Raw genomic sequence first — 92,046 nt, 5'->3', positions numbered from 1 at the left:
CTATCGCTAAATAGATGTTACAAAAACGTCCGGGGCATAAAGTTCCAGGATAAGTAAATAAAAAAGGGAGTGGGACAGAATTCTTTTGAATTCGTCGTCCCACCCCCGCAAGGATGACTAGAACTGAGAAAAGCTTGATTTAAGCGCCTTCTCAGTTCAGTCAGCTACTGCGAATGTGCAAAATAGCACCATTATATTATGTATGTCCTAGCCTCTTTTAATTGTTAAACAATTATTTTCATACATATTATATTTCTAAAAAGTACGGCTTACAATTGTCGACATTGTAATCTAATGCTTCATCCTCATCAATCATATTGAAATATGCAAATATACAACGAATAACGACTTGATGTGCTACAATCACAATTGTTTTATCATCATGACGATTCAATTGTTCAAAGAATAGATGAACTCTATGATACACATCTCTATAACTCTCACCCTCAGGCGCTTTTTGAGTGAAACTGTGACGGAAATCTTTATATTCCGGATCATTAAAGTAACGATGATACTTCGCATCATGCATCAACGTATCTTTATACTCGCCCTCAAACACACCAAGTGAACGTTCACGAAGCAATGACGTAATTGTCGTCGGTATCTCATAAGGAAAGATATAGCGATAGGTTTCTTGCGTACGCGTTAAGTCGGATACATAGACGTGATCAATTTGTCTTTCTTTAAAATAACTTTCTAAATTTTGTGCACCCTCAATACCCTTTTTAGTTAGTGGTACATCTAATTGACCACAGAAATAAGCTCTTTTATGTTTGTTGTCATAATTTGATTGTGATTCACCATGTCTCACTAAATATAGTTTCATATACTACAATCCTTTACTTTAATTTAACTACTCTTGCTTAATAATAAATGAATGGATAATCCAATTAAAATGATACCTACCATATAATCGAATGCAGCTTTTATTTTCGGTTGACTGAATAGTAACTTAATATATTGAAATACAAATACACAGAATAAAAACCAAATTAAGATAACGATGATGACAATTATAGATAAAATGGCTACTTGTGACTTTACTTCAATACCACCAGTTGATAGAAATTGAGGTAAAACACTCACATAATACAGTAGTGCTTTTGGATTTAAAATAGTGCTTATAAAGCCTTGACGATACGAAGTAAAATAGCTCACATCATCGATGCCAATACAAGTTGTATTAAAATTCATCGACTGACGTGCGGTGTGAATACTTTGTACGCCTAAATACACTAGATAGCACGCACCAAGTATTTTAATGATCAAAAATATGTAATATAAACTTGTAAGGATATATATAATTCCCAACACAGCTAATGACGAATAAATAACATGTGCAGTAGTGATACCTAATGCTGACATTGCCCCATTTACTTTACCCGAATGGATTGTATTTTTCATAACAATTAAAAAATCAGGACCAGGCACTATAATGATAAGTAACGTAATAGTAATAAAGGTTAAGATGCCTTCCATATACACACCCACTTCAATTTAATATTATACAGATTATGGCATACTTAAATTGTAAATGTAAGTCTACGGGTAGTCTAAAATTCCAAAAGTAGCACGATCCTTTAGCGTTTAATACTTAACTTAAATACGACTTTTACAAATCATAGGACTAAGCGAAATTTTTTTATATTTTAAGTACTTTTCATTGTCATTATGGTCGGTTACATGGTAGTATAAGGGTGTAGTTAAATAATAACTACAAAGTCTTTTATATTCATGAACATAATACTCCTGGGTGACGCCTTAACCCGACGTCACCCTCTTTTTATGCCCAATTTTAATCCCTTTTCCTAGTATTCCTCACAAAATAAACACCGAAATGATAATCATTAGCATTTAAGTAAAATTACTGTCATCATGCATTTTTACATGCTACATTATAACTAAGTAATCACACTTATTGGGGGGGAATCAATAATGGAATTGCTAGGCTATAAAATGATTAATGACGAACTCATGGCAACTGTTAAATCTGATCACGGACATATATTTAGATATTCATTTAATATTGAAACACCAGAATATGAAATTTTAGAAGTACTAGAAGAAGTTAATCAACATGTTGATAATGGCAGACATCCATTAGGATGTGAGATTATTAAGAACTATGATTTTGAAGATATTCATAACCATCAGGCTTTAATTAATTAAAATTTCATTAAACTAAAAAAGGAGCGGGACAGAATTCTTTTGAATTCGTCGTCCGCTCCCATCTTGCTTTACTTGTGGAATTTCTTAATGAAATTCTCTTTGTTGGGGCACCGCCCACAAGGATGACTGAACTGAGAAAAGCTTGATTAAAGCGCCTTCTCGGTTCAGTCAGCTACTGCGAATTTGCTAAATAGCATTATTATACTATTTATATCCCAGACTGTTTTAGATATTACTCTTATTTTCTTAGTGCTTTTAAAATTAAAGAAACAACGAAAATAACAATAATTGCACCGATTAGTGCTGGAATGATTGGTACGCCACCCCATACAGGTCCCCAAGTACCTAATAATTTACTACCTACTGCTGAACCGATTAATCCAGCGATGATGTTACCGATGATACCACCTGGGATATCTTTACCCATGATCATACCGGCAACCCAGCCGATTAATCCTCCGACTATTAACATAACAATAAAGCCCATATTCAGAACTCTCCTTACATCTTCTATTTTTGTATACTTCTTTTATATACCACGCATCAATATGAATAAACATTAGGATATAATTTTATTATATTTTTATTTAAACTTATATCAAATCTCATTATAAAAATTATGGATAATTTATATATTCGTTTTCCACTACTACAAATTCGATTTTCATTCTGAAATTCTGTAAAATTTTAATGCATTTTTATAAAAGATTTTCTCTTGTGTCTCTTCACCAAAATGCTTTTGAATTAACTCAATATCTTGTTCACTAAAAGGACGCTTTGCTCGAGTAGAGGGCAAATCAGTACCAAACATAATGGCCTCAGGGTTAATTTCAATTAGTTCCTCATTGGCTTTAATGGGATCTATCTCTATACGCCCAAATCCAGTTGCTTTAACATAAACACCTTGTTTAACTAACGTTTTTAAATCCTCAAAGCCCTCTACAGTCAAGCCGAGATGATCGATTGATACTTGGGGTAATGAGCTTATAATTTCTTGATAGTCTTTTAATTGTTTAGATTCAATATAAATTTCAGTATGCCAATCAACTAAATCATATACCCTTTGCGCAAACGTCTTGATAAGCGCTATATCTTCAGACCCACCGCGCTTAACATTAAATCGAATACCTCTAACCCCTTTATCATTTAATCGAAGAATTTCATCGTCAGAGGTCGATGCAGGTAGCTGCGTTATCCCAACAAATTGACCTTGAAGTTGATCTAATGCCGTTATTAAATAATCTTGATCAAACCCTTGAAATGACCCTGATACAATTGCACCTCCTACAACATTTAATTGCTTAGTATGATTTAAATAATCATTAACCTTAAATGATGGGGGTATGTAGCCATTATTCTCTTTAACCGGATAATCAAAGTCAATGATATGAAAATGCGAATCAAATAGTTTCATTATAAATTCCCTCTTTATTTATATTTCTTGAAATAAAGATAACATAATTAATATTTATCAACTAAAAAACTTGATAATTATTGTGAACAGGACTAGTATAGTAAAATAACTTAGGTTATATATAAAAGACTTAAAAAAACTTACTTATAATAAATAAACTTGGAAAGTAAGAAAAAATAATTTAAATTCAAACTTGAATTTTAGGAGGTTATGTTTCATGAGTTCACATACACTTTTTAATTTAAGAACTAAACGAAATCTTGAAATTAACGAATTAACTGAATTAATTAACGAAAAATATGGTACACATTATGAACCCCATCAATTATGGGAATGGGAAAATCACCAACACGAACCTAAGTTTAAAGATGCAATGATTCTTGCAGACTTCTTCGACACGCCTTATCAAATGTTAGTCGAAAGTAAATACAAAGAATATCAACAGCAAATTGACGATATCGATATTCGTTTATAATTTAAAATTATTAAGGGGCTGGGACATAATTCCTAGCAAAAATGCCAGTAAATGAGATTTTTATAAATTCATTTACTGGCATTTTTGAATTACAAAGCTCAAAATAACGGTTCTAAAAGAAATGCGGTTAATAAAACAAATTGATTGTTCCATTAACCGCATTTTTTATACGTTGAGTTGTCAATTTAATTGCAACAACTCAGAATTTAAAATTTCATAAGACGTCTTCCAATTAAGACACTTTCTAGGACGATGGTTAATAGAGTTTAAAGCATAATCCAACTCTTCTTGAGTTACCTTTGCTAAGTCTGTTTTCTTAGAGAAAAATTCTCTAAGTAATCCATTAGAATTTTCATTAGTTCCACGCTACCAAGCAGAATATGGGTCAGCAAAATAAATATCGACCTCAAATTGAGATTCAATATTTTTGTAACATGAAAACTCTTTACCACGATCTACAGTAATCTTTTTTACAGCGTTGTTAGGCAAAGATGAAATAAGTTGTTTTATAGCTACTTACATTGATTTAGAAGAGCGATCAGACATTAGAAAACAAATCTAATATCGAGATTTTCTTTCTGCGAAAGTAGCCAGACAGCCTTTACTTTTTCCTCGGCTTGAAACAACTGTATCTGCCTCCCAATGGCCAAAAGAATTGCGTTTTTTAATATCCTTAGGACGTTGAGATATTGATTTACCAATGTTGAAACGACCCCGGGTTTCTTTAGGTCGTTGTCCCTTGCCTTTTTGTCTTAAATTTAGAAGGACGACCACAATTCTTTTTTCGAGTTTCATAATTAGTTTGAGCTGTTTCAGCAACATAATTATGATTGAATTTATTTCTTTTAATTTCGCGAGAAATGGTAGAAACCGAACGGTTTAACCGTTTAGCAATCGCTCTTAAAGAATAATTTTCTTTCCAAAGAATCTCTATACTTGCACGCTCAGTTATTGTAAGATGAATATAGCTCATATTGGCACCCCTTGTATGTGTTTTTGTGGTTATTAACATCTTACAATAAAGTGCCAACCATAGGCCTTTTTTATGGAATTTTATTAGTGTTGCACTTAATATTACAATTCGTCTTTTAAAATACCTCTAAGTTTTTTTATATTTTTAGGGACTGTACTAGTAATATAAACATCACAAGTATAAATATGTTCTCGGAATTCCTCACCTTCTGGTTTTTTTAGCTGGTATGTATCATCAGCATTTTTTTCTATAATATCAAAGGTGTCTAATTTTAAGAAAATGTATAGTTGTGTTGGCTCTTTAATTTTTTTGATATCATGTAAATTTAGATTAGTTATATAACTTTTGTAAATTATGTGACTATATACTTTTTCCCATTTCTTGTATAAATCTTCGTAACTTAATAATGGATTTGGAATTTCTTTTTTGACAACTTTTTCAATTTCTAGTTTATTATGATTATTGATATCTCTCATTTCTTTACTTAAACTCTCTATCTCATTTAATAAAGATAATATATCTTTAAAAGCTTCTCTTTTTTCTTGAAATTTATATTGCTTAATAGCATTCTCTCCAGAAATTTTAGCACCTAAATATGCACCTCCAAAAGTAGCAAATATACCAATAAAAGCTATTGCCAATGAGATACCATCTTGTATATCTATTTTAAATACACTTTGTAATAATGCAGCTATAAAAAATATTGTTACAGAAATAAATAAAATTAATAGTGGGAAACTTCTTTTTAAATAATCAATCATTACATGTTACCTCTTATTTATTTGTTAATTACTAATTATTTTAATAGTTTTACATCTAGAAGTATAGACCTTTAAATTCTAAGGCAATTAAATAATAAAAATCCACTTTTTGAATGACGTTAAAACTTATAGTCTATTATGTAATTATAAAGTATTTCGAAGGTTCAATTTGATATATCTTTTTTTCACAAAGATCCAACAAGTTATATCTAAAGATGAAGAAACAACCGAAAAATCAGCAGATTTTATAGACCGTGAAGAGTATCGAGAAATTTTTAACGACCTAGATAAATTAAAAATTAAAGATGGTAAAATAATCTTAAACGAGGATTAAAGGAGATATACATATGAAAAAGATATTCGGCGTATTACTAACTAGCACACTTATATTAGGTGCACAAAAAAAGAGTCAGAAAGTAATTTTGCGTTTTCCTCCAAAACTTCTTTGTAGTTATTAATATCTCTAACTAAATGCACGTGACGCTTTCATATAAATTTTATAAATAAAGGAGATAAGAATGAAAAAAGAATTATTTGAAACTCTGATGGACAAAATAAAAGTATTTGAGAAAAGTGTTGTGAATATACCTATTGCTGGGGAACAAACTAAACACAATATTATACATATTAGTGATGAGTCAGAAAAGTTTAAATTGATAATCAATAAAAAAGGTCATAGAAATCCTGATAATTTATCAATTTTACTAAATAGTATTTCTCAAAAGCACCCAATGGTGCGTTTTGATGTTAATGGCGCTGACCACTCAAATCCCCCAAACGATACAGTGATCCCTACTCCTCACTTGCACATTTTTACAGATGAATACGATAATGGAGGGATAGCTATCCCATTATCAGAAGTAAAAGATGAGGAGTTAGTAGAAGAGCTCTCAGACTCACTAGATTTTTTTATGGATTATACCAATATATCTCATGAAAATGTTATACTAAAATCAAAATTAGTATGAGTAAAGGGGTGGTAATTAATGGAACTTATAGAACAAAAGATGAATGAATATTTTAATTGGTTAAAACAAAAATATAAGTATAAGCAATTAAATAATTCAATGGAAATTACCACACCTTTTAAAAATCATATAAATGACTACATTAGAATATATGTTGATATGCTACCTAATAGTGAAATAAAGTTATCAGATGATGGATTAACTTTAAATGAACTAGATTTGTTAGGTGTTGATATTACTACTAAAACTCGAGAAAGATTAATTAAAAATGTATTGAATCAGTTTAGTCTAGAGCTAAATAATGATGAAATAATTGCAAATGTAAAAAACGAAAGCTTTGCTCAATCGAAACATAACCTAATTCAGGGCATCTTAAAAATTTATGATTTATCAATGACTACAAAATCAAATGTTTCCAATCTGTTTTATGAAGAAGTACTTGATTTCTTTTATGACGAAGACATTATAGGATCTGCTAAAGTAGCGATATCTGGAGAATCTGGTATTAAGCATTCTATTGATTACATTTTACCTGCTACAAAGTCAGCCCCTGAAAAATTAATAAATTTTGCTAATAATTTAGATTTTAATAAGGTGACAACAGACTCCTACATTTACAGGGATGTTAAACCAAATAGACTAAATAAAAATAATTTAGAACCAAAGATGTTAATTATCGCAAACGATATTGAAAATCCAATAACTAATAGAACTCTTACAGTTGCTCAACACGAGAATTTATCAATATTGAAATGGTCAGATAAAAAACAAATCCTATCAGCTTTAACTGCTTAATTTTTAGGGTAGCCTACCTACCCTTATTATTTTTTATCTTTTTTAGAAGACACACTCACATGTGGCATAAAAAATTTACTAATAAACATGGTGAAGTACATATCGCTATTATGAGAAGTGTAAAAACCCTCTCACAAACAAATGACGACGTACTAGCGTAATTTTGAATACGAATAAAAAGAGGTTCAAAGACGCTTAAATGCGCGCATTAAGGCAAAGCTAAATGACAAGACATCTACTAACCTTAAAACGTTAACTTTTCATGCTACATGTGATGAGTGGCTAGAGCATTATAAAATCCATTCTGGTTCCAAAGCCACTACTATTAAAGATAAAGTAAGCAATACTACCACAGTTAAAACGCTATAGATAAAGAAGTGCTGATAAACAACATTACACATACATATCTACAAGATATTATTAATAAGTGGACTAAAATTCATAGTAAAGGACACTTTCAATCACTAGTTATCATTATTCGTTCTGTGTTCAAATATACGTTTAAATATTACGATTTACAAGATATAAATGTACTAGATAAAATCATTATTCCTAAAAAGGCTAAAACTAGAGATGAACTAAAAGCTAAACGTAATAACTATTTAGAGGATAGCGAAGTTAAAGAGTTAATTGATTGTTTCGACTACTTAATTAAACATAAAAATCATTCAACTCGTAACTATAATATGGTTAAAGCTATAGTACAGTTCCAAGTTGCTAATGGTATGCGTATTGGCGAACTACTTGTCATTAAGTCAGACATTATAAACTTTGCACATAAAACACTTGAGATTGATGGCACAATTAATTGGGTGACCGATAAGGAAACGGGAGCATTTGGAGTTAAAGAGACGACTAAAACAAGGAAAAGTTATAGAACTATAGGGCTCACTACTCAAAGTATCAACATACTTAAAACACTTATTTTAGAGAATATTAAAGAAAAACAGTGGAACGGAGAATTTATTGATAGGGGTTAGGAATTCACTAATATAGCTGATAGCCCTATCGACTTAAATAAAATTAACGGTATTATTCAAGAGGCTACTGAGATTAGTTCAATCAAGAAACATGTAACAACTCACACATTACGTCATACTCACATCTAAACACTTGCACAATTAGGGATTAACCTAAAATCTATACAAGACCCTGTAGGACACTCAGATTATAAAACTACCCTAAAAACATACACATATGTTACTGTTCAGATGGCTAAAGATATGATGAATAAATTGGAAGGAGTAGATAGTTTATGATTTCTTTATTCAGTAGACAAAGTTGTTCCTTTATATCGACTTTATTAATTGCTACTATCGGTTACTTCACCCTAACATTACAATTAATTTATTTAATTGAAAAAGGTGAGAACGACTTAATAAACACTTTCTTTATAGCTTTTCAGATATTATTTGTTTTTCTTTTAGATGCTATTTATCAATGTTCCATTTACTCGTACAATGCTAGAAACACTGATAATAAAGCACCAAGTGATTTTGTTAAATTGGAATCTTTCAAAATTAAAGTGATGTCTGGATTTTTTGCACTAGTATCTTGTCTTATAGCTTATCTGAATCAAATCGGTGCATGGAATCAAGATGATTTAAAACAAAAAGGAATAATAATAATATTTCTATTATTTTTGAATATGCATACTTGCATTTTTAATAGTAGAAATACTTTTTACAATAAAGTGAATAAAGACCCACTTTTATTTTTTGAAGATGAACAAGACATAAAGCCAATTATTAAACGTCTGATCGTTAGATTGATAATATCAGTACCAGTAATATTATTAACCATTGCTTTTGTATATAAATTACTCGAAATATTTTAAAGTTGCCCTCTTTCTACCTTTTTTCTAAATTCGCAAAGCACAAAAATAACCCCGTAAGCTTTAAGCCTACGGGGTTTAAATACTAATTATATATTAGTTTTCGTCTTTAACATATGGTAATAAAGCCATATGACGAGCACGTTTGATAGCTGTAGTCAACATACGTTGATATTTAGCTGAAGTACCAGTTACACGACGTGGTAAAATTTTACCGCGTTCTGAGATAAAACGTTTTAATAATTCAGTGTCTTTATAGTCAATGTGTGTAATACCATTTGCTGTGAAATAGCATACTTTTTTACGACGACGTCCGCCTCTTCTTGGTCCACCTGCCATGGTTAATTACCTCCTTTAGAATAAATTTTTATACGTTCATTTTGTTATTAGAATGGTAAGTCATCATCACTAATATCAATCGGTCCGTTTGCGTTTGCAAATGGATTATCAGATTGTTTATTAGTTGATGCATTATTGTTATTATAAGACGTATTTTGTCCCGATTGTTGACCACCAAATCCTTGACCGTAGTCTTGGAAATCATTGTTATTACTTTGATTACGTTGGCCACCATGCGCATTCTTAGGTTCAAGGAATTGAACACTATCTGCTACAACTTCAGTAACAAAGATACGACGACCTTCTTGATTTTCATAACTGCGTGATTGTATGCGACCATCAACGCCAGCTAGACTACCTTTGAATAAATAATTATTCACGTTCTCTGCTTGTCTTCTAAACACAACGACATTGATGAAGTCAGCTTCGCGTTCCCCTTGAGCATTCGTGAAAGTACGATTAACTGCTAGAGTAAATGTCGCTACACTTACGCCTGAGGGAGTGGTTCTGTATTCTGGATCTTTAGTTAAACGACCTACTAATACAACTCTGTTTATCATTAAAACGCCCCCATTACCTTATTACTTATCTTGGTCTTCACGGATAACGATATAACGGATGATATCGTCACTGATTTTAGCTAAACGTTGGAATTCGTCTGTAGCTTTGTTGTTATCAGTTTTAATGCGTACGATGTTATAGAAACCTTCTTTGAAATCTTCAATTTCATAAGCAAGACGGCGTTTACCCCAGTCTTTTTCTTCTAAAACTTCTGATCCTTCTGAAGCTAAGATACCGTTGAAGCGTTCAACAAGTGCTTTTTTAGCATCTTCTTCAATGTTTGGACGTACGACATACATAATTTCATATGTTCTCATTTTATACTTGCACCTCCTTGTGGTCTATGCGGCCTATCGAATACTAACGATAAGCAAGGAATAATTTTCATTACTCACAATCAAGAATTATAGCACAGAGTATTACTTTTTACAATATATTTTATGTATCCTCCGCCTCACTATTTTGTATTGCCTATAACTTAATTTTCTTATATATGAATCGCGTCTTATATAAAGTTGCGAATTAGAACTTTTTATACTAATATCACAACTGCATTTTACATAGTATTATTTCTAAAAAATATAATATCTAAAGGAGAGCTCAAATGTTTAAAAAGGCAACATCATCTATTGCATGTTTAACTATTATGGCGACTTCTGTAGGTGCGTTAAATGCAAACGCTTCTGAGCATTCTGGAGGTAGCCAAAAAGGGACAATGGGGTATGGATATCAACAATATCTTGAAAATAACCCCGACCAACAAGATGCTTCAACAAGTAATCGTTCAACCTTTTCATCAAAATCCAAAGCAGTGACCACACAAAACGGTGAACGTGTATTAGATATTTCAGAGTGGCAAGGCAACTTAACTGACGCCCAAATCAAACAATTAAAACAAGATTATGATTTTATTATTATTCGAGGTCAATATGGCTCCGAATATGTCGATAAATGTTTAGAGAACAATTCAACTTTACTAGATAACAATAATATGAAATTTGGTGTATACTCATACAGCATGTATGAAAATGCCGATGACGCTCGAAATGAAGCACAAACGCTTTATAATCGTGCGCCTAAAGCATCATTCTATGTTAATGATTTTGAGCAAAATTCCATCACTTCTGGTGATGCTGACACTGCCACAAAAGCTTGGGCAGATTAAATGCGACAACTTGCTGGAAATAAAAAAATATTATTTTATTCTTATGAGAACTTTATGATTAACAATGTTCCTAATGCAGTGAGTGCTTATGATGGTTATTGGTTAGCAGCATATCAAACACAAGAACCTAATAGAGAGAAAGTATTATGGCAATACACTGATCATTACTATGCACCAGAGTTAAACCAAAATGTTGATGCGAATTACTTAGATGCCAATGTTACGGCTGATTGGTTTATTGATTAAAAATACATACATAACACTTTATTTTTACGAACACTTGTTCTATAATGAAGTCGAGGTGTAAAATATGCAATTAGATTTAGATTGGAATAAAGATTTTCAAGAATTTCAAGAAGTCTTAAATTGCGGTATCAATCCAGAATGGTTATATTGTGCGAAAGCCAATATGATTCTTGAACCTGCTTATACTGGAGAAGGTAAACAGTTTTTTAGCACCAAAGACATTATTGAAGCAAGTAAAGTTATACCGTTCTTTTAAGATATAAATGAAACAAATGATATAAAAAAAGCAATGTAAGTCTCTTGTCACTTAAGCTAAGCGAAACTTACATTGCTTTTTATTTTACTCACATAATCCGTTGAGAAATGATTAAACGTTAAATCTGAAGTGCACGATATCGCCATCTTGCATAATGTATTCTTTACCTTCTAAACGTTGTTTACCCGCTTCTTTAGCACCTTGTTCGCCACCATGTTCTACATAGTCATCATAACTAGTCACTTCAGCACGAATAAATCCACGTTCAAAGTCAGTATGAATAATACCTGCACATTGTGGTGCTGTCATACCTTGTCTAAATGTCCAAGCTCGTACTTCTTGTACACCTGCAGTAAAGTATGTTGATAAGCCTAATAAATCATATGTTGTTCTGATAAGTACGTCTAGTCCTGGTTCTTCAATGCCTAAATCTTCAAGGAACATCGCTCTATCTTCGTCATCTAATGTAGCAATTTCTTCTTCAATTTTCGCGCTAATAACGATAACTTCAGAATCTTCTTTCGCCGCATATTCACGAATTGCTTTTACTTTATCATTATCTTCGTCACCAATTTCATCTTCACCGACATTGGCAATATATAACATTTTTTTAGATGTTAGTAGTTGTGCTTGGTTAACGTATTTTTGATCTTCATCATTGAAGTCTATACTACGTACAGGGTCGCCGTTTTCAAGTGCTTCTTTAATTCTAGAGAGAATTCTCATTTCCATTTCAGCAGTTTTATCTTTTTGACGTGCCATTTTTTCAATTCTAGGCAAACGTTTTTCGACAGATTCTAAATCTGCTAATACTAACTCCATATTAATGACTTCAATATCATCTAATGGGTTGACGCGACCTGATACGTGTGTAACGTTTTCATCATCAAACGCACGTACAACTTGGCATATCGCATCTACTTCACGGATGTGTGAAAGGAATTTGTTTCCTAAACCTTCACCTTTAGAGGCACCTTTTACAATCCCTGCAATATCTGTAAATTCAAATGTCGTTGGAATTGTTTTTTTAGGCTCAACCATTTCTGTTAATTTATTTAAACGTGTATCTGGCACTTCTACGATACCTACGTTTGGATCAATTGTTGCGAACGGATAGTTAGCGGCTAATGCTCCCGCTTTTGTTATTGCGTTAAATAAGGTAGATTTACCTACGTTTGGTAAGCCTACAATCCCTGCTGTTAAAGCCATTAATCATTCTCCTAACCTTCAGTATCTTGATATGATACTAATATTTTCTTTATTTTTTTATTGAACGTTTGACGTGGAATCATAATACTTCGTTGGCAATTCTCACATTTGATACGAATATCAGCACCCATACGAATGATTTTAAATCGATTAGTTCCACATGCATGTTGCTTTTTCATCTCTACTATATCATTTATTCCATAATTTGACGTCATGAAATTACCCCTCAATAATAATTAAGATTTGCCTTGTTGATTATTATTTTTAATGTAAATTGGTTGTGGTAATTTAATACCTTCTTGGACAAACACTCTTTGAATTTCTTTACGTAATATTCTTGAGCCAGATGCACCTTCACCAGGAATCGTTTCAGCAGATATTCTAAACGTTACTTTCGTTTCATCTAACGAATCAATACCTTCCACGACTGGATCAGTAATAAATAAGTAATATTTACTACGCATTGCTGTAAATAATTTATTTAGACGTTTTTCAACTTTATCTAAATTTTCTTCCACAGATACTGGAATTTCTACTATAGAGAATCCATTGGTAATAGAGAAATTCGTAATTTCGCCCATACTACCATTTGGTAATATCGTTAATTCACCTGTAATAGTATTAATACGTGTTGATCTTAAGCCGATAGATTTCACAGTTCCTTCTGCTACAGTTGTACCACCGCTATTGATTTTAACATAGTCACCAACGTCGAATTGATTTTCAAATATGATAAAGAAGCCTGTAATAATATCTTTAACGATGGTTTGCGCACCGAAACCAACAGCTAAACCAACGACCCCAGCACTCGCAATGATGCCTTCAACACTAATTCCAAATTTACTTAAGATGGTAGTAATCACAATAAACCATACGATGTAACTCACTACGTTTTGAACTAGTGAAATTAATGTTCGAGAACGCTTTTTATTTCCTTTGCTACTACGGTTTTGTATTTTAAATGCTTGTTCAATTGCTTTGTTTAATATTGCTATAACAATCAACGCAACAATAATATATATGAGAATTAATGCTATTTTGATAGCTAAATTCTCATATGTTTCTATCTTTGTTAATGGTTCAAATAATGAAGACAATACATTTTTGACCTGATTCATATAATAGCAACCTCCCTATTTAACTATTTTATAATTTAATTATTATACGCATTTATTGCACAATATGTATCCGTCTTAAGCTTTACTTTCAATATTATTTTCTCTCTAAAGCTTAAAATGTAACATAACTTTGCTCACTAACTCAAAGATCCCATTCTAACAGTACATTTGGATATGTACCATTAATCTTCATTAAGTTGTTGAATGAGTCGCTGAAACGCTTCTTTTGATTTAAATTCAAATGTTATTTTACCTGTATTTTTACGCGTTGAAATCTCTACTTTAGTGCCAAATTTTTCTTTTAATAGACGTTCTTGTTTTTGAATGAATTTGGGTTTCATTGGCGTTGGTTCTTTACTTTCTTTAGACTGCCGGCCGTCTTGAAGTTCATTTACAACTTGTTCAAGATACCTAACGCTCCACTTTTCACGTATTGCTTGTTGACTTATCTTCTTCATCTTACTAACATCTTTAATTCCTAGTAATGTCCGTCCATGCGCACCGGATAACGCACCTTCTTTGACTTGCTTTGAAACATCTTGTGGCAAATTCAGCAATCTCAACATATTAGCGATGTAAGGTCGTGATTTACCTAATCGCTCAGCTACTTTTTGTTGCGTTAATCCTAAATCTTTCATCAAACGTTGATAGCTCTCCGCTTCTTCAATAGCATTAAGATCTTCTCGTTGTAAATTTTCGATAATCGCTAATTCCATCATGTCCGAATCAGATAATTCTTTGATGATTGCTGGTATTTCAGTTAACCCTGCTAATTGAGATGCTCTAAATCGCCTTTCGCCAACCACGATATAGTAACCTTGTACAGTTTGGCGTAATACAATAGGTTGTAAAATACCGTGTATCTGTATGGACGTTGCTAAATCGCTTAACTTTTCATCATCAAAGGTTTTGCGAGGTTGGTATGGATTGGCTTTAATTTGAGAAATATCAACGTTTTGAATTTGTTCATTTTGACTTAAGGCCAATCGTTCATCTTGTTTATGATCCACTATCTTTCACCCCTTTCAACTAACATTTACTAAACATTTAATACTTTATCTTTGCACTAGGCTTAATGCGATTACAACAAACTCACTTACCTTCTCATTATAACTATTATGGCACGCATTTGATTAGCACTTATCTATTTTAAAAAATATAGAATAGGTTTAACAAGTAGATAAGGTCGATGAAATAAAAAATAATTTTTTATGTGCGCATATTATGATGTTATCAATACTTTAAGCGTTTTCTGATTTGACTTTATAATCTTAATTTTCAGAAAAGTTGTTGACAAATATGAATTAGGCCTGTAAGCTATGAATTAACTTAAAAAAACACAAATTACACACTGTAATAAGGAAAGTAGAACTTACACTGCTAATACAGAGAGTCTCCTTAGCTGAGAAGAGACATTGAAAGAAAGTTTGAAAATGGCCTTTGAGTGTTGATGCCAATACGAGGTGTCAACGGGTTCGCCCGTTATAGCGATACAGTATTAACATTTATTGTTTAATGGCGTACTGGAATTCTAGACGTCGCTATTCATCGTTAATACTCATTTACTTGTAATCAAGTTAAATGAGTTTTTTAATGGAGACTTTCATTTATCCGAAGCTTCAGATAACGAATGGATTAGCGTCTACCATCTCAGTACACGTTATTCACATAATGGCGTACTGTTTGAGGTTACTTTAGCAATAAAGTAATAAACAAAGGTGGTACCGCGAAACAAGCTTTCGTCCTTTACATCCGATACATATCGGGTTTAAAGGACGGAAGCTTTTTTTATTGGATTATAAATGGATGGAGGATTTGACATGAAAGATACACAATTAGCACAAATATCATTAACTAAAGATGTTACTGGCGCAATAGCCAATCCGATTTATTTGTCTACCGCATATCAACATCCTCACCTTGGTCAGTCAACAGGCTACGACTATACAAGAACTAAGAACCCAACACGTTCTGCATTTGAGGAATCCTTCGCGAAATTAGAAGGTGGTATTGCTTCGTTTGCTACGTCAAGTGGCATGGCTGCAGTACAGCTCATTTGTAACTTGTTTCAACCAGGTGATGAGATATTAGTCGCCTTCGACTTATACGGTGGTACATTCAGATTATTTGATTTTTACGAGAAACAATACGGTATCAGATTTAAGTATGTCGACTTTTTAAATTATCAGGAAGTCGTTGACAGTATTACACCAAATACGAAAGCACTTTTCATAGAACCCATTTCGAATCCACAAATGATTGAAATTGATGTTGAACCGTATTATATCTTGAGTCAAAAGCACCATCTGTTAACAATTATCGATAATACATTTTTAACACCGTATCTATCTACTCCTTTAGAGGAGGGTGCAGACATCGTGCTTCATTCAGCAACCAAATACATTGGCGGTCACAACGATGTGCTCGCAGGTGTTGTAACAGTGAAAGATGAAGCGTTAGCCGAACAACTTGGACAATTGCATAATATGATTGGTGCAACATTGTCCCCTATTGATAGTTATTTATTACAACGTGGTTTAAAAACACTACATTTACGTATTGAACGGTCAGAAGCAAATGCTAAGAAATTAGCTGAACGATGTAAAGTTTCAAATGCTATAGATGAAGTTCTATACAGTGGAAAAACGGGCATGTTAAGTTTACGCCTAAACAAAGACTTTAGCGTTGCTAAATTTTTGGAAAATTTAGAAATTTGTATTTTTGCAGAAAGTTTAGGCGGAACCGAAACATTTATCACTTTCCCATACACACAAACACATGTCGATATGCCTGATGAAGAAAAAGATAAACGTGGCATAGATGAACATCTCATACGCTTATCCATAGGTATTGAGGATTATAACGATATTGAGTCAGATATTTTACGCGCACTGGAGAATTCTAAAGTAGGAGTGATTTCATGACCTTATCAAAAGAAACTGAAGTTATTTTTGATGAACATAGAGGTGTTGATTACGATTCAGCTAACCCACCGCTTTATGACTCTTCAACATTTCACCAACAGGTACTCGGTGGCAATGCAAAATTCGATTATGCCAGAAGTGGTAATCCCAACCGTCAACTTCTTGAGGAGAAATTGGCAAAGCTTGAAGGTGGCAACTACGCATTTGCATATGCGTCAGGTATTGCTGCAATATCAGCGGTGCTATTAACACTAAAAGCAAATGATCATGTGATTCTTCCTGACGATGTATACGGCGGTACATTCAGACTTACCGAACAAATTCTCAATCGCTTTAATATTCAATTTACGACAGTTAATGCCACACACCCTGAGGAAATTGAACGAGCGATTCAACCTAACACTAAACTCATCTACGTTGAAACACCATCGAATCCGTGTTTCAAAATTACAGATATACGTGCCGTCGCATCGATTGCGAAACGTCATCAGTTACTTTTAGCAGTGGACAATACATTCATGACTCCATTGGGTCAATCCCCGCTTGCACTTGGTGCTGACATTGTTGTTCACTCAGCTACTAAATTTTTAGGTGGACACAGTGATATTATCGCTGGTGCTGCCATCACAAATCGCAAAGACGTCGCAGATGCATTATATCTTTTACAGAATGGGACTGGTACTGCATTATCAGCACATGATAGTTGGACGTTAGCCAAACATTTAAAAACATTACCCGTTCGCTTTAAACAATCAACAGCTAATGCAGCGCAACTTGTCACATTTTTAAATGAAAGAAAAGAAATTGCCGAAGTATATTATCCAGGGAACAGTTCATTACACTTGTCACAAGCAAATAGCGGTGGTGCCGTCATCGGTTTCCGATTAAAAGATGAAACGAAGGCACAAGATTTTGTGGATGCCTTAACGTTACCTCTCGTTTCCGTAAGTCTCGGAGGTGTTGAGACCATTTTATCTCATCCTGCCACGATGTCACATGCTGCTGTTCCTGAAGATGTTCGAAATGAACGTGGCATTACCTTTGGCTTATTCCGATTAAGCGTAGGTCTAGAACAACCTCAAGAATTAATTGCTGACCTTAACTACGCATTAAAGGAGGCTTTCAATGAGTCGATTATTGAATCAATTACAGAACAACGTTTTAGTAGCTGATGGTGCAATGGGAACAACCCTCTATTCAGAGGGACTCGATACATGTCCAGAAGCATATAACTTAACACATCCGGAGAAAGTAGAGTCAATACATCGTTCTTATATAGAGGCCGGTGCTGATATCATCCAGACGAATACGTACGGTGCTAACTTTGAAAAGCTTAAACGCTTTGGCTTAGAACATAAAGTGAAGGATATTCATAAAGCAGCTGTAGCTATTGCGAAACGTGCGGCGCAACCGGACACTTTCATACTTGGTACAGTAGGTGGTTTTAGAAGTTTACAACAAGAGGAGTTGCCTTTGTCCACCATTCAATACCATGCTGAAAATCAAATCGATACACTCGTTGAAGAAGGTGTTGATGGGTTATTATTCGAGACTTACTACGATTTAGAAGAACTTACAAACATCGTTACAACAACACGTCGTAAGTACGATATTCCAATCATTGCTCAACTCACCGCTTCAAATACGAATTACTTAGTCGATGGAACCGAAATTAATCAAGCGTTACAACAATTAGTTGCTTGTGGTGCCAATGTTGTAGGCCTTAATTGTCACCACGGTCCACATCACATGCAACGTTCATTTTCACATATTGCGTTACCAGAGAACGCATACCTATCATGTTATCCAAACGCGAGCTTACTGGATATCGAGAATAGTGAATTTAAATATAGTGATAACGCACAATATTTTGGCGATGTTGCGCAAGAACTTATAAATGAAGGTGTACGGTTGATTGGTGGTTGTTGTGGCACAACACCACAACACATTGCTTATATCAAATCATCCGTCAAAGATTTGAAACCTGTTACCAATAAAAAAGTAATTCCAATTAATCGCCAAACGAATCGAGCAGTGACGCGTACGTATAAACATAACTTAACGACAAAGGTTAAAAATGGACCGACAGTCATTGTCGAACTCGATACACCGAAGCATTTAGATACAGATCTTTTCTTTGAAAATATCGGCAAACTCGATGAAGCCAAAGTTGATGCAGTAACACTAGCTGATAATTCACTAGCTACCGTGCGTGTTAGCAATATTGCAGCGGCAAGTATTATACGCCAACGTTACGATATTGAGCCACTCGTACACATTACATGTCGAGATCGTAATTTAATTGGCTTGCAATCACATCTACTTGGCTTATCACTTATCGGCGTTAACGAAATTTTAGCAATTACAGGCGACCCGTCAAAGGTAGGTCATCTACCCGGTGCCACAAATGTCTATGATGTCAATTCAAAAGGATTAACCGAATTAGCATTAAGATTCAATCAAGGTATTAACACGGATGGTGATGCGCTGAAGAAACATACAAACTTCAACATCGCTGGTGCATTTGACCCTAATGTACGTAAACTCGACGGTGCGGTCAAACGCCTTGAGAAAAAAGTAGCTGCAGGCATGAATTACTTCATTACGCAACCTGTATACAGTAAAGCAAAAATCAAAGAAGTATACGAGGCGACGAAACATCTGAATGTCCCTCTATTTATAGGTATCATGCCTATCGCAAGCTATAATAACGCACTTTTCCTACATAACGAAGTGCCTGGCATTAAAATGTCTGAAGACGTATTAAGCCAATTTAAAGCAGTAAAAGATGATAAAGAAAAAACTAAAGCATTAAGTTTGAGACTCTCTAAAGAATTGATTGATACAGTGCATGAGTACTTCAATGGTTTATACATCATCACACCGTTCCAACGTATCGATTATTCATTAGAACTCGCAGCGTATTCTAAAGCAATTACCCAAAACAAGGAGGCAATATCATGACAACAATTACAACTTCAAATTTAGGATTCCCAAGATTAGGTAGAAAAAGAGAGTGGAAAAAAGCCATCGAAAGCTATTGGGCTAAAAAAATTGATAAAGCAGAATTAGATCAAACGTTAAGTGATCTTCACAGAGAAAATTTATTATTACAAAAGCATTATAATTTAGACAGTGTACCTGTCGGTGACTTCTCACTATATGACCACATTCTCGATACATCATTACTATTCAACATCATTCCTGAACGTTTCCAAGGTCGCGAAGTCAATGATGATTTATTATTTGATATTGCACGTGGTAATAAAGAACATGTAGCGAGCGCTTTAATTAAATGGTTCAATACGAATTACCATTATATCGTGCCAGAATGGGATAACGTTGAACCTAAAGTGAATCACAATGTATTATTAGATCGCTTTAATTATGCAAAATCACTTAACGTCAATGCGCATCCTGTCATCGTAGGACCAATTACGTTTGTGAAATTGTCTAAAGGTGGTCATCAATCTTTCGAGGAGAAAGTTCAAACACTTTTACCATTATATAAAGAAGTGATTCAAGCACTCGTTGATGCTGGCGCAGACTATATCCAAGTGGATGAACCAGTATTAGTAACAGATGAGAGCGCAGCCTATGAAGCGATTACAAGAGAAGCCTATAACTACTTTGATACAGCAGGCTTAGCAGACAAATTAGTCATTCAAACTTACTTTGAGCGTGCCAATGTTAAATTCTTAAGTTCATTACCAGTAGGTGGCTTAGGATTAGACTTTGTACATGATCACGGTTATAACTTACAACAAATTCAAGCAGGTGACTTCGACGCATCTAAAACATTATATGCTGGTATCATTGATGGCCGTAACGTTTGGGCGGCAGATATCGAAGCTAAGAAACAATTAATCGAATCATTACAAGCCTATGCGAAACATATCGTTATCCAACCGTCATCATCTTTATTACATGTACCAGTATCATTAGATGATGAAACATTAGATGAATCTATTGAAGACGGCTTAAGTTTCGCTACTGAAAAGTTAGACGAATTAGATGCACTACGTCGCCTATTTAATCATAACGACAGTGCGAAATATGATGAATTCAAAACACGTTATGAACGTTTCCAAAGTCAATCATTCAAAAATCTTGAATATGATTTTGATAGCGTACCAACAAGCCGTAAGTCACCTTTCCCTGAGCGTAAAAAAGCACAAGACGCACGTTTACACTTACCTGACTTACCAACAACAACGATTGGTTCATTCCCACAAACTCAAGAAGTACGTAAATATCGTGCTGATTGGAAAAATAAACGTATCTCAGATGAAGCTTACAACGATTTCCTAGAAAGTGAAATTGCACGTTGGATTAAAATTCAAGAAGATATCGGTCTAGATGTACTCGTTCATGGTGAGTTCGAACGTAATGACATGGTTGAATTCTTCGGTGAAAAACTACAAGGCTTCTTAGTCACTAAGTTCGGCTGGGTACAATCGTACGGTTCACGTGCTGTTAAACCACCAGTGATTTACGGAGATGTCAAATGGACTGAGCCATTAACAGTCAAAGAAACGGTATATGCACAAAGTTTAACTGACAAACCTGTTAAAGGTATGCTAACTGGTCCAGTAACGATCTTAAACTGGTCATTCGAACGTGTCGATGTGCCACGTAAAGTCGTTCAAGATCAAATTGCTCTAGCGATTGATGAAGAAGTATTAGCGTTAGAAGAAGCGGGTATTAAAGTCATCCAAGTAGACGAACCAGCTTTACGTGAAGGTTTACCATTACGTTCTGAATACCATGAACAATATCTTGCAGATGCAGTCAATTCATTCAAATTAGCAACTTCATCAGTCCAAGATGAAACACAAATTCATACGCATATGTGTTATTCTCAATTTGGTCAAATCATTCATGCCATCCATGAATTAGATGCTGATGTTATTTCAATTGAAACATCACGTAGTCATGGTGATTTAATCAAAGACTTTGAAGATATCAACTATGATTTAGGTATTGGGTTAGGTGTATATGACATCCATAGTCCACGTATCCCTACTGAAGATGAAATTGCTACAGCAATCGATCGTTCTCTACAACAAATTGACCGTTCATTATTCTGGGTTAACCCTGACTGTGGCTTAAAAACACGTAAAGAAGAAGAAGTTAAAGACGCTCTAACTGTACTTGTAAATACCGTTCGCAAAAAACGCGAAGCAAATAACCAAAACAAACCCGCATAGGGGAGCTGTACAGAAATCACTTGTGATTTCGTCGTACAGCCCCGGCACAGATGACTAGAACTGAAGCGAGCTTTCCCTAAAGCGATGGAGCAGTTCAGTCAGCCACTGCCAAAAATAACATAAAATAACTATTACTATTGGAGGTATGAAACATGCCAAACTATCCATTATGGAACCAATTAAATCAACTGAAAGAAGCAACTTGGGTGGATTTAACACATACCTTTGACCCAGAAATACCTCGCTTTAGTGAATTTGAAAAAGGTGAAGTTTCGACACTCTTTACCGTTAAAGAACATGGGTTTTACGTGCAACGTTGGAATATTGTCACACAATATGGCACACACATTGATGCCCCTATTCACTTTGTTGAGAATAAACGTTACTTAGAAGATTTAGACTTAAAAGAATTAGTATTGCCCCTTATTGTCTTAGACTTTTCAAAAGAGGCTACAGAAAATGCTGACTTCATCGTCACACGTGACCATTTAGAGGCATGGGAAGCGAAACATGGGCGTATTGAAGACGGTACGTTTGTCGCTTTACGTACAGATTGGTCAAAACGTTGGCCAGATATTGAACAATTTGAAAATAAAGATGCTGAAGGTAATCAACATTTACCAGGTTGGGGTTTAGATGCCTTGAAGTTCTTAATCGAAGAACGTGGTGTGAAATCAATCGGACATGAAACATTCGACACAGATGCGTCAGTGGATACTGCTAAAAATGGAGATATCGTTGGAGAACGTTATATTCTTGGACAAGACACATTCCAACTTGAATTGTTAACGAATCTAGACCAATTACCAACGCGTGGTGCGGTCATTTACGCAATTAGTCCGAAACCCAAAGATGCACCTGGATTCCCAGTACGTGCATTTGCGATTAAACCTTAATCAATGACATGTTTTAGGCTTGATATTGAGCGATCAAAGCCAAAACTTTCCTAATATTATAAAAATCCTGTCACATCAACCGTTACGCGTAAGTGCCGGTATGTGGCAGGATTATTTTATTGATACGTTTTTATAATATTGATAATGTCTTCATGAATATCTGGATGTGCAATAATTGCACCCTTAACGTGATTTAAATCGATAGCATTGCCTTGAATATCTGTCACAATTAGTCCTAACTCTTTCGCATATAATAATTGCGCACTCATGTCCCATAGATTTGCGCCCATATCGATACTTGCTCCGAAATCCCCTGTAATTGTTCGCAACGCACCAATGCCACCAGCACCAATAAATCGAAAGCCATGTGATTTTGAAATCAATGCCTTTAATAACTCGGAACGCGCACGTTTTGGATCAATAGAAATCAACGCATCTTTGAGGTGATGATACGTGTCTACACGTAGTGGCACGCCATTAACCGTCACACCTTTACCCTTTACAGCTTTATATAATTTTTGTTGATAAAATTCATATGTATAGGCTAGTAAAGGCTCGCCATCATAGAATAAACTTACTATTAAACAATAATCTTTATGTTGTTTCACAAGATTCGTTGTACCATCAATAGGATCTATCGCCCAAGCATAGCCACGGTACATATCAACCTCATGATTGCTTTTTTCTTCACCCATAATCTGATGTTCTGGATAATATTCTTTGATAAGTTGAGTGAAATCAGCTTGAACTTCCTTGTCGATATTCGTCACTAAATCTAAATCATGCTTTTTTGTTTCAACCGCCACATCATTCAACATCATATCAACCTTACGTGCAATATGTGCTATCCATGCTTCAATACGACAATCAATCTCTTGAATTGCGCACATTTTTTATCACCTCTTACTTTCTTATCTAAAAACTAATTTTTTAGGTTTAACATTATCCTTTATATAAATATACCTAAGATTCGTTAACCTATTAAGTTCTTATATGAAGTTTATATATTTTTTCTAATAAAACATCTATTAAATACGCTGCCATTTAGTCATTTTCTTTAATAAGACTATCGTATCACTTGATTGACAAGCACGTTTAACGGGTAGACGCTTAATAGTCAATTCTTTAAACATGTGGGAGGAAACGAAAATGAGTAATAAAACAGTCTATGATGTGATTGATACTGGTGTGAACTACTTACTGTCCGTTTATGATAATTGGAACATTGAGGAAGTATTAGATAAAGACAATGATGTATTTCCAAATACGCTACATTGGCAATTTGGCCATGTCTTAACAATCTTTGATTCAGCTTTATCGATGGGTGGCCAAAATGCGGTAGATATCGACAAATATACTACAATATTTGGTTATGGTTCTAGTCCTGCTAACTGGGGTGGACAAGACGTTCCATCAATTGAATCCATTAAAGAGGACTTAAAAACGATTCCAGATCGCGTACGTCAACTAACTGACGAGCAACTCTCTCAAGCATTAGACCAACCGATTGCTGGTTGCAAAACGGTGAACGAATTACTAGTATTAAATGCCATTCATGTCCCATTACATGCGGGTAAAATTGAAGAAATGGCTCGTGTTCTGAAACAAGACCACTAATTTAAACGCCATATTATATAAATTGAAGGGGTACGTATGAACATTATTGCGAACAGTATTTTTGTAGAGAATCAAGAAGAAGCTTTACAATTTTATACAAATATTCTAGGCTTTGAAAAGAAAATTGACGAACCTGTAGGCGGAGGTTTTAGATGGCTCACTTTAGTGTCTCCTAATCAACCTGAAGGTGCCCAATTGGTCTTAGAACCCAATGGTAATCCTATTGCAAGTGACTATCAGCAACGTCTATTCGAAGCCAACATACCTATTACTATGTTTGGCGTGGACAATGTACAACAAACGTATGACACATTAACGCAAAAAGGGGTTCATTTTACCGTTGAACCGACGACAATGGGTAGCGCTAAAATGGCCATTTTTGATGATACATGTGGTAATTTAATTCAAATTGTAGAACAAAGATGACCTCATAGGATGCATATTGATGCATCCTATGAGGTCTATTTTAATGAAAAGGAAGTCATACATTATGATTTATAATTGAAATCAGGAATGTTATGCCAACGTTCTTTAAAATAATGTGCAATCGCTTTAGGTTTACGGTCGCGTGTGAAGATACCTTTCTTATTACCTTGAACACGAATGATACCGTTTGATGTTTCAAAATCTGCGAAATTCCATGTCTGTTCACCGATAAATTGTGGGTATTTATCCATAATTTCATGGTTCGCTTTATAGTAATTCAATTGATATTCTTCCGTAAACATTTGATCATCAATCGCATGCATACCTGCAACGGTATCAGCACCATATTCTGTGAACATAATTGGCTTGTTAGGTTGTCGTTCAGACCACTGTGCTAATTCTTTATCCAGTGCTTTTTTCGCACTTGCTAAATCTGCAGATTGCGTATACCAACCGTAATAGCGATTTAAGCATAATACATCAACTAAATCTTGCACTTCACATACATCAGGTTGTGCCATTAAAATGGTAACGATTGTAACAGGTCGTTTCTGTGGATCTTTACGTTTCGCTAATTCCACAAATGGTTCAAAATAAGCTTTTGCGCCTTTTTCATTAGAAGCAGGTTCATTAGCGATTGACCACATAACTACGCACGCATGGTTCTTATCTCTTTCAATCAAACCTTCTATGACTTCTTTATGCGCTTGATGTGTATCAATCTCTTTCCAAGTATCATGTTCTAATTGGCCACCTAAAGCCACCATAAAGTTAAGATGTACACCGACCGCTGTCGTTTCATCGATCACAACGATACCTTGTTCATCCGCTAGACGCATCATTTCTTCGGAATATGGATAATGCGCTGTTCTGAAAGAATTGGCACCAATCCATTTCATCAAATTAATGTCCATTACATTGGCTGCCTCATTTAAGCCACGCCCACTATAAAATGTATCTTCATGCTTACCAAATCCTTTGAAATAAAACGGTTTATTATTGATAAGGAATTGACCATCTTTTACTTCTACAGAGCGAATACCAAATCGTTCTGTATATACATCAACAACCTCGCCGTCATTCAGAAGTTCAACTTTCATGTGATAAAGATACGCATTAAGTGGCTGCCATAAATGTGGATGATCAATAGACATTGCACCTTCAGCTTCATTGTTCTGAGTAACAACTTGTCCATCTTCATCTATAATCGTTACGCTAATTCGATCAATATCTGAGCGGTTTCCGTGAACATCCACTTTATAATTCACTATACTTTCTCCATTTTGTTTAACTTCTGGGTTAATCACAATATCCTGAATATATGTTTGAGGTGTTGTATATATTTTTACAGGGCGATGAATGCCTGCGTAATTAAAGAAGTCAAAGTTTGGCGTGTTGACTGGCGTAACCGTTCCATCTTCATCAACACGTTCACTATAATTACCTACCGGCAATGTGCTATGCGTCAGTATATTGTTGACCTTCACCGTTAATCGATGACTACCTGTTGTAGCGATTTCCGTAATATTCACTTCAAATGGTAGAAAGCCGCCTGAATGTGTCACGATTTCCTTGCCATCTAAATAAACCGTCGCATGATGCGTTACTGAACCAAATCTTAATACAATACGTTCACCTTTGAGGTGCTTTGGAATCATAATCTCACGTTCATAGTAAACGTCGCCAACGTGTTGTCGAATACTTTGAATCACGCCTTGATCATTATAAGAACCTGGTACAGCCATTACATCTTCTGTATCTAAAGCTTGACTTACGTCGACATGTTCTTTATAGCCTACTAATTTAAATTTCCATATACCAGACACGTCTAATAATTGTCTGGTTTCTGTATTAATTGGATATAACATCTTCATTCCTCCTTATATTACACACCTGAATATGCGTTAAAGCCACCATCTACTGGTAATACAACGCCATTAACAAAGCTTGACGCCTCTTTACTAACTAGGAATAATAATGCACCTACCAGTTCTTCCGGTTTACCGAAACGTTCCATTGGCGTAGCATTAATAATTTTTTCAGAGCGCGCTGTATAACTGCCATCTTCATTTAGTAGTAATGCTTCGTTTTGTTTTGTTAGTAAAAAGCCTGGGGCTATGGCATTTACTCTAATATTTGTTTTAGAGAAATACACACTTAGCCATTGTGTGAAATTACTAATTGCTGCTTTTGCACCACTATAGGCTGGAATTTTTGTAAGTGGGGTAAAGGCATTCATTGATGAAATATTAATAATCGTTGCGTCTGCTTTATCTAACATATCCGTTGCGAAACCTTGTGACGGAATAAATGTACCTAGGAAATTAAGATCCATTACGAAGCCAACACTTTCTTCATCTAAGTTGAAGAATGTTTGTTTATCTTGATCTAAGTCACCTTCAAAGCGCTCGTCATCTGTAGTACCTTTAGGCGCATTACCGCCTGCACCATTTATTAAAATATCGACACTACCGAAAGTATCATTGACTTCCTGTTTAATTCGTTTCATGTCTTCTTTATTTGTTACATCGCCTAGAAATACTTGAGATTCTCCGCCGAGTGCTTTTATTGTTTCAACTAAGCCACTTGCATCCTCTCTAAGGCCAACCATCGCAACTTTAGCGCCACTTTGTGCTAAGGCAGTAGACATCGCACTGCCAATGACACCTGTTCCACCTGTAATGACAACGACTTTATCTGTTAAATCAATATCGAATGGTAATTTCATAAGTTCATTTCTCCTTTTTTATTTGTTATTCTTACTAACCGCTTCATATAAACCGTTTAAATAAGTTGCGCCTAACGCACGATCATATAATCCATATCCTGGTTTACCTGTTTCGCCCCAAATCATACGTCCATGGTCCGGTCTTATAGGGCCATGATAATCGAAACTATGCAAAGCTTTAACGACTTCATACATGTCGATTGAACCTTTTTCAGATAAATGTGCAGATTCTTGGAACGATTTATCGCCAATTAATTTAACATTACGTGCATGTACAAAGTTGACGCGGCCTTTCTCGCCAAAGTAACGTAACATGTCAACGAAGTCATTTCTGCGATCAGCACCTAATGAGCCAGAGCACATCGTTAAACCATTGTATTTAGAATCATACAAGTTAATAAAGCGCTCTAAATTTTCTTTGTTAGTGATAATACGTGGTAAACCAAAGATATTCCATGGTGGATCGTCCGGATGTATCGCCATCAGAACATCTTCCTCTTCAGCAACCGGTATTACTTTTTGGATAAAGTAATTTAAGTTGTCCCATAGCGTTTCTTCATCTACTTCTTTATAATCATCAAATAATTGTTTTAAATCTTCTTTCGTATAACTTGAATCCCATCCTGGCAATGATAATTCACCACTTAATGGATTCATTTTCTCAACATCTTGTTCATCATAGATTAAGCAAGTAGAACCATCATCTAAGCGGTAGTCTAATTGTGAACGCGTCCAATCAAATACTGGCATAAAGTTGTAACATACAATCTTGATACCTGCTTGTCCTAGATTTCGAAGTGTTTCACAATAATTTTCGATGTATTTATCGCGAGTAGGTTTACCTAATTTAATATCTTCATGTACAGGTACACTTTCAATCACCGATAATTCCATGCCTGCATCTTCAATTTCTTGCTTTAATGCTTTAATTTTATCTAATGGCCAAACTTCACCAACCGGTACATCATAAATTGCACTTACAATACCTTTCATTCCAGGTATTTGTTTAATATATTCCAAGCTGATTGGATCATCTTTGCCGTACCATCTAAATGTCATTTTCATTGTCTTGTCCCCCTATATTAATTTGAAATAGTTATAAGCATTGTTATAGCAAATATTTTCAATCATGCGTTTTAACAGTTGATCATCATTAGGAATTTCACCTTTTTCAACTAAGTCCCCAATGAATGAAGATAATATACGTCTAAAGTAATCGTGTCTTGAATATGAAATAAAGCTTCTTGAATCTGTTAACATACCAACAAAATGCATTAGCAACCCTTGATCAGCTAATGATGACATTTGTCTTAACATGCCTCTTTTCGTATCGTTGAACCACCAACCTGCACCATGTTGTACTTTACTTTTAATACCTGGTTCAGTTTGGAAATTCGCAATTGTAGAACCCACGATATCATTATAAATTGGGTTTAAGTTATACAAGATGGTCTTAGGTAAGTGTCCTTCTTGTTCCATCATGTCTAGTGTTGCATTTAAATGATACGCAAGATTGTCTTGGTCTCTAATTGAGTCAAAGCCAGCATCTTTTCCTACTTTTTCAAACATCTTCGTATTATTATTTCGAATTGCACCAAAGTGAATTTGCATTACCCAACCACGTTCATGGTATGCCTTACTCAATTCATTTAACATGTAGCTTTGGAACTGGAATCGTTCATATGTTGAAATATCTGCATGATTTAAAGCTTTCTTGAAAATGTCTTGAATAGCTTGATCCGTATAAGCCTCAAAATGTATTTCTTCTAAACCATGGTCAGCTAATCGACCGCCTTTATCATGGAAATATTGAATACGTTTATATAACGCTTCGATAAAGTCAGAAGGTGTCGTAATTGGATGCGTAAGGTTTTCTAACTTTTGTAGTAAGTCTGTAAACGCTGGGTCGCCAACTTTAAATACATCATCAGGTCTAAATGCAGGTAGGACAGTCGTGTTAAATCCATCCTGTGCTTTAATAGCATCATGATAGTTTAAGTCGTCTGTAGGATTATCTGTTGTGCAAATTAAGTTGACATTCGAATCAGTAATCAATGATTGAGTTGTTGTGTGATGTTGTTTTAGATAATCATTAGCACGATGATAAATAGCTTCAGCGTTATCACTAGTCAGTAAGTCTTCAATGTCAAAATACATTTTCAATTCAAGTTGTGACCAGTGATATAACGGATTGCCCACTGAATTTTCTAATGTTTCTGCCCATTTTTTAAATTTATCAAGTGGTGCAGCATCGCCAGTAATATACTGTTCTTCAATGCCTTGTGCACGCATTGCACGCCATTTGTAATGATCACCACTGAGCCATAAGTCTGTAATATTGTCACATACCACATTGTCGCTAATTTGCTTAGGGTCTAGATGACAATGGTAGTCATAAATTGGCATATCTTTCGCAAAATCATGGTATAAATGTTTTCCTGTTTCATTATTCAACATAAAATGTTCATTTATAAAAGCCATATCGTATACGCTCCTTTAAATTTCTTCTCTCAATGCAAGTTCTTTAACAATTTGTTTATGTCGTTTATCTGTAAGTGGGTACCATATAAAGAAGATAATGAATGCGATGGTACATGCAACTGCCGGTACTGCAAAGAATAAAACTTTAAGTCCAAAGATTGTGCCCGCTGATTGGTCTACATTAGGTTGATAACCAATGAACGTTAATGCTAATCCAGGTACGAAACCTGCAAGTGCTTGTGATACTTTTCTAGTAAAGCTATAACTTGAATAAGTGATACCTTCTGAACGTAATCTGAATTTCCATTGTCCGTATTCCACAACGTCTGCAATGAATGCCCATACAACTGTGTTAGGAATAACTAAGAAGAATTGTGCTATCGTATTCATGATTAAGAACATGACATAATTTTCTCCGAAGAATAAGAAGTTTAAGGCTTCGAAGATAACAAATCCGCCAATACCAATGAGGGCTGTATATTTTTTACCTAACTTTTTACTAATATATGTAGTTGCAAATAAGGCTGGTAATAAGACGATAAAGTTTAATGTACTGACTAAACCAACAAGATTCGGTTTATCTAATACATATTTAAAGTAGTAAAGTTGTGTTGATTGTACTAAGAACATAGACATAATCGTTAATAGTGTGAAGATAGCTAAGACGGCAAAGGCTTCATTTTTCACTAAGTTGAAGAAGGCTTTCTTATTGACGCCTTTCTCTTTCGGACGTTCGATAACGTGACGTTCTTTAACACCTTTGTAGCAAATCAAATGGAATATCACACCAAAGATTGCAAGCATACCAACAACTACTGGATAACCAATTGCGTGATTATCAAATTTTGAAACTAATGGTACAACGGCAATACCTGCGATGAATAATGCACTTTGTGATCCTAAGTTTCTAAATACAGATAACTGTGTTCTATCATCCGCATTCACTGTCATTGCAGCTGATAATGAGCCATAAGGGATATTAACGACTGAATAAGCCGCGTTAAACATTAAATAAGTTGCGAACGCCCAAATGACCTTTCCAGTATCACTGAAATTAGGTGCGGTAAATGAGAGCACCGTTAAGATTGCTAGGGGCACCGTGCCATATAAGATGAATGGTCTAAATTTACCTTTAGGCCCTATATTTGTTCTTGAATCGACGATCGTCCCTACACCTGTATCTACAAATGCATCAAAGATTTTAGCAACTAAAAATACAAGACCACCGTAGAAAGCTGAAATACCTAAAATATCTGTGAAGAACATCATTAAGTAAATTTGTCCCATATCAAACATCATGCCGTTACCTAAATCACCAAATCCATAAGATAACTTTTCTTTAAAACCTAATGTTGATTTTTGAATATTATTGAGACTCTGCACTTTTTGCTTTTCTCTTGTTTCAACTGTAGTTCCCATAATACTGCCTTCTTTCTATCTATTGATATCTTTGTTACTTTCAATAGACGTATTTATTTTTTCAAGATTGGCATAACTATAATCACCAATGACGTTGTGCTTATAAACCATGTTATTGATCCCAAATTGAACAGTATCTTTTAAATCCCATTGCTTCATAATTCCATAAATGATACCTACACTAAATGCATCACCCGTGCCTAATCTATCTAAGATATCGACCTCAACTGTTTCAGTTTGTTCGAGTTGATTTGGTGTAGATAGAAACCCTTGTAAGCGGTTTCTTTTATGGTTAAAAATTTTTCTCTGTGTAAATGCAATATAGTTAATGTTGTATGTTTGATGTATTTTCGTTAAAAACGGTCTAATGTCTTCAATATTAGCCATTCTATCTAAACCATCTTTTAAATCTTTACCATCTTCACCTGGCAGTGATAAAGGCTCATAACCAAAGATTAAATCCACGTCGTATAAGAGTTCAGACATTTTTCTTCTCGCAGTTTGAAAATCCCACAACGCATCTCGAAAGTTCAAATCACAGCTTACAAAAAGACCTAATGTTTTAGCTATTTTGACCGCTTTTTTCAAGAATTCAAATAACGCATCGTTTAGTGCTGCCGTAATACCCGTAATATGAAACCATTCATGCGCTTTCAATATGCTTTCAATTTCATATTCATCAGGATTTAATTGGCTAAATACACTCATTTGTCTATCGTAAATAAGACGGTTTGCTCTTTGTGCATAACCACTCTCAGTAAAATAAAGACCTAATCTGCCACTAGCGCTTTTCACCTTATCGGCATTCACGTTGTAACGTCTTAAATGTTGTATGATGTTGTCTCCAATATCATTATTAGGTAAAGCCGTTACCATTGCGGTATCGATACCTAAGCCTGATAAACCTATCGCAACATTCATTTCGGCCCCGCCATAATGAATATCAAACGCTTGTGACTGTTCAAATGTTTGGTGATGCGGTGTACTTAATCGCATCAATATCTCGCCAAAAGTAATGAATGACATGTGCTCACCCACTTACTGTTTGAAATTTTCTGACAAATTTTTCTGTATTTTCTTTAATTACAGTGTCGTTTCCATCTTTTGCATTTTTCATCAATGCACTACCAATGCCTACCGCATAAGCACCTTTGTTATACCAATCTTCTAAATTATCTAAAGATACGCCACCTGAAGGCATTAATTCTATATGTGGTATAGGTCCATGTACATTTTTTATGAAATTCGCGCCTAGCAACTCTCCAGGGAATAATTTAACTAAGTCAACGCCTGATTCCATTGCTTGTACAATTTCTGTTACAGAACCACATCCAGGTAAATAAGGCACTGCGTATCTGTTACACATTTTAGCTATTTCAATATCTAAGTGAGGGCTCACGATATATTCAGCACCGTTTAAAATAGCGATTCGTGCAGTTGCACTATCCAATACAGTACCTGCACCGATGACGATATGTTCATCGCTTGTCGCACTTAAGTGTCGAATAACTTCTTCTGCTTGAGGCGTTGTAAAGGTAATCTCAATATTATAAATGCCACCTTCTATCATTTGTTGAACAGCAGCGATTGCATCATCTTTGCTTTTACCTCTGACAACTGCGACGAGATAATTTTCATGCAATTGATTTAATATTTTTATTTTTTTCATTTTCGCAAAGCTCCTTATTTCTAATTTCTTTGCCAACCCAATTTCATTATATTTGCAAATGGCGAATCGTCAATTTAGCGCAGTCAGAAATCGCTTTCAAGCAAAAATAAACCCTTCCTATCAAACTCCTAAAAAGCTTGATATGAAAGGGTTTATAGCATATTTCTATTTTCTTAATGATGATGAATTACAACGAAATATCATCAAAATAAATACTAAAAAAACAGTATAAATTGCTTATATTTTTTGTAAAATTTTAATGATTTTTATAAATTATTGACCTTAAATTTAAAAAAGTAGCAAATTTTCTAAATTTTCTATTACTTGAACTAGTGATAAATATAAATGAATGATAATTTTAAATTGCAAGCAAAGTTCAACGCATCACTTCTAAGTTTAATTCACCGAGCTATATTGTTTACGATATTCTAACGGTGACAGTTGATACTTAGCTTTAAAACATTTTGTAAAGTAACTTTGCTGTTTAAAACCTATGTAATTTGAAATCTCATCAACTTTCATAGGTGTATGAATTAATAAATCTCTTCCCTTTTCAACACGTAATTGCATAATATATTGCGAAACAGATTGTCCCGTTTCCTGATTAAACAATCTTGACAGGTATGATGGTGCCAACCCAACTAAATCAGCCAACTCATTTAGACAAAGTGGGCGATCCAAATTAATTTTGATGTGTTAAATGACAGTATTAATGTTAGCACTGTACTTAAGAGATTTAACCTTTAATGCGGTCTGTGCATACTCATAAATGAGGTTTTCCATTACGTTATCTAAGTCTTCAATGTCAGTGGCATCATCGATTTCTGCAGCATACTTCCCTGAGATATCATTGATGGTCAATAAATTGACGTTAGCCTTTTCAATGGCTTTCCGGCATAACGTATTAACAAGAAACCCTCTATACTTATGATTTAATAAATCATCTGTGACGCGTCGTATGCCAGATACTGAAACTTTCATTAATTTAAATAAATTGAGTGCTTCATCAGCATTACCATTCTGTATGGCAGTCAGCATTCTATTTTCAATATCGTAGCGTTCTTTAATCTTATTAAATGTGAATTCATATTGTGCCTTATCTTTGGCGTGTGATTCTGGGTTACGATGAAAGCTAAAATCAATATCTTCAACACTATAATGAATATTTCTATTTTTTAAATATCGAACAGCTAGATGCGTCATATTGAGCGCTTGGCTATACTGACAAACCGGTATTTGCAGAAGATATTGTTTTAAGATGGTAAGTTTGGAATGTTTAATTTGAACTTCTTGAAGCATTTCGAGACATTTATTTTCGCTCGGTCTTTGAAGTAAAAATGGACCTAATATAATAACTTGATGCAATTTTCGATATTTAAACATTAAAAAGTGTGCATCAAATTGATTCACATAATGGTAAATCATATTACTTTTCATATTTTCTAAAAGTTTTTGTAGTTCTGCTTTATAGCGTTTGCTCTTTGTATTGGTAAAAGGCGATTTCAAGTGACTACTTATATGCTTGAGATCTTCCAAATCATATCGTTCAAGAGATACCATTAATAGTTCAAACGCATGCGTTTGTAAAATACCAAAAACTTCTCGATTTATCACATTAATCACCCTCATTTATGACTATTACAAGAAAGGATTGAAAACATTGAATTACACACTAGAACATTTTCAACCTCAACATGATCACCTTATCTGCGTAGACTCAGATGGCTGTGGCATGGATACAATGACCATTAAACATGAACGTGCATTTGGACCAGCACTACTTGATATTTGGAATCTAGACGATATCAAAGATGACGTATTAAATCGTTGGAATCAATTTAACCTATATGAAATCACACGTGGTATTAATCGATTTCAAGGACTTGAAAAAATATTAACTGAATTGCATCAACAAGGTCGAACTGTAGATGGCTACGATGACATTAAGGCATGGGTAGATACGACGGCGACTTTCTCAAACCCACAATTGCAACAAGATATTGAAGCTAACCCTGATAAAAAAGGTTTACGTTTAGCGTTAGACTGGTCGAACCGCGTTAATCAACTCATCCAACGTCTTCCGAGTATTGGTCCTTTTGAACATGTACATGACGCTTTAAAGCGCGCCTATCATAACGCAGATATTGTGATTGTTTCATCTGCAAACCTATCAGCAGTTGAGACAGAATGGACTGAACACCAACTCACACCTTTTATAACTAGCATCTTCGCGCAAGAAGCTGGCACAAAAAAACATTGCATTAATCAACTCAAACGTTTATACGATGCAAATCAAGTACTCGTTCTAGGTGATACTAAAGGCGATATGCAAGCGGCACAAGATAATGATGTGTTATTCTATCCAATTTTAGCTGGAAACGAAGCGACATCTTGGCTTGAATTTAAAGACAAATACTTAAATTTATTCATTAATAATCAGTTTGATAATACTATTCAAGAACATGTAATTCAACAATTTTATAATAATTTTGACTAGAAAAGGAGCATGATAACTATGGCACGAGTAGATTTGAAAGCTAAACCTTACTTTTTAAATGACGAACAAATTCAATGGGTTGAAGAGACATTGTCACATTTAACTGATGAAGAAAAAATAGGACAATTATTCTTTAATTTATTTTCATTAGAAGAAGATGGAGATTTTAACGATTCTGAGTATACAAATAAAGATATTTTAAATCGATATCATATCGGTGGTGCCCGCTATCAAGGCGGAAACAAGCAACAAGTTCAAGCGCTATTAAACGATTTACAACAACATAGTAAAGTGCCTTTACTTGTCGCTGCAAACTGTGACTCTGGTGGCAATGGGGCTTGTAAAGACGGTACTTATATCGCTTCAGCAGCTCAATGTGAAGCCGCTCAAGACAGTAAAGTCGCTTATAATGCAGGTTACGTATCTGGTCGAGAATCACAAGCACTTGGCGTTAACATTAACTTTGACCCTTGCGTTGATATTTTAAAAAATTGGCGTAACACAATTGTGAACACACGTGCATATGGAACAACTGCAGAAACCGTGATTAAATATACCAATGCCTTTATTAATGGCTTTAACGAAACACAAGATATGATCACTTGTATTAAACATTTCCCGGGTGATGGCACTGAAGAACGCGATCAACACCTTGTATTAGGTGTAAATGAAATGACAACAGATGAATGGGATCAAAGTTTCCGAAAAGTCTATGAAAATCACATTAATAATGGGGTGGAAATGATCATGTCAGGTCATATTGCATTACCTCATTATTCTAAAAAACTCAATCCTGAGTTAGCAGACAAAGATATTTTACCAGCAACATTATCTAAAGAATTAATTACCGATTTATTAAAAGACGACTTAGCTTTTAATGGCTTAGTCGTAACAGACGCAAGTCATATGTTAGGTATGACTGCAGCCATGAAACGTGAAGACTATGTGCCTCAAGCGATTGCTGCCGGTTGCGATATGTTCTTATTCTTCAATGATTTAGAAGAAGACTTCCACTTCATGTTAAAAGGTTATCAAGACGGCGTGATCACTGACGACCGTCTAAATGATGCAGTAAGACGTATTCTAGGACTAAAAGCTAAAATACATTTACCTAAAAAGCAAGCACAGGGTACACTACTTAAAAATGAAGACGAACTTAGCATTATCGGTTGTGATGAACACTTGGCAATGCAACAAGAAGCTGCCGATTTAGGCATCACATTAGTGAAGAACACATTAGATCAATTACCAATACGCCCTGAAACACACAAGAATATACGCTTGTATATCATCGAAGGTGAGAAAAATGGTATTTACAAATCAGATGACACTGTCGAACATAACTTAGTATCTATTCTAGAAGATCGTGGATTTAATGTGACAGTTAATGATGGCTCTACACGTGTAAAAGGTAAAACATTAGAATATCGTGATAACGTTGATGCTGCACTCGTATTCGCAAATATCGTTGGATACGCTGCTGAAAATAACTATCGCATCCGATGGTCAACTGCAATGAGTAACGAAATTCCATGGTACGTTCATGAAGTGCCTACCGTCTTTACATCACTCAATTTCACAACACACCTACATGATGCAACAATGGTCAAAGCCTATATCAACGCGTACCATTCAAATAAAACAACATTAGAAACCGTTGTCGATAAAATCATGGGCGAGTCAGATTTCAAAGGCGTGCCAAATGATTTAGTCTGGACAGATAAATGGCAAGCTAAATTATAATCATATAATATTTAAATTTAAACAAAAACGCTAAGGGAGTGGGACAGAATTCTTTTTAAATTCGTCGTCCCACTCCCAACTTGCTTTGCTTGTAGAATTTCTTTATGAAATTCTCTTTGTTGGGGCCCCGCCCGCAAGGATGACTAGAACTGAGAAAAGCTTTGTTAAAGCGCCTTCTCAGTTCAGTCAGCTACTGCGAATTTGCAAAATAGCTACATTATATTATTTATGTCCCGGACTCTTAGCGTTGTTTTCTTTGTTCAAGATAATGTGTAATTCATCAAATAATTATTTTAATAATTATTATTAATATGAAGAGAAATATATCTAAATATACAATGAAAATATTCTTCTTATAAATATTTGGAATGATATTAATTAATAATCTCATCATAAAAAATAGTGGGACAATATTTTTCATGATATCAAAGAAAGGAAGAAAAATGACACTTATTATGCCCAATAAAAGAAATATAGTTGAAGTATAATTAAAAACGATACACCATTTAGGTTCTTCATTTATATTCTTTTTGCTTATGCATCAAAACGCCTTATCAATTTATGATTAAAGGCCGTTGGTTCAAATGTAGAATAACTTAAATCCAACGTCAAATCGAACTGATAAGTATAAAATGCTTAATTATAATACTCTTCTCTCAACAAACTATACACATAACTATCCGAGAACTCGCCACGTAAACGTTCGTTACTTCTCAACACACCCTCTTGCGTAAAACCAAGTCGTTCAGGTATGGCCTTACTTTTCGGATTTCGTGTCGACATTTGAATTTCTACACGGTTAATATCAAACGTTTCGTACACGTAGCGAATCAACGCCTTTGTGCATGCCGTCATAATTCCCATTTTTTGAAAATGCTCAGCCAAATAATAACCGATAGACGTACGTTTGTTAACAAGGTCTAAATAATGCAAGCCGATGACACCTACAAGTTCATCGTCATACCATATGCCACAATGAAAGCCGTCACCACGCGTAAATTGTTGTAACGCCGACTGAATAAATGTCTTACTGTGCGCAACTTCAGTTGTATATTCGACAAATGGCAAGAACTCGCCTAAATATTCACGATTGCTATCTACTAATTTGAAAAGTTGATCCGCTTCACGCTCTTCTAATATTTTTAACGTCACATGTTCATTCACTTGATAACCAAACATCATCGATATCGCCTCCAGTTAAAATTGTCAAATTATTCGGTAAATTACATATATAGTAACACAAATATATGTATTTTTATTAAAAGCTTAAATTCCATTCTATTTTGCATTAGGATAAAATGCTTGAAATTAAAAAATGACACATTAGATTCCGCACCGCGACAGTAAAAAATTGGAGTCTGAAACATCCATCATATAATAATGCTATTGTGCAAATTCGCAGTAACCGACTGAACTGAGAAGGCGCTTAAGTCAAGCTTGTCCCAGTTCTAGTCATCCTTGTGATTGAGACGCCCAGCAGAGCGCATTTCATTAAGACATTACTCAAGCTAAGCACACTGGAGACAGCGCATTTAAGATAAATTTTGTCCCCCTCCACATCTTATATATATTATTTCATAATCATTTCAATGACAGTTCTAATATTTTTATCGATATATTTATCAACATGTTTAACTAGATAATAATGACGTTTCACATTAAGTGTTTTTACCACTAAATTTTCATAATCTTCAGGATTAATTGCTGATTTGGAAATAATAGCAAATCCATTTCCAGCCTCTGCCATTTGTTTAATAATACTAATATTATTAATTTCTACTAAATATGGATTTAATTTTAGTTCGGAAAGTCCTGCCTCTTGATAAAATCTCGTTCCTGATCCTTTTTCTCTAACGAAGCATATATCCATTCTAGGTTTAATTGATTTTTTATAAATATACACCATTTCATCTTCAATTATTGTTTTACATTCTATCGCATTATCTTGAATGTCTTTTTCTACAATACCAATATCTACTCTATTGTGTTTAATATCGTTTATAACTGAATCTGAATTATTAATACGTAAATGAATATGTAACTTCGGATGTTGTTGCATAAGAATGGTAAGTTTTTCTGATAATAAATATTCACCATATGTATAACTACTTCCGACCGTAAGCGTGCCTGCGATGGTTTCGGATTCAGATGCTAAATTTTGCCATAATTCTTGTTCAATACTTTCCCGTTGCAATGCATATTGTAAAAGCTTTTCTCCATCATTCGTTAGTTTTAAATATGGAGACTTAAATTCAAATATATTTATATTATATTTTAATTCTAGACGTTTAATATCTCGACTAACAGACGGTTGTGACGTATATAAATTTTCTGCTGCTCTAGTAAAACTTTCTGTTTTGATTACTTCAATTAATACCTTATACGGATCCATGTCTCATTCTCCTTCAAGTCTAATATATCATTTTTGATATAGATACTATACTAATTATTTATTTAACGTTATAACGATAACATGCTAAGATTTCATATCGAGGTGAGAAATACATATGAAATCATTAACGCAAGCGTCATTTATAAAAGGCATTATGTTTACTTTTGTGATTGCAATTACCAGTTATATATTAGCTCAATTTCCTGTTTTACATACAATTGGGGCTTTAGCTATTGCAATCATTTGTGCGATGATATACCGCCAAATCAAAGGTTATCCAGAACATCTTCGTCCTGGTATTACTTTTGCATCGAAGCGTTTATTAAAATTTGCGATTATCTTATATGGATTAAAACTAAATATAGGAGATATTCTAGGTAAAGGCTGGAAATTATTACTAATTGATATATTCGTCATTATCTTCTCAATTAGTTTAACTTTAGTTTTAAATCGTATGCTTAAAGGAAATAAAGATATCTCTATACTACTTGGTATCGGTACAGGTGTATGTGGCGCTGCAGCGATTGCTGCTACAGCACCAATTTTAAAATCTAAAGAAAAAGACACCGCAATCAGTGTAGGTATTATTGCGCTAGTTGGGACTATATTTGCGCTAATATATACAGCCATCGAGGCTATTTTTAAAATACCTGCGATAACTTATGGCGCTTGGGCAGGTATAAGTTTACATGAAATCGCTCAAGTCGTTTTAGCAGCAGGTATTGGTGGACCAGAGACAATGACGTTTGCTTTACTTGGAAAATTAGGTCGTGTTTTTTTACTTATTCCATTAAGTATTGTCTTAATTCTGTATATGCGTTATCAATCAAATTCAGATCAACAACAACAAAAAGTTCATATTCCTTATTTTCTAATTGGCTTTATTTTAATGGCTTGTATAAATACGTTTATCCCTATACCTTCAATGTTGATGAGTATTATTAATGTCATCACAACGTTATGTATGTTAATGGCAATGGTCGCTTTAGGATTAAATATTGTTTTAAAAGACGTCATCTCAAGCGCACTTAAACCTTCTATCGTTATCTTTATTACTTCAATTTGTCTATCTAGTGTGACACTCCTAATCGCGTATATAATGTTTACATAGATGATGATGTTATACGTTTTTATGCCAACAAATTGAAATAAAAAAGTGGCTGGGACAAAATAAAATGTCTCAGCCTTGTTATCATTTTGGCAGTAGCTGACTGATTTCAAAATGCACTTAAATCAACTTTTTTCAAATCTAGTCATCCTTACGGGCGGGGGCCCAGCAATGAGCATTTCGTCAAGAAATGCTACAAGCTATACAAGTTGGGAGCGGGACAACGAAATTATTTTAATTTCTGTCCCACTCCCAAAACTACTTCTATAAGCTATTTTTATTTACTCGAATGTACCTGGGTTAAAGCCAGCTTCCCATTTATTAAATGGCCAATATCTTAATACAACTTTACCCACAAGTTGATCTTTATCTACTAAACCAACTTCAGCGAAACGGCTATCTATACTATTTTGTCTGTTATCACCTAAAACTAAATATTTATCTTTAGGGATTTTGTTCTTACCGTCAGCACCATTCACTTGGCTTGTCTTAAATGTACCAGTTAAATACTTACCTTGTTTGTGTTTCTTATTATAATCTAAATACGGCTCTGATACCTTTTTGTCATTCACATACAATTGATCACCTTTGTACTCTACTTTATCACCAGGCGTACCAATCACACGTTTAATAAAATCACGTTGTGCATCTTCATGGAAGACAACAACATCACCATTATCAATGTGATTCAATGTTTTAGAAATTTTACTTACAATCACTTTATTTCTATCTTGAAAAGTTGGATACATCGACGACCCTGATACTGTGTATGATGTGCCGATAAACTTTAATACAATACCTACAATTAAAAGTGCGCCACCAATGGCTACAATCCATTCAATTATCTCTTTTTTCAATTAAACCCCGCCTATCATCTTTTATAAACATAACTTACTTTATCACAAAATCATTGCAAAGTCGTTTCACTCATCTTTAAATCCGGTAACGTTATTACCCTCAAGTTCTTACTAAAGATACCGCATGCTATCATGAGGTCTTCTCTAACATATTGTTAGCCTCATCGTAACAAACCTCTTAGAACATTACTATTCAAGTTATCACATTTAAGTGTGCCTTCTCACTTTTATTTTCAAAAATAAAGTCAATCTTTCATATTCGTAAGAAATAACAGTGACTTTGTAAGGTTAGATAAAGGCAGTACTGACGCAATCTTCCTACAATTATAAGTGTAATAGAAATAAGGAGTGATGATATTGAAAACCTTAAGAAATACAGTCATTACTATTGCAATTGTCATAATTGGAGGATTATTTGGATTAGATGCCTATTCCAATCAACACCCTAACAATCATGCAGTCAATGATTGGAATAAATTGAACCCCGTAGCACCAACATATAACTATTATGTTAAGACACAAAAACCATCAAACGTAGAAGTCGTTGATAAGGAAAAAGACTTCTATATCTACCATTACAACCAAACAGGGTACACCAAAGACGGTAAAGCTAAAAAGATTGATTATACAGCATCTAAAAAATTAAAAACGAATCATTACCTAGTTGTAAGTGAGAAATCTCACACTATTACATCTTATGAAGAAATCAAACAATCAGAAATTCCAACTCAAGCAAAAGAAAAATTATAAAACGAACAAGGAGTGCGATGGACATGCCAATTTTAAACGTCAATCATTTATCAAAAGTATATGGAAATAAACAAAAATATAAAGCGCTAAACGACATTAACTTTTCAGTGGACAAAGGAGAATTCGTCGCCATAATGGGCCCTTCTGGTTCAGGAAAGACGACGTTACTCAACGTCATTAGTTCGATCGATAGTATTTCTGGAGGCACTGTCGAAGTAAGTGGCAATGAAATTAATAAGCTAAAGGACAAACAATTAGCACAATTTCGCAAAAAAGAACTCGGATTTATCTTCCAAGATTACAGTGTGTTACCGACATTAACCGTAAAAGAAAATATCATGTTGCCATTATCTGTTCAAAAAGTGAGTAAAGATGAAATGGAACACAATTATAAAGAAGTAACGGAAGCACTCGGTATTTATGATTTAAGCAATAAATATCCAAGTGAAATATCAGGTGGTCAACAACAACGTACAGCAGCAGCACGTGCTTTCGTTCATAAACCATCGATCATCTTTGCGGATGAACCAACTGGCGCGCTTGATTCGAAAAGTGCGCAAGACTTACTCAATCGTCTTGAAGAAATGAATGCACAATTCGATAGTACCATTATTATGGTAACCCATGATCCATCCGCTGCAAGCTTCGCACAGCGTGTCATTATGTTAAAAGATGGACATATTCATTCAGAAATCCACCAAGAACATAAGTCAAAACGTGAATTTTATGATGAAATTATTCAATTACAGTCTGCCTTAGGTGGTGTCGCAAATGACATTTAATCAGATTACACTCAAAAATTTAAAAAGTAATTTTAAAAATTATGCACTATATCTCTTTTCATTAATCTTTAGTATTATTTTATACTTTAGCTTTGTCACTTTGCAGTATACGCATAGTATCAATAACGGTGGTTCTCCAAAAGTGATACAAGAGGGTGCTAAAGTAGGCGCAGTGTTCCTATTTATTACAATTATCATTTTCTTAATGTATGCGAACCAATTGTTTATTAAACGTCGAACACGTGAATTTGCATTATTTCAACTCATCGGTTTAACACGACAAAATATTTTACGAATGCTAGCAATTGAACAGCTTACTTTCTTTATTTTCACAGGTATCATAGGTATTTTAGTAGGCATTGTTGGTTCCGAACTTTTACTTAATATTCTAGTGAAAATGATGCATCTGAAAGTAGACGTGTCGATAGGATTTGAATTACCTGCATTAATTCAAACAATAGTAATGCTTGTACTCGCATTTATCTTGATTATGTTTCAGAACTACCTTTTTCTAAAAAGAAGAACGATACTGTCAATGATGAAAGATAGTACAAAATCAGAAGCGACTAAATCAAAAATTACTGTTCCTGAACTTATTGCCGGTATTCTAGGCATTGTCATGATTATCTTAGGCTATTACATCTCCACTGAAATGTTTGGCAAATTCCAAGGATTAACGATGGTCTTAGTAACACCTTTTCTCATTTTATTTCTAACTGTTGTAGGGGCGTATCTATTCTTTAGAAGTTCAGTATCTATCATATTTAAATCTCTGAAAAAATCAAAGCATGGTCGTGTTTCAATTAAAGATGTTGTATTTACATCATCTATTATGCACCGCATGAAGAAAAATGCGATGTCACTAACAATTATCGCGATTATTTCAGCAATAACGGTAACGATTCTATGTTTTGGTGCAATTAGTAAAGCCAATACGGATTATATGATTCAAACATCATCTCCTCAAGACATTAACTTTACTAAATCGCAATCAGCTCAAAAATATGAACAATTATTAAAACAGCATCATATTCAATATGACACTTCAACATTAGAGGGAAGTAATACGAAACTGCTCAAAAATGATGTGTTAAAAAGTAAAACATCTAACGGTATACAAAATGCTGGTGTCATTGTTATGTCAGATGCGCAAATCAAAGGTAACCATGCTACAATTACGAACACACAAGGTCCCCTGTCAGGTATGGTAAGTGTTCATACAGATAATGATATGACACTTCAAGGCCAACAGAAAGTGACATTACTTGTAAATCAAAAAAATGACAATGAAGTCATCCCATCAAATGTGTCTATAGGTGGTCCCGTATTAAAAGTGAGTCCAGACGTTTACAATAAATTGAAACTGAAAAATCAATTATTACATCATTATGGTTTCGATATTAAACATCACCAAGACATATCAAAAGCGGAAAAATTAGCTAAAAAAGTGAGTCCAACTGTAGCGCTGAAAAGCGATACAAAACAAATGCTTGATGAAAGTAACGGTATTTTAATGTTTGTGACTTCATTCTTAGGACTAGCATTCCTAATCGCAGCTGGATGCATTATTTATATTAAACAAATGGACGAAACTGAAGATGAAATTAACAATTACCGTATCTTAAGACGTATCGGTTTCACACATACTGATATGACGAAAGGTTTGGCCTTAAAGATATTATTCAACTTTGGTTTACCTTTAATTATTGCGTTACTACACGCCTTATTTGCAGCACTAGTATTTATGAAACTGATGGGAGAATTTTCTCCAACACCAATTATCATTGTGATGATTGTGTATTCACTTGTGTATCTTATCTTTGCTGTGATATCGTTTGTTCACGCAAATCGAATTGTAAAACACGCTATATAATAATTAAGAAGAAAGAATGTTTTTAAATGAATATTAAAGAATTAATTCGTAAATCTTATGAGGATTTATTAAGTCTAAAAGTCAACTGGTTTAATGGCCTAATGTTAGTACTTATCGTCTTTATCTTAAGTAGTATTGCAACACCATTTATTGGAGTGCCGGTAGGCTTACTTGGTGGCGGTTATCTCTTGAAACGTTACGAAGAAAAACAAGACAACTGATAGTCAATTGCAAAGTAGATTGGAATGGGAGTGGGACATAAACAATATGATGGTGCTATTTTGCAAATTCGCAGTAGCTGACTGAACTGAAAATGCGCTTAAACCAAGCTTTTCTCAGTTCTAGTCATCCTTGCGGGGGTGGGACGACGAATTTAAAAAGAATTCTGTCCCACTCCCTACTCCTTTTTGCTATGTATTTTAATAATTATGACCTTTTTGTTTTAATATTGTTTTTTATTTTATATATTTTATAATTAAATTAACAGATATATTTAATTCATCTAAGAAAGGACATCAAGAAATGCAATTTAAAACTAAGTATCGTTTCTCTATTCGAAAGTTTTCAATAGGAACAGGCTCCGTTTTATTAGGTGCCTTTTTATTTGTAGGCTTTCAGGATGTAGCTCATGCGAGTGAATTACATAATAGTACGTTACAAACGGATACGACTTCCAATCCTCAATCTTTTGAAAGTAAAGTCAATCATTCAACAGATGAAGTCGTACGTAATATAGCTTCACCATCTCATTCTGATCCCCTAAACAATACAGAAAATATAACAAAAACAGAAACTCAATCTCAAACAACTAGTAAAACGACTAATCCTGATAAAGAAAAAACAAACGCGCAAACAATTACCGCTTCACCTCAATTAAAAGAAAAAACTTCACATACTCGTTCACGTCGTTCTGCAACGTCACCAATTGCTTCAGAAGGCGTTTTAGAGGATACAACGACAACTGCAACACCTAATATGGATGATGCTAATGGCGCATCGGTTAAAAGTAGGGATGTTATCATTCCACAACCTAAAGATTCAAATACAATTCCAACACCAAATGTCGTATTTGAAAAAAATTCTGATCCAAATCAATATACGTTTGCGATAACAGACCTTAAAGCTTTTAATGCTGCCTATCATACAAAGTATTATTATCGTTTATCTAAACCTTTCGACGACTCTAATGACGTAACGATTGAGTTAGTTAACGGTGAGACAAATTCTGTAGTAGAAACAAAACAAATTAATTCACCTGGCATTGTATCTATTGGTGAAAATTCTTTAGAAAGAGCAGTAGCTGCTCAAGATCCTCAAAAAGCGAAATATGGTCATATCAATTTCACTTTCTTAAATACATTAGACTCATTCAAAAATACGATTTCAACAATTAGAGCACGTTTTGAAATAGATGAAAATGGTAGCTTAGAAGATCAACGTAGCGGTATACAAATTTATGATTTATTTAACCGAGCGAACGAAGGAACAACCATTACTGATCCACAATATTATGTGCCTCATATTGTTCCTGAAACGACCTATTATCGTGTTGTTAATAAAAATAACCCTACATATCAAGCAAATAAGACTGATATCAATGCGCAAACATATCAACCAGATTTCACTGAGAAGGAGTTAGCGCACTATACAATTAAAGGAATGGATGGACAAATCTATACCGCTTCAAATTCACGTGAATTTGAAGGTTACAAATTATATCAAATTGCTGAGCCTGATCATATGTCTGGCCCAATGGTTCGCCCATATCAAGTTGGGTTAAGATATGTGGATGCTGAAACGAATAATGGCGGCGTCAAACGTATAAAAGAAATTATTGGAGAAGATGGTACTACACGTATCGAAATTTGGACTTTATCAGCCGACCATATGTCTGAATCTGCTAAAAACACAGGTATTGATACTACAAATTATGTCAAAGTGTATGAAGCAACGTTAAGACCTGGCGAAAGAAATAAAAATGATTTAGGTAAACAAATTTTTATACCTGGATATGATATTCCATTCCTTGTACAGCCAGCAAGTGCAGGTGAAGGTGCTGTAGGTAACCTTTTTGCACCTAATCAATCAATAAACGGTGTACAAGTTGGACGCGGCAGTAACTTCCGTTTACAAAACTTATTAGCTAAAGCACACCCAATTATCTATTATTACACAGCAATCGACCCTGTTGAGGTTACATTAAAAGCAAACAAAGTAGTTAAAGGGGAACACACGCTAGCGCAAGGAGAATTCACTTTCAATATTGTAGCTGGTCCTAATTCACCAGCTATTCCAGAGGCTTCGCAATCAAAAACAAATGCAGCAGATGGTTCAGTTACATTTGATAAGATTTCATTTACAAAACCAGGTACTTACACCTATACAATTACAGAAAATAAAACTAATCTCAATCCGAATTTTGATGCTGAACCATTAACGATTACAGCGACTGTTACAGTAACCGAAGAAAATGGTGTCTTAAATGCAAATGTGAGTTATGCATATGAGTCAGACACTGATAATAACCAAGCATTCACTAACTATTATGTAGCACCTAAGCAATTAGACTTTGATGTTCATTTTACAAAATCATTAGTTGGTCGTCCATTAAATAATGAAGAGTTTCAATTCACTATGAAAAATGCTGACGGCGAAGTTATCGCTACAGGTACAAATAATGCGACAGGTCAAATTAACTTCAACTTTATTGAAGGTAAACGTCCAACTTATACGAATGCCGATGCTGGTAAAACCTTCACATATACTGTTGAAGAAGTTCCTAGTAACTTACCGAATATCAATAGTGATTCTATGAAAGCAATTGTAACTGTAAATGTAACTAAAGATTTACACGTACTTACAGCAACATCACTCGCACCAGCAGATACTGAATTTAACAATACATTTGTTCCACCAACACCACCAACACCTGTATTCCAACCTGAAAAATTTGATTTATCAGTGGAAAAATATGACATTACAGGCAACAAATTATTAGATGATGATAATGAATTAACGAATAAATATGCAGATACGAATGTGAATCCTTATGCAGATCAAACAACTAATAATGAACCAGAAAACATAAATACTAAAACACTTACTCGTGGGAATAAAATTGTATATCAAGTTTGGTTAGATACAACGCACTTAACACCAGAGAATAAAATTAATAAATTAGGCATTACTGATGACTACGATGAAACAAGCGTAGCTGTTCAAAGTATTAAGGTATATGACGGTATCACTGGAGAAGACGTTACAAACTTATTTGACATTACAGATGAGAATGGTGTCATCACAGCCACGTCTAAAGAAAGTTTAGTCAAAGACCATGTGTTAGATAATACACAAATCCCATTTGGACGTTATTACAAATTAGATATTGTCGGCGTTATTAAAGACAGTGCTAAAGCTAACAAAGACATCACTAACGTAGCGAATCAGTCTGTTCAATTCTTTAACCCAGCCAAAGGTGGTAATGAAGTCCCACCTCCTAAACCATCAGAAAAACGTGTAAACAAGGTAAAACCTGTACCAGTAAACTTTGAATTCAAAGTGACTAAAAAATTGGAAGGTGGTCAACTTAAAGGTGGAGATTATACCTTCATCTTAACTGATTTAAACAACCCTAATCACCAAGTACAATTAGCAACAAATGATGCGAATGGTAAAGTAAATTTCTTGCCAATTAAATTTAATAAAGTAGGCACTTACGTTTACCAAATCACTGAAAAAGTGGGAACAGACGCAAATATTGCTTACGATACAATGTCTATCACAGCAACAGTGGTCGTTACTGAAAATCCGGAAACTGGTAATTTACAAGCAACTGTATCTTACTTCAGTTCAGGAGGTAAATCAGTCGGAGTAAATGATACTGAGTTTAACAATACTGTTAAACCACCAGTACCACCAACGCCAGCCAAACCACCACATAACCCACCTAAAACACCGGGTAAACCTCCTGTTAACCCGCCAGGTAACCCACCTGAAAAACCAGGAGTACCAACGACACATCACGTGCCACCAACTCCTGAACAACCAAATCAACCGAAACACTTACCAAAAACTGGTAGCGGAGATGTTGATATTAACACACCATTATTTGCCACATTATTTGCAAGTTTAGGTAGCGTATTATTGTTCGGTAGAAAAAGAAAATGTAATAAATAATCAATTTTAATTACTAAAGACCTAAGAAGCAATTGCGCTTCTTAGGTCTTTTTCATTAATTATGGTAAAAATTTAAATGATAAATAAATACTCAACCAACATATGATTACAAATGCGCCTACTACAAAGACAACTGATAAGATGCTCGTAATGAGATTACGTGTTTTACTTGTCTGAACTTCATTAGGATCTTGACCATTCATAAATGCAACGATTCGATCGTAATTATCCATACCGTGCTTGTATTTAATTTTGTCGATTTGCGTACCACTATAAAAACCTACAGAAAAAATGACATAGGTAATCGCAACGCCCCACCAACTCAAATAAAATAAAAGTGGTCCTATTAAAACACATGCTAATAACATCCAAACCAACATCATCCACGTCCAAAAATCCATGTCTTTTTTAATAGTTTCATGTTCCATACGTTTCACGTCTCCTTTGACAAGATCATCTAATGAAACATTAAATAAATTACACATCATTAATAAATTATGGATATCTGGATAACTTCTTTCATTTTCCCAATTAGAAATCGTTTGTCTTGAAACATATAATTTTTCAGCTAGGTACTCTTGGGAATAATTTTCTTTTTCTCTATATTTTCGAATTTGTTGACCGATTTCCATCACCCATAACTCCTTAACCATTTAGATTAATCTTGTCTAGAATAGAAGCAAGATTAAAATGAATAATCGTATCTCACTTCAACTCCATAGAAACGTCTCTGTATATAAAAAACTACCAAATTTCTTTGACAATCACATCTTTTTCATTGTCAAAATCCTTTTACATACTGTAATATCAACATTTTTAAGACTACGGGATGTCTAAGAAAGGAACTGCGCTATTTATTAAAACACAGTTCCTCTTTGCTATAAGCCATTATTGATTAAACGATTTTAAAATAACATCAAGCATCTTTTTAATATAGGCTTCATCTAAAGTTTCAGGTTTAATTAAAATATTGAAATAAATAGGTGAGAAAATTAAATCAATAAATAAATCTTGGTCCTCTTCTTTGATATGTTGTGCGATAATCGATTTTAATACTTTTCGGTTACTTTTAAAATAACCTTTCATAAACAACTCACGTGCATCATTTTGTTGATTACTAATCAATATTTCAATTACCGCTCGTCCAAGATTCGTTTTATAAATTTCCATTATCTTTATTAAATATTGATATAATCCCGTATATAAATCTTTATTATCATTTTCGAAAATTTGTGTTCTACTTACAAACATATCTACAATAATAGATGACTTATCTTTCCAACGACGGTAAATCGTCGCTTTGGAAACGCCTGTATTTTCAGATAGTTGATCAATTGTAATTTCTCTAAAATGCGTCTTAGTTAACAATTTATCTATTTCATTAAAGATTTTATAATTAATTGTCGGATCTTTCGGTCTTCCAGCCATGTTTTCCCCTTCTTAAATGCGAAATAATTTCAACGATTTCAAATATAATTACTGCACTTACAAACCACGCAATAAAGCCAACAACGATGCTTAATAGCCATTGATTTGTATAATAAAGCATCCCCCATGTTGCTAATATACTAATTAACACGCCAGTCATACCAAACACTGCACCTCTACTTACGTGTTTAGCAATGACATCACCATGTTGCATACCTGTGATAAATAATGAAACTAAGAATACTGCTGGTAATGTCGCAAAGACACCACCTAGCTCTTTCCAAGGTAATATTACAGAAATAATATAACTGAGTGTAACCGCTAATCCCCCAACAAGGAATTTGATTAATGCTAATTTCATTATAAAAGCCTCCAATGATTAATTCATATGTCTAACGACAAACATGCCAATTGAAATGACAAGCCAACATATCAATGCAAAGCCTGTACCTCTTTTATAATCTCTTTTACTAATATAAAGAGAAGTTAGAAAGACAGTAACAATGCACGATATAATACCAATAATCGCACCAGAACTAAGATGAATTGACATTTGCACGAGTTGATTACCACGATGATCTATCGCAAGCGCTATGATTGCAGCTAAGTAGACTGCCGGCATAGTAGCGATAATACCACCCATTTTACCGCCGACTTTCTCAGCCATAATAGATGCAAATGCTACTGCAAGACCTCCAATAACAAAATGAAGAATAGCACTAGAAACGGAGATTCCAAACACATTAAACCCTTCTTCTTTAATTATTAAACGATACGTTTCGTTTAATAATATTGTAAAACTATTTCAGTATAATGTAAATGGCGTACGAAATAAAACTAATTTTCAAATTTTTATAAAAAAATCTCCTTTCAGCTAGTGCCTAAAAGGAGATTTTTTACTATCTTTTATAAATTTTTATCTTAATTTCATAATAATCATCATGATCTTTATCACGTTGTTCTACACGTATACCAGATTGTTCAATTACTTGAACGCTCTTTCCAACTTCATCACGTGCTTGTGTTAAATCTTTGGAAAATTGGAAAGATTGGGCTTTAACCTTTTCAGGTCCAATTTTTTGTTTAACACGTGCTTCTGTTTGTTTAACGTTTAACTTTTGACTGATGACTTGTTCAATGAGTTTTTCTTGATCTTCTTCTTTAAGAGATAAGACTGCTCGAGCATGACGCTCTGTAATCTTACCTTCTCTTAAACGACTGATGACTTTAGGTGCTAACTTCAGTAAACGCAACTTGTTCGCAATAAAACTCTGACTTTTGCCTAAACTTTTAGCTAATTCACTTTGCGTAGTTCCACCAATTTCAAGCAGTTTTTTATATGCTTCCGCTTCTTCGACTGCAGATAAATTTTCACGCTGAATATTCTCAATTAAAGCAACAACAGCAGTTTCTTCATCATTCATATGACGAATAATGACATCAGCTTGTGCTTTATGCAGGGATTGTAACGCTCTGAAACGGCGTTCACCTGCAATGATTTCATACATATTTTCTTCAATTGGTCGCACGACAATCGGTTGCAATAGCCCATGTTCATCAATGGATTCCGCAAGTTCTGTAATTTTACTTGAGTCAAACACCTGTCTTGGTTGATAACGGTTAGGTACAATACGCTCAATTTGAATGGATTCGACGCTAGAATTGCGATCTTCTTCAATGTATCCAACGATGTCATCTTTATTTTTCAATCCAAATAATTTTGAAAAAGGTTTTTTCATTATCCATTCACTCCTCTTAAAATTAATTTTAACATGTAAGTGCTATTAATTTTCTAGTAAAGGAGATTTATTAGGCGTACCAGGTTTTCTAGGATATTTTTTAGATGTTTGACGACGTTTATCAATTATAATCATTTGTCGTTCTCCAGCATCTTCAGGTAAATCGAAAGTGTAAGAATCACTAAAGACGCCACCTAATATACTAATCCCAAATTGCGCTTCTTCTAATTCTTCTTCTCCTTTAGAAGACTTCAATGCGATGAAATGGCCACCCTTTTTAACTAAAGGCAAGCATAATTCACTTAGCACTGTAAGTCTGGCTACTGCACGTGCGGTTACAACATCATATGTTTCTCTATTAACGCCTTTGCCGAATGTTTCAGCTCGATCATGCACAAAGCTAACTTGTGTTAAGCCAAGTTCGGCAGCTAAATGATTTAAAAATTGGATACGTTTATTTAGTGAATCTACAATCGTCACTTTCAACTCAGGATATACAATTTTTAATGGAATACTTGGGAAACCAGCACCCGCGCCAACATCACAAATGGCTAAGGGCTGATTAAAATCATAATAAAAGCTTGGTGTAATAGAATCATAGAAATGTTTCAAATAAACTTCATGTTCATCTGTAATACTAGTGAGATTCATTTTCTCATTCCACTCAACAAGTAGACGATAATATGTCTGAAATTGTTCTTTTTGTTTATCTGACAACGCAATTCCATGTTCACTTAATTCTTTAGCTAGCCATTCTACGCCACTCATTAATTTTTCACCCTTTGCAATTTACCTTGTTCTAAATAAACAAGTAAGATTGAAATGTCTGCTGGGTTAACACCAGAGATTCGTGATGCCTGTGCAATATTCAATGGTTTAACTTCAGCTAATTTTTCACGTGCTTCAGTCGCTAAACTATCAACTTTACTATAATCTAAGTCTTCAGGAATTTTTTTCGCTTCCATACGTTTAACTTTCTCAACTTGTTGTAATGATTTATTGATATAACCTTCATATTTCGTTTGAATTTCAACTTGCTCTTCAACCGCTTCAGGTAATTGATGCGTTTCTTCTAAGATTTCTAAAATCGTATCATACGTCATCTCTGGACGTCGTAATAAATCAATCGCCAATATACCATCTTTAAGACGTGAACCACCATGTGCTTCAATAACAGATTGCGTATGTTCATTTGGTTTAATGCGAATATTAGTTAGACGTTCAACTTCATCTTGAATTTGTTGGCGCTTTTCATTAAAGCGTGCATAGCGTTCTTCAGAAATCATACCTAATTCATAACCCATATCTGTTAAACGTAGATCGGCATTATCATGACGTAATAGCAATCTATATTCAGCACGAGAAGTTAATAAACGATACGGTTCATTTGTACCTTTCGTAACTAAATCGTCAATTAACACACCGATGTATGCATCTGAACGGCTTAAGATTTTTTCTCCTGTCCCTAACACTTTACCCGCTGCGTTGATTCCCGCCATAATACCTTGTCCAGCCGCTTCTTCATATCCTGATGTACCATTAATTTGACCGGCTGTATATAAGTTTTTAATCATTTTAGTTTCTAATGTTGGCCATAATTGCGTTGGTACAATGGCATCATATTCAATCGCATAACCGGCACGCATCATGTCGGCCTTTTCAAGACCAGGAATTGTTTCTAACATTTGACGTTGCACATGTTCTGGCAAGCTTGTTGAAAGCCCTTGAACGTATACTTCATTCGTATGACGACCTTCAGGCTCTAAGAAAAGTTGATGTCTAGGTTTATCGTTGAAACGGACAAATTTATCTTCAATTGATGGACAATAACGTGGACCTGTCCCTTTAATCATACCTGAATACATGGCTGATAAGTGTAAGTTATCATCGATGACTTTATGTGTACGATCATTTGTATACGTCAACCAACATGGTAATTGATCAAGTATATATTCTGTAGTTTCAAAGCTAAATGCACGACCTACCTCATCACCTGGTTGAATTTCAGTTTGAGAGTAGTCGATTGTTTTTGCATTCACACGTGGTGGTGTACCCGTTTTAAAACGTACAACTTCAAAGCCTAATTCTCTTAAATTATCAGCTAACGTAATAGATGGAAGTTGGTGGTTTGGACCACTTGAATATTTCATATTACCTAAAATAATTTCACCACGTAAAAACGTACCTGTAGTAATTACAACCGCTTGTGCACGATATTCAGTGCCGATATTTGTACGCACACCTTTAACTTCATCATCTTCAATGATTAATTCGTCTACCATACCTTGCATGATATCTAAATTATCTTCATCTTCAATTACACGTTTCATTTCTTGTTGGTACAATACTTTATCGGCTTGCGCACGTAATGCACGTACAGCTGGGCCTTTACCAGTATTTAACATACGCATTTGGATATGCGTTTTATCAATTGCTTTTGCCATTTGGCCACCTAATGCGTCAATTTCACGAACGACAATACCTTTAGCTGGACCACCTACTGATGGATTACATGGCATAAAGGCAATGTTGTCTAAATTAATTGTTAACATTAGCGTTTTGGCACCACGTCTTGCAGATGCTAAACCTGCTTCAATTCCTGCATGCCCAGCACCAATGACAATTACATCATATTCTTGAACCACCTGATTGACCTCCTTTAAATTTCCTTTTTCTATATTTTATTACTAAGACTTCCTACCGTCTTAATTTGTTTAATGTTTATTATTTCGTTCTCGAATGGCTATGATCTGCAATTTCATTATTTTCCTAAACAGAACTGACTAAATAATTGGTCAATTAATTCATCACTTGCGGATTCACCAATAATCTCACCTAATAGTTCCCATGTACGCGTTAAATCAATTTGAACCATGTCCATAGGAATACCAGATTCCGCTGCCTCAATCGCATCTTGAATTGCATTTCTAGCTTGTTTCAATAGAGAAATATGTCTTGAATTAGATACATATGTCATATCTTGGTTTTGAACATCGCCACCAAAGAATAAATCACGTATTTGTAATTCTAGTTGATCGATGCCTTCTTGTTTAAGCATAGAGGTTTGAATAAGTGGCGTATCACCAATCATTTCTTTAACTTCATCTATATCTAAATGTTGTTCTAAATCTGTTTTATTTACAATGACGATAGCATCTTCATTTTTGATAACTTCATATAAAGTACGATCCTCTTGTGTTAAAGGTTCATTATTATTTAAGACAAATAAGATTAAATCTGCTTCGCTTAAGGCTTTTCGTGAACGTTCAACACCAATCTTTTCAACGATATCTTCAGTGTCACGAATGCCCGCAGTGTCTACCAATCTTAAAGGTACACCTCTGACATTAACGTATTCTTCTAAGACGTCACGCGTCGTACCTGCAACTTCAGTTACAATCGCTTTATTATCTTGAATAAGATTATTTAACATTGATGATTTCCCTACATTTGGTTTACCAACAATTACTGTTGAAAGACCTTCTCTCATAATCTTACCTTGTGTCCCAGTTTCTAATAGAAGGTTAATTTCGTTTTTAATTTTTTTAGATTGTTCTAATAAGAACTCTGTTGTTGCATCTTCAACATCGTCATATTCAGGATAATCAATGTTCACTTCTACTTGCGCGAGAATTTCTAAAATGGATTGTCGTTGTCGTTTAATTAAGTCGCTGAGACGCCCTTCAATTTGATTCATAGCAACTTTAGAAGCACGATCTGTTTTAGAACGAATAAAGTCCATAACAGCTTCAGCTTGAGATAAATCAATTCGTCCGTTTAAGAATGCACGCTTAGTATATTCACCCGGCTCTGCCATTCTAGCGCCATACGTCATTGTTAGTTCTAATATACGATTAATGGTTAAAATACCACCGTGACAATTAATTTCAATAATATCCTCACGGGTAAATGTTCTTGGTGCTCTCAACACAGATATCATAACTTCTTCAACAACTTCATTTGTTTCTGGATCGACGATATGACCATAGTTAATCGTATGGGAATCTACGTCTTCTAACTTTTTCTTTCCTTTATATAGTTTATCTCCAATTTCAACGGCTTGCGGTCCAGATAAACGGACAATACCAATTGCACCTTCACCCATTGGCGTTGAAATACTAGTAATTGTATCGAAATCCATGATTATCCTCGCCTCCTTATTCAAGTAAAATTTCATTATAACATTGTAATTTGTTTCTATTAAAATTGCTAACAAGTTGATTGATTGTTATAAAGGTAAGACTCCTGTTTGTCTGACGTCAGACTGACGGTAGTCTTAACATCTCCCCTACCCTGCTTATTTAATCCTTTTATTAAACACTTTCGCAATTTTAAGTACATGTTCTAAGCTACCTTGAATTTCAAGTGTAGACATGTCTTTAGCTGGTTGCCTAGCGATAACGATAATGTCACGTGCGATGATATCTTCTTTATGAACTTTGAAATTTTCTCTAATCGCACGTTTAATTCTGTTTCGAGTCACTGCATTACCTAACTTTTTAGATACGCTAATTCCTAATCGGAAATGATCTTTATTACTATTATAGGTATAAACAACAAACTGTCTATTTGCTACCGATTTGCCTCTTTTATAAATGGTTTGGAAATCAGTATTCTTTTTAATACGGTAAGCTTTCTCCACGTTCACATCACTCGCTTATATTATTCTTTGCCATTCTATTTTATGTTCGTTCTGATATAGCGTGTCCCAATTTATACCTATTGAAACGAAAAAAAAGACCACTGAGAAGTCAGTGATCTTATGCTGATAAAACTTTACGGCCTTTACGACGACGACGTGCTAAAACTTTACGGCCATTTTTAGTGCTCATACGTTTTCTGAAACCATGAACTTTACTATGTTTACGTTTATTTGGTTGATAAGTACGTTTTACCATGCAAAACACCTCCATCTACATATTTATCCAGCTCACTCGCTCTTGTAGTGATCCTGATTATTTTAATAGATAAATTATACTTTCTGATATCAGAATTCTTGTTTTAATTCAATTTTATCTAGTCATAATTCAAGCAACTACTACAATATAACAAATTACTATTTATAAAGCAAGCAGCATTTGCAGTAAGATACTATTTTTTTAGTAAACTTTGTCACAAAATCATTTTTTAATATTTATACATTTTGCGCCGAGTCTATAGTACTTTCGTTATTCATTTTAAATACATCTTTATAAATTATTTCCCAAGGCTGTTATAATACATGGTGCTTTTATTTCAAAAATTATCCACTTATACACAGATGACCATTCAATAATTGTGGATAATATAACCATTATTAACAGATTTATACCTAATTTAACAACATATTCACACCTATTTGACATCTCTCTTGGTTAAAAAGTATAATTGTGTGGATAAGTCGTCTAATTCATTATTTTAACAGGATTTATTTATTGATTTTATATACGTTTTTAGTGTGAATAAATCATAGCATATATAAAGTTATCCACCGAATGTTATTAACTTGTGGATAATTATTAACATGCTGTGATTATTTTTATCCACTTGTCTAAATGTCTGTGTATAAGTCTTAAATTTAAAGAAGATGGAGTTTATTATATGTCAGAACAAGAAATTTGGAAAAAAGTATTAGACGTTGCTGAATCAGAAATATCTAAATCGACATTTAATACTTTTTTGAAAGATACGGAGCTTAAAGAAATTCGTGATAACGTTGCAATCATTTTCGTAATACATGAATTTTATGCAGAGTGGTTAAATTCTAACTATAAAGAAGTTATTCAAACAATTATGAAAGATGTTATTGGTTATGAAGTTGAACCCAAATTTTTCACTGCTGAACAATTAGCAGAACTTGATGAAGAGAGTCGTAAAGCTAAATCACCAAGCAGCGAACCTCAGCGTCACATCATTGAGGATGTTCATGAAGGTACAGATCAATTTAATACACACAATACATTTGATACGTTCGTTATTGGACCTGGTAATAGATTTCCACATGCAGCAAGTCTTGCAGTTGCTGAAGCACCAGCCCAAGCATACAATCCTCTATTTATTTATGGTGGTGTGGGTCTTGGTAAAACGCACCTTATGCATGCGATTGGTCATCATGTTCTCAGTAATCAACCAAATGCTAAAGTGCTATACACTTCAAGTGAAAAATTCACAAATGACTTCATTAAATCAATTCGTAACAATGAACCAGAAGCTTTTAGAGAGAAATATAGAAACATTGACGTGTTACTGATTGACGATATTCAATTCATTCAAAATAAAGAACAAACGCAAGAGGAGTTCTTCCACACATTTAATGAATTACATCAAAATAAGAAGCAAATTGTCATTTCAAGTGACCGCCCACCTAAAGAAATCGCTAAATTAGAGGACCGTTTACGTTCTCGATTTGAATGGGGCTTAATCGTTGATATTACGCCTCCTGATTATGAAACACGTATGGCAATTCTTCAGAAAAAAATCGAAGAAGAAAATTTAGAAATTCCAGCTGAAGCATTAAATTATATTGCTAATCAAATTCAATCAAACATTCGTGAATTAGAAGGTGCGCTCACGCGTTTACTTGCCTATTCGAAGCTTCAAGGCAGACCGATTACAACTGAATTAGCAGCAGAAGCACTTAAAGATATTATTCAAGTTCCTAAATCTAAAAAGATTACAATTCAAGATATTCAGAAAGTCGTTGGGCATTACTATAACGTTCGTATTGAAGATTTTAGTGCGAAAAAACGTACCAAATCAATTGCGTATCCTCGTCAAATCGCTATGTATCTATCAAGGGAACTTACTGATTTCTCATTACCTAAGATTGGTGAAGAATTCGGTGGTCGCGATCATACAACGGTTATTCATGCACACGAGAAAATCGCAAAGGATATCAAAGCAGATCCAATTTTTAAACAAGAAGTAGAAGATTTAGAAAAAGAAATTCGCAATCAATAATGTAAACATTCGAAACTGTTATACAACAGATTACGACGTTTAAGAGTGGGAAATAATATAAATGGTCTGTTACCTTGAATGAAGCGCCAATAAGTCTGACAAGTGAACAAGATGATTTTGTTAGCAATTGTGGATAATGTTAAAAAGTAATACACAGCATCAACAGTTTATCCACATGTGTATAACTTTGGCACATAAGGATTTTCTTAACATATCCACTAATCCACAAGCCCTACTACTATTACTATGAATTTAAAACCTATATAATTATATATAAACGACTGGAAGGAGTTTAAATTAATGATGGAATTCACAATTAGAAGAGATTATTTTATTAATCAATTAAATGACACATTAAAAGCCATCTCACCAAGAACAACATTACCGATTTTAACAGGTATCAAAATCGATGCTAAAGACAACGAGGTCATTCTTACTGGTTCAGATTCTGAGATATCTATTGAAATTACAATCCCTAAACAAGTTGATGGTGAGGATATTGTCACTATTTCTGAAACAGGTTCAGTAGTGCTTCCTGGTCGTTTCTTCGTAGATATTATTAAAAAATTACCAGGTAAAGACGTAAAATTATCAACAAACGAACAATTCCAAACACTGATTACATCTGGACATTCAGAATTTAACTTAAGTGGTTTAGATCCTGATCAATATCCATTATTACCTCAAGTATCACGTGATGACGCCATTCAATTATCAGTAAAAGTCTTAAAAAATATCATTGCACAAACAAATTTCGCAGTGTCCACCTCAGAAACACGCCCAGTACTTACTGGTGTGAACTGGCTTATACAAGATAATGAATTAATATGCACTGCGACTGATTCACACCGCTTAGCTGTAAGAAAATTGAAGTTGGAAGATGAGTCAGAAAACAAAAATGTCATTATTCCAGGTAAAGCTTTATCAGAATTGAATAAAATTATGAGTGATAGTGATGAAGAAATCGATATTTTCTTCGCTTCAAACCAAGTATTATTTAAAGTTGGTAATGTAAACTTTATTTCTCGTTTATTAGAAGGTCATTATCCAGATACGACACGTCTATTCCCAGAGAATTATGAAATTAAATTAGGTTTAGACAACGGTGAATTCTATCACGCAATTGATCGTGCTTCTTTATTAGCACGAGAAGGTGGTAACAATGTTATTAAGTTGAGCACAGGTAATGACGTTGTAGAATTATCATCAACATCACCTGAAATCGGTACTGTAAAAGAAGAAGTGACAGCAACTGATGTAGAAGGTGGCAACTTGAAGATTTCATTTAACTCTCGTTATATGATGGATGCGCTGAAGGCAATCGATAATGATGAAGTTGAAGTAGAATTCTTTGGTACGATGAAACCATTCATTCTTAAACCAAAAGCAGATGACTCTGTTACGCAATTAATTTTACCAATTAGAACATATTAGTTTTAGAGGGCCATACCCTCAGCATCAAAAAATTAGGAGTTAGACAATGCATTCTTAAAGAATGTTGTCTAACTCCTTTTTAAAATACATAATAAGCACATTCAGCCTTCAATATAGACGTTAATCTTAAAAACTAGTGGATAACTCTAAACAACTTCTTTTTACGCAAAAATGGCCCTTAAAATTAAAAATAGGGCTATATGAGTAATGAAATCATTTTTAACCCCTTTGCTTATTCAAAAAAAGCCGCTTCAATTTGAAAAATATAGGCAATTTTCCTTCAAAATTTAAATATGTATAAAGATATTGTGAAGTAAACGGTTTCACATTCCATTTTAAATGAAATTTAAACCTAAAAAAGGTATAATATATTAATGACACATAAAGAAACGGAGTGATTATTTTGGTTCAAGAAGTAGTGGTTGAAGGCGATATTACGTTAGGCCAGTTTCTTAAAACTGAAGGCATTATAGAATCAGGTGGCCAAGCTAAATGGTTCTTACAAGATTATGAAGTTTTAATTAATGGTGAACGCGAAACACGTCGTGGTAAAAAACTAGCCAACCAAGATCGAATTGATTTCCCTGATATCCCTGAAATTGATTCTGTAATCATTATTCATCAAGGTGAACAATGAAACTTAAAACACTCCAATTAGAGAATTATCGTAACTATGAAGAAGTTACGCTTGAATGTCATCCTGATGTGAATATTCTGATCGGAGAAAATGCACAAGGGAAGACGAATTTACTTGAATCAATTTACACATTAGCTTTAGCTAAAAGTCATCGCACATCGAATGACAAGGAGCTTATACGGTTTAACTCAGAGTATGCTAAAATAGAGGGTGTACTAAATTATAGACATGGAACGATGCCATTAACGATGTTTATAACTAAAAAAGGTAAACAAGTAAAAGTGAACCACTTAGAACAAAGTCGACTAACGCAGTATGTTGGACATCTTAACGTGGTTCTTTTTGCGCCAGAAGACTTAAATATTGTCAAAGGTGCACCACAGATACGAAGACGGTTCATTGATATGGAATTAGGTCAAATCTCTGCAGTTTATCTAAATGACTTGGCTCAATACCAACGTATTCTTAAACAGAAGAATAACTACTTAAAGCAGTTGCAACTTGGTCATAAACAAGACACTACGATGTTAGAAGTCTTAAACCAACAATTTGCGCAATATGCATTGAATGTAACGTTGAGACGAGCACATTTCATCAAAGAATTAGAATCATTGGCTAAACCGATTCATGCTGGTATCACTAATGACAGAGAAACGTTATCGTTGACTTATTTACCAAGTATAAAACTCAGTGATATGGATAAAGATGCGCAAGCGTTATTAGACGAAGTGATTACACTGTTAAATGACAATATTAAGCGTGAAATGGAACGTGGTGTTTGTTTATTTGGCCCGCATAGAGATGATTTAGGCTTTAATGTAAATGATATGGATGCGCAAACATATGGGTCTCAAGGACAACAACGTACGACCGCATTATCCATTAAACTAGCAGAAATAGAGTTAATGAACATTGAAGTTGGAGAATATCCAATCTTACTACTAGATGATGTGTTAAGCGAATTAGATGATTCTCGACAAACACATTTACTAAGCACGATTCAACATAAAGTACAAACCTTTGTAACGACAACATCCGTAGACGGCATAGATCATGAGATTATGAACAATGCTAAGCTTTATCGAATCAATCAAGGTGAAATTATAAAGTAATAGAAAGTGATGGTGAATACATTGTCAGATGTAAACAACACAGATAACTATGGTGCTGGACAGATACAGGTATTAGAAGGGTTAGAAGCCGTTCGTAAAAGACCTGGTATGTATATAGGTTCAACTTCAGAGAGAGGTTTGCACCACTTAGTATGGGAAATCGTGGATAACAGTATCGACGAGGCACTTGCTGGTTATGCAGATCAAATTGAAGTAATTATTGAAAAAGACAATTGGATTAAAGTAACTGACAATGGTCGAGGTATTCCTGTTGATATTCAAGAAAAAATGGGTCGTCCAGCAGTTGAAGTTATCTTAACTGTACTGCATGCTGGTGGTAAATTCGGCGGTGGCGGTTATAAAGTATCTGGCGGTCTACATGGTGTAGGTTCTTCAGTTGTTAACGCATTGTCTGAAGACTTAGAGGTATACGTTCATCGTAACGATACAATCTATCATCAAGCATATAAAAAAGGTGTACCACAATTTGATCTTAAAGAAGTAGGTAGCACTGATAAAACAGGTACAGTGATTCGCTTTAAAGCAGATGGCGAAATATTCACTGAAACAACCGTTTATGACTATGAAACACTTCAAAAACGTATTAGAGAGCTGGCATTCTTAAACAAAGGTATTTCAATCACTTTAAGAGATGAACGTGAAGATGAAGAACAACGTGAAGATACATATCATTATGAAGGCGGTATTAAATCTTACGTTGAATTACTAAATGAAAATAAAGAGCCAATTCATGAAGAGCCAATCTATATCCACCAAACTAAAGATGATGTAGAAATTGAAATCGCTATGCAGTATAACAGTGGTTATGCAACGAACTTATTATCTTATGCGAACAATATTCACACGTATGAAGGTGGTACGCATGAAGATGGCTTTAAACGTGCATTAACACGTATATTAAATAGTTACGGCACACAAAGTAAAATCATTAAAGATGACAAAGAAAGATTGTCTGGTGAAGATACACGTGAAGGTTTAACAGCTGTCGTATCAATTAAACATGGTGATCCTCAATTCGAAGGACAAACAAAGACGAAATTAGGTAACTCTGAAGTACGTCAAATTGTTGATAGATTGTTTGCTGAACATTTTGAACGTTTCTTATACGAACATCCAAATGTTGCTCGCATTGTTGTGGAAAAAGGAATCATGGCATCACGTGCACGTGTTGCAGCTAAAAAAGCGCGTGAAGTAACACGCCGTAAATCAGCTTTAGAAATTTCAAGCTTACCAGGTAAACTTGCCGATTGTTCAAGTAAGAAACCTGAAGAAAGTGAAATCTTCCTAGTAGAGGGTGACTCTGCCGGGGGGTCTACAAAAGAAGGTCGTGACTCTAAAACACAAGCAATTTTGCCATTAAGAGGTAAAATCTTAAACGTTGAAAAAGCACGTCTAGACCGTATTCTAAATAACAATGAAATACGTCAAATGATTACAGCCTTTGGTACTGGTATTGGCGGCGAGTTCGATATCACTAAAGCACGTTATCATAAAATTGTAATTATGACAGATGCTGATGTCGATGGTGCACATATTAGAACGCTACTACTAACGTTCTTCTATCGTTTCATGAGACCATTAATTGAAGCGGGATATGTATATATCGCACAACCACCATTGTACAAATTGGCCCAAGGTAAACAAAAATATTATGTATTTAACGATCGTGAACTTGATAAATTAAAATCAGAATTAAGTCCTACGCCTAAATGGCAAATTTCACGTTATAAAGGTTTAGGAGAAATGAATGCGGATCAATTATGGGAAACGACAATGAATCCTGAAAACCGTATGATGTTACAAGTTAAATTAGATGATGCGATTGAAGCGGACCAAACGTTTGAAATGTTAATGGGTGATGTCGTTGAAAATCGCAGACAATTTATCGAAGACAATGCAGTATATGCAAACCTAGATTTCTAAATTAGCGTGAACGAATGAACATGTTGAAGACTGTATAGCGAATGGCTTGCAGTCTTGCTATTTTAAGTGAATTGATTATAGAAGGAGGATATCTTGATGGCTGACTTACCTCAATCAAGAATAAATGAACGAAATATAACCAGCGAGATGCGCGAATCATTTTTAGACTATGCAATGAGCGTTATCGTTTCACGTGCGTTACCTGATGTACGTGATGGTTTAAAACCTGTACACCGTCGTATCTTATATGGCTTAAATGAACAAGGTATGACCCCTGATAAACCATATAAAAAATCAGCACGTATCGTTGGGGATGTAATGGGTAAATATCACCCTCACGGAGACTTATCAATTTATGATGCCATGGTTAGAATGGCACAAACATTCAGCTATCGCTATCCACTTGTTGATGGTCAAGGTAACTTCGGTTCAATGGACGGTGATGGTGCCGCTGCCATGCGTTATACTGAAGCGAAGATGACTAAAATTACGTTAGAACTACTACGTGATATTAATAAAGATACGATTGATTTCCTAGATAACTATGATGGTACTGAAAGAGAGCCGGAAGTCTTACCTTCTCGTTTCCCTAACTTATTAGTGAACGGTGCATCAGGTATTGCTGTAGGTATGGCAACAAATATTCCTCCTCACAATTTAACTGAAGTCATCAACGGTGTTTTACATTTAAGTAAGAATCCAGATGTTACGATTGCAGAACTTATGGAAGATATTCAAGGCCCTGATTTTCCAACAGCTGGTTTAATCCTAGGCAAGAGTGGTATCCGACGCGCATATGAAACAGGACGTGGCTCCATTCAAATGCGTGCACGTGCAGAAATTGAAGAACGTGGTGGCGGTCGCCAACGTATCGTAGTGACTCAAATCCCATATCAAGTTAATAAAGCACGTATGATTGAAAAGATAGCAGAACTTGTTCGTGACAAGAAAATCGAAGGTATTACAGATTTACGTGATGAAACAAGTTTACGTACAGGTGTTAGAGTAGTTATTGATGTACGTAAAGATGCAAACGCCAATGTTATCTTGAACAATCTCTACAAACAAACACCATTACAAACGTCATTCGGTGTGAATATGATTGCACTGGTTAATGGACGTCCAAAATTAATCAATTTAAAACAAGCTTTAGTTGAATACTTAGAGCATCAAAAGACTGTCGTACGCCGTCGTACAGAATATAACTTGAAAAAAGCGAAAGACCGTGCACATATCTTAGAAGGTTTACGCATTGCATTAGATCATATCGACGAGATTATTACGACAATTCGTGAATCAGAAACAGATAAAGTCGCAATGGAAACATTACAATCGCGTTTTAAATTGTCTGAACGCCAAGCACAAGCAATTCTTGATATGCGTTTAAGACGTTTAACAGGTTTAGAACGAGATAAAATTGAAAATGAATATAACGAATTGCTCGGCTATATTTCTGAATTAGAAGCAATCTTAGCCGATGACGAAGTGTTACTTCAATTAGTTCGAGATGAATTAACAGACATCAAAGAACGTTTCGGTGACGAACGTCGTACGGAAATTCAATTAGGTGGTTTAGATGATCTCGAAGATGAAGATCTTATTCCAGAAGAACAAATTGTTATTACATTAAGTCATAATAACTATATTAAACGATTACCTGTTTCTACGTATCGTTCACAACACCGTGGAGGACGTGGTGTTCAAGGTATGAATACATTGGAAGAAGACTTCGTCAGCCAACTTGTTACGTTAAGTACGCATGACCATGTTTTATTCTTCACGAATAAAGGTCGTGTATACAAACTTAAAGGTTATGAAGTGCCAGAATTATCTCGACAATCTAAAGGTATTCCAGTCATCAATGCGATTGAATTGGATAATGATGAGACAATCAGTACTATGATTGCGGTTAGAGATCTCGAAGATGAAGATAGTTACTTAGTATTTGCAACTAAAAACGGTATTGTGAAACGTTCTGCGTTAAGCAATTTCTCACATATCAATAAGAATGGTAAAATTGCGATTGGTTTCAAAGAAGATGATGAATTAATTGCAGTCCGTCTTACAGATGGTCACCAAGACATCTTAATTGGTACATCTCACGCTTCATTAATCAGATTTGCAGAAACAAGTTTACGTCCATTAGGTCGAACTGCTGCAGGTGTAAGAGGTATCTCATTACGTGAAGATGATGTTGTAGTAGGTCTAGATGTTGCCCATGCCGATAGTGAAGATGAAATTCTTGTTGTCACTGAAAATGGTTATGGTAAACGTACGCCAGTAAGTGAATATCGCTTATCAAACCGTGGCGGTAAAGGTATTAAGACTGCGAAGATTACAGAACGTAATGGTAACATCGTTTGTATCACAACAGTTACTGGTGAAGAAGATTTAATGATTGTTACCAATAGTGGTGTGATTATTCGTTTAGAAGTAGAAGATATTTCTCAAAATGGTCGTGCAACACAAGGTGTACGCTTAATGAAACTAGGCGAAGATCAATTTGTTTCAACGGTTGCTAAAGTCATTGATAAAACAGAAGATGAAGATGCAACTGAAGCAGCACAAGTTGAAGATGGTGAAACAAATGCAGAAAGTACAGAAAGTCCTAGCGAAGAAGTTGTAGATGATGATACACCAGGTAATGCACTCCATACGGAAGCGGATGAAGATACGGAAACAGTAGCTAAGGATAATGCAACAGATGAACGTATTGAAGTTAGACAAGATTTTATGGATCGTGTGAATGAAGACATTGATAATGCATCTAACGATGATGAAGACGGCGAGAATTAAAGGCTAATCCATAGTGATCAGTGATAATAGAATATATTCATTAAATAAAAATAAGACTTCNNGAAGTCTTATTTTTATTTAATTCAATTAGTTTTCTAACTCTTTCATTACATATGGGATTTCACTAATTAAACGTGAAGGTGGCACAACGTACATGGATTCAGATAATTTCTCTCCAATATAACTGTGTGTATATGTTGCGCTTGTAATTGCATCTCTAAAATCATCAAACTGGCCAACAAAGCTAGTAATCATTCCAGCTAATGTATCGCCCATACCACCCGTTGCCATTGCTGGCGTACCAATTGTCAGTCTATATTCCTTATCTTTGAAGAATATTTCAGTACCGTGTTTCTTCAGTACAACAGCAGCACCTAACTTATCAACAGCTTCTCTATTACGTTCGTAAGTTTGTTCTTCAATAGGAATACCACTTAAACGTTCCCATTCTTTTTGATGTGGTGTAAAGATGACACGGCAAGTTGGAATATCAGGTTTTAATTTACTAAATATTGTAATTGCATCGCCATCAACAATTAAATTTTGATGTGGTTGTATATTTTGTAGTAAAAACGTAATTGCGTTATTACCTTTGAAATCGACACCTAACCCTGGTCCAATTAAAATGCTATCAGTGTTTTCAATCATTTTCGTTAACATTTTAGTGTCGTTAATATCGATTACCATTGCCTCTGGACAACGTGAATGGAGTGCCGCATGGTTTGTAGGATGTGTAGCTACTGTAATTAACCCACTTCCACTATAAACACATGCACGTGCAGCTAACATAATTGCGCCTCCTAAATTGGCACTTCCACCTATCAGTAGAATCTTTCCATAGTCACCTTTATGTGTCTCTTCTTTTCTCTTTGGAATATTAACAGTTGTTAATGTTTCCATAAATTAAACCCTCCCTTGAAGACGTTGTGAACGTATAATGCTAGAAAAATGTGTGTACCGCCAATACTGTATATAACTCAAATTTCAAGTGACAATGAAATGCGTAGCGATAGCATCCATAATGACCTAGGTGATTGAGTTCTAAATTGGATTGTTTGTCTATACCTTTTTTAAATACAATAGAAAATATTATACCTGTGAAAGACTTTCGTCAACACTATTATGAAGAATATTTAATTATACGTATCATAAGGTACCTACATGGCTTTATAGAGGGCGTATATAATAAGATAAATATAATATTATTTAGCATTTACTTGCTAATTATAGAGGAGTTTGCTATATTAAAAATAACTTAATAAGTTATTGTTCGTGGGACAAGTAACATAATCAATTAATTTCAGAGAGCTTGTGTTGAGTGTGAACAAGTAATTGATGATTATGCGAATCTACCTACAATTGTGAACAACCGGTAATAACCGTTATTTTAAGGAAAGTGCAATTCGATACATCTATTGTGTCAAATTGTTAAATAGGGTGGCAACGCGTAGACCACGTCCCTTGTAAAGGGGATGTGGTCTTTTTTTATTGAGCAAGACGCATGTTATCCAAAATAAAAATTTTCAAAAAATTGGGAAGGATGAATGTTACATGTTAGACATTAGACTATTCAGAGAAGAAGCTGACAAAGTTAAGAGCAAAATTGAATTACGTGGAGATGATCCTAAAGTTGTTGACGAGGTATTAGAATTAGATAATGAACGCCGTCAATTAATTGGTAAGACTGAAGAAATGAAAGCACGTCGTAACAAAGTAAGTGAAGAAATCGCTGAAAAGAAACGTAATAAAGAAAATGCAGACGACGTTATTAAAGAAATGCGTGAACTTGGTGACGAAATTAAAGAAAACGACGCTAAACTTAATGAAGTGGATAATAAAGTTAGAGATATCTTAATTCGTATTCCTAACCTAATTGCTGAAGATGTACCACAAGGGGATTCTGATGAAGAAAATGTTGAAGTTAAAAAATGGGGTACACCTCGTGAGTTTGACTTCGAACCTAAAGCACACTGGGACTTAGTTGAAGAATTAAAAATGGCAGACTTTGAACGTGCTGCAAAAATTTCAGGTGCGCGTTTCGTATACTTAACTAAAGATGGTGCATTATTAGAACGTGCATTAATGAACTACATGCTTACAAAACATACAACACAACATGGTTACACTGAAATGATGACACCTCAATTAGTTAACGCAGATACAATGTTTGGTACTGGTCAGTTACCTAAATTTGAAGAAGACTTATTCAAAGTTGAAAAAGAAGGTCTATACACAATCCCAACTGCAGAAGTACCATTAACAAACTTCTACAGAGACGAAATCATTCCACCAGGCGAACTACCTGAAAAATTCACTGCTCAAACTGCTTGTTTCCGTAGTGAAGCTGGATCAGCAGGTAGAGATACAAGAGGTTTAATCCGTTTACACCAATTCGACAAAGTTGAAATGGTACGTATCGAAAAACCAGAAGATTCTTGGGATGCATTAGAAGATATGACACAAAATGCGGAAGCAATTCTTGAAGAATTAGGTTTACCTTACCGTCGTGTTATCTTATGTACTGGCGATATTGGTTTCAGTGCAAGTAAAACATATGACTTAGAAGTTTGGTTACCAAGTTATGACAACTATAAAGAAATCAGTTCTTGCTCAAACTGTACTGATTTCCAAGCGCGTCGTGCTAACATCCGCTTCAAACGTGATGCGGCTTCTAAACCAGAATTAGCACATACATTAAATGGTAGTGGTCTTGCAGTAGGTCGTACATTTGCAGCAATCGTTGAAAACTACCAAAATGCAGATGGCTCAATTACAATTCCTGAAGCATTAGTACCATTCATGGGTGGTAAAACTGAAATCCGTCCAGTTAACGACTAATTCAATTATTAGTTAGCTTATAACGTTAATTTATAGAGTTCGGAATAAGCGTTAATATACTAAAGCTACAGTGCAAACTCGCAGTAGCTAACTGAGCTGAGAAGGTGTTTATATAACACTTTTTCAGCTCTCTTTTTATGGTGTTAAACCAATATGAATGTCATAAACAAAGTGAATTGGTGGTAGGAATGCTTCAATGAAACTACATTGAATTGTGGTCTATGATGTCTTAAATATACAATCAATCATGCTAAAAATTCACTTTTTCTTAATAAAGTGATGAAGTAAAAAGAGTGGATTTAGACTGCTTTCAGATCTGTAATATACGCTTTGTTGTCAAAAATAGAAACATTAAATATCCCTTTAAATCAGTAGTTATAAGTAGTCTGTTAGTCTAACATCACACAACCCTATGTCTAACGTTGTTGCCACTCTAGCATCCGTATATTAGACTGAAATTATTAATAAAATACTGTTCTAAAATATTAAGCATAAAGGGAGGTTACAAAGATGACATCACATGTGACGTTTAAGCAAGGCGTTAAAGAATGTATACCTACTTTGTTAGGATACGTTGGGATTGGTTTATCGTTTGGCATTGTAGCTGCGTCACAACATTTTAGTATCATTGAAATTCTATTATTATGTTTACTTGTCTATGCTGGCGCAGCACAATTTATTATTTGTGCACTCGTTGCTACAGGCACACCGATTTCTGCTATTGTTCTTACAACATTGATTGTCAATTCACGTTTCTTCCTATTATCAATGACGTTAGCACCCAATTATAAAGACTATGGTATTTGGAATCGTCTAGGTCTGTCTTCAATTTTGACAGATGAAACATTTGGCGTCGCTATCACACCGCATTTAAAAGGGGAGAAGATAAACGATCGGTGGTTACATGGCTTAAATTTAACCGCATATACATTTTGGGCACTAGCTAGTATTGTTGGTGCGTTACTTGGTAAATATATATCTAATCCAGACATGCTAGGTCTCGATTTTGCGATTACAGCAATGTTTATCTTTTTAACCATGGCACAATTTGAGTCAATTACATCATCTAAACTACGCATATACATTGTACTTATCGTATTTGTTATCGTGATGATGCTTAGCTTAAGTTGGTTTATGCCTTCATACGTTGCAATTCTGATTGCATCGATGCTAGCAGCAACATTAGGGGTGGTGATGGATAAATGACAACATCTTGGCATATGTTTATCTTAATCGTGTTATGTGGACTTGTAACGTTAATCATTCGAGTAGTTCCATTCTTAATGATTTCACGTATTCAACTCTCGGAAACGGTGATTAAATGGCTATCGTTTATTCCAATTACATTATTTACAGCACTGATATTAGATGGCATTATCGTACAACAGGAAGGTGTAGCAGGATACACCCTTAATATTCCGTTTATTCTTGTGACGATTCCAACGGTGTTTATCGCACTTTTCACGCGTAGTCTGACTACAACTATTTTAGTAGGTATTGTGCTGATTGCAGGCCTACGTTTTTTCTTTTAGAAAAGGCAGAACCCAATAGCTAACGATTGAAGTTAGCTATACAATTAGATACAATAAATTCAAATTATAATTTGAATAAGTAAATGAATAGAGATAATAGAACTTATTAAGAGAAGTGGAGGGACACGGCCCTAAGAAACTTCAGCAACCGGCGATGCATACGCACGGTGCTACGACCAACGAGATACTCGAATGATAAGTAATAGAGACGAATCGCCTCATACTTTGAAGAGTATAGGCGATTTTTTTGTATTCAAAGGAGGTAACCGCATGACCAATTACACGGTAGAAACATTAAATTTAGGACCTTTTACAACTGAATCAGGCGAAATGATTAAAAACTTACAATTGCGTTATGAACATGTAGGCTATGCGGGGCAACCACTCGTTGTGGTCTGCCATGCGCTAACTGGTAATCATTTAACATATGGCACAGATGATGCGCCTGGTTGGTGGCGTGAAATCATAGATGGCGGTTATATGCCGATTTATGATTATCAATTTCTTACGTTCAATGTCATCGGTAGCCCCTTTGGTTCAAGTTCTCCTTTAACTGATCCTAATTTTCCGGAGCATTTAACGTTGAGGGATATTGTGAAAGCAATTGAAATGGGGATTCAAGCGCTTGGTTTCAACAAGATTAATATTTTAATTGGTGGTAGTTTAGGTGGAATGCAAGTTATGGAACTGCTCTACAACCATCAATTTCAAGTGGATAAGGCGGTTATTCTAGCGGCTACGGATAAGACGTCATCGTATAGTCGTGCGTTCAACGAAATTGCACGTGAGGCGATTCATCTTGGTGGCAAAGAAGGCCTTAGTATTGCCCGACAATTAGGATTTCTAACGTATCGGTCATCTAAAAGTTATGATCAACGCTTTTCACCCGACGAAGTTGTAAGCTATCAACGACATCAAGGTAATAAATTTAAAGAAACTTATGATTTATCCTGCTATTTAACAATGTTAAATGTATTAGATAGTCATAATGTTGACCGTGGACGTACAAATGTGGATGACGTTTATCAATCATTAGATACAAAGGTTTTAACTATGGGCTTCACGGATGATTTATTATATCCAGATGATCAAGTGAGAGCAGTAGGGGAGCGTTTTAAATATCATCGCCATTTCTTCGTTCCAGATAATGTAGGTCATGATGGCTTTTTATTAAATTTCAATGACTGGGCACCGAACTTATATCATTTTCTTAAAGTAACGAACTTCAAACGAAAATAGATGAAGCGGGTAAGTTAGAATATAGAAGAAAATACGCAATGATGAAATCGTATATTACTCAATCTTCACAATTTGTTTTAATTTTGCTTAGAGGTTAAAATAGAGGTTATAGTCAAAAAAAGTATAGGAGTGGCGAATGTGTTTTCAAAAGTACATCCTAAAGCAACAATTATAGGAACAATTGCACTTGTTATGGTTGCTTTAGTTACGTATGTATTACCAATACTAGGGCTGATTCTATGTTTATTCGCTACGATTCCAGGTATTATTTTATGGAATAAATCTATTCCATCATTTGGAATTGGAGCGCTAATCACAGTTATTCTTACCACATTATTGGGTAATACATTTGTATTAAGTGCCATGATTTTAGTTTTAATACTTAGCTTTATTATTGGCCAATTATTGAAAGAACGTGCCTCTAAAGAACGCATCTTATTTATAGCTACAACATATTTAAGTATATTTACTTTAGTCGCATTTATGCTATTACAAACGTTTAAAAAGATACCTAGCGCTACGACATTAATTAAGCCTTTCAAAGATGCAATGCACAATGCGGTTGTAATGACAGGCGTAGAATCTGATTATAAAACGATTCTAGAAGAATGGTTCCGTCAAATGGCAGTCCAGCTTCCAAGTTTTATAATCGTTATAGTCTTTATTTTAGTCTTAATTAACTTAATTATTACATTTCCAATTCTTCGTAAATTTAAAGTAGCTACACCAATTTTTAAACCATTATTTGCTTGGCAACTTAATCGTTCATTACTTTGGGTTTATATGGTTGTTTTATTATGCGTAATGTTCGCAACAGGGCCAAGTACTTTCCAAAGCATCGTATTAAATTTCGAAGTTGTGTTATCATTACTGATGTATATCCAAGGATTGAGTTTAATTCATTTCTTTGGTAAAGCAAAACGTATTCCAAATGTTGTAACGATATTGCTGATGGTTGTGGGGACAATTATTACACCAGCAACACATATCATTGCATTACTTGGTGTACTTGATTTAGGAATTAATTTAAAACGAATGATTAAAAAATGACTTTAAAAAGTGAATAGAGGTGGAATAATGAACCGTCAATCCACTAAGAAGGCATTACTCATACCATTTATTTTAATGGTACTTACTTCAATTGCACTTGTCGTAGTATGGTTTATCTTTAAACCATTAGTTGCGACCATTGCAGCAGCTATTTTAGTCGTGATGATTATTATTGGCATTGTATTAGTAAGACAGGCCTTGTTGAAAATGGATAATTATGTGGATAATTTAAGTGGTCATATCTCGGCTGGAAGCAATAGGGCAATTAAACGATTGCCAATTGGCATGGTCGTTCTTGATGCTGATGATCATATTGAATGGATTAACCAGTACATGTCTGAACACTTAGAAACGAATGTCATCTCAGAACCAGTCAATGAAGTTTTTCCGAATATTTTAAAGCAGTTGGAAAAGGTACAAGAAGTCGAAATCGAACATGGCCAATATCATTACCATGTACGTCATTCTGAAGAGGAAAATTGTCTATATTTCTTTGATATCACAGATGAAGTGCATACCAATGAACTATATGAAGAATCAAAACCGATTATTGCAACATTATTCTTAGATAACTATGATGAAATCACGCAAAATATGAACGATACACAACGTTCTGAAATCAACTCAATGGTAACACGAGTGATTAGTCGTTGGGCATCAGAATATAATATTTTCTTCAAACGTTATAATTCTGACCAGTTCGTTGCGTATTTAAATCAAAAAATATTAGCCGAAGTTGAAGAATCGAACTTTGAAATTCTTAGCCAACTACGCGAAAAAAGTGTTGGTTACCGTGCCCAATTAACATTGAGTATCGGTGTCGGTGAAGGTACTGAGAACTTAATTGATCTTGGTGAGTTATCACAATCTGGTTTAGATTTAGCATTAGGTCGCGGTGGTGACCAAGTAGCAATTAAAAATATGAACGGAAATGTACGATTCTATGGCGGTAAGACTGACCCGATGGAAAAACGTACGCGTGTAAGAGCGCGTGTTATTTCTCATGCATTAAAGGATATCTTAACCGAAGGCGACAAAGTAATTATTATGGGACACAAACGTCCCGATTTAGATGCGATTGGTGCAGCGATAGGTGTATCAAGATTCGCATTAATGAATAACTTAGAAGCCTACGTAGTCTTGAATGAGGAAGATATTGATCCAACATTACGTCGTGTAATGGATGAAATCGATAAGAAACCAGAATTGAAAGAGCGATTCGTCACATCAGATGAAGCTTGGGATATGATGACATCTAAATCTACGATCGTCGTTGTGGATACACATAAACCAGAGATGGTATTAGATGAGAACATTTTAAATAAAGCTAACCGTAAAGTGGTCATTGACCATCATAGACGAGGAGAAAGCTTTATTTCTAACCCGTTATTAGTTTATATGGAACCTTACGCAAGTTCGACAGCAGAACTTGTGACAGAGTTATTAGAATATCAACCAACTGAACAACGTTTAACACGTTTAGAATCTACAGTCATGTATGCAGGTATTATCGTTGATACACGTAACTTCACATTACGTACAGGTTCTAGAACGTTTGACGCTGCAAGCTATTTACGTGCTCACGGCGCAGATACGATATTAACACAACATTTCTTAAAAGATGATGTCGATACGTATATCAATCGTTCAGAGCTTATTCGAACAGTTGAAGTTCAAGATAATGGTATAGCGATAGCACATGGTTCTAACGAAAAAATTTATCATCCTGTTACAGTTGCACAAGCTGCGGATGAGTTGTTAAGTTTAGAAGGTATAGAGGCTTCTTATGTTGTGGCTAAACGTGAAGATAACTTAATAGGTATCTCAGCACGTTCATTAGGCTCTATTAATGTTCAATTAACGATGGAAGCATTAGGTGGCGGCGGTCACTTAACGAACGCTGCAACGCAATTGAAAGGATTATCAATTGAAGAAGCGATTGAACAATTACAACAAGCAATTACAGAACAAATGAGTAGGAGTGAAGACGCATGAAAGTAATATTCACACAAGACGTTAAAGGTAAAGGTAAAAAAGGCGAAATTAAAGATGTACCAGTAGGTTATGCTAATAACTTTTTAATTAAAAATAACTATGCTGTTGAAGCAACTCCAGGTAATTTAAAACAATTAGAACAACAAAATAAACGTGCTGAAGCGGACAGACAAAAAGAAATCGATGACGCTAAAGCATTAAAAGCTAAATTAGAAGAAATCGAAGTTGAAGTAAGTGCTAAAACTGGTGAAGGTGGCAAATTGTTTGGTTCTGTAAGTACAAAACAAATTGCTGAAGCACTTAAAACACAACATGATATTAAAATTGATAAACGTAAAATGGATTTACCTCAAGGTATCCATGCATTAGGTTATACAAATGTACCTGTTAAATTAGATAAAGAAGTTGAAGGTACTATTCGTGTTCATACAGTAGAAAAGTAAGTTTTCCTTTCCTAGCGGAAAGAAATTTTGTTGGTTGTCTTTTAACTACGCTTAAGTTGATACGCTTTCCCAGGGTACAGTTTTAGCCAGAATTACCTCACAGATAAATCTGTGGGTAATTCTAAGGTCTTCAACTTGTACTGTTCCCTCGGGAGTCTTTCAACTACGCTTCGTTATCCAACCACAAAATTTCTCTTTTTCTAAAAAGAATTTACTATTTTATCTTAAGTGGAATTCTTCAAAATCGTAATTTTAAAAATAAAGTTATTATTTAACTTGAAAAAGTAAAACAAGTTTTTAATTTTAATTGCTAATTATAATAATTTGGGAAGATAAGTAACTCAAACAAATAATTCTAAGATAAATAATGCAGCGTAGTTGTGAGACTCCTAGTGGAAAAGAAAGCGGGAGTGGGACATAAATAATATAATAATGCTATTTAGCAAATTCGCAGTAGTTGACTGAACTGAGAAGGCGCTTAAATCAAGCTTTTCTCAGTTCTAGTCACCCTTGCAGGGGTGGGCGGGGCCCCAACACAAAAAATCACGAAAGTGATTTTACAAGCTAAGCAAGTTGGGGTTACGACGAATTTAAAAGAATTCTGTCCCACTCCCTTTCCCACAGGAAAGCGAAACAACTTAAGCAAGTGACCATTTATCTTAGAATTAAAATTTAATTGAACAATGTTGCACTGCGTTTGAGAAACTATAGATGGATTAGATTTAGAGGTGTATGAATCAATGGATAACATGTATGAGCAAAAACAAATGCCACATAACAATGAAGCTGAACAATCTGTCTTAGGTGCAATTATTTTAGATCCACAATTGATTAATTCGACTCAGGAAGTGCTTCTTCCTGAGTCCTTTTATAGAGGTGCCCACCAACACATCTTCAGAGCGATGATGAATCTGAATGAAGATGGTGATGAAATTGATGTCGTAACGTTAATGGATCAATTAACTAAAGAAGGTACATTAAGTGAGGCTGGTGGTCCTCAATATTTAGCGGAACTCTCAAATAATGTACCAACGACACGTAATATTCAGTACTACACAAATATCGTTTCAAATCATGCATTGAAGCGCAGATTAATTCAAACTGCGGATAGCATTGCGAATGATGGTTATGATAATGAACTCGAATTAGATGCGATTTTAAGTGATGCAGAGCGACGCATTCTTGAACTATCATCTAATCGACAAAGTGATGGATTTAAGGATATTAGAGATGTATTAGGGCAAGTTTATGAAACAGCTGAAGAACTCGATCAAAATAGTGGTCAAACACCGGGTATCCCTACCGGATATCGCGATTTAGATCAAATGACAGCTGGGTTCAACCGAAATGATTTAATTATTTTAGCAGCCCGTCCTTCAGTAGGTAAGACTGCCTTCGCTCTTAATATTGCGCAAAAGGTAGCGACACATGAAGGTAATTATACTGTTGGTATTTTCTCACTCGAAATGGGGGCAGACCAATTAGCAACACGTATGATTTGTAGTTCTGGTAATGTGGACTCTAACCGATTACGTACAGGTACGATGACAGAAGAAGACTGGAATCGATTTACAATTGCAGTCGGTAAATTATCACGTACCAAAATTTTTATCGATGATACACCTGGTATTCGAATTACAGACTTACGTTCTAAATGCCGTCGTTTAAAACAAGAGCACGGTTTAGATATGATTGTGATTGACTACTTACAGTTAATTCAAGGTAGTGGTTCTCGTGCTTCTGATAACAGACAACAAGAAGTATCTGAGATTTCACGTACATTAAAAGCGATTGCGCGTGAATTAGAATGTCCTGTTATCGCACTAAGTCAGTTATCTCGTGGTGTGGAACAACGTCAAGATAAACGACCAATGATGAGTGATATTCGTGAATCTGGTTCTATCGAGCAAGATGCTGATATCGTTGCCTTCTTATATCGTGATGATTATTATAATCGTGGCGAGGGTGAGGATGATGACGCAGGTTTTGAACCACAATCAAATGATGAAAATGGCGAAATTGAAATCATTATCGCTAAACAACGTAATGGTCCGACAGGGACTGTGAAGCTACACTTTATGAAACAATATAATAAATTTACAGACATTGATTATGCACATGCAGACATGTCATAAAAATATTTTTTGCCGTACATTAAAATTTTTAGGAACTTAAATGTACGGTTTTTATTTTGTTTTGGCAATGATTATTAAACGTAAGTATGTATAATGATTTTTGATAAAAAGAACTTTAATACGCTTAATATCAACGTTTTAAAAGATTTATTGAATAGAATAATATTCAAGTAATGACGTGATATGTCTTAAATTTAATGTTCGATTTTTATTTGCATTATAAGGTTCGTATTGATAGAATACTTAATGGTTAATTGAGAAAACTTTGGAGGTGCTCACATGTCATCAATCGTAGTTGTTGGGACACAATGGGGAGACGAAGGTAAAGGTAAAATTACAGATTTCTTAGCAGAACAAGCAGATGTTATTGCGCGCTTTTCAGGAGGTAATAACGCAGGTCATACGATTCAATTTGGTGGAGAAACTTATAAATTACATTTAGTACCATCAGGCATTTTTTACAAAGATAAATTAGCAGTGATTGGTAACGGCGTTGTTGTAGATCCAGTTGCATTATTAAAAGAGTTAGACGCTTTAAATGAACGTGGTGTATCTACTTCAAACTTACGTATTTCTAACCGTGCGCAAGTCATTCTTCCATATCACTTAGCACAAGATGAATATGAAGAACGTCGTCGTGGCGATAATAAAATCGGTACGACTAAAAAAGGTATCGGACCAGCTTATGTTGATAAAGCACAACGTATTGGTATCCGCATGGCTGACTTATTAGAAAAAGAAACATTCGAAAGACGTTTAAAAGAAAACATTGAAGTTAAAAATGCATATTTCAAAGGTATGTTTAATGAAACTTGCCCACGTTTCGATGAAATCTTTGATGAATACTATGCTGCAGGTCAACGTCTAAAAGAATTTGTTACGGATACTTCTAAAATTTTAGACGATGCATTTGTAGCTGAAGAAAAAGTTTTATTTGAAGGTGCACAAGGTGTCATGTTAGATATTGACCACGGTACATATCCTTTCGTAACTTCAAGTAACCCTGTTGCAGGTAACGTAACAGTTGGTACAGGTGTAGGCCCAACTTTCGTATCTAAAGTGATTGGTGTATGTAAAGCATATACTTCTCGTGTAGGTGACGGTCCATTCCCTACAGAATTATTTGATGAAGATGGACATCATATTAGAGAGGTTGGTCGTGAATACGGTACAACAACAGGACGTCCACGTCGTGTAGGTTGGTTTGACTCAGTTGTCTTACGTCACTCTCGTCGTGTTAGCGGTATTACAGACTTATCTATTAACTCTATCGACGTGCTTACAGGTCTTGATACAGTGAAGATTTGTACTGCATATGAATTAGATGGAGAAGAAATTACAGAATATCCAGCTAACCTTGATCAATTACGTCGTTGTAAACCAATCTTTGAAGAATTACCAGGATGGAAAGAAGATATCACTGGTTGCCGTACATTGGAAGAATTACCAGGCAATGCACGTAAATACTTAGAACGCATTTCTGAATTATGTAATGTACGTATTTCAATCTTCTCAGTAGGTCCAGACCGTGACCAAACAAATTTATTAGAACAATTGTGGTAAGAAAAGGTGCGAAGAAAAGGTGTGGAAGTGAGCGTTTAGGTTTTGAGCAGAATCGAAAAGTGAGCAAAACTGTTTTTCAAGTTTTGTAGAGCTTTGAGAATTTCTGCCGAAAAATCTGCTCACTGAAACCCGATTATCAAAAAAAGGTGTGGAAGTGAGCGTTTAGGTTTTGAGCAGAATCGAAAAGTGAGCAAAACTGTTTTTCAAGTTTTGTAGAGCTTTGAGAATTTCTGCCGAAAAACCTGCTCACTGAAACCCGTTCATCATTCCGGAGATACCATTTATTTTTGTAGGCATTGATTCGTTCAGTGCCTATTTTTTATACAAATATGAGTGTAAAAAGATTATAAAATGGTACATATTTTATCTTAAAACCATTGTTACAATAATGCTTTTCTAAAAATTAAGGGATTTATAAAAAAATATTAAAATTATGTAAAAAATGTCTTGTCTTCAAAATAAAGCCTGTGCTATAATCTATCTTGTGCTTAAGAACGGCTCCTTGGTCAAGCGGTTAAGACACCGCCCTTTCACGGCGGTAACACGGGTTCGAGTCCCGTAGGAGTCACCATTTTTTAGGTCTCGTAGTGTAGCGGTTAACACGCCTGCCTGTCACGCAGGAGATCGCGGGTTCGATTCCCGTCGAGACCGTATTGCTTATCCAAAAGGATAGGCATTTTTTTATGCCTTCATCATGCTATTTATCATATATTATTTTTAATCCCTTTTTGAAATCTTTTCCCAAAAAATCAATACAAACTAAATCAAAATATTGTAAGACATTCATTTGCATTACAAATAGATGACGTCGCAACAGAATCTTAATATTCACCATCGGTTTAAAATAGAACGCTTGCTACACAACCATTGAGTCGTATTATCTTTCTGTAATAATCCGTTGAATAGGCGTCACTACGACTTTTGTCCCGTATTCAAAGGGTTCAACTTATTTGTAATATTAAATTAGAGTGGTAAACTTTAAACGAATATTATTCTATAATTTTAAATATGAAAATAGAATTACATGAATATTAATGGTAAATTATATAGTAGATTAATATGCGCTATAAACTTATTAAAACGCATCAAATCACAGTTTAATCTTTACTAATTTATAAGAATGAATATTGAAATATAGAACTATAATTTGAGAAATGAGGTTTATAGATATGGCAAGAAAAGTAGTTGTTGTCGATGACGAAAAGCCAATTGCGGACATCTTAGAATTTAATTTGAAAAAAGAAGGTTATGATGTTTACTGTGCCTATGATGGTAATGATGCAGTAGATTTAATATATGAAGAAGAACCAGATATCGTACTATTAGACATCATGTTACCTGGTCGTGACGGTATGGAAGTGTGCCGTGAAGTACGTAAGAAATTCGAAATGCCTATTATTATGTTAACAGCGAAAGACTCTGAAATTGATAAAGTATTAGGCCTTGAACTGGGGGCAGATGACTATGTTACGAAACCGTTCAGTACACGTGAATTAATCGCACGTGTGAAAGCGAACTTACGTCGTCATTATTCTCAGCCAGCGCAAGAGGTAAGTGGTACGACAAATGAAATTACAATCAAAGATATTGTGATTTATCCAGACGCTTACTCTATTAAGAAGCGCGGGGAAGATATTGAATTGACACACAGAGAGTTTGAACTATTCCACTATCTTTCTAAACATATGGGTCAAGTGATGACACGTGAACATTTATTACAAACTGTGTGGGGCTATGATTACTTTGGTGACGTGCGTACAGTTGACGTAACGATTCGTCGTTTACGTGAGAAGATTGAAGACGATCCTTCACACCCTGAGTATATTGTGACACGTAGAGGCGTTGGATACTTCCTCCAACAACACGATTAGGAGTTTGCGACTATGAAGTGGCTGAAACAGTTACAATCCCTTCACACCAAGCTCGTTATTGTTTATGTGTTATTGATTATTATTGGAATGCAGATTATCGGTCTGTATTTCACTAATAGTTTAGAAAAAGAACTGACAAATAACTTCATGAAGAATATTAAGCAATATGCGACACAGCTTGAAGTTAATATTGAGCGGATATATAGAGATGATCCATCTAACGCTCAAAAAGAAGTTCAAAGTTTATTAAATGAGTATGCCAACCGTCAAGAAATTGAAGAAATTCGTTTTATTGATAAAGATCAAATCATAATGGCTACAGCGAAGGTATCATCACATAATATGATTAATCAAAAGGTAAATGATAACTCCGTTCAAAAAGCCTTATCGCTAGGTGAATCTAATAGTCATAATGTCTTGAAAGACTATGGCAGCGGTAAAGAACGAATTTGGATTTACAATTTGCCAGTCAAAAATGGCAATGAGACGATTGGTAATATTTACATAGAATCGAATATCAATGATGTCTATAATCAGTTGAACAACATCAACCAAATCTTCATTATTGGTACTGCGATTTCCCTATTCATTACAGTGATACTTGGTTTCTTTATCGCAAGGACGATTACAAGGCCGATTACAGATATGCGTAATCAGACGGTAGAGATGTCTAAAGGTAATTACACACAACGCGTTAAGATATATGGTAATGACGAAATCGGTGAATTAGCTTTAGCCTTCAATAACCTGTCTAAGCGTGTTCAAGAAGCACAAGCAAATACTGAGAGTGAGAAACGTCGATTAGACTCAGTTATCACACATATGAGTGACGGTATTATCGCAACAGACCGACGTGGTCGTGTACGTATCGTCAATGACATGGCCATCAAAATGTTAGGTATGGCTAAAGAAGACTTAATTGGCTACTATATGCTTAGTGTATTGAATTTAGAAGATGAGTTCTCATTAGATGAAATTCAAGAGAATAACGATAGCTTCTTATTAGATATGAATGAAGAGGAAGGGATTATCGCGCGTGTGAATTTCAGTACAATTGTTCAAGAAACTGGATTTGTGACGGGTTACATAGCGGTATTACATGATGTTACTGAGCAACAACAAGTTGAACGTGAACGTCGTGAATTCGTTGCAAACGTATCACACGAATTGCGTACACCTTTAACTTCTATGAACAGTTATATAGAGGCACTTGAAGAAGGTGCTTGGAAAGATGACAATTTAGCACCATCATTCTTATCTGTTACACGTGAAGAGACAGAACGAATGATTCGTCTTGTTAATGATTTACTTCAATTATCGAAAATGGATAACGAATCTGAACAAATTACGAAAGAAATTGTCGACTTTAACATGTTCATCAATAAGATTATTAATCGTCATGAAATGGCAGCAAAAGACACGACATTTGTACGTGAAATTCCATCTGAAACGATCTTCACAGAAATCGATCCAGATAAGATGACGCAAGTGTTTGATAACGTCATTACGAATGCGATGAAATACTCTCGTGGTGAAAAACGCGTCGAGTTCCACGTGAAACAGAATGCGTTATATAATCGTATGACGATTCGTATTAAAGATAATGGTATCGGTATCCCGATTAACAAAGTGGATAAAATCTTTGATCGTTTCTATCGTGTAGACAAAGCGCGTACACGTAAAATGGGTGGTACTGGTTTAGGACTAGCCATTTCGAAAGAGATTGTAGAAGCACACAATGGACGTATTTGGGCAAACAGTGTTGAAGGACAAGGTACATCGATATTTATTACACTTCCATGTGAAGTTATAGACGACGGTGATTGGGATGAAGAGTAAAGAACATATTAAATCGATTATTCTTTTCCTATTAGTCATGATGAGTGTGGTACTAACGTTTATGGTATGGAATTTCTCGCCAGACTTGAATAACATCGATAGTACAGATAGTAAAAAGAGCAATACTAAGACAATCGGCAAGCCCATGTCTGCCAATATCGAAAATGTCATAGCGCCGTATCAAATTGTAGAAGTTAAAGGCGATAAAGTGAAAGGTTTGGCACCTTCTCGAGCGCAGTTGTCTCAAGTCATAGGTACATTGAAAAATCACGAAGTCAGTAAAGTGGAACACATTCAACGAGATTATAATTTAAATATCCCTATGTTAAATGACCACCACTTTACTGTACTGGATTTCACTTATGATATGCCTTTAACAACGTACTTAGGCCAAGTGTTAAATTCATCAGCGAAAGTACCAAAAAATTTCAAATTTAATCGAATCATCGTTAGCCAAAACCCTAAAGGTAATTTAGAGTTGTTTGCGATTAGCGAAGACCGTCATGAAGTTATGAAAGTAACGATGACTGCAAAGGCAAATCACTTTATTAAAGTGATGGATCATTTAAATAATGAAATGCAGAAATATTCAGAAGTGATTACGAATAAAGATACGATTGATAAAGCGACACATATATTCGCACCAAGTCATCCGAAAGATATGCGTTCATACCGTATGGTTTATGATACGATTCCAGTCGAAACGATGAATGCGATTTTATTTGATGACTCAGTGATTATCCGAAGCGGTAAGAGTGGTTCGACGACGTATAATAACAACACTGGTGTAGCGAACTATAATGATGAAAGTAAAAAATATCATTATAAAAATTTATCTGAAGATGAATCGAGTTCGAGTGATATGGACTCAACCATTCCAAGCACATTTGAATATATTAATGGGCATGGTGGCTTCTTTAACGATGATTTCCGTCTGTTCAATACAGATAATTCATCCGGTGAATTAACGTATCAACTCTTCCTCAATGGCTATCCAACATTTAATGATCAGCAATTAAATGATATTGAAGTGACTTGGGGAGACAAAGGTATTTATGATTATAAACGCGCTTTATTACGTTCTAGTGTACCTTTAGAGGGTGAAACGAAGTCACTGGATAGTGTTGAAAGTGTGCGTTCTTCATTGGCAAATAATCATAACCTAGATTTTGAAAAGGTTACGAATATGGTCATTGGCTATAAAGAGGATGATCGACCTGATAAAGATGATATAGAAGTGCAGCGTAATAGTGAGCTTGTGCCAACGTGGTATATTCAATACGATGGCGATTGGTATGCTTATGAGGATGGGAGGCTTGAATAAATGAATTGGAAACGAACGAAGACATTGTTTATTTTCGTATTTATTCTAGTCAATATCCTGCTTGTATTGATTTACGTGAATAAGGTTACGAAGTCTCAAATCAATGAATCCGAAAGTGATAATGAAGTTAAATTTCAACAAGAAGAAATTAAAATTTCGAATGATCTGCTAAATAAAGATGTGAGTGGTACGAAGATGCAGATGATTACGGCTAAGTCTAAAGACTTTAAAAGTTATGCGAAAGGTAAGTCCTCATTAGAAACGGAGGATTCAGGTAATACGTTAACAGGTGAGATCGATAGTACGGTTAATGTGAGTGATAGTAATTTAAGTGATTTAAAAGGCTATATCATGAGCAACATTTACAATGGTAAGATGTATCAACTTGGCGATGTTTCGTCTAATGCTGTGACATACGAGCAGACGTATGAAGGTTATCCTTTGATGAATAATAACAAAGCACGTTTACGTTTTAATGTAAATGATGGTAAAGCGACAAGTTATGAGCAATCTGCAATGAATAAGATTGAACCTGCGAAGAGTGATAATAATCCTAAGAAACAGGTCATTACACCACGTAAAGCGATTGAAACGTTATACTTTAACCGTTACTTAAAATCAGGCGATGAAGTGTTGGATGCACGATTAGGATATTACTCTGTTGTGAGAGAAACGAACGTGCAGTTGTTGCAAGCAAACTGGGAAATTAAAGTGAAGCATAAAGGTAAGGAAGATGTGAAGACCTATTATGTTGAAGCGACATCATCAAATCCTAAAGTGATTGATAACTAGGGAGCAGGAAGAATAGTAAGTGTGTGGGGCTACGATGGTCTCATGCACTTATTTTATTTATATGTGTGAGTGTTGTACATAAACAAGGGATTGGAACTTTAATTTTTGTATTGGTATAGTATAATATAAAGGTATTTTAGAGGACTGGAATGTTTCGAATGATATGGTTTGTTCGAAACTTCATTTTTTTAATTAAAGGGTGCAGAATATAAGAAATTAGACTGAAGGCACTCTAAAATATAGTGTAAGTTGTCGGAAGTAGAAAGGATGAGTCGCTTGATACGAATGAGTGTATTGGCGAGTGGTAGTACAGGGAATGCCACTTATGTTGAAAGTGATAAAGGCAGTCTATTAGTAGATGTTGGACTCACTGGCAAGAAGATGGAAGCGTTATTTAGTCAAATTGATAGAAATATAAAAGATTTAAACGGCATTCTAGTTACTCATGAACATAGTGACCATATTAAAGGTTTGGGTGTACTTGCGCGTAAATATGGTTTACCGATTTATGCGAATGAAAATACTTGGAAAGCAATAGAGAAGAAGGATAGTAAAATTCCAATGGATCAAAAATTCATTTTTAATCCGTATGAAACAAAATCAATTGCAGGTTTTGATATTGAATCATTTAATGTATCGCATGATGCGATTGATCCACAGTTTTACATTTTCCATAACAATTATAAGAAATTTACTATAATCACAGATACAGGCTATGTTTCAGATAGAATGAAAGGTATGATTCAAGGTAGTGATGCTTTTATGTTCGAGAGTAATCATGATGTGGATATGTTACGTATGTGTCGCTATCCTTGGAAGACGAAGCAACGTATTTTAAGTGATATGGGGCATGTGTCTAATGAAGATGCAGGACTAGCGATGACGGACGTGATTACAGGTAATACGAAACGTATCTATCTTTCACATTTATCACAAGATAACAATATGAAAGATTTAGCACGTATGAGTGTTGGACAAGTATTAAATGAACATGATATAGATACTGAAAAAGAAGTGCTATTATGTGATACAGATAAAGCACAAGCTACACCGATATATACATTGTAATTAATTAGACGAACAACCTACTTATAAACTTAGTATTTGTAAGTAGGTTGTTTTTTATGTATTGAGTTAATTATCTAATAATTTGGACTATACATGATTATTCAAAATGAACCTTATTATAACAAGATTTAGCTTAAATCTGTGAATAAATATTTAAGACTTACTTAAAGTTATCCCCAAAATGAGGGTGAGTTATCCACTTTTGTGTATAATACACACAGAAATACTCACATTATTCACAGACTTATCCACATATATACAAGGATAATCACATGAAATAGGGATATTTTAAAAGATTTTCCCGTAATTCGTATACATTACTGTTATAATTAGAGGGAATTCTGTTAACAAGTTGATAACTTGTGGATAAGTAGGATAACTATTAACATCTATGGAGGATTTTATGAAGATAACAATCTTAGCTGTGGGTAAATTAAAAGAAAAATATTGGAAACAGGCTATATCAGAATATGAAAAAAGATTAGGTGCATATTCCAAAATTGAAATTATTGAAGTACCCGATGAAAAAGCACCTGAAAATATGAGCGATAAAGAAATAGAACAAGTGAAAGAAAAAGAAGGTCAACGCTTATTAGCTAAAATAAAGCCGCAAGCTACAGTCATCACTTTAGAAATACAAGGTAAAATGTTGTCCTCAGAAGGTTTAGCTGAGGAAATGCAACGACGCATGACACAAGGACAAAGTGACTTCGTCTTTGTGATTGGCGGATCAAACGGATTACATAAAGACGTCTTAAAACGCAGTAACTACGCACTCTCATTCAGTAAAATGACATTCCCACATCAAATGATGCGCGTCGTCTTAATCGAACAAGTATACAGAGCATTTAAGATCATGCGCGGAGAAGCATATCACAAATAAAACTAAAAAATAGATTGTGTATAGTATAAAAGGAAGGGATTTATATTAAAATTTTGACAATAAAATGTAAGCGCTCTAAAATAAAAAATTAACTCGTACGTATAAGTGGACAAGAAGGGAGTTTTATAATGAAAGATAAAATATTAGGAACTTTATATGGCCAAGCTATTGGAGACGCTTTAGGTATGCCTTCAGAATTATGGAATCGCAACAAAATTAAAGATTTTTTTGGGAAAATCACAACTTTTTTAGATGGTCCTTATGAAAATAAGGTAGCCAGAAATTTCACCAAAGGACAGTTTACAGATGATACTGCACAATCACTACTAATCATTGATGCACTAAATAAAAATCATTTTGAACCTTCAAAAAAAATCATAGCAGACGAATTGATTGAATGGGCCAATGCTACAAACGCATTTAAAAATAATATTCTTGGCCCAAGTTCTAAAGCAGCTTTAACTGCAATAATACAAGGAGAAGATTCCCAATTCTATACAAAAAATGCATTAACTAATGGGTCGGCTATGAGAATTGCTCCTATTGGTACTTTATTTTCTAAAGATCAAAAAGTAGAGCTTGTAAATTATGTTAAGGAAATTAGTGAAGCTACTCACACAAGTGATGTTGCAATAGCCGGAGCTAGTATGATTGCTTATGCAGTAACATTGGCAGCGGAAGATAAGAATTGGAAAGAAATTATAGAAGGCGTTTTGGATATTCACGATATAGCTATTAAAGAAGGAGAACAAACTTTTTCTGCATCAATAGCAGAAAGATTAAAATTAGCAGTTCAGTTTGCCAATCATTTCGAAAGTGAGGAGGAATATTCGCTCTGGCTTTATGATGTGATAGGATGCGGAACATCATTAACTGAATCGGTCCCCACTGCTTTGGCAATTGCTTATTTTTGTAAAGACCCCAATAAATGCGCAATTTTTTGTGCGAATATCGGTGGGGATACTGACACAATTGGCGCTATGGCAACTGCTATATCGGGAGCTAAATACGGATATAGTAATTTTAAAAAACTTTGGATAGAGACTATCGACAAACACAATAGTGTGAACTTAGAACAATATGCAACTACGCTCGAAAAAAATAAGATGTTATAAAAAATGGAGGTGTTCGTTATGGAAAAAGAAGAAGTCTTTCTTCCTGAAAGTGAAAAAAACGGGAAACCTATCGACTTATTTTTTATATGGTTTGCAGCCAATCTAGGTATTCTCGGGATAGTTTATGGCGCTGTCATAGTAAGTTACGGATTGAGCTTTTTACAATCAATTTTGATTGCTATAATAGGTCCGTTATCCTTTGTTCTAGTTGGTTATATAAGTGTAGCTGGTAAAGATAGTGGAGCTACAACTTTTATGCTCTCAAGAGCACCATTTGGATTTAAAGGCAATCATATACCTGCTTTAATTGGCTGGGTAGGTCAAGTTGGTTGGTTATCTGTTAATGTTTCTACAGGAACTTTAACTCTTCTGGCTTTATTTAGTACTTTTGGTTTTAAGACTAGTACATTTCTAATTTTGATGAGTTTAGCGATTTTTGCTGGGCTAGTTATTATATCTGTTCTTTTTTCACAAAAAATACTTGTATCAGTACAAACATTTTTCACATATGTATTTGGTGCATTAACCTTATTAGTTATAACAATTTTAATTACTAATACTGATTGGAACGCCCTTTTTTCTATGAAATCTGGGTCTTGGCTTAAAGATTTTCTACCTGCATTAGCCTTTGTAATAGTAGGAACTGGATTGACTTGGACTAACGCAGCTGCAGATTATAGCCGTTTTCAAAAAAAATCGAACAGTTCTTTATCAATAATCACTAGTGTTACAGCTGGCGCGTTTATCCCTTTATTTATCATTATAAGTACTGGAATTTTATTAGCTACTTCAGAGCCACAATTAGCAAATGCAGAAAATCCAATCTTACTAATTAGCGAAGTACTACCAAATTGGATGACAGTAATTTACTTAATATCTGCTTTAGGTGGCCTTACTCCTATGTGTTTTTTAGGTTTAAAGTCCTCAAGATTAATTATGAGTACTTTTGATTTGAAAGTAAAAAATTCTACAGTTATTATTATTCATTCAATTATTATTATTGCCATTCCTATTTATGTCTTAGTAGTTTCCAGAAATTTTCTCGCTTTTTTTGAAATGTTTTTAGGAGTTTTGGGTATTGGATTAGCTGCTTGGAGTGCAATTTTCATTGTTGATTATGCAACATTGAGAAAAAATATAGGTTATGAAAAAAAATTAGTTTACGATCCCCAGTATAATAGTCTGAATATTAAAACAGTAATGGTCTGGAGTATAGCAGTAATAGCAGGTGCATTAATAAACATTTTTACTTCTTCAAGTTTTGATATAATTGTAACATTTATGGTTAGCGGATTTTTATACTATATATTTAATATTTCTTTAAATACTCACAGAAAGAAGGCTAAAAAATGAAAAGTTCATCAAGAGAATATAAACAGATTAATAGCCAAAAAAAGGTTTTGGTGATCGGCAGTGCTGTTATTGATGTGATTTTAAATGTTGATAGTATACCAAGTAGTGGATCGGACGAATTTGCCTACTCTGAGAAGACAATAGTAGGTGGTTGCGCATATAATGTAGGCGATATACTTAGTCAGTTCAAAGCTAATTATGATTTGATGGTGCCCGTTGGCGATGGTCCTAATGGAACAATTATTAAAAATAAGTTAAAAAAAGAAGGCAAAACTTCATTATTAAATAATATATTAGGAGATAATGGTTGGACGTTATGTATCGTTGAAAATAATGGAGAACGCACTTTTTTAACGATGCCCGGAGTTGAAATGACATGGAAAAAGAATTGGTTTAAAGAAATTGACCTTAATAAGTATGATTATATTTATGTGTCAGGTTATTCTTTTGAACATCCTTCAGACGAAGTTTTATTAGAAGAATTTAGTCGTTTAAACGAGAAAACTACAATTATTTTTGACCCCTCACCAAGGATTAATAAAATGAACTGTGAAAGTATAAGGAAGTTGCTTGAAATAAACACAATAGTACATGCCAACGAGGATGAAATATTACAATTGAGTAGTGAGAATCATGTGAAAGATGCGGCATTAGAAGTAAGTAAACAGACTAATCAACCTGTGATAGTTACGTTAGGCAACGAAGGTACTCTTATAGCAAATAAGTGTAAAGTTAAGATTTTAGAGGGGGAAAATGTTCCTATAACTGATACTATAGGCGCTGGTGATTCACACACAGCAGCTTTTATAGCAGGTTTGCTAGATAACCAAAGTATTGAAAAAGCTTGTATATGGGGAAACGAAGTAGCATCTAAAATTGTGCAAGAACGAGGTGGAAATACGGATATATTCAATCCTATAGATGAAGAATATTAAATTTGTCTCACGCTTACTATCTTCAACAGTTGTTGTATTTTAGCTTTAGGCTTATAAACTATTTAAAAGAAGGTTCTGTTGCAAAGTAAAAAATATAGCCAACCACTAATTTATCATGTCAGTGTTCGCTTAACTTGCTAGCATGATGCTAATTTCGTGGCATGGCGAAAATCCGTAGATCTGAAGAGATCTGCGGTTCTTTTTATATAGA

At 34.6% G+C, this 92,046-nt stretch carries 79 protein-coding genes, 2 tRNA genes, 5 pseudogenes, 1 riboswitch and 2 other annotated features; of the genes and pseudogenes, 49 read left to right on the top strand and 37 right to left on the bottom strand.

What is annotated here, in order from left to right:
- Positions 1 to 247: 247 nt before the first annotated feature.
- Complete coding sequence (locus JVV30_RS10295; RefSeq protein WP_070855667.1) at positions 248 to 826, bottom strand: histidine phosphatase family protein; 579 nt, start codon at positions 824 to 826, stop codon at positions 248 to 250.
- Between the two features lie 23 nt (positions 827 to 849).
- Positions 850 to 1,479, bottom strand: coding sequence for a LysE family translocator (locus JVV30_RS10290; protein WP_204194187.1), 630 nt, complete (start codon positions 1,477 to 1,479; stop codon positions 850 to 852).
- 456 nt (positions 1,480 to 1,935) lie between these two features.
- Between JVV30_RS10290 and JVV30_RS10285 the strand changes: the two genes are divergently transcribed.
- Complete coding sequence (locus JVV30_RS10285; protein ID WP_053030269.1) at positions 1,936 to 2,169, top strand: hypothetical protein; 234 nt, start codon at positions 1,936 to 1,938, stop codon at positions 2,167 to 2,169.
- 238 nt (positions 2,170 to 2,407) lie between these two features.
- Here JVV30_RS10285 and JVV30_RS10280 read toward each other — a convergent pair whose 3' ends face one another.
- Positions 2,408 to 2,656: a GlsB/YeaQ/YmgE family stress response membrane protein gene (locus tag JVV30_RS10280; protein WP_011276862.1), complete on the bottom strand. Its 249-nt coding sequence runs from the start codon at positions 2,654 to 2,656 to the stop codon at positions 2,408 to 2,410.
- A 177-nt stretch (positions 2,657 to 2,833) separates the two neighbouring features.
- Entirely contained in the window at positions 2,834 to 3,583 is a 750-nt protein-coding gene (locus tag JVV30_RS10275) for an amidohydrolase family protein (RefSeq protein ID WP_204194186.1), read from the bottom strand.
- 217 nt (positions 3,584 to 3,800) lie between these two features.
- On the opposite strand from JVV30_RS10275, the gene JVV30_RS10270 reads away from it, so the two are divergent.
- Entirely contained in the window at positions 3,801 to 4,058 is a 258-nt protein-coding gene (locus tag JVV30_RS10270) for a hypothetical protein (protein ID WP_053030271.1), read from the top strand.
- Positions 4,059 to 4,238: 180 nt separating this feature from the next.
- On the opposite strand, the pseudogene JVV30_RS10265 reads toward JVV30_RS10270, so the two are convergent.
- Positions 4,239 to 5,031: pseudogene (locus JVV30_RS10265) on the bottom strand (IS30 family transposase).
- Between the two features lie 101 nt (positions 5,032 to 5,132).
- Positions 5,133 to 5,792 (bottom strand): hypothetical protein, encoded by a 660-nt coding sequence (locus tag JVV30_RS10260; protein WP_204194185.1) that lies wholly within the window; start codon positions 5,790 to 5,792, stop codon positions 5,133 to 5,135.
- Positions 5,793 to 6,310: 518 nt separating this feature from the next.
- On the opposite strand from JVV30_RS10260, the gene JVV30_RS13565 reads away from it, so the two are divergent.
- The 4 genes and pseudogenes from JVV30_RS13565 to JVV30_RS10240 all read left to right on the top strand — a co-directional run bounded on the left by JVV30_RS13565 (position 6,311) and on the right by JVV30_RS10240 (position 9,392).
- Entirely contained in the window at positions 6,311 to 6,760 is a 450-nt protein-coding gene (locus JVV30_RS13565) for a DUF6978 family protein (RefSeq protein ID WP_239469362.1), read from the top strand.
- 18 nt (positions 6,761 to 6,778) lie between these two features.
- Positions 6,779 to 7,555, top strand: a complete 777-nt coding sequence (locus tag JVV30_RS10250; RefSeq protein ID WP_204194184.1) for a DUF1828 domain-containing protein — start codon at positions 6,779 to 6,781, stop codon at positions 7,553 to 7,555.
- A 59-nt stretch (positions 7,556 to 7,614) separates the two neighbouring features.
- Positions 7,615 to 8,814: pseudogene (locus JVV30_RS10245) on the top strand (tyrosine-type recombinase/integrase).
- Positions 8,811 to 9,392 (top strand): hypothetical protein, encoded by a 582-nt coding sequence (locus tag JVV30_RS10240; RefSeq protein WP_204194182.1) that lies wholly within the window; start codon positions 8,811 to 8,813, stop codon positions 9,390 to 9,392. Before JVV30_RS10245 ends, JVV30_RS10240 begins: the two are co-directional and overlap by 4 nt.
- A gap of 93 nt (positions 9,393 to 9,485) precedes the next feature.
- Here the strand turns inward: JVV30_RS10240 and rpsR are convergent, their stop codons facing one another.
- From rpsR to rpsF, 3 genes are read right to left on the bottom strand one after another with little or no spacing between them, the layout of a single operon-like run.
- On the bottom strand, positions 9,486 to 9,728 hold the full coding sequence (rpsR, locus tag JVV30_RS10235) for a 30S ribosomal protein S18 (RefSeq protein WP_002447994.1): 243 nt from the start codon (positions 9,726 to 9,728) through the stop codon (positions 9,486 to 9,488).
- A 47-nt stretch (positions 9,729 to 9,775) separates the two neighbouring features.
- Positions 9,776 to 10,288 (bottom strand): single-stranded DNA-binding protein, encoded by a 513-nt coding sequence (gene ssb / locus JVV30_RS10230; RefSeq protein ID WP_053030272.1) that lies wholly within the window; start codon positions 10,286 to 10,288, stop codon positions 9,776 to 9,778.
- 21 nt (positions 10,289 to 10,309) lie between these two features.
- On the bottom strand, positions 10,310 to 10,606 hold the full coding sequence (rpsF, locus tag JVV30_RS10225) for a 30S ribosomal protein S6 (protein WP_053030273.1): 297 nt from the start codon (positions 10,604 to 10,606) through the stop codon (positions 10,310 to 10,312).
- 287 nt (positions 10,607 to 10,893) lie between these two features.
- Between rpsF and JVV30_RS10220 the strand changes: the two are divergent.
- Positions 10,894 to 11,700, top strand: a pseudogene (locus JVV30_RS10220) (glycoside hydrolase family 25 protein).
- 64 nt (positions 11,701 to 11,764) lie between these two features.
- Entirely contained in the window at positions 11,765 to 11,956 is a 192-nt protein-coding gene (locus tag JVV30_RS10215) for a hypothetical protein (RefSeq protein ID WP_011276869.1), read from the top strand.
- Positions 11,957 to 12,067: 111 nt separating this feature from the next.
- Here the strand turns inward: JVV30_RS10215 and ychF are convergent, their stop codons facing one another.
- The 4 genes from ychF to JVV30_RS10195 form a co-directional block, all read right to left on the bottom strand.
- Entirely contained in the window at positions 12,068 to 13,165 is a 1,098-nt protein-coding gene (ychF, locus tag JVV30_RS10210) for a redox-regulated ATPase YchF (protein WP_053030275.1), read from the bottom strand.
- Between the two features lie 11 nt (positions 13,166 to 13,176).
- Positions 13,177 to 13,380, bottom strand: coding sequence for a DUF951 domain-containing protein (locus tag JVV30_RS10205; RefSeq protein ID WP_204194180.1), 204 nt, complete (start codon positions 13,378 to 13,380; stop codon positions 13,177 to 13,179).
- 21 nt (positions 13,381 to 13,401) lie between these two features.
- Complete coding sequence (locus JVV30_RS10200; RefSeq protein WP_053030277.1) at positions 13,402 to 14,283, bottom strand: mechanosensitive ion channel family protein; 882 nt, start codon at positions 14,281 to 14,283, stop codon at positions 13,402 to 13,404.
- 182 nt (positions 14,284 to 14,465) lie between these two features.
- Entirely contained in the window at positions 14,466 to 15,293 is an 828-nt protein-coding gene (locus tag JVV30_RS10195) for a ParB/RepB/Spo0J family partition protein (protein WP_204194177.1), read from the bottom strand.
- Between the two features lie 334 nt (positions 15,294 to 15,627).
- Positions 15,628 to 16,033 (top strand) — a binding site (T-box leader).
- A 70-nt stretch (positions 16,034 to 16,103) separates the two neighbouring features.
- On the opposite strand from JVV30_RS10195, the gene JVV30_RS10190 reads away from it, so the two are divergent.
- From JVV30_RS10190 to JVV30_RS10170, 5 genes are all read left to right on the top strand, one after another.
- Positions 16,104 to 17,207: a PLP-dependent transferase gene (locus tag JVV30_RS10190; protein WP_204194175.1), complete on the top strand. Its 1,104-nt coding sequence runs from the start codon at positions 16,104 to 16,106 to the stop codon at positions 17,205 to 17,207.
- The gene (gene metC / locus JVV30_RS10185; RefSeq protein WP_204194173.1) at positions 17,204 to 18,379 is read left to right on the top strand and encodes a cystathionine beta-lyase MetC; all 1,176 of its coding nucleotides are present in this window, start codon (positions 17,204 to 17,206) and stop codon (positions 18,377 to 18,379) included. The genes JVV30_RS10190 and metC overlap by 4 nt, the downstream gene beginning before the upstream one ends.
- Positions 18,333 to 20,171, top strand: coding sequence for a bifunctional homocysteine S-methyltransferase/methylenetetrahydrofolate reductase (locus JVV30_RS10180; RefSeq protein WP_204194170.1), 1,839 nt, complete (start codon positions 18,333 to 18,335; stop codon positions 20,169 to 20,171). Before metC ends, JVV30_RS10180 begins: the two co-directional genes overlap by 47 nt.
- Complete coding sequence (gene metE, locus JVV30_RS10175; RefSeq protein WP_204194167.1) at positions 20,168 to 22,417, top strand: 5-methyltetrahydropteroyltriglutamate--homocysteine S-methyltransferase; 2,250 nt, start codon at positions 20,168 to 20,170, stop codon at positions 22,415 to 22,417. Before JVV30_RS10180 ends, metE begins: the two co-directional genes overlap by 4 nt.
- A 152-nt stretch (positions 22,418 to 22,569) precedes the next feature.
- Entirely contained in the window at positions 22,570 to 23,313 is a 744-nt protein-coding gene (locus JVV30_RS10170; protein ID WP_204194164.1) for a cyclase family protein, read from the top strand.
- Positions 23,314 to 23,429: 116 nt separating this feature from the next.
- Here the strand turns inward: JVV30_RS10170 and JVV30_RS10165 are convergent, their stop codons facing one another.
- Positions 23,430 to 24,203, bottom strand: coding sequence for an inositol monophosphatase family protein (locus tag JVV30_RS10165; protein ID WP_053030284.1), 774 nt, complete (start codon positions 24,201 to 24,203; stop codon positions 23,430 to 23,432).
- A 259-nt stretch (positions 24,204 to 24,462) separates the two neighbouring features.
- On the opposite strand from JVV30_RS10165, the gene JVV30_RS10160 reads away from it, so the two are divergent.
- Complete coding sequence (locus JVV30_RS10160) at positions 24,463 to 24,930, top strand: bacillithiol transferase BstA (protein WP_204194161.1); 468 nt, start codon at positions 24,463 to 24,465, stop codon at positions 24,928 to 24,930.
- 36 nt (positions 24,931 to 24,966) lie between these two features.
- Positions 24,967 to 25,356, top strand: a complete 390-nt coding sequence (locus tag JVV30_RS10155) for a VOC family protein (RefSeq protein WP_204194159.1) — start codon at positions 24,967 to 24,969, stop codon at positions 25,354 to 25,356.
- 62 nt (positions 25,357 to 25,418) lie between these two features.
- Here the strand turns inward: JVV30_RS10155 and uidA are convergent, their stop codons facing one another.
- From uidA to JVV30_RS10115, 8 genes and pseudogenes are all read right to left on the bottom strand, one after another.
- Positions 25,419 to 27,224 (bottom strand): beta-glucuronidase, encoded by a 1,806-nt coding sequence (gene uidA / locus JVV30_RS10150; protein ID WP_204194156.1) that lies wholly within the window; start codon positions 27,222 to 27,224, stop codon positions 25,419 to 25,421.
- A 17-nt stretch (positions 27,225 to 27,241) separates the two neighbouring features.
- On the bottom strand, positions 27,242 to 28,084 hold the full coding sequence (locus JVV30_RS10145; RefSeq protein WP_204194154.1) for an SDR family oxidoreductase: 843 nt from the start codon (positions 28,082 to 28,084) through the stop codon (positions 27,242 to 27,244).
- An 18-nt stretch (positions 28,085 to 28,102) separates the two neighbouring features.
- Positions 28,103 to 29,149 carry a mannonate dehydratase gene (uxuA, locus tag JVV30_RS10140; protein ID WP_053030288.1) on the bottom strand — a complete coding sequence of 349 codons (1,047 nt, stop codon included), beginning with the start codon at positions 29,147 to 29,149 and terminating at the stop codon, positions 28,103 to 28,105.
- 12 nt (positions 29,150 to 29,161) lie between these two features.
- Positions 29,162 to 30,565: a glucuronate isomerase gene (uxaC, locus tag JVV30_RS10135; RefSeq protein ID WP_204194151.1), complete on the bottom strand. Its 1,404-nt coding sequence runs from the start codon at positions 30,563 to 30,565 to the stop codon at positions 29,162 to 29,164.
- Positions 30,566 to 30,580: 15 nt separating this feature from the next.
- The gene (locus tag JVV30_RS10130; protein ID WP_204194149.1) at positions 30,581 to 31,984 is read right to left on the bottom strand and encodes a glycoside-pentoside-hexuronide (GPH):cation symporter; all 1,404 of its coding nucleotides are present in this window, start codon (positions 31,982 to 31,984) and stop codon (positions 30,581 to 30,583) included.
- Between the two features lie 15 nt (positions 31,985 to 31,999).
- On the bottom strand, positions 32,000 to 33,010 hold the full coding sequence (locus JVV30_RS10125; RefSeq protein ID WP_204194147.1) for a sugar kinase: 1,011 nt from the start codon (positions 33,008 to 33,010) through the stop codon (positions 32,000 to 32,002).
- A 4-nt stretch (positions 33,011 to 33,014) separates the two neighbouring features.
- Positions 33,015 to 33,653: a bifunctional 2-keto-4-hydroxyglutarate aldolase/2-keto-3-deoxy-6-phosphogluconate aldolase gene (locus JVV30_RS10120; protein ID WP_204194145.1), complete on the bottom strand. Its 639-nt coding sequence runs from the start codon at positions 33,651 to 33,653 to the stop codon at positions 33,015 to 33,017.
- Between the two features lie 396 nt (positions 33,654 to 34,049).
- A pseudogene (locus JVV30_RS10115) lies at positions 34,050 to 35,282 on the bottom strand (helix-turn-helix domain-containing protein).
- Between the two features lie 31 nt (positions 35,283 to 35,313).
- Between JVV30_RS10115 and JVV30_RS10110 the strand changes: the two are divergent.
- Positions 35,314 to 36,150 carry an HAD family hydrolase gene (locus JVV30_RS10110; protein WP_204194142.1) on the top strand — a complete coding sequence of 279 codons (837 nt, stop codon included), beginning with the start codon at positions 35,314 to 35,316 and terminating at the stop codon, positions 36,148 to 36,150.
- An 18-nt stretch (positions 36,151 to 36,168) separates the two neighbouring features.
- Positions 36,169 to 37,893: a glycoside hydrolase family 3 protein gene (locus JVV30_RS10105; protein WP_053030295.1), complete on the top strand. Its 1,725-nt coding sequence runs from the start codon at positions 36,169 to 36,171 to the stop codon at positions 37,891 to 37,893.
- Positions 37,894 to 38,529: 636 nt separating this feature from the next.
- Here JVV30_RS10105 and JVV30_RS10100 read toward each other — a convergent pair.
- Both JVV30_RS10100 and JVV30_RS10095 read right to left on the bottom strand, forming a co-directional pair.
- Entirely contained in the window at positions 38,530 to 39,072 is a 543-nt protein-coding gene (locus JVV30_RS10100; protein WP_204194188.1) for a GNAT family N-acetyltransferase, read from the bottom strand.
- 391 nt (positions 39,073 to 39,463) lie between these two features.
- Positions 39,464 to 40,285, bottom strand: a complete 822-nt coding sequence (locus JVV30_RS10095; RefSeq protein WP_204194140.1) for a LysR family transcriptional regulator — start codon at positions 40,283 to 40,285, stop codon at positions 39,464 to 39,466.
- Positions 40,286 to 40,400: 115 nt separating this feature from the next.
- Here JVV30_RS10095 and JVV30_RS10090 point away from each other — a divergent pair, with 115 nt between their 5' ends.
- Positions 40,401 to 41,396, top strand: a complete 996-nt coding sequence (locus tag JVV30_RS10090) for a YeiH family protein (protein ID WP_204194138.1) — start codon at positions 40,401 to 40,403, stop codon at positions 41,394 to 41,396.
- Between the two features lie 278 nt (positions 41,397 to 41,674).
- Here the strand turns inward: JVV30_RS10090 and lepB are convergent, their stop codons facing one another.
- Positions 41,675 to 42,250 (bottom strand): signal peptidase I, encoded by a 576-nt coding sequence (lepB, locus tag JVV30_RS10085; RefSeq protein WP_053030309.1) that lies wholly within the window; start codon positions 42,248 to 42,250, stop codon positions 41,675 to 41,677.
- A 351-nt stretch (positions 42,251 to 42,601) separates the two neighbouring features.
- Between lepB and JVV30_RS10080 the strand changes: the two genes are divergently transcribed.
- From JVV30_RS10080 to JVV30_RS10060, 5 genes are all read left to right on the top strand, one after another.
- Complete coding sequence (locus tag JVV30_RS10080; protein WP_204194136.1) at positions 42,602 to 43,000, top strand: YxeA family protein; 399 nt, start codon at positions 42,602 to 42,604, stop codon at positions 42,998 to 43,000.
- Between the two features lie 23 nt (positions 43,001 to 43,023).
- Positions 43,024 to 43,782 (top strand): ABC transporter ATP-binding protein, encoded by a 759-nt coding sequence (locus JVV30_RS10075; RefSeq protein ID WP_193839817.1) that lies wholly within the window; start codon positions 43,024 to 43,026, stop codon positions 43,780 to 43,782.
- Positions 43,772 to 45,655, top strand: a complete 1,884-nt coding sequence (locus JVV30_RS10070) for an ABC transporter permease (RefSeq protein WP_204194135.1) — start codon at positions 43,772 to 43,774, stop codon at positions 45,653 to 45,655. Before JVV30_RS10075 ends, JVV30_RS10070 begins: the two co-directional genes overlap by 11 nt.
- A 26-nt stretch (positions 45,656 to 45,681) precedes the next feature.
- Positions 45,682 to 45,876: a VraH family peptide resistance protein gene (locus JVV30_RS10065; protein ID WP_107629423.1), complete on the top strand. Its 195-nt coding sequence runs from the start codon at positions 45,682 to 45,684 to the stop codon at positions 45,874 to 45,876.
- 301 nt (positions 45,877 to 46,177) lie between these two features.
- On the top strand, positions 46,178 to 49,831 hold the full coding sequence (locus JVV30_RS10060) for a Spy0128 family protein (protein ID WP_204194134.1): 3,654 nt from the start codon (positions 46,178 to 46,180) through the stop codon (positions 49,829 to 49,831).
- 59 nt (positions 49,832 to 49,890) lie between these two features.
- On the opposite strand, the gene JVV30_RS10055 is transcribed toward JVV30_RS10060, so the two are convergent.
- The 10 genes from JVV30_RS10055 to rpmH form a co-directional block, all read right to left on the bottom strand.
- Positions 49,891 to 50,463, bottom strand: a complete 573-nt coding sequence (locus JVV30_RS10055) for a helix-turn-helix transcriptional regulator (protein ID WP_204194133.1) — start codon at positions 50,461 to 50,463, stop codon at positions 49,891 to 49,893.
- Between the two features lie 256 nt (positions 50,464 to 50,719).
- Positions 50,720 to 51,259, bottom strand: a complete 540-nt coding sequence (locus tag JVV30_RS10050; RefSeq protein ID WP_204194132.1) for a TetR/AcrR family transcriptional regulator — start codon at positions 51,257 to 51,259, stop codon at positions 50,720 to 50,722.
- The gene (locus tag JVV30_RS10045; protein ID WP_053030317.1) at positions 51,228 to 51,620 is read right to left on the bottom strand and encodes a DUF3147 family protein; all 393 of its coding nucleotides are present in this window, start codon (positions 51,618 to 51,620) and stop codon (positions 51,228 to 51,230) included. The genes JVV30_RS10050 and JVV30_RS10045 overlap by 32 nt, the downstream gene beginning before the upstream one ends.
- Positions 51,621 to 51,638: 18 nt before the next feature.
- A complete protein-coding gene (locus tag JVV30_RS10040) occupies positions 51,639 to 52,001 on the bottom strand; it encodes a DUF3147 family protein (protein ID WP_053030318.1) in 363 nt (120 codons plus the stop codon).
- Between the two features lie 157 nt (positions 52,002 to 52,158).
- Positions 52,159 to 52,998, bottom strand: a complete 840-nt coding sequence (gene noc / locus JVV30_RS10035; protein ID WP_204194131.1) for a nucleoid occlusion protein — start codon at positions 52,996 to 52,998, stop codon at positions 52,159 to 52,161.
- A gap of 45 nt (positions 52,999 to 53,043) precedes the next feature.
- Complete coding sequence (gene rsmG, locus JVV30_RS10030) at positions 53,044 to 53,766, bottom strand: 16S rRNA (guanine(527)-N(7))-methyltransferase RsmG (RefSeq protein WP_204194129.1); 723 nt, start codon at positions 53,764 to 53,766, stop codon at positions 53,044 to 53,046.
- On the bottom strand, positions 53,766 to 55,643 hold the full coding sequence (gene mnmG / locus JVV30_RS10025) for a tRNA uridine-5-carboxymethylaminomethyl(34) synthesis enzyme MnmG (RefSeq protein ID WP_053030321.1): 1,878 nt from the start codon (positions 55,641 to 55,643) through the stop codon (positions 53,766 to 53,768). The genes rsmG and mnmG overlap by 1 nt, the downstream gene beginning before the upstream one ends.
- A 116-nt stretch (positions 55,644 to 55,759) precedes the next feature.
- Positions 55,760 to 57,139: a tRNA uridine-5-carboxymethylaminomethyl(34) synthesis GTPase MnmE gene (gene mnmE / locus JVV30_RS10020; RefSeq protein WP_204194128.1), complete on the bottom strand. Its 1,380-nt coding sequence runs from the start codon at positions 57,137 to 57,139 to the stop codon at positions 55,760 to 55,762.
- Between the two features lie 156 nt (positions 57,140 to 57,295).
- A complete protein-coding gene (gene rnpA, locus JVV30_RS10015) occupies positions 57,296 to 57,646 on the bottom strand; it encodes a ribonuclease P protein component (RefSeq protein WP_174841452.1) in 351 nt (116 codons plus the stop codon).
- 112 nt (positions 57,647 to 57,758) lie between these two features.
- On the bottom strand, positions 57,759 to 57,896 hold the full coding sequence (gene rpmH, locus JVV30_RS10010) for a 50S ribosomal protein L34 (RefSeq protein WP_000240855.1): 138 nt from the start codon (positions 57,894 to 57,896) through the stop codon (positions 57,759 to 57,761).
- A gap of 682 nt (positions 57,897 to 58,578) precedes the next feature.
- Here rpmH and dnaA point away from each other — a divergent pair.
- The 6 genes from dnaA (at position 58,579) to gyrA (ending at position 67,860) form a co-directional block, all read left to right on the top strand.
- The gene (dnaA, locus tag JVV30_RS10005) at positions 58,579 to 59,937 is read left to right on the top strand and encodes a chromosomal replication initiator protein DnaA (protein WP_204194127.1); all 1,359 of its coding nucleotides are present in this window, start codon (positions 58,579 to 58,581) and stop codon (positions 59,935 to 59,937) included.
- A gap of 300 nt (positions 59,938 to 60,237) precedes the next feature.
- On the top strand, positions 60,238 to 61,371 hold the full coding sequence (dnaN, locus tag JVV30_RS10000; RefSeq protein WP_053030325.1) for a DNA polymerase III subunit beta: 1,134 nt from the start codon (positions 60,238 to 60,240) through the stop codon (positions 61,369 to 61,371).
- A gap of 394 nt (positions 61,372 to 61,765) precedes the next feature.
- The gene (gene yaaA / locus JVV30_RS09995) at positions 61,766 to 62,008 is read left to right on the top strand and encodes a S4 domain-containing protein YaaA (RefSeq protein WP_174841934.1); all 243 of its coding nucleotides are present in this window, start codon (positions 61,766 to 61,768) and stop codon (positions 62,006 to 62,008) included.
- Positions 62,005 to 63,120, top strand: coding sequence for a DNA replication/repair protein RecF (gene recF, locus JVV30_RS09990; protein WP_053030327.1), 1,116 nt, complete (start codon positions 62,005 to 62,007; stop codon positions 63,118 to 63,120). The genes yaaA and recF overlap by 4 nt, the downstream gene beginning before the upstream one ends.
- 9 nt (positions 63,121 to 63,129) lie before the next feature.
- A complete protein-coding gene (gyrB, locus tag JVV30_RS09985) occupies positions 63,130 to 65,064 on the top strand; it encodes a DNA topoisomerase (ATP-hydrolyzing) subunit B (RefSeq protein ID WP_053030328.1) in 1,935 nt (644 codons plus the stop codon).
- A gap of 96 nt (positions 65,065 to 65,160) precedes the next feature.
- Positions 65,161 to 67,860, top strand: coding sequence for a DNA gyrase subunit A (gyrA, locus tag JVV30_RS09980; protein WP_204194126.1), 2,700 nt, complete (start codon positions 65,161 to 65,163; stop codon positions 67,858 to 67,860).
- 87 nt (positions 67,861 to 67,947) lie between these two features.
- Here gyrA and JVV30_RS09975 read toward each other — a convergent pair whose 3' ends face one another.
- A complete protein-coding gene (locus JVV30_RS09975) occupies positions 67,948 to 68,760 on the bottom strand; it encodes an NAD(P)H-hydrate dehydratase (RefSeq protein WP_053030330.1) in 813 nt (270 codons plus the stop codon).
- Between the two features lie 366 nt (positions 68,761 to 69,126).
- Positions 69,127 to 69,325: a binding site (T-box leader), on the top strand.
- A gap of 86 nt (positions 69,326 to 69,411) precedes the next feature.
- Between JVV30_RS09975 and serS the strand changes: the two genes are divergently transcribed.
- From serS to JVV30_RS09875, 20 genes are all read left to right on the top strand, one after another.
- Positions 69,412 to 70,698: a serine--tRNA ligase gene (serS, locus tag JVV30_RS09970; protein WP_204194125.1), complete on the top strand. Its 1,287-nt coding sequence runs from the start codon at positions 69,412 to 69,414 to the stop codon at positions 70,696 to 70,698.
- Positions 70,699 to 71,208: 510 nt separating this feature from the next.
- Positions 71,209 to 71,904 carry an AzlC family ABC transporter permease gene (locus JVV30_RS09965; RefSeq protein WP_053030332.1) on the top strand — a complete coding sequence of 232 codons (696 nt, stop codon included), beginning with the start codon at positions 71,209 to 71,211 and terminating at the stop codon, positions 71,902 to 71,904.
- On the top strand, positions 71,901 to 72,230 hold the full coding sequence (locus JVV30_RS09960) for an AzlD domain-containing protein (protein ID WP_053030333.1): 330 nt from the start codon (positions 71,901 to 71,903) through the stop codon (positions 72,228 to 72,230). Before JVV30_RS09965 ends, JVV30_RS09960 begins: the two co-directional genes overlap by 4 nt.
- Before the next feature lie 100 nt (positions 72,231 to 72,330).
- Positions 72,331 to 72,432, top strand: a riboswitch (SAM riboswitch).
- Between the two features lie 68 nt (positions 72,433 to 72,500).
- Complete coding sequence (gene metX / locus JVV30_RS09955) at positions 72,501 to 73,469, top strand: homoserine O-acetyltransferase MetX (protein ID WP_053030334.1); 969 nt, start codon at positions 72,501 to 72,503, stop codon at positions 73,467 to 73,469.
- 123 nt (positions 73,470 to 73,592) lie between these two features.
- Complete coding sequence (locus JVV30_RS09950) at positions 73,593 to 74,519, top strand: YybS family protein (RefSeq protein WP_289327740.1); 927 nt, start codon at positions 73,593 to 73,595, stop codon at positions 74,517 to 74,519.
- A gap of 27 nt (positions 74,520 to 74,546) precedes the next feature.
- Positions 74,547 to 76,514 carry a DHH family phosphoesterase gene (locus tag JVV30_RS09945; RefSeq protein WP_053030336.1) on the top strand — a complete coding sequence of 656 codons (1,968 nt, stop codon included), beginning with the start codon at positions 74,547 to 74,549 and terminating at the stop codon, positions 76,512 to 76,514.
- On the top strand, positions 76,511 to 76,957 hold the full coding sequence (gene rplI / locus JVV30_RS09940) for a 50S ribosomal protein L9 (protein ID WP_016930923.1): 447 nt from the start codon (positions 76,511 to 76,513) through the stop codon (positions 76,955 to 76,957). Before JVV30_RS09945 ends, rplI begins: the two co-directional genes overlap by 4 nt.
- A 740-nt stretch (positions 76,958 to 77,697) precedes the next feature.
- Positions 77,698 to 79,092, top strand: a complete 1,395-nt coding sequence (gene dnaB, locus JVV30_RS09935; protein ID WP_053030337.1) for a replicative DNA helicase — start codon at positions 77,698 to 77,700, stop codon at positions 79,090 to 79,092.
- Positions 79,093 to 79,371: 279 nt separating this feature from the next.
- Entirely contained in the window at positions 79,372 to 80,655 is a 1,284-nt protein-coding gene (locus tag JVV30_RS09930) for an adenylosuccinate synthase (protein ID WP_204194120.1), read from the top strand.
- A gap of 496 nt (positions 80,656 to 81,151) precedes the next feature.
- Positions 81,152 to 81,226 (top strand) — tRNA-Glu (locus tag JVV30_RS09925).
- A gap of 7 nt (positions 81,227 to 81,233) precedes the next feature.
- Positions 81,234 to 81,306: transfer RNA gene (locus JVV30_RS09920), tRNA-Asp, on the top strand.
- A 518-nt stretch (positions 81,307 to 81,824) separates the two neighbouring features.
- Positions 81,825 to 82,526, top strand: coding sequence for a response regulator YycF (gene yycF, locus JVV30_RS09915; RefSeq protein WP_011274375.1), 702 nt, complete (start codon positions 81,825 to 81,827; stop codon positions 82,524 to 82,526).
- 12 nt (positions 82,527 to 82,538) lie between these two features.
- Complete coding sequence (gene walK / locus JVV30_RS09910; protein WP_204194117.1) at positions 82,539 to 84,365, top strand: cell wall metabolism sensor histidine kinase WalK; 1,827 nt, start codon at positions 82,539 to 82,541, stop codon at positions 84,363 to 84,365.
- On the top strand, positions 84,355 to 85,689 hold the full coding sequence (locus JVV30_RS09905) for a YycH family regulatory protein (RefSeq protein WP_053030341.1): 1,335 nt from the start codon (positions 84,355 to 84,357) through the stop codon (positions 85,687 to 85,689). The genes walK and JVV30_RS09905 overlap by 11 nt, the downstream gene beginning before the upstream one ends.
- Entirely contained in the window at positions 85,690 to 86,481 is a 792-nt protein-coding gene (locus tag JVV30_RS09900; protein WP_204194113.1) for a two-component system regulatory protein YycI, read from the top strand.
- A gap of 267 nt (positions 86,482 to 86,748) precedes the next feature.
- Positions 86,749 to 87,549, top strand: a complete 801-nt coding sequence (locus JVV30_RS09895; protein ID WP_053030343.1) for an MBL fold metallo-hydrolase — start codon at positions 86,749 to 86,751, stop codon at positions 87,547 to 87,549.
- A gap of 403 nt (positions 87,550 to 87,952) precedes the next feature.
- Complete coding sequence (rlmH, locus tag JVV30_RS09890) at positions 87,953 to 88,432, top strand: 23S rRNA (pseudouridine(1915)-N(3))-methyltransferase RlmH (RefSeq protein ID WP_204194111.1); 480 nt, start codon at positions 87,953 to 87,955, stop codon at positions 88,430 to 88,432.
- Positions 88,433 to 88,560: 128 nt separating this feature from the next.
- The gene (locus JVV30_RS09885) at positions 88,561 to 89,547 is read left to right on the top strand and encodes an ADP-ribosylglycohydrolase family protein (RefSeq protein WP_000653291.1); all 987 of its coding nucleotides are present in this window, start codon (positions 88,561 to 88,563) and stop codon (positions 89,545 to 89,547) included.
- A gap of 18 nt (positions 89,548 to 89,565) precedes the next feature.
- A complete protein-coding gene (locus tag JVV30_RS09880) occupies positions 89,566 to 90,900 on the top strand; it encodes a purine-cytosine permease family protein (RefSeq protein ID WP_017175607.1) in 1,335 nt (444 codons plus the stop codon).
- Complete coding sequence (locus tag JVV30_RS09875; protein ID WP_193839843.1) at positions 90,897 to 91,835, top strand: PfkB family carbohydrate kinase; 939 nt, start codon at positions 90,897 to 90,899, stop codon at positions 91,833 to 91,835. Before JVV30_RS09880 ends, JVV30_RS09875 begins: the two co-directional genes overlap by 4 nt.
- Before the next feature lie 129 nt (positions 91,836 to 91,964).
- Here the strand turns inward: JVV30_RS09875 and JVV30_RS09870 are convergent.
- Positions 91,965 to 92,046: pseudogene (locus JVV30_RS09870) on the bottom strand (IS6 family transposase); the annotation flags it as partial.

The sequence above is a fragment of the Staphylococcus sp. GDY8P47P genome (assembly GCF_016892225.1).
Taxonomy (GTDB): Bacteria; Bacillota; Bacilli; order Staphylococcales; family Staphylococcaceae; genus Staphylococcus; species Staphylococcus borealis.
Note: the sequence above shows the minus strand (reverse complement) of the source record. Positions and strands in the feature narration are given on the sequence as shown.

Coding starts and splice junctions, on each gene's coding strand:
- JVV30_RS10295 (WP_070855667.1), bottom strand. CDS start 826: ATGAAACTATATTTAGTGAGACATGGTGAATCACAATCAAATTATGAC.
- JVV30_RS10290 (WP_204194187.1), bottom strand. CDS start 1,479: ATGGAAGGCATCTTAACCTTTATTACTATTACGTTACTTATCATTATA.
- JVV30_RS10285 (WP_053030269.1), top strand. CDS start 1,936: ATGGAATTGCTAGGCTATAAAATGATTAATGACGAACTCATGGCAACT.
- JVV30_RS10280 (WP_011276862.1), bottom strand. CDS start 2,656: ATGGGCTTTATTGTTATGTTAATAGTCGGAGGATTAATCGGCTGGGTT.
- JVV30_RS10275 (WP_204194186.1), bottom strand. CDS start 3,583: ATGAAACTATTTGATTCGCATTTTCATATCATTGACTTTGATTATCCG.
- JVV30_RS10270 (WP_053030271.1), top strand. CDS start 3,801: ATGAGTTCACATACACTTTTTAATTTAAGAACTAAACGAAATCTTGAA.
- JVV30_RS10260 (WP_204194185.1), bottom strand. CDS start 5,792: ATGATTGATTATTTAAAAAGAAGTTTCCCACTATTAATTTTATTTATT.
- JVV30_RS13565 (WP_239469362.1), top strand. CDS start 6,311: ATGAAAAAAGAATTATTTGAAACTCTGATGGACAAAATAAAAGTATTT.
- JVV30_RS10250 (WP_204194184.1), top strand. CDS start 6,779: ATGGAACTTATAGAACAAAAGATGAATGAATATTTTAATTGGTTAAAA.
- JVV30_RS10240 (WP_204194182.1), top strand. CDS start 8,811: ATGATTTCTTTATTCAGTAGACAAAGTTGTTCCTTTATATCGACTTTA.
- rpsR (WP_002447994.1), bottom strand. CDS start 9,728: ATGGCAGGTGGACCAAGAAGAGGCGGACGTCGTCGTAAAAAAGTATGC.
- ssb (WP_053030272.1), bottom strand. CDS start 10,288: ATGATAAACAGAGTTGTATTAGTAGGTCGTTTAACTAAAGATCCAGAA.
- rpsF (WP_053030273.1), bottom strand. CDS start 10,606: ATGAGAACATATGAAATTATGTATGTCGTACGTCCAAACATTGAAGAA.
- JVV30_RS10215 (WP_011276869.1), top strand. CDS start 11,765: ATGCAATTAGATTTAGATTGGAATAAAGATTTTCAAGAATTTCAAGAA.
- ychF (WP_053030275.1), bottom strand. CDS start 13,165: ATGGCTTTAACAGCAGGGATTGTAGGCTTACCAAACGTAGGTAAATCT.
- JVV30_RS10205 (WP_204194180.1), bottom strand. CDS start 13,380: ATGACGTCAAATTATGGAATAAATGATATAGTAGAGATGAAAAAGCAA.
- JVV30_RS10200 (WP_053030277.1), bottom strand. CDS start 14,283: ATGAATCAGGTCAAAAATGTATTGTCTTCATTATTTGAACCATTAACA.
- JVV30_RS10190 (WP_204194175.1), top strand. CDS start 16,104: ATGAAAGATACACAATTAGCACAAATATCATTAACTAAAGATGTTACT.
- metC (WP_204194173.1), top strand. CDS start 17,204: ATGACCTTATCAAAAGAAACTGAAGTTATTTTTGATGAACATAGAGGT.
- JVV30_RS10180 (WP_204194170.1), top strand. CDS start 18,333: ATGAGTCGATTATTGAATCAATTACAGAACAACGTTTTAGTAGCTGAT.
- metE (WP_204194167.1), top strand. CDS start 20,168: ATGACAACAATTACAACTTCAAATTTAGGATTCCCAAGATTAGGTAGA.
- JVV30_RS10170 (WP_204194164.1), top strand. CDS start 22,570: ATGCCAAACTATCCATTATGGAACCAATTAAATCAACTGAAAGAAGCA.
- JVV30_RS10165 (WP_053030284.1), bottom strand. CDS start 24,203: ATGTGCGCAATTCAAGAGATTGATTGTCGTATTGAAGCATGGATAGCA.
- JVV30_RS10160 (WP_204194161.1), top strand. CDS start 24,463: ATGAGTAATAAAACAGTCTATGATGTGATTGATACTGGTGTGAACTAC.
- JVV30_RS10155 (WP_204194159.1), top strand. CDS start 24,967: ATGAACATTATTGCGAACAGTATTTTTGTAGAGAATCAAGAAGAAGCT.
- uidA (WP_204194156.1), bottom strand. CDS start 27,224: ATGTTATATCCAATTAATACAGAAACCAGACAATTATTAGACGTGTCT.
- JVV30_RS10145 (WP_204194154.1), bottom strand. CDS start 28,084: ATGAAATTACCATTCGATATTGATTTAACAGATAAAGTCGTTGTCATT.
- uxuA (WP_053030288.1), bottom strand. CDS start 29,149: ATGAAAATGACATTTAGATGGTACGGCAAAGATGATCCAATCAGCTTG.
- uxaC (WP_204194151.1), bottom strand. CDS start 30,565: ATGGCTTTTATAAATGAACATTTTATGTTGAATAATGAAACAGGAAAA.
- JVV30_RS10130 (WP_204194149.1), bottom strand. CDS start 31,984: ATGGGAACTACAGTTGAAACAAGAGAAAAGCAAAAAGTGCAGAGTCTC.
- JVV30_RS10125 (WP_204194147.1), bottom strand. CDS start 33,010: ATGTCATTCATTACTTTTGGCGAGATATTGATGCGATTAAGTACACCG.
- JVV30_RS10120 (WP_204194145.1), bottom strand. CDS start 33,653: ATGAAAAAAATAAAAATATTAAATCAATTGCATGAAAATTATCTCGTC.
- JVV30_RS10105 (WP_053030295.1), top strand. CDS start 36,169: ATGGCACGAGTAGATTTGAAAGCTAAACCTTACTTTTTAAATGACGAA.
- JVV30_RS10100 (WP_204194188.1), bottom strand. CDS start 39,072: ATGTTTGGTTATCAAGTGAATGAACATGTGACGTTAAAAATATTAGAA.
- JVV30_RS10095 (WP_204194140.1), bottom strand. CDS start 40,285: ATGGATCCGTATAAGGTATTAATTGAAGTAATCAAAACAGAAAGTTTT.
- JVV30_RS10090 (WP_204194138.1), top strand. CDS start 40,401: ATGAAATCATTAACGCAAGCGTCATTTATAAAAGGCATTATGTTTACT.
- JVV30_RS10080 (WP_204194136.1), top strand. CDS start 42,602: ATGATATTGAAAACCTTAAGAAATACAGTCATTACTATTGCAATTGTC.
- JVV30_RS10075 (WP_193839817.1), top strand. CDS start 43,024: ATGCCAATTTTAAACGTCAATCATTTATCAAAAGTATATGGAAATAAA.
- JVV30_RS10070 (WP_204194135.1), top strand. CDS start 43,772: ATGACATTTAATCAGATTACACTCAAAAATTTAAAAAGTAATTTTAAA.
- JVV30_RS10065 (WP_107629423.1), top strand. CDS start 45,682: ATGAATATTAAAGAATTAATTCGTAAATCTTATGAGGATTTATTAAGT.
- JVV30_RS10060 (WP_204194134.1), top strand. CDS start 46,178: ATGCAATTTAAAACTAAGTATCGTTTCTCTATTCGAAAGTTTTCAATA.
- JVV30_RS10055 (WP_204194133.1), bottom strand. CDS start 50,463: ATGGAAATCGGTCAACAAATTCGAAAATATAGAGAAAAAGAAAATTAT.
- JVV30_RS10050 (WP_204194132.1), bottom strand. CDS start 51,259: ATGGCTGGAAGACCGAAAGATCCGACAATTAATTATAAAATCTTTAAT.
- JVV30_RS10045 (WP_053030317.1), bottom strand. CDS start 51,620: ATGAAATTAGCATTAATCAAATTCCTTGTTGGGGGATTAGCGGTTACA.
- noc (WP_204194131.1), bottom strand. CDS start 52,998: ATGAAAAAACCTTTTTCAAAATTATTTGGATTGAAAAATAAAGATGAC.
- rsmG (WP_204194129.1), bottom strand. CDS start 53,766: ATGAGTGGCGTAGAATGGCTAGCTAAAGAATTAAGTGAACATGGAATT.
- mnmE (WP_204194128.1), bottom strand. CDS start 57,139: ATGGATTTCGATACAATTACTAGTATTTCAACGCCAATGGGTGAAGGT.
- rpmH (WP_000240855.1), bottom strand. CDS start 57,896: ATGGTAAAACGTACTTATCAACCAAATAAACGTAAACATAGTAAAGTT.
- dnaA (WP_204194127.1), top strand. CDS start 58,579: ATGTCAGAACAAGAAATTTGGAAAAAAGTATTAGACGTTGCTGAATCA.
- dnaN (WP_053030325.1), top strand. CDS start 60,238: ATGATGGAATTCACAATTAGAAGAGATTATTTTATTAATCAATTAAAT.
- recF (WP_053030327.1), top strand. CDS start 62,005: ATGAAACTTAAAACACTCCAATTAGAGAATTATCGTAACTATGAAGAA.
- gyrB (WP_053030328.1), top strand. CDS start 63,130: ATGGTGAATACATTGTCAGATGTAAACAACACAGATAACTATGGTGCT.
- gyrA (WP_204194126.1), top strand. CDS start 65,161: ATGGCTGACTTACCTCAATCAAGAATAAATGAACGAAATATAACCAGC.
- JVV30_RS09975 (WP_053030330.1), bottom strand. CDS start 68,760: ATGGAAACATTAACAACTGTTAATATTCCAAAGAGAAAAGAAGAGACA.
- serS (WP_204194125.1), top strand. CDS start 69,412: ATGTTAGACATTAGACTATTCAGAGAAGAAGCTGACAAAGTTAAGAGC.
- JVV30_RS09965 (WP_053030332.1), top strand. CDS start 71,209: ATGACATCACATGTGACGTTTAAGCAAGGCGTTAAAGAATGTATACCT.
- JVV30_RS09960 (WP_053030333.1), top strand. CDS start 71,901: ATGACAACATCTTGGCATATGTTTATCTTAATCGTGTTATGTGGACTT.
- metX (WP_053030334.1), top strand. CDS start 72,501: ATGACCAATTACACGGTAGAAACATTAAATTTAGGACCTTTTACAACT.
- JVV30_RS09945 (WP_053030336.1), top strand. CDS start 74,547: ATGAACCGTCAATCCACTAAGAAGGCATTACTCATACCATTTATTTTA.
- rplI (WP_016930923.1), top strand. CDS start 76,511: ATGAAAGTAATATTCACACAAGACGTTAAAGGTAAAGGTAAAAAAGGC.
- dnaB (WP_053030337.1), top strand. CDS start 77,698: ATGGATAACATGTATGAGCAAAAACAAATGCCACATAACAATGAAGCT.
- JVV30_RS09930 (WP_204194120.1), top strand. CDS start 79,372: ATGTCATCAATCGTAGTTGTTGGGACACAATGGGGAGACGAAGGTAAA.
- yycF (WP_011274375.1), top strand. CDS start 81,825: ATGGCAAGAAAAGTAGTTGTTGTCGATGACGAAAAGCCAATTGCGGAC.
- walK (WP_204194117.1), top strand. CDS start 82,539: ATGAAGTGGCTGAAACAGTTACAATCCCTTCACACCAAGCTCGTTATT.
- JVV30_RS09905 (WP_053030341.1), top strand. CDS start 84,355: ATGAAGAGTAAAGAACATATTAAATCGATTATTCTTTTCCTATTAGTC.
- JVV30_RS09900 (WP_204194113.1), top strand. CDS start 85,690: ATGAATTGGAAACGAACGAAGACATTGTTTATTTTCGTATTTATTCTA.
- JVV30_RS09895 (WP_053030343.1), top strand. CDS start 86,749: ATGAGTCGCTTGATACGAATGAGTGTATTGGCGAGTGGTAGTACAGGG.
- rlmH (WP_204194111.1), top strand. CDS start 87,953: ATGAAGATAACAATCTTAGCTGTGGGTAAATTAAAAGAAAAATATTGG.
- JVV30_RS09885 (WP_000653291.1), top strand. CDS start 88,561: ATGAAAGATAAAATATTAGGAACTTTATATGGCCAAGCTATTGGAGAC.
- JVV30_RS09880 (WP_017175607.1), top strand. CDS start 89,566: ATGGAAAAAGAAGAAGTCTTTCTTCCTGAAAGTGAAAAAAACGGGAAA.
- JVV30_RS09875 (WP_193839843.1), top strand. CDS start 90,897: ATGAAAAGTTCATCAAGAGAATATAAACAGATTAATAGCCAAAAAAAG.